100 protein-coding genes and 5 pseudogenes (1 of these 105 running past the window's edge) are annotated in these 112340 nt (G+C 72.1%); 45 read left to right on the forward strand and 60 right to left on the reverse strand.

From position 1 onward, the window contains the following. The 5 genes from ACZ4D5_RS21925 to ACZ4D5_RS21945 all read right to left on the reverse strand — a co-directional run. A partial coding sequence (locus tag ACZ4D5_RS21925) for an ATP-binding cassette domain-containing protein (RefSeq protein ID WP_467774054.1) occupies positions 1–405 on the reverse strand: 405 nt, incomplete at its 3' end. Between the two features lie 80 nt (positions 406–485). Next, the gene (locus ACZ4D5_RS21930; RefSeq protein ID WP_467774055.1) at positions 486–1331 is read right to left on the reverse strand and encodes a DUF4097 family beta strand repeat-containing protein; all 846 of its coding nucleotides are present in this window, start codon (positions 1329–1331) and stop codon (positions 486–488) included. A gap of 170 nt (positions 1332–1501) precedes the next feature. Continuing rightward, positions 1502–2029 (reverse strand): hypothetical protein, encoded by a 528-nt coding sequence (locus ACZ4D5_RS21935; protein ID WP_467774056.1) that lies wholly within the window; start codon positions 2027–2029, stop codon positions 1502–1504. A 674-nt stretch (positions 2030–2703) separates the two neighbouring features. Continuing rightward, positions 2704–3201: a GNAT family N-acetyltransferase gene (locus ACZ4D5_RS21940; protein WP_467774467.1), complete on the reverse strand. Its 498-nt coding sequence runs from the start codon at positions 3199–3201 to the stop codon at positions 2704–2706. Between the two features lie 90 nt (positions 3202–3291). Next, positions 3292–4170, reverse strand: a complete 879-nt coding sequence (locus tag ACZ4D5_RS21945; RefSeq protein ID WP_467774057.1) for an endonuclease/exonuclease/phosphatase family protein — start codon at positions 4168–4170, stop codon at positions 3292–3294. Positions 4171–4303: 133 nt separating this feature from the next. Between ACZ4D5_RS21945 and ACZ4D5_RS21950 the strand changes: the two genes are divergently transcribed. Further along, positions 4304–4867: a cysteine hydrolase family protein gene (locus ACZ4D5_RS21950; protein WP_467774058.1), complete on the forward strand. Its 564-nt coding sequence runs from the start codon at positions 4304–4306 to the stop codon at positions 4865–4867. A 22-nt stretch (positions 4868–4889) separates the two neighbouring features. Here ACZ4D5_RS21950 and ACZ4D5_RS21955 read toward each other — a convergent pair whose 3' ends face one another. Next, on the reverse strand, positions 4890–5744 hold the full coding sequence (locus tag ACZ4D5_RS21955; RefSeq protein WP_467774059.1) for an alpha/beta hydrolase: 855 nt from the start codon (positions 5742–5744) through the stop codon (positions 4890–4892). Positions 5745–5957: 213 nt separating this feature from the next. Further along, complete coding sequence (locus ACZ4D5_RS21960; RefSeq protein ID WP_467774468.1) at positions 5958–6341, reverse strand: winged helix-turn-helix transcriptional regulator; 384 nt, start codon at positions 6339–6341, stop codon at positions 5958–5960. Positions 6342–6504: 163 nt separating this feature from the next. Here ACZ4D5_RS21960 and ACZ4D5_RS21965 point away from each other — a divergent pair, with 163 nt between their 5' ends. From ACZ4D5_RS21965 to ACZ4D5_RS21980, 4 genes are all read left to right on the forward strand, one after another. Beyond that, positions 6505–7176: a HEAT repeat domain-containing protein gene (locus ACZ4D5_RS21965; RefSeq protein WP_467774060.1), complete on the forward strand. Its 672-nt coding sequence runs from the start codon at positions 6505–6507 to the stop codon at positions 7174–7176. Between the two features lie 3 nt (positions 7177–7179). Further along, a complete protein-coding gene (locus ACZ4D5_RS21970) occupies positions 7180–8265 on the forward strand; it encodes a HEAT repeat domain-containing protein (protein ID WP_467774061.1) in 1086 nt (361 codons plus the stop codon). 112 nt (positions 8266–8377) lie between these two features. Continuing rightward, complete coding sequence (locus ACZ4D5_RS21975) at positions 8378–9244, forward strand: GNAT family N-acetyltransferase (protein WP_467774062.1); 867 nt, start codon at positions 8378–8380, stop codon at positions 9242–9244. A gap of 124 nt (positions 9245–9368) precedes the next feature. Next, on the forward strand, positions 9369–9989 hold the full coding sequence (locus ACZ4D5_RS21980) for a DJ-1/PfpI family protein (protein ID WP_467774063.1): 621 nt from the start codon (positions 9369–9371) through the stop codon (positions 9987–9989). On the opposite strand, the gene ACZ4D5_RS21985 is transcribed toward ACZ4D5_RS21980, so the two are convergent. Further along, positions 9986–10837 (reverse strand): helix-turn-helix transcriptional regulator, encoded by an 852-nt coding sequence (locus tag ACZ4D5_RS21985; protein WP_467774469.1) that lies wholly within the window; start codon positions 10835–10837, stop codon positions 9986–9988. The genes ACZ4D5_RS21980 and ACZ4D5_RS21985 overlap by 4 nt on opposite strands. On the opposite strand from ACZ4D5_RS21985, the gene ACZ4D5_RS21990 reads away from it, so the two are divergent. After that, positions 10828–11418 carry a carboxylesterase family protein gene (locus tag ACZ4D5_RS21990; protein WP_467774064.1) on the forward strand — a complete coding sequence of 197 codons (591 nt, stop codon included), beginning with the start codon at positions 10828–10830 and terminating at the stop codon, positions 11416–11418. The two genes, ACZ4D5_RS21985 and ACZ4D5_RS21990, sit on opposite strands and share 10 nt — an antisense overlap. Here the strand turns inward: ACZ4D5_RS21990 and ACZ4D5_RS21995 are convergent. The 3 genes from ACZ4D5_RS21995 to ACZ4D5_RS22005 form a co-directional block, all read right to left on the reverse strand. Then, positions 11388–12677, reverse strand: coding sequence for a phospholipase D-like domain-containing protein (locus tag ACZ4D5_RS21995; protein WP_467774065.1), 1290 nt, complete (start codon positions 12675–12677; stop codon positions 11388–11390). The two genes, ACZ4D5_RS21990 and ACZ4D5_RS21995, sit on opposite strands and share 31 nt — an antisense overlap. Positions 12678–12834: 157 nt before the next feature. Beyond that, positions 12835–13068 carry a helix-turn-helix domain-containing protein gene (locus tag ACZ4D5_RS22000; protein WP_467774066.1) on the reverse strand — a complete coding sequence of 78 codons (234 nt, stop codon included), beginning with the start codon at positions 13066–13068 and terminating at the stop codon, positions 12835–12837. 25 nt (positions 13069–13093) lie between these two features. Beyond that, positions 13094–13681, reverse strand: coding sequence for a DUF2975 domain-containing protein (locus tag ACZ4D5_RS22005; protein ID WP_467774067.1), 588 nt, complete (start codon positions 13679–13681; stop codon positions 13094–13096). Between the two features lie 402 nt (positions 13682–14083). On the opposite strand from ACZ4D5_RS22005, the gene rox reads away from it, so the two are divergent. Further along, complete coding sequence (gene rox / locus ACZ4D5_RS22010; RefSeq protein ID WP_467774068.1) at positions 14084–15511, forward strand: rifampin monooxygenase; 1428 nt, start codon at positions 14084–14086, stop codon at positions 15509–15511. A gap of 119 nt (positions 15512–15630) precedes the next feature. Here rox and ACZ4D5_RS22015 read toward each other — a convergent pair whose 3' ends face one another. Together ACZ4D5_RS22015 and ACZ4D5_RS22020 are read right to left on the reverse strand one after the other, a co-directional pair. Continuing rightward, positions 15631–16248: a TOPRIM nucleotidyl transferase/hydrolase domain-containing protein gene (locus ACZ4D5_RS22015; protein WP_467774069.1), complete on the reverse strand. Its 618-nt coding sequence runs from the start codon at positions 16246–16248 to the stop codon at positions 15631–15633. A gap of 97 nt (positions 16249–16345) precedes the next feature. Then, positions 16346–16912 (reverse strand): YrhB domain-containing protein, encoded by a 567-nt coding sequence (locus tag ACZ4D5_RS22020; RefSeq protein ID WP_467774070.1) that lies wholly within the window; start codon positions 16910–16912, stop codon positions 16346–16348. Positions 16913–17233: 321 nt separating this feature from the next. Between ACZ4D5_RS22020 and ACZ4D5_RS22025 the strand changes: the two genes are divergently transcribed. After that, entirely contained in the window at positions 17234–18892 is a 1659-nt protein-coding gene (locus ACZ4D5_RS22025) for an ATP-binding cassette domain-containing protein (protein WP_467774071.1), read from the forward strand. 154 nt (positions 18893–19046) lie between these two features. Here ACZ4D5_RS22025 and ACZ4D5_RS22030 read toward each other — a convergent pair. Then, positions 19047–19480, reverse strand: a pseudogene (locus tag ACZ4D5_RS22030) (tautomerase family protein). 54 nt (positions 19481–19534) lie between these two features. On the opposite strand from ACZ4D5_RS22030, the gene ACZ4D5_RS22035 reads away from it, so the two are divergent. Continuing rightward, positions 19535–20011: an LmrA/YxaF family transcription factor gene (locus tag ACZ4D5_RS22035; protein WP_467774072.1), complete on the forward strand. Its 477-nt coding sequence runs from the start codon at positions 19535–19537 to the stop codon at positions 20009–20011. On the opposite strand, the gene ACZ4D5_RS22040 is transcribed toward ACZ4D5_RS22035, so the two are convergent. Beyond that, on the reverse strand, positions 19914–20864 hold the full coding sequence (locus ACZ4D5_RS22040) for an aminoglycoside phosphotransferase family protein (RefSeq protein ID WP_467774073.1): 951 nt from the start codon (positions 20862–20864) through the stop codon (positions 19914–19916). The two genes, ACZ4D5_RS22035 and ACZ4D5_RS22040, sit on opposite strands and share 98 nt — an antisense overlap. A 157-nt stretch (positions 20865–21021) precedes the next feature. On the opposite strand from ACZ4D5_RS22040, the gene ACZ4D5_RS22045 reads away from it, so the two are divergent. Next, positions 21022–21153 carry a hypothetical protein gene (locus ACZ4D5_RS22045; RefSeq protein WP_467774074.1) on the forward strand — a complete coding sequence of 44 codons (132 nt, stop codon included), beginning with the start codon at positions 21022–21024 and terminating at the stop codon, positions 21151–21153. Here the strand turns inward: ACZ4D5_RS22045 and ACZ4D5_RS22050 are convergent. Beyond that, positions 21134–22516 (reverse strand): cytochrome P450 family protein, encoded by a 1383-nt coding sequence (locus ACZ4D5_RS22050; RefSeq protein ID WP_467774075.1) that lies wholly within the window; start codon positions 22514–22516, stop codon positions 21134–21136. The genes ACZ4D5_RS22045 and ACZ4D5_RS22050 overlap by 20 nt on opposite strands. Positions 22517–22726: 210 nt before the next feature. On the opposite strand from ACZ4D5_RS22050, the gene ACZ4D5_RS22055 reads away from it, so the two are divergent. Together ACZ4D5_RS22055 and ACZ4D5_RS22060 are read left to right on the forward strand one after the other, a co-directional pair. Next, complete coding sequence (locus ACZ4D5_RS22055) at positions 22727–23215, forward strand: class I SAM-dependent methyltransferase (RefSeq protein ID WP_467774076.1); 489 nt, start codon at positions 22727–22729, stop codon at positions 23213–23215. A gap of 141 nt (positions 23216–23356) precedes the next feature. Beyond that, positions 23357–23794, forward strand: a pseudogene (locus tag ACZ4D5_RS22060) (cupin domain-containing protein); the annotation flags it as partial. A 55-nt stretch (positions 23795–23849) separates the two neighbouring features. Here the strand turns inward: ACZ4D5_RS22060 and ACZ4D5_RS22065 are convergent. After that, positions 23850–24863 carry an alpha/beta hydrolase gene (locus ACZ4D5_RS22065; protein ID WP_467774077.1) on the reverse strand — a complete coding sequence of 338 codons (1014 nt, stop codon included), beginning with the start codon at positions 24861–24863 and terminating at the stop codon, positions 23850–23852. 210 nt (positions 24864–25073) lie between these two features. On the opposite strand from ACZ4D5_RS22065, the gene ACZ4D5_RS22070 reads away from it, so the two are divergent. Then, on the forward strand, positions 25074–25646 hold the full coding sequence (locus tag ACZ4D5_RS22070; RefSeq protein ID WP_467774078.1) for a dihydrofolate reductase family protein: 573 nt from the start codon (positions 25074–25076) through the stop codon (positions 25644–25646). A gap of 154 nt (positions 25647–25800) precedes the next feature. On the opposite strand, the gene ACZ4D5_RS22075 is transcribed toward ACZ4D5_RS22070, so the two are convergent. From ACZ4D5_RS22075 to ACZ4D5_RS22085, 3 genes are read right to left on the reverse strand one after another with little or no spacing between them, the layout of a single operon-like run. Further along, the gene (locus tag ACZ4D5_RS22075; RefSeq protein WP_467774079.1) at positions 25801–29001 is read right to left on the reverse strand and encodes an AfsR/SARP family transcriptional regulator; all 3201 of its coding nucleotides are present in this window, start codon (positions 28999–29001) and stop codon (positions 25801–25803) included. A gap of 12 nt (positions 29002–29013) precedes the next feature. Continuing rightward, entirely contained in the window at positions 29014–30366 is a 1353-nt protein-coding gene (locus tag ACZ4D5_RS22080; RefSeq protein ID WP_467774080.1) for an MFS transporter, read from the reverse strand. Then, on the reverse strand, positions 30278–31159 hold the full coding sequence (locus ACZ4D5_RS22085) for a GntR family transcriptional regulator (protein WP_467774081.1): 882 nt from the start codon (positions 31157–31159) through the stop codon (positions 30278–30280). Before ACZ4D5_RS22085 ends, ACZ4D5_RS22080 begins: the two co-directional genes overlap by 89 nt. Positions 31160–31456: 297 nt before the next feature. Here ACZ4D5_RS22085 and ACZ4D5_RS22090 point away from each other — a divergent pair, with 297 nt between their 5' ends. Beyond that, positions 31457–32101, forward strand: a complete 645-nt coding sequence (locus tag ACZ4D5_RS22090) for a LysE family translocator (RefSeq protein ID WP_467774082.1) — start codon at positions 31457–31459, stop codon at positions 32099–32101. Between the two features lie 32 nt (positions 32102–32133). Further along, positions 32134–32950: pseudogene (locus tag ACZ4D5_RS22095) on the forward strand (IS5 family transposase). 61 nt (positions 32951–33011) lie between these two features. Here ACZ4D5_RS22095 and ACZ4D5_RS22100 read toward each other — a convergent pair. Continuing rightward, positions 33012–33725 carry a DUF4097 family beta strand repeat-containing protein gene (locus ACZ4D5_RS22100; protein ID WP_467774083.1) on the reverse strand — a complete coding sequence of 238 codons (714 nt, stop codon included), beginning with the start codon at positions 33723–33725 and terminating at the stop codon, positions 33012–33014. A 377-nt stretch (positions 33726–34102) separates the two neighbouring features. Beyond that, complete coding sequence (locus ACZ4D5_RS22105) at positions 34103–34525, reverse strand: cold-shock protein (protein ID WP_467774084.1); 423 nt, start codon at positions 34523–34525, stop codon at positions 34103–34105. A 458-nt stretch (positions 34526–34983) separates the two neighbouring features. On the opposite strand from ACZ4D5_RS22105, the gene ACZ4D5_RS22110 reads away from it, so the two are divergent. Further along, positions 34984–35874 (forward strand): GNAT family N-acetyltransferase, encoded by an 891-nt coding sequence (locus tag ACZ4D5_RS22110; RefSeq protein WP_467774085.1) that lies wholly within the window; start codon positions 34984–34986, stop codon positions 35872–35874. Between the two features lie 92 nt (positions 35875–35966). Here ACZ4D5_RS22110 and ACZ4D5_RS22115 read toward each other — a convergent pair whose 3' ends face one another. Continuing rightward, on the reverse strand, positions 35967–36536 hold the full coding sequence (locus ACZ4D5_RS22115; RefSeq protein ID WP_467774086.1) for a DinB family protein: 570 nt from the start codon (positions 36534–36536) through the stop codon (positions 35967–35969). 171 nt (positions 36537–36707) lie between these two features. On the opposite strand from ACZ4D5_RS22115, the gene ACZ4D5_RS22120 reads away from it, so the two are divergent. Continuing rightward, entirely contained in the window at positions 36708–37061 is a 354-nt protein-coding gene (locus tag ACZ4D5_RS22120) for a hypothetical protein (RefSeq protein ID WP_467774087.1), read from the forward strand. 10 nt (positions 37062–37071) lie between these two features. Here the strand turns inward: ACZ4D5_RS22120 and ACZ4D5_RS22125 are convergent, their stop codons facing one another. Next, complete coding sequence (locus tag ACZ4D5_RS22125; RefSeq protein WP_467774088.1) at positions 37072–37995, reverse strand: NmrA/HSCARG family protein; 924 nt, start codon at positions 37993–37995, stop codon at positions 37072–37074. Between the two features lie 115 nt (positions 37996–38110). On the opposite strand from ACZ4D5_RS22125, the gene ACZ4D5_RS22130 reads away from it, so the two are divergent. From ACZ4D5_RS22130 to ACZ4D5_RS22140, 3 genes are all read left to right on the forward strand, one after another. Then, complete coding sequence (locus ACZ4D5_RS22130) at positions 38111–38677, forward strand: TetR/AcrR family transcriptional regulator (RefSeq protein WP_467774089.1); 567 nt, start codon at positions 38111–38113, stop codon at positions 38675–38677. A gap of 104 nt (positions 38678–38781) precedes the next feature. Beyond that, complete coding sequence (locus ACZ4D5_RS22135; protein WP_467774090.1) at positions 38782–40140, forward strand: Fic family protein; 1359 nt, start codon at positions 38782–38784, stop codon at positions 40138–40140. A gap of 139 nt (positions 40141–40279) precedes the next feature. Then, positions 40280–41506 carry a cytochrome P450 gene (locus ACZ4D5_RS22140; protein ID WP_467774091.1) on the forward strand — a complete coding sequence of 409 codons (1227 nt, stop codon included), beginning with the start codon at positions 40280–40282 and terminating at the stop codon, positions 41504–41506. A 39-nt stretch (positions 41507–41545) separates the two neighbouring features. Here ACZ4D5_RS22140 and ACZ4D5_RS22145 read toward each other — a convergent pair whose 3' ends face one another. Continuing rightward, positions 41546–42196: a dienelactone hydrolase family protein gene (locus ACZ4D5_RS22145; protein WP_467774092.1), complete on the reverse strand. Its 651-nt coding sequence runs from the start codon at positions 42194–42196 to the stop codon at positions 41546–41548. A 313-nt stretch (positions 42197–42509) separates the two neighbouring features. Between ACZ4D5_RS22145 and ACZ4D5_RS22150 the strand changes: the two genes are divergently transcribed. Further along, positions 42510–43016, forward strand: a complete 507-nt coding sequence (locus tag ACZ4D5_RS22150) for a DUF6624 domain-containing protein (protein WP_467774093.1) — start codon at positions 42510–42512, stop codon at positions 43014–43016. Between the two features lie 60 nt (positions 43017–43076). Here ACZ4D5_RS22150 and ACZ4D5_RS22155 read toward each other — a convergent pair whose 3' ends face one another. Together ACZ4D5_RS22155 and ACZ4D5_RS22160 are read right to left on the reverse strand one after the other, a co-directional pair. After that, on the reverse strand, positions 43077–43418 hold the full coding sequence (locus tag ACZ4D5_RS22155; RefSeq protein WP_467774094.1) for a hypothetical protein: 342 nt from the start codon (positions 43416–43418) through the stop codon (positions 43077–43079). A 28-nt stretch (positions 43419–43446) separates the two neighbouring features. Further along, entirely contained in the window at positions 43447–43899 is a 453-nt protein-coding gene (locus tag ACZ4D5_RS22160) for a winged helix-turn-helix transcriptional regulator (protein WP_467774095.1), read from the reverse strand. 196 nt (positions 43900–44095) lie between these two features. Between ACZ4D5_RS22160 and ACZ4D5_RS22165 the strand changes: the two genes are divergently transcribed. Next, positions 44096–45355, forward strand: coding sequence for an MFS transporter (locus ACZ4D5_RS22165; RefSeq protein WP_467774096.1), 1260 nt, complete (start codon positions 44096–44098; stop codon positions 45353–45355). A gap of 25 nt (positions 45356–45380) precedes the next feature. On the opposite strand, the gene ACZ4D5_RS22170 is transcribed toward ACZ4D5_RS22165, so the two are convergent. The 13 genes from ACZ4D5_RS22170 to ACZ4D5_RS22230 all read right to left on the reverse strand — a co-directional run bounded on the left by ACZ4D5_RS22170 (position 45381) and on the right by ACZ4D5_RS22230 (position 61879). Further along, positions 45381–45884, reverse strand: coding sequence for a hypothetical protein (locus tag ACZ4D5_RS22170; protein WP_467774097.1), 504 nt, complete (start codon positions 45882–45884; stop codon positions 45381–45383). A 222-nt stretch (positions 45885–46106) separates the two neighbouring features. Next, on the reverse strand, positions 46107–46499 hold the full coding sequence (locus ACZ4D5_RS22175) for a VOC family protein (protein ID WP_467774098.1): 393 nt from the start codon (positions 46497–46499) through the stop codon (positions 46107–46109). Further along, entirely contained in the window at positions 46496–46798 is a 303-nt protein-coding gene (locus ACZ4D5_RS22180; RefSeq protein WP_467774099.1) for an ArsR/SmtB family transcription factor, read from the reverse strand. Before ACZ4D5_RS22180 ends, ACZ4D5_RS22175 begins: the two co-directional genes overlap by 4 nt. A 32-nt stretch (positions 46799–46830) precedes the next feature. Next, positions 46831–48141, reverse strand: a complete 1311-nt coding sequence (locus tag ACZ4D5_RS22185) for an immunity 49 family protein (protein WP_467774100.1) — start codon at positions 48139–48141, stop codon at positions 46831–46833. Between the two features lie 187 nt (positions 48142–48328). Beyond that, on the reverse strand, positions 48329–49351 hold the full coding sequence (locus tag ACZ4D5_RS22190; RefSeq protein ID WP_467774101.1) for a hemolysin family protein: 1023 nt from the start codon (positions 49349–49351) through the stop codon (positions 48329–48331). Further along, on the reverse strand, positions 49348–50793 hold the full coding sequence (locus ACZ4D5_RS22195; protein ID WP_467774102.1) for a hemolysin family protein: 1446 nt from the start codon (positions 50791–50793) through the stop codon (positions 49348–49350). Before ACZ4D5_RS22195 ends, ACZ4D5_RS22190 begins: the two co-directional genes overlap by 4 nt. 186 nt (positions 50794–50979) lie before the next feature. Next, the gene (locus tag ACZ4D5_RS22200) at positions 50980–51339 is read right to left on the reverse strand and encodes a GNAT family N-acetyltransferase (protein WP_467774103.1); all 360 of its coding nucleotides are present in this window, start codon (positions 51337–51339) and stop codon (positions 50980–50982) included. Beyond that, positions 51336–52556 (reverse strand): acyltransferase family protein, encoded by a 1221-nt coding sequence (locus ACZ4D5_RS22205; RefSeq protein ID WP_467774104.1) that lies wholly within the window; start codon positions 52554–52556, stop codon positions 51336–51338. The genes ACZ4D5_RS22200 and ACZ4D5_RS22205 overlap by 4 nt, the downstream gene beginning before the upstream one ends. A gap of 148 nt (positions 52557–52704) precedes the next feature. Continuing rightward, the gene (locus tag ACZ4D5_RS22210) at positions 52705–54084 is read right to left on the reverse strand and encodes an LCP family protein (RefSeq protein ID WP_467774105.1); all 1380 of its coding nucleotides are present in this window, start codon (positions 54082–54084) and stop codon (positions 52705–52707) included. A gap of 371 nt (positions 54085–54455) precedes the next feature. After that, entirely contained in the window at positions 54456–56690 is a 2235-nt protein-coding gene (locus tag ACZ4D5_RS22215; protein ID WP_467774106.1) for an ArnT family glycosyltransferase, read from the reverse strand. A 189-nt stretch (positions 56691–56879) separates the two neighbouring features. Beyond that, the gene (locus ACZ4D5_RS22220; protein WP_467774107.1) at positions 56880–60620 is read right to left on the reverse strand and encodes an nSTAND1 domain-containing NTPase; all 3741 of its coding nucleotides are present in this window, start codon (positions 60618–60620) and stop codon (positions 56880–56882) included. Between the two features lie 180 nt (positions 60621–60800). After that, a complete protein-coding gene (locus ACZ4D5_RS22225; protein WP_467774108.1) occupies positions 60801–61469 on the reverse strand; it encodes an RES family NAD+ phosphorylase in 669 nt (222 codons plus the stop codon). Further along, complete coding sequence (locus tag ACZ4D5_RS22230) at positions 61466–61879, reverse strand: hypothetical protein (protein WP_467774109.1); 414 nt, start codon at positions 61877–61879, stop codon at positions 61466–61468. The genes ACZ4D5_RS22225 and ACZ4D5_RS22230 overlap by 4 nt, the downstream gene beginning before the upstream one ends. A 64-nt stretch (positions 61880–61943) precedes the next feature. Here ACZ4D5_RS22230 and ACZ4D5_RS22235 point away from each other — a divergent pair, with 64 nt between their 5' ends. The 3 genes from ACZ4D5_RS22235 (at position 61944) to ACZ4D5_RS22245 (ending at position 63760) form a co-directional block, all read left to right on the forward strand. After that, positions 61944–62168, forward strand: a complete 225-nt coding sequence (locus ACZ4D5_RS22235; protein WP_467774110.1) for a hypothetical protein — start codon at positions 61944–61946, stop codon at positions 62166–62168. 362 nt (positions 62169–62530) lie between these two features. Continuing rightward, positions 62531–63124 carry a TIGR03086 family metal-binding protein gene (locus ACZ4D5_RS22240; RefSeq protein ID WP_467774111.1) on the forward strand — a complete coding sequence of 198 codons (594 nt, stop codon included), beginning with the start codon at positions 62531–62533 and terminating at the stop codon, positions 63122–63124. Positions 63125–63187: 63 nt separating this feature from the next. Continuing rightward, entirely contained in the window at positions 63188–63760 is a 573-nt protein-coding gene (locus ACZ4D5_RS22245; RefSeq protein ID WP_467774112.1) for a hypothetical protein, read from the forward strand. Between the two features lie 55 nt (positions 63761–63815). Here the strand turns inward: ACZ4D5_RS22245 and ACZ4D5_RS22250 are convergent, their stop codons facing one another. After that, entirely contained in the window at positions 63816–64352 is a 537-nt protein-coding gene (locus tag ACZ4D5_RS22250; RefSeq protein WP_467774113.1) for a GNAT family N-acetyltransferase, read from the reverse strand. A gap of 127 nt (positions 64353–64479) precedes the next feature. Continuing rightward, positions 64480–65745 (reverse strand): alpha/beta hydrolase, encoded by a 1266-nt coding sequence (locus ACZ4D5_RS22255; RefSeq protein ID WP_467774114.1) that lies wholly within the window; start codon positions 65743–65745, stop codon positions 64480–64482. A 175-nt stretch (positions 65746–65920) separates the two neighbouring features. On the opposite strand from ACZ4D5_RS22255, the gene ACZ4D5_RS22260 reads away from it, so the two are divergent. Then, positions 65921–66904, forward strand: coding sequence for an ArsR/SmtB family transcription factor (locus ACZ4D5_RS22260; protein WP_467774115.1), 984 nt, complete (start codon positions 65921–65923; stop codon positions 66902–66904). Positions 66905–66937: 33 nt separating this feature from the next. Further along, positions 66938–67204, forward strand: a pseudogene (locus ACZ4D5_RS22265) (MATE family efflux transporter); the annotation flags it as partial. Between the two features lie 314 nt (positions 67205–67518). Here ACZ4D5_RS22265 and ACZ4D5_RS22270 read toward each other — a convergent pair. From ACZ4D5_RS22270 to ACZ4D5_RS22280, 3 genes are all read right to left on the reverse strand, one after another. Continuing rightward, on the reverse strand, positions 67519–68994 hold the full coding sequence (locus tag ACZ4D5_RS22270; RefSeq protein ID WP_467774116.1) for a cytochrome P450: 1476 nt from the start codon (positions 68992–68994) through the stop codon (positions 67519–67521). 166 nt (positions 68995–69160) lie between these two features. Further along, positions 69161–69706: a YceI family protein gene (locus ACZ4D5_RS22275; RefSeq protein WP_467774117.1), complete on the reverse strand. Its 546-nt coding sequence runs from the start codon at positions 69704–69706 to the stop codon at positions 69161–69163. A 190-nt stretch (positions 69707–69896) separates the two neighbouring features. Next, a complete protein-coding gene (locus ACZ4D5_RS22280) occupies positions 69897–70370 on the reverse strand; it encodes a carboxymuconolactone decarboxylase family protein (RefSeq protein WP_467774118.1) in 474 nt (157 codons plus the stop codon). A 184-nt stretch (positions 70371–70554) separates the two neighbouring features. Between ACZ4D5_RS22280 and sigJ the strand changes: the two genes are divergently transcribed. Beyond that, positions 70555–71487, forward strand: coding sequence for an RNA polymerase sigma factor SigJ (gene sigJ / locus ACZ4D5_RS22285; protein WP_467774119.1), 933 nt, complete (start codon positions 70555–70557; stop codon positions 71485–71487). 21 nt (positions 71488–71508) lie between these two features. Here sigJ and ACZ4D5_RS22290 read toward each other — a convergent pair whose 3' ends face one another. Continuing rightward, positions 71509–72426, reverse strand: a complete 918-nt coding sequence (locus ACZ4D5_RS22290) for a Vgb family protein (RefSeq protein ID WP_467774120.1) — start codon at positions 72424–72426, stop codon at positions 71509–71511. Positions 72427–72559: 133 nt separating this feature from the next. Next, entirely contained in the window at positions 72560–73177 is a 618-nt protein-coding gene (locus ACZ4D5_RS22295; RefSeq protein ID WP_467774121.1) for a TetR/AcrR family transcriptional regulator, read from the reverse strand. A gap of 195 nt (positions 73178–73372) precedes the next feature. Here ACZ4D5_RS22295 and ACZ4D5_RS22300 point away from each other — a divergent pair, with 195 nt between their 5' ends. Continuing rightward, complete coding sequence (locus ACZ4D5_RS22300) at positions 73373–74524, forward strand: FAD-dependent oxidoreductase (protein WP_467774122.1); 1152 nt, start codon at positions 73373–73375, stop codon at positions 74522–74524. Between the two features lie 755 nt (positions 74525–75279). Then, positions 75280–75852, forward strand: a complete 573-nt coding sequence (locus ACZ4D5_RS22305) for a heme-binding beta-barrel domain-containing protein (RefSeq protein ID WP_467774123.1) — start codon at positions 75280–75282, stop codon at positions 75850–75852. A gap of 4 nt (positions 75853–75856) precedes the next feature. Here the strand turns inward: ACZ4D5_RS22305 and ACZ4D5_RS22310 are convergent, their stop codons facing one another. Next, positions 75857–76453, reverse strand: coding sequence for a disulfide bond formation protein B (locus tag ACZ4D5_RS22310; protein ID WP_467774124.1), 597 nt, complete (start codon positions 76451–76453; stop codon positions 75857–75859). A gap of 16 nt (positions 76454–76469) precedes the next feature. Then, positions 76470–76628: a DUF5993 family protein gene (locus ACZ4D5_RS22315; protein WP_467774125.1), complete on the reverse strand. Its 159-nt coding sequence runs from the start codon at positions 76626–76628 to the stop codon at positions 76470–76472. A 171-nt stretch (positions 76629–76799) separates the two neighbouring features. Here ACZ4D5_RS22315 and ACZ4D5_RS22320 point away from each other — a divergent pair, with 171 nt between their 5' ends. Both ACZ4D5_RS22320 and ACZ4D5_RS22325 read left to right on the forward strand, forming a co-directional pair. After that, positions 76800–77732 (forward strand): NAD-dependent epimerase/dehydratase family protein, encoded by a 933-nt coding sequence (locus ACZ4D5_RS22320; RefSeq protein ID WP_467774126.1) that lies wholly within the window; start codon positions 76800–76802, stop codon positions 77730–77732. Further along, the gene (locus ACZ4D5_RS22325) at positions 77729–78658 is read left to right on the forward strand and encodes an RNA polymerase sigma-70 factor (RefSeq protein WP_467774127.1); all 930 of its coding nucleotides are present in this window, start codon (positions 77729–77731) and stop codon (positions 78656–78658) included. Before ACZ4D5_RS22320 ends, ACZ4D5_RS22325 begins: the two co-directional genes overlap by 4 nt. Positions 78659–78840: 182 nt before the next feature. On the opposite strand, the gene ACZ4D5_RS22330 is transcribed toward ACZ4D5_RS22325, so the two are convergent. After that, on the reverse strand, positions 78841–79425 hold the full coding sequence (locus ACZ4D5_RS22330; protein ID WP_467774128.1) for a MarR family winged helix-turn-helix transcriptional regulator: 585 nt from the start codon (positions 79423–79425) through the stop codon (positions 78841–78843). 65 nt (positions 79426–79490) lie between these two features. On the opposite strand from ACZ4D5_RS22330, the gene ACZ4D5_RS22335 reads away from it, so the two are divergent. The 4 genes from ACZ4D5_RS22335 (at position 79491) to ACZ4D5_RS22350 (ending at position 85348) form a co-directional block, all read left to right on the forward strand. Further along, the gene (locus ACZ4D5_RS22335) at positions 79491–80219 is read left to right on the forward strand and encodes an SDR family NAD(P)-dependent oxidoreductase (RefSeq protein ID WP_467774129.1); all 729 of its coding nucleotides are present in this window, start codon (positions 79491–79493) and stop codon (positions 80217–80219) included. Positions 80220–80422: 203 nt separating this feature from the next. Then, positions 80423–83803, forward strand: coding sequence for a molybdopterin-dependent oxidoreductase (locus ACZ4D5_RS22340; RefSeq protein ID WP_467774130.1), 3381 nt, complete (start codon positions 80423–80425; stop codon positions 83801–83803). Positions 83804–83965: 162 nt separating this feature from the next. Beyond that, positions 83966–84433 carry a GNAT family N-acetyltransferase gene (locus ACZ4D5_RS22345; RefSeq protein WP_467774131.1) on the forward strand — a complete coding sequence of 156 codons (468 nt, stop codon included), beginning with the start codon at positions 83966–83968 and terminating at the stop codon, positions 84431–84433. Positions 84434–84514: 81 nt separating this feature from the next. Then, positions 84515–85348, forward strand: a complete 834-nt coding sequence (locus ACZ4D5_RS22350; RefSeq protein WP_467774132.1) for an SAM-dependent methyltransferase — start codon at positions 84515–84517, stop codon at positions 85346–85348. Positions 85349–85407: 59 nt separating this feature from the next. Here ACZ4D5_RS22350 and ACZ4D5_RS22355 read toward each other — a convergent pair whose 3' ends face one another. Continuing rightward, entirely contained in the window at positions 85408–85833 is a 426-nt protein-coding gene (locus tag ACZ4D5_RS22355; RefSeq protein ID WP_467774133.1) for a pyridoxamine 5'-phosphate oxidase family protein, read from the reverse strand. A gap of 565 nt (positions 85834–86398) precedes the next feature. On the opposite strand from ACZ4D5_RS22355, the gene ACZ4D5_RS22360 reads away from it, so the two are divergent. The 3 genes from ACZ4D5_RS22360 to ACZ4D5_RS22370 are packed head-to-tail and all read left to right on the forward strand — an operon-like array spanning position 86399 to position 95226. Further along, on the forward strand, positions 86399–90211 hold the full coding sequence (locus ACZ4D5_RS22360) for a hypothetical protein (protein WP_467774134.1): 3813 nt from the start codon (positions 86399–86401) through the stop codon (positions 90209–90211). Between the two features lie 2 nt (positions 90212–90213). Beyond that, positions 90214–94347, forward strand: coding sequence for a hypothetical protein (locus ACZ4D5_RS22365; RefSeq protein WP_467774135.1), 4134 nt, complete (start codon positions 90214–90216; stop codon positions 94345–94347). A gap of 9 nt (positions 94348–94356) precedes the next feature. Continuing rightward, positions 94357–95226, forward strand: coding sequence for a chymotrypsin family serine protease (locus ACZ4D5_RS22370; RefSeq protein ID WP_467774136.1), 870 nt, complete (start codon positions 94357–94359; stop codon positions 95224–95226). A 155-nt stretch (positions 95227–95381) separates the two neighbouring features. Here ACZ4D5_RS22370 and ACZ4D5_RS22375 read toward each other — a convergent pair whose 3' ends face one another. From ACZ4D5_RS22375 to ACZ4D5_RS22415, 9 genes and pseudogenes are all read right to left on the reverse strand, one after another. Next, entirely contained in the window at positions 95382–96404 is a 1023-nt protein-coding gene (locus tag ACZ4D5_RS22375; protein ID WP_467774137.1) for a hemolysin family protein, read from the reverse strand. Beyond that, on the reverse strand, positions 96401–97747 hold the full coding sequence (locus tag ACZ4D5_RS22380) for a hemolysin family protein (protein WP_467774138.1): 1347 nt from the start codon (positions 97745–97747) through the stop codon (positions 96401–96403). The genes ACZ4D5_RS22375 and ACZ4D5_RS22380 overlap by 4 nt, the downstream gene beginning before the upstream one ends. A gap of 185 nt (positions 97748–97932) precedes the next feature. After that, positions 97933–99135, reverse strand: a complete 1203-nt coding sequence (locus ACZ4D5_RS22385; protein ID WP_467774139.1) for a carboxylate-amine ligase — start codon at positions 99133–99135, stop codon at positions 97933–97935. A gap of 114 nt (positions 99136–99249) precedes the next feature. Beyond that, the gene (locus tag ACZ4D5_RS22390; protein ID WP_467774140.1) at positions 99250–99660 is read right to left on the reverse strand and encodes a cysteine/serine endopeptidase inhibitor; all 411 of its coding nucleotides are present in this window, start codon (positions 99658–99660) and stop codon (positions 99250–99252) included. Positions 99661–100045: 385 nt separating this feature from the next. Next, the gene (gene argG, locus ACZ4D5_RS22395) at positions 100046–101491 is read right to left on the reverse strand and encodes an argininosuccinate synthase (protein ID WP_467774141.1); all 1446 of its coding nucleotides are present in this window, start codon (positions 101489–101491) and stop codon (positions 100046–100048) included. An 84-nt stretch (positions 101492–101575) separates the two neighbouring features. Next, entirely contained in the window at positions 101576–102046 is a 471-nt protein-coding gene (locus ACZ4D5_RS22400; protein ID WP_467774142.1) for a pyridoxamine 5'-phosphate oxidase family protein, read from the reverse strand. 88 nt (positions 102047–102134) lie between these two features. Continuing rightward, positions 102135–102545, reverse strand: a complete 411-nt coding sequence (locus tag ACZ4D5_RS22405) for a hypothetical protein (protein ID WP_467774143.1) — start codon at positions 102543–102545, stop codon at positions 102135–102137. A gap of 202 nt (positions 102546–102747) precedes the next feature. Next, positions 102748–103347 carry a hypothetical protein gene (locus ACZ4D5_RS22410; RefSeq protein WP_467774144.1) on the reverse strand — a complete coding sequence of 200 codons (600 nt, stop codon included), beginning with the start codon at positions 103345–103347 and terminating at the stop codon, positions 102748–102750. Positions 103348–103535: 188 nt separating this feature from the next. Continuing rightward, positions 103536–103817: pseudogene (locus ACZ4D5_RS22415) on the reverse strand (hypothetical protein); the annotation flags it as partial. Positions 103818–103935: 118 nt separating this feature from the next. On the opposite strand from ACZ4D5_RS22415, the gene ACZ4D5_RS22420 reads away from it, so the two are divergent. The 6 genes from ACZ4D5_RS22420 to ACZ4D5_RS22445 all read left to right on the forward strand — a co-directional run. Beyond that, complete coding sequence (locus ACZ4D5_RS22420; protein WP_467774145.1) at positions 103936–105924, forward strand: hypothetical protein; 1989 nt, start codon at positions 103936–103938, stop codon at positions 105922–105924. A 1122-nt stretch (positions 105925–107046) separates the two neighbouring features. Beyond that, positions 107047–108327 carry a cytochrome P450 gene (locus ACZ4D5_RS22425; protein WP_467774470.1) on the forward strand — a complete coding sequence of 427 codons (1281 nt, stop codon included), beginning with the start codon at positions 107047–107049 and terminating at the stop codon, positions 108325–108327. 339 nt (positions 108328–108666) lie between these two features. After that, positions 108667–109512, forward strand: a complete 846-nt coding sequence (locus ACZ4D5_RS22430; RefSeq protein WP_467774146.1) for a SigB/SigF/SigG family RNA polymerase sigma factor — start codon at positions 108667–108669, stop codon at positions 109510–109512. Positions 109513–109587: 75 nt separating this feature from the next. After that, on the forward strand, positions 109588–111108 hold the full coding sequence (locus ACZ4D5_RS22435) for an aminotransferase class I/II-fold pyridoxal phosphate-dependent enzyme (RefSeq protein ID WP_467774147.1): 1521 nt from the start codon (positions 109588–109590) through the stop codon (positions 111106–111108). A 33-nt stretch (positions 111109–111141) separates the two neighbouring features. Then, on the forward strand, positions 111142–111390 hold the full coding sequence (locus ACZ4D5_RS22440; protein WP_467774148.1) for a hypothetical protein: 249 nt from the start codon (positions 111142–111144) through the stop codon (positions 111388–111390). Between the two features lie 96 nt (positions 111391–111486). Further along, a protein-coding gene (locus ACZ4D5_RS22445) for a PHP domain-containing protein (protein ID WP_467774149.1) crosses the window boundary here: on the forward strand, positions 111487–112340 show its 5' portion. The gene runs 175 nt beyond the window's last position; 854 of the gene's 1029 nt are visible here — the first part of the coding sequence; it begins with the start codon at positions 111487–111489; its stop codon lies off the right edge, out of view.

Here is a 112340-nt window from a genome sequence, read left to right on the forward strand (position 1 = left end):
GAGTTCGGCGGTGGTGCGGCGCCCTTCCCGGCGGGAGAGGTGGTGCAGGTCCGCCATGAGGAGCATGTTCTCCTCGCCGGTGATCAGTCCGTCCACGGCGGAGAACTGTCCGGTCACGCCGATGGCGGCGCGGACCGCCTGCGGGGCGGTGGCCAGGTCGTGGCCCGCGACCTGGGCCTGCCCGCCGTCAGCGGTGACGAGCGTGGAGAGGATCTTGACGGCGGTGGTCTTGCCCGCGCCGTTCGGACCGAGCAGTGCGAACACCGACCCGGCCGGGATACGCAGATCGATGCCGTCCAGGACGGTCTTGTTCCCGTAGGACTTGCGCAGGCCGACGGCGGAGACGGCGGGCGGCGACGCGATACCGCTCCCTCGGCCGCTTGTGGGCATGGCAGAAGAAGGCATGGGGGGGCTCCGTTCGAAGGCTGCAGGGGGCGAGAGCGGGGAGAGGCGAGAGCGGGCGGGGCCGCCTGCGGATATGGTGCTCAGGCCCTGGCGCGAAGGACGTCGATGTTGCCGTAACGGGTGTGGGCGTGGACCTCGACGGTCTCCTCGGTCTCCTGCGGGGTCTCGGACGCGGCGAGCATGTTCCGCACCTGGCCGGAGTCCGAGTTGACGTCGAGCCAGGCGACGGTTCCCTTGCGGATGCCGACTTCGATGGCGCCGTAGGAGGTCTTCAACTCGGCGGTCCCGCGGGCCACTTCACCTAGGCGCAGAGTGCCGTTGGCGGTGGTGGCGGCGACCGAGGCCTCGGCTCGCCGGATGTCGATGTCGCCGGTGGCGTTGCTCACCCTCAGGTCACCGGTGACGGCGCCGACGGTCGTGGAACCGTGCGAGTTCTTCAGGACGGCGGAGCCGTCGATGAAGCCCACGCGCAGGCTGCCGGTGCCGGTGGTGACCTCCGCCGCGCCCTCGACCCGATCCACGGTGATCGCGCCATGGGAGGCGGTCAGCTGCAGCGGGCCGGTGACGTCGAGGCGGACGTCACCGGACGAGGTCTTCACCCGCGTCTCGCCGAGCCGCCCCACGCCGAGTACTTGGGCCCAGGCACCGGTCACGTCGACGCGCGAGCCCGTGGGCAGCTCCACCGTCACGTCCACGGTGCCGGGGCGGCCGAGACCGAGCGCGGGCTTGGGCGTCGTGACGGTCAGGGCGCCATTCGTATACGTGACCTCGGTCTGCTCGGCGGCGCGCACGTCCAGGTCCTTCTTCGGGTTCCGCGGCCGCACTTCGACGACGGTGTCGAGGCGGTCGCCCGCGATGAACTGAATGGAACCGGCTTCCACGTGCGCCGTGGCCGAGATCGGTTCGGGCGTGTCGAAAGAAGGCATGGCTGTCCCGTACTCCTGGGTCTTGGGGTGTCCCCGCTGGCAGCGATGAGGAGGGGACGCGGTCTGGGCGAAGCGGGGTGGACGAAGCGGTGTGACTGAAGTGATGCGCGTGGAGTGCAGCGCATGGAGTGACGCGCGTGAAACAGTGCGGGCAGCAGCGCGCGTCGTGGCTAGCGCACGCGGCCCGGGACTGCCTGTGCGAAGCCCTGAGCATCCTCCGTCGTACGCGGCCGGGAGCCACCCTCGCCGTCGACCGCGGCCGACACCGCGCGCGCCAGCCACGCGTTGAGCGACAACTCCTCGCGGACGGCGGCCTTCTCGGCGCGGGCCTTGAGGCAGGACGGCAGGCGCAGGTTGACGCGGACGACACCCCCCTCGCCGCTCCCGTCGTCCTCGACAGGGGCCTTGACCGGTTCCACGGGTGCGTATGGCACCGCGACGGCATCGGCCTCGAGATGTGGTGACGTCACCACGAAGTCCGGGTCGAGCCCGCGCAGCCGCATGTCGACTGAGCCGGGGGCGAGCTCACGGGTGATCTCGCCCACCGCGGTGGAGAGCAGGTGCAGCATGGCCAGCCGGCTCGCCGACTCCAGGGGAGCGATGAGCCTCTCGGCCAGCTCACGCGCGTCTCCCCCACCGGCTTCGGCGGCCGCCGCGAGGTCACGGCGCAGTGTGTCGACATACGGGGCGAGGTCCATGACGCCATCATGGCACCATGATGATGCCACGCGCAAGCCTCATGGCTCCTTGCGGAAATTGCCGTCAACTCGACAGGGTACGACCTGCAGAGACACAGAGAAGTCGCCCTGAGACATCGGGGTGCCGCACACACTCGTACGCTCCCGGAGCGAAGGATTAGCATCGAGTGGCACCAGATGACGCCGAACGGCGCCAATCTGAGCCGCGTGACGCCATGCCTGCCGCACCACACGGTCTGCCGCCGCCCGTAGCCGGGCGGGCTCGGGCGTCAGCCGCTGGGCTTCGGCCAGGGTTCCCTTCGCGTCACGGCGGTGCCCGCGGTGAGCGTGATGGCGGCGCCCGCGAGGAGTGCGGCAGCAGCAAGACATGCGATACGGCGCATGAGGTCGCCCGTGATGGTCGGCAGCAGTCTCGGCCGGGCTGCCCGCGCGGTCACTACCCGGGAACCGGCACAGCCAGAACTCCGCAAGCGGGGGGCTCGCCGTCAGCCCGCCCCGACAGCGGGGGAACGAGAGGGCCCTCAAAGACCCTCTCCCTCCCGTGACTCGCGGATGCCGGACGGCCTTCGCGAGAATCTAGATGATTCACGAGGAAACGCGGGGAAACGCGGGGAAACGCGGGGAAACGCGGGGAAACGCGGGGAAACGCGGGGAAACGCGGGGAAACACGAGGATCAGACGGTGACCAGGCTCTTGGCCAGGACCCGTTCCCTGCGCACCCCGTCGGACAGGAGATCGCCCAGCTCGCCCGTGTCCGCGAAACCGTTCCGTTCATAGAGCGCGACCGCATTGCGGTTGTCCGGCATCACGGACAACCGCAGCGTCTTGGCGCCGCGCTCGGCGCCCCAGCGTTCCACCGCCTGGATCAGATAGTCGCCCACGCCTCGGCCACGAGCCGCGGGACTGACCCACATCGAGATCAACTCGACGCGGTCCGCCGCCTCTCCCGGAACCCCGCTGACCATCCCCACCGGACGGCCGTCGAGCAAGGCGACGAGATCCCGCGCGCCGGGAATCGACAGCCGGGCACGCCAGCGCTCCTCCCGGTCCCCGGGGCCCTGCCACTCCGCCAGCGTCGATCCGAACGCATGGGGAGCCTCGGCGAGCGCCGCAAGTCGCAACTCCCGCCACAGGGGCCAGTCTTCTGATTCCACGGTGCGCAGCTCAAGCATGATCCAGACCTTGCCCGCCGTCGGGAGGGACAGCAACTCCATTACGGCTGCGTGAACGAGGGTTCGGCAGGTACCTGCTCGGCCCGACCGCTAGGCCGGGTCCAGGTCGCTCTGCACCAGGTTGTGGTCCGAGTACTCGGTGGGCTGCACACGCTGGTTGAGCGGTTCGATGCCCCGCAGGAAGATGTAGTCGAACTTGAGGTGCCAGTCGGTGGTCGGCTCACACGTGCCGGCCTCGGGCGAGGGCCGGCACGCAGGCGCCGCGTCCGCGGCCAGTTTCCACATACGTGTGAGTTCGGGGGCGTCCGGCACGGCGTTGAAGTCGCCGAGGACGATCGCGCGGTCGTGCCGGGCGACCTCCGCGGCGAGCACGCCGGCCTGGGCCGCCCGTACCGCCTCTTGACGCCGTTGGGCGAGGTGCGTGTTGAAGACCCGGACGGGCTTGCCGCCCACCAGGGTGGTCACCGCCATGTACCCGCGGTCCTCGGAGCCGCCGTCGGGGTACTCCACGCTCACGCGGTCCGCCATCGGTGCCGCCGAGAGAATCGCCTGGCCGAAGGCTCCGGGGCTCCACGGCACTCCCCCGCAGCGGCCCCAGTTGCGCAGGACCGACCCGTACTCGACGTGGTAGACCAGCCCGTAGAGGTGTTCCAGATAGTCCCGGATCTGCTCGACGTCACGCACGCACGCCTCCTGCAGACCGATGACCTGGGGCGCGTACGAGGCGATCTCCGCCGCCCGCCCCGCGTTGCCCACTTCGCAGGGGTTGCAGATGTTCCACGTCATGACCCGGTTCGGCACGACGTCCTTGACGGACTCGACGGCCAGCGGCCTGCCGAAGAGGGCGAGGGTGCCGCCAGGCGCGCTGGGCCCCACGAGCAGGAGGCAGATCACGATCATGATGCCCGCGAGCAACCGGTTGCCCCGTCCGAGCACCATCGCCTCCTCCAGGTGGATGCACACGGGCATCACATGACGTCTCCGCACACGAGGTTATGCGACGAGTCGGTGGGCGGCACCGGCGACCGACGCGTCACGGGCGAGAACCGGCTGTTCACGAACCGGCCCGTTTCGGCACCGAACCGGCCTCGTTGAAACGATCATGAGCAACGCCCTTCTCGTGATGGACGTCCAACGAGCCGTCGTGGACATCGTCGCCGCCGACGACTCCGCCTACCTGCCACGCCTGCGCAGGGCGATCGACGGAGCCCGAGCGGCGGGCATCCCCGTGATCTACGTGGTGATCGCGCTGCGCCCCGGCTTCCCCGAAGTCGGCACGCGCAACAGGGCCCTAGCCGCCATCGCGCGGGCCGGCCTCTACACCGAGGGCGCCCCAGGCACCGAGATCCACCCCGAGGTCGCGCCCCGGCCGGGCGACGTGGTGGTCACCAAGCGCCGGGCGAGCGCGTTCTCGGGCAGCGACCTCGACGTGCTGCTGAGGGCGCGCGGCATCGAAGGGCTCGTCCTCACCGGCATCGCCACCAGCGCGGTCGTGCTGTCCACCCTGTGCCAGGCGAACGACCTGGACTTCGGCCTCACGGTCCTCTCCGACGCCTGCCTGGACACCGACCCGGAGGTGCACCGGGTCCTCGTCGAGCGGCTGTTCCCGCAGTGGGCGGACGTCGTCACCGTCGACGACTGGGCCAAGGCGGTCACACCTCGATAGCGGTCCTCCCGTCGGCCTTCCCTCAGGCGAGCCGGGCCAGGGCCTCGGCGAACTCTCCTGGGCGGCTGAAGTAGCCGACGTGGGATGTGGCCAAGGTGCGGACGTCGAAGGGGTTGTCCGGGGTGACGGCGTCCGCTTCCGCGATGGTGCGGTCCTGTGCCTGGACGGGGATGCTGCGGTCCTCGGAGAGGCGGAAGTACGTGTGCGGCACCCGTCCCCAGCGGTCGGCGGTGATCACGGATTCCGGGCCGATCACTTCGTAGCTCTCGTCCGGGTCCATCGTGTCGATGACCGCGCGGAACTGGGCGTCGGTGCCGTCGGCCATGATGGCGGCCTTGAGTTCGGCGAAGAGGGCCGGGTCGCCGTGCGCGGCACGCCAGTTGAGCCGCGCGAAGCCCTGCGCGGCGACGTCCCCGATGGTGATCTTCGCTGCGGCGGCATCCAGGAGGTTCCCGTCGTCCTCGGCGGGGTGCACCTCGTCCTCCGGCGTGGTGAAGCCGGTCGGACAGGCGGCCGCGATGTACACGACGCGGTGCAGCAGGTCGGGCACGGCGTTGGCGACGGCGCTGAGCGTGATGCCGCCGAAGCTGTTGGCGGCGAGCACGACCGGCCCGTGGGCGGCGAGGCGGGAGACGACGTCGACGACGCACCGGACGTTGTCGGCGAGTGTGACGCCCTTCATGGGCGAAGGCGCGGCGGCGAGCGCTTCCAGGTCCTGCGGCGAGGCGAAGTACGGCGCGGGGCGATCGGCCGAACTCCCGTGCCCGGGCAGGTCGATGGCGTACGACGCGTGGCCCATGAGCGCGAGCTCGTTCCGCAGAGGGCCCCATGCCTGGGCGTTGCTGGAGGCACCGGGGATGAAGACGTATGTGGTCATGGTGGGGTCCTTGTCATCGGTGAGAGGCAGAGGTGCGGTACCGGAGACCGGCGTCGAGAGCCGACGTCGGTCAGCGCGTGGCACGGGTGCGCGAGAGCTGCACCTTGATGACGAAACCCATGCGGGGAGAGTAACCCGACAGCCGCTCGATGAGCACGGGATATGTGGCGTGCTTGGGCAAGTCGGCCGTGCGGCAGATGAGCTGAGTGCCCGTCAGGCGTCGAAGTGGCGGCGCGCGTCCTCGATGTGGCCGAGGTACCGGTGGGTCCACCCGCACATGGCGTCGACCGTGGCACGCAGGCCCCGGCCAGCTTCGGTGAGGGTGTACTCGACCCTCGGCGGCACGGTCGGGTGCACCTTGCGGTCGACCAGGCCGTTGCGCTCCAGCATGCGCAGGTTCTGGGTGAGCATCTTGTGGCTGATGCCCTCGACCTCGTTGCGCAGCTCGCTGAAGCGCAGGGTGCCCTCGCCCAGCGCCTCGATGATCAGGAGCGCCCACTTGTTGGCGACGTCCGAGAAGATCTCCCGCGCCAGCGAGTCCGCGCGCCTCAGGTCGGCGTCCTCGGGCAGGCCCTTGAGCAGTTGCTTGGTCACTATCAGGCACCCCAGTCACCGAAAAGTGCGTTCTTCCAGGTCGGCCGCCACTCTCCTACGGTTTCCCGGTAACCACAAGAGAGCACGGAAGAGCGGGCGCGCGCCCTGTGGCTTGACCTTGACACAATGACAAGGTCTTCACTGGGGAGCCAAGGAGGTGGTCCCGATGACCATGGCGAAACAGGACACCGACACGATGCGGGCTCTCCAGGGGCTGGAGAACGGCGACTCGTCGGTGCGGCTGCGCACGGCGCTGGCCCTCGGCACGGCCCCCGACCCGCGGTTCGTCGACACGCTCATCCGGCGGTGCGCGATCGAGCCCGAGTTCTACGTGCGCGAAATGCTGACGTGGGCGCTCATCCGCCACCCGGATTCCGTGACGCTCCCGGAGCTGGTCAGGGAAGTGCGGTCGGAGCGTCCGCAGGCGCGCAGCCAGGCCCTGCACACCCTGTCCAAGATCGGTGACCGGCAGGCGTGGCCCGCGATCACGCGGGCGCTGCTGACCGACGCGGACGACGAGGTGGCCCGCAGCGCCTGGCGGGCGGCCGTCGTCCTCGTACCCCCGGGTGAGGAATCCGCGCTGGCCGCGGTACTGGCGACCCAGCTCGGGCGCGGCAGGCGTGACACGCAACTGAGCCTCAGCCGGGCGCTGATCGCGCTGGGCGAGGTGATCCTGCCGACCCTGCGGGCCGCGGCGACGGATCCCGACCCCCACGTGTCCACGCATGCCATCGCCACGGAACGGCTGCTGCGCGACCCGGAGGCCGGGTTCGAGTTCGCGGTCGAGGAGGCGAAGCGCATCGTCGCCCTCGGCAGAGCCGGTCGGCAGGAGGGCTAGGCGGTGCTGATCGGTGAGGTGGCACGGCGGTCCGGGGTCAGCGCCCGCATGCTCAGGCACTACGACTCGCTCGGCCTGGTGCGGCCGACGGACCGCACCGACGGCGGCTACCGCGAGTACTCCGCCCAGGACGTCCAGCGGATCTTCCACATCGAGAGCCTGCGGTCTCTTGGCCTGTCCCTGCGGGACGTCAGGCGTGCGCTCGACGATCCCGGTTTCGCCCCCTCCCGGCTCGTCGACGAGCTCATCCGCCAGACACGGGAACGCATCGCGGTCGAGACGGAGTTGCTCACGCGGCTCCGTCGGATCGACGCCGCGGAGCCCGTCGGCTGGGAGGACGTCCTGCAGACCGTGTCGCTTCTCCAGGCGTTGGGGTCGAAGAGCGCCGGGACGCGCCAGCGCGCGGCCCTGTCCTCCGCCGCGGAGGACCCCGTGCCGGTCGAGGCGCTGGTCCAAGCGGCGCTGAGCGAGACGGACCCGAACGTCGCCGGCGCCCTGCGGTGGGCGCTTGCGCAGTCGGGCGACCGGAGTCTCGCGCTGCTCGCGGAGGGCCTTGGCTCGCCGTCGGCCCCGGTCCGCGAGCGTGCCGTCCGGTCCATCGCCGAGTTCACCACCCCCGAGGCGACCGCACTGCTGCGGCACGCCCTCACGCATGACGACCTCACGGTCCGCCGGCGTGCGGCCCTGGCGCTCGGGGCGCGGGGAGCGGCCGACGCCATCCCTACGCTCATCGGCATGGTCGTCGGCGGGACGAACGACGTCGACGCGGCCGACGCACTGAGCACGCTGGCGAACGACGCCGACCTGCCGGGTCAGACGGATCAGGTGAATCAGACGGATCAGGTGGATCAGGCAGGTCAGGCAGGTCAGGCAGGTCAGGCAGGTCAGGCAGATCGGATCGCGATGGAACTCATCGATCACCTCGCCCACGCCACCGCCGAGCCGTCCGCACGCCGACGGCTCACCCAGGCGCTCGCCGACATTCCGGGAGCCACCGCGGCACGTGCCCTCACCGACCTGACGCGGGACGAGGACCCCGGCGTAGCGCTCACCGCCACCTACGTTCTCGGGTTGCGCGACGCGCAGTGACAGACGCTTGCCCCTACTGGTCCTTGCCCACCTCCCCGCGGTGACAGGCGGCCGCGTCGGACCGGCGAAACGCGGATGCGGGCGGCCGGTCCGCTGGTGTGGGATCGGCGGCATGACGCTTGAGTTGGGGACACCGGGAGTAGACGGGCTCAGCGAGGCTGTGGATGTGCTGCGGGAGTGGCAGTGCGAGGGCGCGCGGATGGAGTTGCATCCAGGGGACCTCGGCTGGTTCTGGCGCTACGGCGCGCAGGCGACGGCAGCGGCCGTCCGGACCTGGAGCCGGGACGGCCGGATCCTCGCCGTCGGACTGCTGGACGGTCCCGGCCTGTTGCGGCTGACGATCGCGCGGGAGGCGCGGCAGGACGAGGAGTTGGCGCGGCAGCTGGTCGCGGACGTGACCGATCCGGCGCGCGGTGTACTGCCCGAGGGGAAGGTGAACATCGAGGCGCCGATGAGTGCGCTGATCCAGGATCTGCTGTTCGAGGAGGGCTGGCACACCGACGAGCCGTGGACGCCGTTGCGCCGAGACCTCACGCAGCCGGTCAAGGGCCCGGACATGCGGATCGAGGTGATCGGTCCGGAGCGGGCTCACGTGCGGGCCGCCGTCAACCGGGCATCGTTCGACGGGTCGACGTTCTCGGAGGAGCACTGGCGCGCGATGGCGGCCGGGCCGCTGTACGCCGACGCCCGCTGTCTGGTCGCGTACGACGACGGGGGCGACGCGGTGGCGGCGGTGACGGTGTGGTCGGCCGGCGCGGGCAAGCCGGGGTTGCTCGAGCCGATGGGCGTGCACCGGGACCACCGCGGTCGTGGCTACGGCAAGGCGATCAGCGTCGCCGCGGCGGCCGCGCTCCAGGAGCTCGGTTCGTCGAGCGCGGTCGTCTGCACGCCGAGCTCCGACGTGGGCGCCGTCGCCACGTACGAGGCGGCCGGCTTCCGGCGGCTCCCCGAGGTCCGGGACGGGTACCGGGAGGCATAGGCGGGTGCGCGGGGGCGTGGCCGCGCGCGGGAGACCGGCTCGCGCGAAGGACGGCCCCTCCCGCCGCCCTCGCCTTCCCGAAGCCCCGGCGAGGCCTGATCGCGGGGTGGTTAAGCTGCGGCGCATGGACATCGTGATCCCGCTCTTCGACAACTTCGAGCCGCTCGACGCGATCGGGCCGTACGAGATCCTCGCGTACGTACCCGGTGCGACCGTGCGGTTCGTCACCGCCGAACCCGGCCCGGTGCAGGACGTGTTGGGGTCCCTCCCGGTGCACGTCGCGACCAGGTACTCCGATGTCGAACGCTGCGACGTCCTGCTGGTACCGGGCGGGGGCAGCTTCATGGCCATGTCGGACGATCCCGAATTCCTGGGCTGGGTGCGCCGGATGCATGTCGGCTCCCGCTTCACGACCTCGGTCTGCACCGGCTCCCTGGTGCTGGGGGCGGCGGGTCTGCTCGACGGCCTGACCGCCACGACCCATTGGGACGCGGCCGCCCACCTGGAGTCGTACGGCGCCGTCTACTCCCCCGAGCGCGTGGTCCGGCAGGACAGGGTGATCACCTCGGCGGGGGTCTCCTCCGGCATCGACATGGCCATTCAGTTGGCCGCGCTGCTCACCGACGAGGTGACCGCCCAGGCGATCCAGCTCTACACCGAGTACGACCCGCAACCCCCGTTCGACACCGGCTCGGTGGCCAAGGCCCCGGCCGACGTCGTCGCACGCGCCCGCACGTTGGGCTAGCCGAGGGGCACGGCGTCTTCCGAGCGCGTCCCGCCTGTCTGCCGGAGCAGCGCGAGAGCGGCCTCCGACGAGGACCCGGCGGGCGCCGTGCACACCACGAGGACCTGCTCCGGCGAGCGGAGGAGCGCCAGCGTCTGCTGAGTGACCGTCAGCGCTCCGATCGCCGGATGGTGCAGGTCGTAGGCGGCCGCGTCGCAGGGCGACACGCTGTGGTCCCGCCAGAGCGTGACGAACTCCGGGCTCTTCATCGTCAGCTCGCCGACCAGCTCCGCGAGCAGCGGGTCCTCCGGGTGCCGCCCCACGACGGTGCGGAGGTTGCCCACGACAGCGCGTGCCTTGCGGTGCCAGTCCTCCCCGTACAGCTCACGGCAGTGCGGGTCGAGGAACAGCATGCGGCTCATGTTCGGGCGGCGGGCGGCGCTCTGCGGAGCGAGCGGGTCCAGGTGCCCGGCGAGCAGCCCATGGCCCAGACCGTTCCAGGCGAGCACATCGGTGCGCCGGCCGAGAACCAGCGCCGGGACGCCGTCCAGCGCGCGCATCAAGTCCCCTGCCTCGTCCGCGACCCTCTCCGGCTGCGGCCGACGGACCCGCGTCGTACGGCGTGAGGCGGCGGCGAGCCGCGTGAGGTGAGCGCGCTCGTGGTCACCGAGTCGCAGGGCACGCCCGATGGCGTCCAGCACCTCGGCCGACGCGCCGCGGGACAGCCCTTGTTCGAGCCGGGTGTAGTACGAGGCGCTGACGCCCGCGAGTTGCGCCAGTTCCTCCCTGCGCAGACCGGCCACCCTGCGCGGCCCGAAGGCGGGCAGCCCGACGTCCCCGGGCCGCAGCTGTGCCCGGCGTGCCTGCAGAAAGTCGGGGCCCGGCGGCCGAGGTCTCGGTGCTCATCGGCTGCAACACCGAGGAGGGGAACCTTTACCTCGTGCCCCGGGGCGAGCTGGAACCCTCCACCGAAGCCGACGTCCTCGCGCTCGCCGCGGCGGGGTTCGCCGAGCCGGCCGCCGCGGTCGCGGCCCACAGGAGGTCGCGCCCGAACGCCACGCCCGGCGAACTGCGTTCGGCCCTCCTCGGCGAAGCGCTGTTCGGCGCCGGCGGCGCACGGATGGCCGGGGCCCACTCCCGGCTCCCGGGCCGCCGGACCCACGTCTACTCGTTCGCCCAGCGCTCGACAGCTCTCGACGGGCGGCTCGGCGCCGCGCACACGGTCGAACTCCCTTACGTGTTCGACCTCGCCGACGAGCCGTGGCTGCACGGCGACCACGGCCCGCTGGGACCGGAGGCGGCGCCTGCGGGCCTTGCCGAGGCGATGCACGGAGCCTGGGTCGCCTTCGCGCGCGACGGCGACCCGGGCTGGTCCGCGTACACCCCGGAACAACCGGTGGTGAAGGTCTTCGGAGACTGTCACCCGCCGCAGGCGGACCGGATCTTGTAGAAGGTGGACAGGTACTTGGCGTGGTAGTCGGCGCTCGTGATGCGCACGAACGACTCGTCGGCCGAACGCAGCGAGGACCCGGTGAGGTTGGCGCTGCCGGTGTACACCCGCGGTGTGATGTCGCCGTTGTAGGCACCGTCGATCAGGATCTGCTTGTTGTGCGGACGCACGTCGATGCCGGGCCCGTTGGGAATGCTGCACGCGCGGTGCTGGATGCCTGCGGCGGAGAGCTTCTTCTTCACGTCGGGCTCGGCGGAGGCGTACACGATGTCGACCCAGCACCCCTTGCCGCGCAGGGCGGCGAGCTTGTCGGCGACCTGGATGCGGGAGTCGTTGAAGAAGAGCATCACGATCCGGATGTCCGTCTGGTGCGGCTTGCCGTCGGTGCCGGTGTACGAGCAGGAGACCTCGTCGAGGGCGTTGACGACGGTGTCGGTCGCCGGGTTGTTGTACGAGGAGTCGCCGCGGGGGAAGAAAAAGCCCCGGTAGGCGGAGCCGGTCGGGGTGGAGGAGTAGGCGTTGTTGTCGCCTGTCGCCTTGTGGCGCCCGGCCCTCAACTTCTCGTGGTAGGTGGCGTATCCGTCGTACACCGGACCGTCGGAGAAGGTCACCGCGTCGTTGAAGGACTCGACCTTGTACCAGTCGTTCAGGTTCGAGGACGTCTGGAAGACGACCTTGGAGTGGCTCGTGCCGTCGTCGAGCGGGCCGACCCGGGAGAAGAGGAAGAACTTGTTGTGGTTGTACGCGGGTTCGGGCGGCGCGACGCCCAGGCAGCCGCGCCTGACGTCGTCGACGCCGTCGTTGTCCTCGAACCTGTCGTCGCACACGACGACCCAGGAGCGGGCGGTGTCATGGGTGCCGAGAGCGGACTTGAGGCTCTGGTAGGCGGGATTGGCGTACTCCTTGCCGTCCTTGTCGACATACGTCGAGTCGTCGACGATCAGTTGGACGTCCACGCCTCTTCGATGCGCGGCGACCAGCGCGTCGGACACCTCCTTGTCGCCGAACTCGAACATCGAGCCGCGGATCTGCGCTCCCGCGGGCGTGGCGTCGATGAGGGCCACCAACTGCGTGAAGACGGCCTTCTGTTGCGCCGGAGTGCCGAAGGGGTCGTTGAACACGGGGCCGTTGATCACGGGTCTGGTGGCAGCCGCGGCAGGAGCCGCGCCTCCCCCGATCAGCCCCGCGACGAGCGCGAGCACGCCGACCAGGGCGGTCAGCGCGCCGCGCAGGCGAGCGGGACGGGATATGCGGTTCATCATCACCTCTCAGGGACCGGTACAGGCCTTGAACGCGGCTGCTGCCCCTGCGTAACTCGCAGGGGCAGCAGCCGTGTTGGGGTGACGTTACGGGACGCAGGCTCGGCAGCGGCGGGCGGGCGCCGCCGACCGGTCGGGCGTGCGCCGTCCCGGCCCGCTAGCCGCCGTGGTCGGGGTCGTGGGTGATCAGGTCTCCCGGCTGACACCGCAGGACGTCGCAGATCCTCGACAGGGTCGAGAAGCGGATGGCCTTGGCCCGGCCGTTCTTCAGGACGGACAGGTTGACCACGGTGATGCCCACCTGCGCGGACAGCTCCGTGAGCGTCATGCCGCGCTCGGCCAGGAGCCGGTCCAGGTGGATCCGGATTCCGTGGACTTCCTCTTCGGGCATCAGACGGCCGCCCCTTCTTCAGACATCAGATGGTCCCTTCGAGGTCCTCTCGCATGCGCACGCCCTCGCGCATGATCTTCCCCATGATCACCGCGGCGAGTCCCGCGAGGACGAGCACCTGCGGCCCGGCGACCGTCGGCCCTGAGCCCACGATCGGCGCCATGCTCGCGACGAGCCAGGAGCGGGACCATCCCGCGACGAGCCCGGCCAGCGGCGCTCCCACCGCGACGCACCAGCCGAGGACGGAGAGCCGTCGCGCGACCGCGTCGGTGAACGGCCCCTCCAGCACGACGGCCTTCAGCAGCCGGGAGAAGAGCAGCAGCGCGAGGAAGGCGAAGAGCAGCCAGGGCAGTTGGCTCCCGAGGTCGGCGGCGCGCTGCCCCACGGACGGGTCGTCCTGGCACAGGCGCGCGGCGCTGCTGGACGCCTCCACTCCCTTGTCGACCGGCAGGCCTTCCGGCCCCAGTGAGGCGTTGGCCCAGAAGCCCGTCTCCACGCAGACCGCGCCGTCGTCGAGCATGTGCGTGAACCCCGTGCCGAGGAAGGCGAGCCCGCTGAGCATCGCCATCGCAAAGGTCAGTGCCGCCAGGGTCCTTGTCAGTCGCGTGTTCACCGCGCCCCTCCCTATCGATTTTCGATATGCCTGAGCGTAGAGGACCATATCGATAATCGACAAGTTCACGCCCGCGCCGTGCCGGGCTCGCGTCGAGGCGGGTCACGACGCGGTCGACGACGGGAGGGAGCTCACCGGCGGGTACGTACGCCGGGGCGGCCGCGCGGGGCCAGTGCCGCTCCGGTCTCGCGGTGCACCGCGCCGGGGTGGCTCGTGCCAGGGCCCTTGGTGAAGATGACGCGCGGCGAACAGCACGCGCCTCACACAGCAAAGGGCAAGGAGGTCACGTACTCCTTGCCACTCTCAACATATAGCCCACCGGGGGCCTTGCGGCAAGGCCCCGTTCATGCTGCACAATCTCCGGCCGAAGCCCGGACCTGCAGGAATGGATGGGGGACCCTCATGATCGACGTGATCGTCGCCGGCGCTGGACCCACCGGCTTGATGCTGGCCGCCGAGTTGCGGCTGCACGGTGTCCACGTGCTCGTACTGGACAAGGAGGCCGCGCCGACCCCGGTGGTCCGCGCGCTCGGCATGCACGTACGCAGCATCGAGGTGATGGACCAGCGCGGCCTGCTGGAGCGGTTCCTCGCGCACGGTCGGCAGTACCCGGTGCACGGCTTCTTCGCCGGCATCGAGAAGCCCACCCCCGCCGACCTCGACACCGCGCATCCCTACGTCCTCGGCATGCCGCAGCCCACCATCGACCGCCTGCTCGCCGAGCGCGCCGTCGAGCTCGGCGCCGAGATCCGGCGCGGCTGCGAACTGGTCGGGCTGAGCCAGGACGGCCACGGGGTGACCGCCGAACTCGCCGACGGCACACGGCTGGACGCGCGCTATCTCGTCGGCTGCGACGGCGGCCGCAGCACCGTGCGCAAGCTGCTCGGCGTCGGCTTCCCCGGCGAGCCCAGCAGCGTCGAGACGCTGCTGGGCGAGATGGAGGTGACCGAATCGCCGGAGACGGTGGCCGCCGTGGTGGCCGAAGTCCGCAAGACCCACAAGCTGTTCGGCCTCGGGCCCCTCGGTGAAGGGGTGTACCGCGTCATCGTGCCGGCCGAGGGGTTGGCCGAGGACCGCTCGGTCCCGCCGGCCTTCGACGAGTTCAAGCGCCGGCTGAAGGCGTACGCCGGCACCGACTTCGGCGTGCACTCACCGCGCTGGCTGTCCCGCTTCGGCGACGCCACGCGGCAGGCCGAGCGCTACCGGGTCGACCGGGTGCTGCTGGCGGGCGACGCGGCGCACGTCCACCCGCCGGTCGGCGGCCAGGGCCTCAACCTCGGCGTCCAGGACGCGTTCAACCTCGGCTGGAAACTGGCCGCCGAGGTCCGCGGTTGGGCGCCGGAGGGCCTGCTGGACAGCTACCACCGCGAACGGCACCCGGTGGCCGCCGACGTACTCGACCTCACGCGCGCCCAGATGCAGCTGATGTCCACCGAGCCCGGCCCCCAGGCGCTGCGCCGTCTCGTGGCGCAGCTGATGGCCTTCGAGAACGTGAACCGGTTCCTGACCGAGAAGATCATCGCCACCGGCGTCCGCTACGACTTCGGCGCAGGGCACGAACTGCTGGGCAGGCGTCTGCCGGACATGACGCTGAAGCGGGGCCGCCTCTACGAACTGACGCACCACGGCCGCGGTCTGCTGCTCGACCAGACCGGCCGGCTCACGGTGGCGGGCTGGGCGGACCGCGTCGACCACGTCGTCGACGTCAGCGAGGAACTGGACGCGCCCGCCGTGCTGTTGCGGCCCGACGGCCACGTGGCGTGGGTCGGTGACGACCAGCGGGAACTGGCGGCCACCCTGCCCCGGTGGTTCGGCGCCGCGGTCGACTGAGCACGGCTCGGCACGGCGGCGGCGCCGACCGCGAACCACGAGCCGCTCGCCGACAGCGGACATGACCGCACGCACGATCACCGGCATGACCGCGCGCGCTCCCGCGCGTCGGTCACACGTCACACACTGGTGAAGAGGTCGTCGAGCGGGGCCGGTACCTGCCCGGGCTCCAGGGCCTCGACCAACACCTGGCCATAGCGGATCTTGCGGCCCTTCTTCGTGCCGAGGAAGCGCCGCAGCTGCTGGTGGCGGGGGCGGCCCTGCTGGGCGGGCTGGCGCAGGAAGGTCTGCCAGGCACGGTCGTCGCCCTCGGCCTCGACGATCTCCTCGGCCCGCGCCGTGCCCAGGGCGCGGATCAGCTCGTCCTCCAGGTCCGCCGCGCAGACGAAGACGCCCTCGCGCGGCGCCCCGGCCCGCTCCAGGCCTCGGTCGTAGAAACGTCGCTCGTTCTCGTCGCACAGCCCGGTCAGGCGCAGGCCGAGGCCGGGCTCCCCGAGGAGTCCGGCGTACCGGCCGACGCTCATCGCCCCGCCCATCGGCACCACGCACACTCCCTCGGCGGCCAGATCCCGGCCACGTCGCAGGGCCAGCGCCTCGACGGCCGCCAGGTCACTCGGCCCCTCCAGCAGCACCGCCGTGCGCAGCCCCAGCCGCACGGCCAGCTCACTCGCCGGTTCGGCGAGCCCGCCGGCCGCCCACTCACTCACCGCGTCCCGAAACGCCCACATGTCCGCCATGCTGCGAGTCTGCACGTCCACGGGCCGCCACGACACGGAATATCCGACGGCCCCGGCCGCTCTCACCGGCCTCGCGCGTCCGCACCGGCCTCGCACGTCACGAGCGGCCGGGTTTGCCCTGCCGAAGGGTCCGCACGGTGAACACCGCGTCGAGGGGTTCGACGAGGTGCTCGACGGCGACCGGCACGAGGTGGGCCGGCGCGTCGCCGTCCAGCAGCGCGCTCACGTACTCGACGCACTGCGCCGGAGCCAGCACCGGCAGCCTCTTGCGCAAGGTCCGCACGGCCTGCATGCGTCCGCGTGCGGTCGCGGTCTCGCGTAACTCGTCGTGGAGGTCGTCCACCGCGGTCCGCACGGGAAGGCCGCGGACGCGCGAGCGGTAGTCCGCCTCCCACTCCCCGCCCATCGCGGCAACGACGCCTATCTGATGCAGCCCGCCGTCGACACGGTCGACCAGGTACGGTCCGTTGCCCCCGACCATGACATCGCGGTTCCCGGTACGTACGTACTCCTCGGTCTGCCAGGAGACGATCCACACCAGCTCATGCTCCTCGACCCCCGCCACGGCCAGGCGCATCGAGTCCACCCCCATCGATGCCCGTGCCCGGTTCGGGCCTTCCAACTCCGCCTCGACGATGCGCACCGCGGCTTCTCGATCAATCACCTGTGCAGCATGGCCCATCACCGCCGCACGCGGACGGCGACAATCAGCGGAGCGACAATCGGCGGGACGGCAGGCGCGCGGCTTGTTAACCTTGACGTATGCATCTCTACTTCCTCTGACCGGGCCCGCCGGCTCCGCCCTCGCCTGACGCGCGAGGTGCCGGGAGCCGCCACGTCGCCCTGCGGCCCGCCCCGTGTTGCTTCACCGGGGCCCGGCCGCCGTCAGACGAAGGCTCGCTCGCACCCTTCCCGCGGCCTCGGGTCGCGCCAGGGCTGACGCGCGCCTTCTTCCGGAGCCCGGAAATCACCGGAGGAACACACCGTGACTGCCCTCACCCTGCCTGCCCGCGCCCGCGCCCAGCTCACCTGCGCCCGCATCCGTGTCGAGCGCGCGGGCCGCACCGTACTCCACGACGTCGAGATGAAGGTCGCGCCCGGATCGCGCTGGGGCGTCGTCGGCGAGAACGGGCGCGGCAAGTCCACGCTGCTGCACGTGCTCGCGGGCACGCTCGCCCCGGACGCCGGGAGCGTGCACCGCACCGGCACCCTCGCCCTGGCCGAGCAGGAGATGCCGGGCGAGGACGCGCGGACCGTCGGCGACTTCGTCGACGAACACCTCGCCGAGGCCCGCGCGGCCCTCGCCGCACTCGACTCCGCCGCGCAGGCACTCGCCGACGACCGCCCCCGGGCGGACCGGGCGTACGCCCATGCCCTGGAGGTGGCGCAGGCGCTGGACGCCTGGGACGCCGACCGTCGCGTCGACGTCGCGCTGGCGGGTCTCGGCGCGGTCAGCGACCGCTCCCACCCGCTCAACACCCTTTCCGTGGGCCAGCGTTACCGCATCCGCCTGGCCTGTCTGCTGGGAGGCGCGTACGACTTCCTGCTTCTCGACGAGCCCACCAACCACCTCGACCTCGCCGGTCTCGAATTCCTCACCGCCCGTCTGCGCGACCATCCCGGCGGCGCCGTCGTGGTCAGCCACGACCGGGCCCTGTTGGCGGACGTGGCCACCACGGTGCTCGACCTGGACCCGACGCGCGACGGCCGTCCCGCCGTGCACGGCGGCGGATACGCCGGCTATCGCGCGGGCCGTGCAGCCGAACTGGTCCGCTGGCAGGCCGAGTTCGAGCAGCAGCAGACCGAACACGCCCGCCTCACGCAGGCCCTGTCCGAGGCGCAGAACCGCCTCAGCACCGGGTGGCGGCCCCCCAAGGGCACCGGGAAGCATCAGCGTGCCACCCGTGCCGGAGCGCTGGTGCGCTCGGTCCGCCGCCGCCAGGACGACCTGGAACAGCACAAGATCACCGCACCGGTGCCACCACAGCGGTTCAGCCTGCCGCCGCTTCCCGCCCGGCCAGGCGTCACCCTGTTGTACGCGGATCAGGTGACCGTGGAGGGCCGACTGTGCCAGCCGGTCGGCCTGACGCTGCGCTCCGGGGACCGGCTGGCCGTCACCGGCCCCAACGGGGCAGGAAAGTCGACCCTGTTGTCCGTCCTCGCGGGCACGGCAGGACTGGTTCCGCGTACAGGCCGGGTACACCGGGCGCCCCACACGCGGCTGCGGCTCCTGGGCCAGGAATCGCCGACCGCCACGCGCCAACGAGCCCGCAGGCTCTACGAAGCGCACACGGCGCACCTGGTCAGCACGGGTGTGCTCGCGGCGGGCGACGTGGTCGGGCTCGGGGCGCTGGGGCTGCTCACCTCGCGTGACGCCGACAAGCCGGTGGCCGAGCTGTCCCTCGGCCAACAGCGTCGTCTGGAGCTGGCGTTGACGCTGGCAGCCCGTCCTCACGTCCTGCTCCTCGACGAACCGACCAACCACCTGTCGATCACCCTGGTCGACGAACTCACCGAAGCGCTCCACGCCACCCCGGCAGCCGTGGTCCTGGCCACACACGACCGGCAGCTGCGGCGCGACATCGGCTCCTGGCCACAGCTGCATCTCGATGCGCCTTCGCGGCGGACGACCGTGCGCGTATAGGGAGAGCACACGCAGGGAGAGCGCGCACGCGGAAAGCGCACACGGGGAAAGCGCACATCAGCGACATCGCGGCGGCTCGGTGAGGGCCGCCGCGATGTCACGGACGAAGACCGGCTTGAGGCGCTTGTCCGGGAGCACTGCGACACAGGTCAGTTCACGCGTCGGACCCACTTTCCCTGTCCTGCCGCGCCAGGGCGACCAGGTCGCGGCGTACCGGACGACGGAGCCGCCCGCGCCCCAGGTGCCGTCCTGCTGCTCGTGGATCAGCACCCACACGCGCAGCGCCTCCTCCTGGGGCAGTCCGGCGGCCTTGAGGACCGTCGAGGTCACCTCCTCCACGAGGCCGGCCTTGCGGCGGTCGGACAGGGCGCCCTGCGGCACGGTGACGTCCACGAGGAAGCGGGGCTCGTCGCCCTCCGCGGTCACCCGGCCCCCTTCGGGCAGCTCGGTCAGGTAACTCCACGCCAGGGCGCGGAGGAAGGCGGTGTCGGGCGCGCCCTCCCAGCCCAACAGTGCCTGGGCGAGGTCGCGTTGGATCGTCGCGCGGCCCTGGTCGGTGAGGGAACCGGCCGGGGCGGTGCCAAGCACGCCAAGGCTCCGCTCGGCTCGACGTACCGCTACTTCCCCGAGGGCAAGCAGCAGTTGGCCACGGAGGCCGTCCGGTACACGGGCGAGTGGATCTCCCGTGCCCTGCGGAGGGAACTGGAGGCGGGACCTGCCGCCGGGCTGCGCGCGTTCCTCGCGCTGTGGCGCGAGCTCATCGCCGACTGCGTCTTCCGCGCCGGCTGCCCCGTCCTGGCCGTGGCCATCGAAGAGCCCCCGCGGGGCGAGATCCCGCCCGCCCTGGAGGCCGCGGCCGAGGTCTTCGAGGGGTGGAAGGACCTCCTGGCCGCCTCGCCGCGGGCGCACGGCGCCGAGTCGGAGCGGGCGGCGCAGCGTCGAGCCGCTGGACCACGTCGCCGCGCAGCTCGAGCCGCTGATCGCCGGCGCCGTCACAGGCTGACGCCACCGGCGGTCGGCGTCAGTCGGCCACGCCACCCGCGAACGGCATCGTCTGCCACTGGCCGAGGGACGGCTTCAAGTACTCCGACAGGACCGGAAGTTGGGGAACGAGCGTGAGGGCCGCGACGATGCGGAGCATGCCGACGGCGTTCACGAATCCGAGGACGTCCTTGTTCAACGGCCTCATGCCGTTCCGCCGCGCGCCGCGGTCGTAGGCGGCTTCGAGGTCGGGTCCCAGAGCGGCCATGTCCCACTCGACGGGCCCCAAGGTGACCAGCTCGAAGTCGGCGTACAGGTCGCCCGCCACCCCGGGGAAGATGTTCGCGGGCGGTGAGTCGCCGTGGACGGGCTGGAGGTCGATGCCCGGGAACGCTTCCTCGAATGCGGCGCGTGAGCGTACGAGGGGCTCAAGGACCTGCCACTCGCGGCGTGCCCGGTCGAGGTCGGCGGCGTCGACGAGGTCGGGGCGCTTTTCGAGCAGAGCGAGGCTCTCCGCGATGAACTGCGGTTCGGCCGAGTCCAGATAGGTCAGCGGGCCCGGGTAGGCGCGCATCGCGGCGTGCAGGTCGGCGGTGCTCTCGGAGTTCGCCGCGTAGTCGGGCTCCTTGTCCCTGGCCTCCTCGGCGAACTGCCAGAACGTCATCGAGAATCCGCCGCGCCGCACGGGTTCCCGCGGCACGAGGGGGCTGGGCGGGATCACGGGGGTTCCCTGGCCCGCCAGCCAGTGCGTCACGTCCAGTTCCGTGCGCTGGCGGCGCGACTGGAAATCGGGGTCCGCGTGACGCGGAAGGACGGTGGGGACGCGTACGACGACCGGTGAGGGCGCGAGGTGGACCACGACGGAGAACAGGTCATGGAGCACCTCGGCGTCGGTCACGGTCAGCCCGAGATCACGCCCGGCGCCGACAGCCGCGTCCACGGCGGCGGAGGTGCGGTGAGCGATGTTCTGAGGTGTCACGAAGTCGGTCACGGCCAGATCGTCGCATGCGCGCGGGGCGGGTGTGCAGGTGTGCAGGTGTCATGCGCGTGCCCGCCGGGTTCGCGTCCCGTCGCCCGCCTCTGGTCGGTGGCACTCCCCGCCTCTGGCCGGTGGAACTCCCCCGCGGCGGGGAGGTTAAGCTCACCGCATGATCATCCCGTTTCTCGTGGGCGTCGCTGTCCTCGCCACGGTTGCCGCCGTGGGCGTCTGGGTGTGCCTGGAGTTCTGCAAGGCGTGCCGTGAGCGCAGGCGCGTGCCCTTCAGCGCCGCCGCGGACTGACACGCCGGTCACTGCCGCCGCGCGCTGACCCACCGGTCCGCCCCTGTGTGTCCCGCCGCACCTCCGCCGGCACGACCGGCAGGCTGCGCACGCTGTTGAAGAGCAGGGACGGCAGCGGTGCGGGAGCGGCCTGTGCCAGTGACAGCCCCGGGAAGCGGGCGAAGAGCGCGTGCAGGGCGATCGTCGCCTCCAACCGCGCCAGGGGCGCGCCCAGGCAGTGATGGATGCCGTGCCCGAAGGTCACGTGCTGCCGGGCGCCACCGCGGGTGAGGTCGAACACGTCGGCATCCGGGCCGTGCCGCTCCGCGTCCCGCCCGAACGCGGTGTATCCCAGCAGCACCGGCTCGCCCTCGCGTACGGCGCACCCCGCGAGGTCGAGGTCGCAGCGGGCGTAGCGGAACGGCAGATTGGCCACCGGTGGATCCCAGCGCAGGGTCTCCTCGACGGCCGCCGACCACGGGTGGCGTCCTTGGCGGAGCAGGTCGAGCTGCGCGGGGTGGGTGAGCAGTGCGCGTACCGCGTTCACCAGCAGGCTCACGGTCGTCTCGTGGCCCGCGACGAGCATCAGCATCAGGGTGTCGACCAGTTCGGACGCGCTCAGCCCCGGCTGCGCGCCCGCACCCGTCCCGTTCTCGGCCTGGGTCCCGGTCTCCGTCCCGGTCCCGGTCTGAGCCTCGGTCTCCGTCGCGTTCCGTGCGGCGACCAGCGCCGTCGTCAGATCGTCCCCCGGGTGGGCGCGGCGTTCCTCGATCAGCTCGGCGAGGGCCTCGCGCAGCGCCGTGTGCGTGGCCGCGGCCTCCTCGGGCGAGGCGCCGGTGCCGAACAGCGCCGCGCACAGCGCACGGACCCGCGGGACCCGGTCGGCGGGCACGCCGAACAGCTCGCAGATGACCCGGATGGGCAACGGATGGGCGAAGCACGCCCTCAGGTCCACCGACTCCCCGGCGGCTCGGTCGGGCAACTGCGCCATCTCGTCCAGGAGTTCATCGGTCAGCGCGGTGACGCGGGGGGCCAGGTCCCGCACCCGGCGCGCGGTGAAGGCGCGGGCCAGCGGGGTGCGCAGACGGCGGTGGTCGGCGCCCGTCGCGGTGGTCATGTTCCGCATGGTCACGAGCGGCGCCAGCGGCCAGTCCACGGGGACCTCACCGCGCCGCCAGGCACCCCACAGAGCAGGATCCTTCGCGAAACGGACATCCGCGAGCACCTGACGGCCGGTCTCCTGCCGGGTCACCAGCCACGCCGCGACCCCACCCGGCAGCGCCACGGCGACCACGGGGCCCTCGGCCCGCAGCCGCGCGCCCTCTGCGTGGTGGTCCTGCCCCGAGGGGTCGAGAGGGAACAGGGGCACGGCGGCCAGGCTCATGCCCTTCACTTTAGGGCGGGTTGAGGTGCCGCACACGCGTGAGTGTCGTACGGATCACCGGCCAGGAGCGTCGGCGGTGATCCCTGTGGGCCGCTACATGGCCTGCGGCGAAGCCTTGTAGGTCGGCACTACGGCCGCGCTGGACACCTGCGGGGTATCGACGGCGTCGCCGGGCGCCCCGATGCCGAGAACAAGACGAAGCGCACCGAGGTGCTCGGCGTCGACATCTCCGATGAAATGGTCGCCGAACTGCGGCCTCTGGAGCGGTGCTTCGACATCGCCCTGGGAGTGCAGCTGCTCAACTACGCGCCGGACATCGCCGCCATGGAGCGGATGTGCCGCAACGTACACCGGAGCCCGAACCCCGGCGGCGAGTTCTTCGTGCTGGCCCAGACGCCCGCATACCGCTTCGACGGGCCACCCTTGGCCAAGTACGGCTTCCTCTGCGAGGCGACCGGCGAGGAGATCGAGACCGGGCCGCGCGTCCGGATCACCGCGCTGCTCGACCCGCCGATCTCGTTCATCGGCGCCTGCCCGCGCGGCGAGGTCCACGAACAGTCACTGCGGGCGGCCGGGTTCAGCGAGGTGACCTGGGCGCCGCTGGAGATGACGGAGACCGGCATGAGCAAGTTCGGTGCGGACTTCTGGGCGGACGCCCTGGCCGATCCCCCGCTGACGGTGCTGCGTTGCCGCGCCTAACGGCCGTCGGGCGTCGGGCGTCGGGCGTCGGGCGTCAACGAAGGGCGTTTTGCTGATGCGGCAACTTCAATTGCCGCATCAGGTTCGTGGGCTGCAGTCTGGTGATCAGCCAGAGGCCAACGATCCACAGGAGAAGCCACCATGACGACGCATCACGACGCCACGGCCGCCGACGCTCCGCGCTCCGGTGGCGAGGGGCCCCTGAACAACCGCGTGCACCACGTCCGGGCCGGTGAGTTGGACGGATTCGCCGCCATCAGCGGCGGCACGGTCGGCTCGAAGAAGCTCTGGATGGGCATGGTGGAGAACCCGCCGCTGAGCTCGACGGACAATCACCACCACGGCGCGTCGGAGGCCGGGATCTACGTCGTCAGCGGCCACCCCGTGTTCGTCTACCACGACGGCACGCGGGAGGTGCGCGTCGCGGCGGGACCCGGCGACTTCTTCCTCGTCCCTCCGTTCGTCCCCCACCGCGAAGAGAACCCCGACCCCGTCGAGCCCGCGGTCGTCGTCATCGCACGCACCACGCAGGAGCCGATCAAGGTCTCCGTCCCCGAGCTCTACCAGCTCCAAGCGGCGGACGGAACAGAGCGGCAGAGGGAACAGAGCGGCAGAGAGGCCGGGGACGCACGGATCAGCCGAGGAGACGCCGGAGCCAGCGTGTGCGGGCATCGCGGGCGTCCCGCGTGAGGGCCGCCCGCGGCGCCATGCCGTCGAAGCCGTGGTACGCGCCGGGCCACACATGCAGCTCGGCCTGGCCTCCCGCCTGCCAGATCGCGTTCGCGTACGCCACGCCCTCGTCGCGGAACATCTCGGCCGACCCGACGTCGACATAGGTCGACGGGAGCCCGGACAAGTCCGTGGCGCGGGCGGGGGACGCGTAGGGCGGGAGGTCGGCGGCGCCGTGGCGGTCGCCCAACAGCGCTTGCCAGGCCGTCGCGTTGGAGGTGAGGTCCCACACGCCGCGGCCCGTCATCTGATGGCCGGAGAAGGTGTCGTTGCGGTCGTCGAGCATCGGGCTCAGCAGCAACTGCCCCAGCGCCGCCGGCCCGCCGCGGTCACGGGCCAGCAGGCAGAGCGCGGCGGCGAGCCCGCCGCCCGCGCTCTTGCCTGCGATGACGACGCGGTCCGCGTCGACGTCCAGTTCGGCGGCGTGCGCGGTAGCCCAGACGAGCCCGGCGTAGCAGTCCTCCAACGGCTCCGGGTACCGCGCGTGGGGCGCCAGCCGGTACTCGACGGAGATGACGGCCAGTTCGAGCGGGAGGACCCACTCGCTCAGGATCCGCGGCAGCACGGACCACGCGTTGCCCATGATCATGGCGCCGCCGTGCATGTAGTAGAGCAGGGGCAGCGGCCGTCCGGTCAGTCCGGAGGGCCGCGCGCTCACGAGCGTGACGTCCGGTCCGCCCTGCGGTCCCGGCACGTGGAGCTCCGTCACCTCGCACCGGCCGTCGGCGCGGAGCTCGTCGGCGGTCGGCCTGGGCCGGGACGTGGCATCGCGCGCCTGCCGCGCCGCGAGGTTCTCCGGGGTGATCGACTCCCGTGCCCCCTTGCTCACGGCCTCCAGCGCGACGGCCAGTTCGGGGTCGAAGGCGGGCGCCGCCTTCGGACCATGGCCGGACTCCGGCGGCGTACGACGGACCGTCATGCCAATCCTCCCTGTCGGACGGAGAGTTGCCGTGCCGGACGGAGAGCCGCCGTCCGCCCCTCCCGCCGCCTCGGTTCGAGCGGTTGGCCTCGCCCGCCACGCTTCGTCGCCCGCGAGGCCATGATCGTAGCGTCACGCCGCTTGCCACCCGCGGGCGGTCCGAGCATCGTAGTGATCACCGGACGGACGGAACCCCGAGGAGTTTCCCGCATGCGTACGTTGATCAGCACCGCCTTCGTCTCGCTCGACGGTGTCGTGGAGGCCCCCGGCGGCGAGCCCGGTTACCGGAACTCCGGATGGACCGTCAAGCACGTCGACTTCCTCCCGGAGGCGTTCGAGATCAAGGGCCGGGAGCAGCGGGAGGCCACGGCGATGATGATGGGCCGGGTCAGTTACGAGGCGTTCAGTCCTGTCTGGCCGGGCATGGAGGACTTCGCCGAGTACAAGGAGATGCCCAAGTACGTCGTCTCCACCAGCCTCACCGACGGCGATCTCGTCTCGGACTGGGGCAGGACGACGATCCTGCGCTCCCTGGGCGACGTCGCCGCCCTCAAGGAGACCGAGGGAGGGCCGATCATCGTCCACGGCAGCGCCTCGCTCAACCGCGGCCTCTCGGACGCCGGTCTGATCGACCGCTACCACCTGCTCGTGTTCCCGCTGCTGCTCGGCGCGGGCAAGCGACTGTTCAGCGACACGGACAAGGACGCCCAGAAGCTGAGGCTCGTCGAGCACGAGGTGTACGCCAACGGCCTGCAGAAGCAGGTCTTCGACGTCGTCCGCTGACGACCGCCCAGCAGAACCCGGCATCGGCTCAGTCGCCCAGCTCCTTGTTTCTGATCGTGAAGTCGACTTCAGGAGACGGCGCCGACAGCCCTGCGTCGGGGCTCGTGTCCGGCCCATGGCAGGCTCCGCCGAGGCGGTCGATCCGCAATGACGGTCAAGAGTCGATCCGCCAGGACGGTCGAGAAGCGAGTGTGGCCTCGGCCAGCTCGGACCAGGCCGTCCGCGTCCCCTCCCGCTCCGCCTCGGCGAACCTCGCGTCGCCGAGGCGCTTCCGCGCCGCCCGCTCGATCCGTGTCGCGTCCGGGTGGGAGCGGTCCGGCAGCCCGCGCACACCCGTGCTCGCCGCGAGCAGCCGTACCGCCTGCTCGTGCTCTCCTTGGCGCAGTGCCAGGTCCGCGACCCCGACGAGCACCTGCGCGATCGTCTGCATGTGTCCCGAGCCGGCCGCCGCCTCGCAGGCCGCCGCACGGTGTGCCCGGGCCTCGCCCAGGTCCTCGGCGAGGTAGCCGAGCAAGTCGTGCGTCACCACGCGGACCTGGTCCGTGGCGTCGCCCAACAGGTCTCTGGCCACGTCGAGTTGCCCGCGCGCCTCCTCGATGTCGCCGCGCCACCGGGCGAGTCCCGCCTTCGCGAGGGCCAGCTCGGCCAGCGCGTCCGGCCAGGTGACTCGCTCCGCGCACCGCTCGGCCTCGGCGAGGGCGGCCGCTGTGGCGTCCTCGTCGCCCAGGAGCCAGGACAACTGCGCCTGGCGTGCCCGCATCCGGATGACGTCCTCGACGGCGCCGAGCTCGGTGACGACCGCGATCGCCTGCTCGTAGTACGCGCATGCCCCGGCGAACTCACCGCGCACCGCGCCCCGGTCCGCCAGCTCGCTGAGCGCGAAGTAGGTCCCGTACCGCTCGCCGAGCGCCCGGAACTCGGCGAGCGCCGTCTCCAGGTGCGCCTCCGCCGCACGCCCCTCCCGGCCGCCCAGGCCGAGCACGATCCGCATCTTGCCCAGGTGCAGCCGGGCCAACGCGCGTACCCACGGGTCCTCTTCGTCGAGCAGCGGCTCCCAGGCCTGCGGGAGCGCGTCCGGCGCCCGCACCATGCGGTCCAGCGCGCCGACGAGTCCGAGCAGCGGGTGGCGGTGCTCGCCGCGCCGACCGGACGCGTACGCCTCGTGGATCCACTCCGCGGCATCGCGCTCGTCGCCGCGCCCGGAGCTCAGGAACAGCACGACCAGGGCGTACGCACCGGTCCTGACCTCGTCGGTCACCTCGCCCGGCGTCCTGGTGGCCGCGGTGAGCAGCTCGAAACCCTCGCTCCTGTGCCCGCTCAGCCACCAGTACCAGGCCGCGGCCGCCGCGAGGCGCATCGCCCCCTGGGCGTCGCCCGCCGCGAGCGCGCCGCGCATCGCCGCGCCGATGTTGTCGTGCTCGGCCCCGAGCGCGGCCAGCCAGTGCAGTTGGTCGGCGCGGCGCAGGTGCGGCTCCGCGGTCTCGGCAAGCTCGGTGAAGTGGGCGAGGTGCGCACGGCGGGCCAGGTCCGTTTCCCCCGCATCGGCGAGCCGGTGCCCGGCGTACTCCTCGATGGTGCCGGTCATGCGGTAGCGCGGGGCGCCGTCGCCCTCGGCGCGCAGCAGCGACTTCTCGGTGAGGGCGGTGAGCAGGTCGAGCACCTGGTCCCGCTCCACCATCTGCTTCTCGTCGAACACAGCGTCCGCGCAGACCTGTTCGGCCGCTGCCAGGCTCGCGCCTCCGGAGAACACCGAGAGCCTGCGCAGGACCGTCCGCTCGGCGTCGGTGAGCAGCTCCCAGCTCCAGTCGACCGCCGCGCGCAGCGTCCTGTGCCGGGGCAGCGCGGTGCGGCTGCCGCCGGTCAGCAGGCGGAACCGGTCGTCGAGCCGGTGGGCGAGCTGGTCGACGGACATGGTGCGCAGCCGGGCGGCGGCCAGCTCGATCGCCAGCGGACTTCCGTCGAGGGCCCGGCAGACGCGCTCCATCGTCGCCAGGGTGCGGCCGTCGGCCGCGAGGTCCCGGCGCACCGCTCCCGCTCGGTCCCGCAGCAGGCGGACGGCCGGTGCGGACCCGATCCCGTCGGCGCCCGCTCCCTTCTCCGGCAGGGCCAGCGGCTCGACCGGCCACAGTGCTTCGCCGGTGATGCCGAGCGGTTCGCGGCTCGTCGCCAGGATCCGCAGCCTCCCGCACTCCCCGAGCACCCGGTGGGCGAACACCGCCACGGACTCGATCACGTGCTCGCAGTTGTCCAGGACGAGCAGTGCCTCCCGCTCGCGGACCGCGGCGATGAGGCGGTCGGTCGGCTCCGCGTGCGGGGCCCCGCCCAGCAGCAGGGAGTCGCGCAGTCCGATCCCGGCGAGCGTCGCCTGCGCCACGTCGGTCACGTCGCCGCCCGTGCCGATCGTGGCGAGCTCCACCAGCCAGGCCCCGTCCGGCAGGTCGCCGAGCAGCGTGCGCGCGGTCTCCGTGGCCAGCCTGGTCTTCCCGGCGCCGCCCGGGCCGATCACGGTGGTCAGCCGGTGCTCGGCGATGAGGTCGCGGACCGCGGCGACGTCGGCGTCCCTGCCGACGAACGTGGTCAGCTCGGCGCGCAGGTTGGTCCTGCGGCTCTCCGCCCGCCGCCCCGACTCGCCCCGCAGCAGCGCGACGTGCAGCGCGGAAAGCTCCGGCGAGGGGTCGACGCCCAGCGCGTCGGCCAGGGCCTCCCGCGCGCGTTGGTACACCAGCAGCGCCTCGCTGTCGCGGCCGGCCGCGGCGAGGGCGCGCATCAGCGCGGCGACGAGCCGTTCCCGCACCGGGTGCGCGGCCACCAGGTCGGTCAGCTCCGCGACCATCCGCGCACCGTGCCCGAGGGCGACCTCCGCTTCGGCCCGCTCCTCCACGGCGGTCAGGCGCAACGCGTCGAGCCGGACGGCCGCTGCGTCGAACGCGGCGCTGTCCCGCAGCCCGACGTCCTGCAGGGCCGTGCCGCGCCAGAGCTCATGGGCCTCGCGCAGCAGCCGTGCTCGCCGGGAGGCGTCCTCGGTGAGGGCCCGGCCTTCGGTGACGAGGCGTTCGAACCGTACGGCGTCCACGGCATCGGGCTCCAGCGACAACCGGTAGCCGTCCCTCTGCCCCTCGACCACCGCGTCCGGCAGTGCCTTGCGGAGCCGGGACACCAGGCGTTGCAGGGCGTTCGTCGCGTCGGCAGGCGGGTGCTCCCCCCAGATCCAGTCGACGAGCGCCGCCCTCGGGACCACCTGCCCCGGCTTCAGCGCGAGGGCGGTCAGCAGTCCGCGCAGCCGCGCGCCGGGCACGTCGACCGAACCGCCGTCGTCCGTACGCGCTTCGAATGGGCCGAGGATCCCGATCTGCACCCGCTGATTTTGTCATGGCCGTTCGGGCAGGCGTTCGGCTGCGGAGTCGCCCGCGTACAGCGGCATCGCGCGCCTGGTGCGCAGCGGTGACAGGAAGGTCGGGAGGAAGCTGAGCGTCATGCCGGCCGCCCCGGCCCACAGCGTGGCGGTCGGTCCGAGAGCGGCGCCCGACGCTCCGCCCAGGAGCCCGCCCAGAGGAATACCGCCCCAGGACACGAACCGGGCCGTCGCGCTCACCCGGCCCAGGAGCCGATCCGGCGTGAGGGCCTGTTGGAGGCTGGCCTGGGCCACCACGCGCACGACTCCGCCCAGAGAAAGGGCCGCGAGTCCCGTCGCGGCGACGTACACGCTCCACCCCGGTCGCGCCAACGGCATCAGGACGGTGAGCGGACAGGTGACAAGGGGCGCGATCCAGATGACCGGGCCTTGCCCGAACCGTCCCGACACCCTCGTCGCCACCAAGGCGCCCAGCAGCGCACCGCAGCCCATCCCCGACAGGATGAGGCCGATACCGAAGGAATGGAGGCCCAACTCCCTCTCCAGGAAGACCAACAGCATCGTCTGATACATGATCAGGAAGAGGTTGAACACCGCGTCGCCCGTCATGATGGCCCGCAGAGCGGGCTGGCCGAGGACGAACGTCAGCCCCTCCTTGATGTCGCGCCCCAGTCGAGGACGCTCGTGCGGCTCCCGCCCCGGTTCCTGCTCCAGCTCCAGCTCCAGCTCCAGCTCCAGCCCATGCCCCGGTTTCTGCTCCCGCACCGGCTTCGGTTCGCGTGCGCGGATCCCCATCGCGAGCAGGCCCGACATGGCCATCCCGAACGCACTCGCGAGCAGCGTCGCGGGAGCCCCCACCCAGCCGACCATCGGCCCTGCCACCCCCGGTCCACTGATGCTGGTCACCGAGCGGACGGCCGAGAGTTTCGCGTTGCCTTCCATCAGCTTTCCGCGGCCTACCAAGTGCGGCAGAAAACTGACGTACGCGACGTCGAAGAACACGGTCAGCACGCCGTGGACGAGCGCGACCGTGCAGAGCCACCCCATGGTCAGGAGGTCTGCCCACCACGCCACCGGCACCGTCAACAGGACGAGTGCCCTTGCGAGATCGGCGCCGATCATGACGGAGCGCTTGCGCATGCGGTCCACCCAGGCACCGGCCGGCAGCCCCACCAGGAGCGAGCCCGCCGTGGTCATCGAGGTCAGCAGCCCGATCTGGAACTCACCGGCGTCCAAGGCCACCAGGGCGACCAGGGGAAGCGCCAGGAAGATGATGCGGTCACCCAGCTGACCGAGCGCGGTGGCGGCGAACAGGCGCGCGAAGTCCGGGTCGCGCAGGAGGCCGAGGCGGGAGGGGGACGACGGCATGTAGTTCTCCTGCTGTCGGATCGGAAGGGTTGGGTTCGGAAAGGTCGACCCCGAACTCGTACGCCACTTCCCGGCGCACGTCAGGAATGACGATGTCCGCGGTTTCCACCGGGCGCCCTTCGGTGTCATAGATGATCCGCTCGATCTGGAGCACCAGGTCACCGACGGCGATCCCCAGCAGATTCGCCTGCTCCTGGGTGGCACGGGCCGGGCGCGGCAGTTCCAGCACGGTCTCGACGACCACGCCGATGGAGCGCATGCGCTCGACCACTCCCTTGCCCGCGAGGGGGCCCGTCTCGGGCAGGACGACGGGCGTCCCGTCCGTGAGGGCCATCGGCTCCCAGGACCGGGAGAGTTGGACGGGCTGCCCGTCGGCGAGGAACTCGTAGTGCGTGGTGACGCAGAGGTCTCCGGGGCCGATGGCGAGCCGCTCGGCGATCGCGTCGGGCGCGGGGACGCGCACCTGACTGTGCGCGTCCCAGGCACCTGCCCTGCCCCGCTCCTTCAAGCCGTCGCCGGAGCGGAGCCCGCCCCGGCGATCACGGTGGCGGGAGCGAACCATCCGGAGGCGCTCGCGCGGCATGCGTACATAGGTGCCGGAGCCCGCGCGCCCTTCGAGGAGGCCGCTGATGATCAGCCCGTCCACGGCCCTCTGCATGACGTTGCGCCCGACGCCGTACTCCTCGGCGAGCCGCGCCCGGGACGGCAGCCGCTCCCCAACGGCCCACTCCCCCGCGAGAATCCGGGCACGCAGCGCATCGGCCACGGCAAGGTAGGGCGCCTCTCGGGGCATGGCTGACTCTCCCGTCGCTCGCTGTGCGGCGCCCGGTGATCCCGGACGGCATCGGCAAGCTACTTCACCGGCCGGAAGCTACTGGAGTAGCAATACGCTCGGTGCTCGTCCGGGAAGCCTCCGGCGATCGGCCGGTGGCATCGGCGTCTGGGGAACCCGGTGACATCGACACGTGGTGGCCCCCGAGACATCGGCTCGTGGTGGACCCCCGTGACACCAGTACGTGATGCACCTGGAGTCGGCGGTCCGCCATCTGTTTGTATGACCTCCTGGAACGCAGCTCAGGAGGTGCCGGACATGGTGTCCACAGATCGCGTGCTCGCCTTCGCCGCGATGTCGCTGCTGGTGATCGTGATTCCGGGCCCGAGCGTGCTGTTCGTGATCGGCAGGGCCCTCGCGCACGGCCGCCGCACGGCCCTCGCGACGGTCCTCGGGAACCTGGTCGGTTCGTACTTCCTGGTGGTCGCCGTGGCGTGGGGCCTCGGCGCGCTGGTGGAGAGTTCAGCGGCCGTGTTCATGGGCGTGAAGCTGGCCGGAGCGGTGTACCTCGTCTACCTGGGCGTGCAGGCGTTCCGGCACCGCAGGGACATGCGCGCGGCGGACATCGAGGCCCCGGCGGGTGAGCGGCGCGGCGATCTGCGCACGATCCTCGACGGGATCTTCGTGGGTGTCACCAACCCCAAGGGCATCGTCTTCTTCGCGGCGGTCCTGCCGCAGTTCGTGGACCACTCGGCGGGCCATGTCCCCCTGCAGATGATGCTGTTGGGCCTCGTCCCGGTCACCATCGGCATGGTGACGGACACGCTCTGGGGCCTGGGTGCCTCGGCGGCGCGTTCCTGGTTCGCCCGCTCGGACCGCCGTCTGTCGATGGTCGGCGGTGCGGGCGGCTTCGCGATGATCGGCTTGGGCGTGACGGTGGCGGCGACGGGCCGCGCCGACTAGGGCGCGTTACGGACGCACAACTGCTGTTGCCAATGGGCAAGAAGCCAGGTCGGCCGCCGACCTGGGCCAGACGGCAGCTGATCGACGGCATACGGTTCCGGGTCCGCACAGGTATCCCGTGGCGAGATGTGCCCGCCGGGTACGGGTCGTGGGCCCGGGTGTACGACCTTCTCCGCCGCTGACAGCGGGACGGAACCTGGCAGCAGATCTTCACCGAGCTCCAGGCCCGGGCGGATGCGAAGGACCTGATCACCTGGGACATCAACGTCGACTCCACGGTGGTGCGCGCCCACCAGCATGCCGCAGGGGCGCGGAAAAGGGGGAGCTTCAAACGGAGCCGCCCGGCGGCCACGTCGCCGAGCCGGACGATCACGGGCTCGGACGCTCGCGAGGTGGCCTGACCACCAAGCTGCACCTGGCCGTTGAGCAGCGTCAGAAGCCCATGCCGCTGGTGATCACGGCTGGGCAGCGGGGCGACAGTCCGCAGTTCGACTCGTGCCGGGGCGCATCCGGGTGCCTCGGCTGGGGCCGGGCAGACCGCGTGTCCGGCCCGACCGGGTGCGGGCCGACAAGGCGTGCGCCTCCCGCAAGAATCGGGCCTACCTGCGGCGCCGTGGCATCCGTTGCATCATCCCGGACAAGGCTGATCAGGTGCGCAACCGCAGGAAACTCGGCGCGCGCGGTGGTCGGCCGCCGAAGTTCGACCGGGAGGACGACAAGACGCGGCGCGCGGTCGAGTGCGGCATTGATCGCCTCAAAAGGCACCGTGCCGTGGCCACGAGGTACGACAAGCTCGCGGTCCGCTACGAGGCGACCGTCCTCGTCGCCGCCGTCAGCGAGTGGCTGTGAACATCGCATTCGATACATGCCTCAGCCACAAGTTCTTTCCCCACCAAGGGCTGTGGGGAGGTCATTCGGCAGACACAACGGTGACGTCGCCGCCGTCGGTGTGTGCCTTGATCTTGTGCGGGGAGCCCGTGCTGGTCTTCACGGAGACCTTGCGATCTCCCCCATCGGTTGTTGCGTCCACGTCGTACGCGCCCTTGGGCAGGCGGGCGGTGGCATCGCCGCCGCCTGAGGCCACCTCCACCTGGTCGGGCACCGCGGAGAAGGATGCGCTGGCATCGCCGCCGTCCACGAGAGCGGTCACGGTCTTCGCAGTGGAGTCCTCGACCTGCACGGTGCCGCCGTCGGACTTGGCGTAGGTGGTGCCCGACAGGCCGCGGACGGTGATCTCGCCGCCGCCGACCGTCAGGTGCGTGGCGGTCGCCGCGGGCACCTCCACCCGGTACCGCACGATGCACTTGTCGGCGCCGGCGCCGCAGCCGGGGCTCTTCAGGAGCAGCTCGCCGTCGTTGACGGAGTGCGCGATGCGCGGTTTGCCATCGCTGTACTCGTACTCCTCGGTGACCTTGGCGGCGTTGCCGGTCCCCGCGACAACCTCGATGACTCCGGCGTAGTCGTCGACACGCAGCGACGTGACCTTCTCCTTGATGTCGTACGACTCCTCGCCGGTCTTGGTCGGCGTGACGGAGCACGCGGTCAGCAACAACGCGGCGGCCACACAGAGCGCGGCCGTCTTCGCACCTCTCGGGGTGCCAGCGGAAGGCGGCTCGGGAATCATGATCAGGGTGTTCCTTTGTTGTGCTGGAAGCTGTGACGAGACGGAGCGTTCGGGGCGTCCGGTCGAGGGGTACCTGCAGGCATCAAGGCAAGCCGCCGACGAAGGGCCGCGGCGTACCGGAACCGGCCCATGGCCTCGACGCCCCGGAAGCGATTGGCAATGATGACTGGCGGCAGCGGGCAGCAATCACTCCAGCCCGGCCCGCTGCATGTTCGTCAAGCCTCCCCGCTCCATGCGCTGATCATTACAGAGCTTGATCCACTTTTGAAACGCGCCCTAGGGGCCGTACGCATGACCACGGTCTACTGGAGGGTGCCTGGTCCCGCCCCATGGCAGAGCCCAGGCCGCCCGTGGGGGCCTGGGCTCTGCGGTGTCCGTCAGCCCTCGGTCCAGCCGTGGCGCTTGGCGCTCTGGGCGAGGCTCGCACGCACGCTCAGGATCTGTTCGCCGGTGAGCGAGGGCACGGACTGCAGCAGCACCTCGGTCACCTCCCTGAGGTACTCGTCGGCACTGAGCACGTCGCACATCGCGTCGCTGTCGACGACCGGCCTCGGCGAGGCGGACGCCACCGGCGCCGCGAGGCCCTTCCCGCCGCTCTCCAGGGCCAGTTGGACGGACGACGCCTTGGGACCGCGGTCACCCTCCTCGATCTCGAACTCCACGGCCAGGCCCTGACGCACCTGCTCCTCGGGGAACAGCAGGTCGTTCACGTGCAGGAACACGTCATCGCCGCCGATCTCCGGAGCGATGAACCCGTAACCCCGCGCGCTGTCGAACCGCACCACTCGACCGGCAACCATCACAACAACCCCCAACCCAGCTCGGGCCCCTTGCCCGAAGACCTCCGGAGGATCCTAGCCTCCGCACAGCCGACGCCGCAGGGAGCGAAGTCGCACCGCCCCCGGGCTCAGCGCACGCGGTCGTACACGAGCGACAACGTGCCGTGCTCACCCGCGGATTGGTGAACGAGCGCCCACCGACCCGCGAGCAGTCCGTCGCCGAAGAGGCGCGGACCGCCGCCGAGGAAGACCGGGAGAACGGTGAGCGCGAGCCGGTCGGCCTCGTCCGCCGCCAGCAGCGCCTTGATGACGCCCGAGCAGGGCCGTCGTCGCCGGCTCCCACAGGCGCGTCAGGCGGAATCGGCGGATCGGAATCGAGCGGGTTCCGCCGCATCGGATGCTTCCGGCCGCCGCTCCTGGCCACTCCCTCACCGGAAAACCACATGTGCCGCGCCCCGACCGGTCCCTACGCTGAAGCGATGAACTCCGTTGAGATCAGGCCGATGCGCGAGGACGATCTCGCTTCGGCGGAACGGGCTTCCGCGGTGACGTTCCTCGAGGCCGACCAGAGCACGAGGAGGGTCAGCGAACCGGAGCCCGAGCCGCGGTCGGCAGCCGCCTCCAAGCAGTGGATCGAGCGCATGCGCTTCTTCCTCAATGTCGACCCAGGAGGCTGCTGGGTCGCGTGCGACGAGGATGCGGAGGGCGGCGGAGCAGTGGGGTTCGCCATCTCACAGAACCGCGGCGGCCTGTGGTACCTCGCCACGTACGGAGTACTGCCCGGCCATCGGGGCCAGGGCATCGGAAAGCACCTGATGGACGCCGTGCTCGCACACGCCGACGGGCGCCCCGGCATCTTCTCGTCCAGCGTCCACCCCGGCGCCACGCGTCGCTACCGGCTGGCGGGCTTCTCGCTCCACCCGCAGATGCGGATGGTCGGCACCGTGGACCGGTCCGCGCTCCCCGTCGTCGACGGCCTCCAGGAAGGCCGGCCGGACGACTTCGAGTGGATGGACCGGCTGGACCGGGACCTGCGCGTGGCGGGCCACGGTCCGGACCACGGCTACATGCACGACACGCTGCGACTGGTCGTGCACCGGGACCGGGCGAGGCCGGGATACGCCTACCTCGACAACGACGGACAGGCGTCTCTTCTGGCCGCCGCACACCCCGAGACCGCCCGGAAGCTGCTGTGGGAGGCCTTGGCCTCGTCACGGGGAAACACCTTGGTCAACTGCATCACCGCCCCCAACGAGTGGGCGATCGACGTCGGCCTCGCCGCGCGCCTCGACATCGGCCAGGAGGGCTACATCGCCGTGCGCGACATGCCGGTTCCGGCGCCTTACCTGGCCAGTGGGCACTTCCTCTGACCAGTCCTCGCCACTGACACGTCCTCGCCGCCGAGTTGAGCCGAACCCAGCTCAACTCGACTCGGACCTTAGCGACTTGACTCGTCCCAGCGTCACATGCACGAGCTCGATCTCGGGTGGCCCGCCGCCCTCTGGAGGCGGAGTTGGCCGATCTCCGCCACGTTCTTCATCAGTTCCGCGTTCACCCAGGCCACCATGTGCGCGACCGTGTGCCGGGGGTCGTTCTGCCAGGGGAACGGCGCAGTCGAGTCCAAGTGAGCGTCGGTGACGTGCTCCAGGGCCGCCAGCCAGTCCTCACGCAGGCCCCGCAGCCACTCGACGGTCGGCTTGCCCGCTCCCGGCCAGACGATGTCGGCGCGCTCCCGAGGGGCTCTGCCGTGGGCGTGGTCGGTGGCCACACTCCACCACCAGCCGATGTGCCAGCTCAGCCAGCCGATGGTCGGCACGGGAACGGGATCGGGCTCGGTCTCCGCCCAGTCCGGCACCCACGTCCCGTCGGCGGACCTGCGCACCGTCCAGCACTCGGAGGCGGGCTCCCACAGGAAGTCGTCGGGTTCGAGGCGCTCCACGTGGTACTCGAAGAGCGACCAGGTCAGGTCGAACTGCCAGCGCAGCAGGTCACGTGCGTGCCGTGGAGCGGATTCATGTGGAGGCGCAGTCACCGGCCGACCCTCGCACACCAACGGCGCCCGTGAGAAACGGGTTTACGGTGGCGCCGCCCGCGCGCGGGGAGGTGAGGGGCGGCGCACGTTCGTCACGCCCACTCTGACTGCCCGGCCGTCCCGCGGCATATCCCCTGGGCAACCCGCCCCCGGTGCGGAACCGTTGCCTTCATGACCACACACACCCGGGCCACGGCGACGGCGCCGACGCGGCGCCTCGTCCGCGCTGCCCTGGCCCTCGGCGCCGCTCTCGCCGTCTTCGCCGCCCTCCCCGCGAGCACCGCCTACGCCGCGACCGGCACGCTCTTCTACCACTCCCCCGAGTCGGGGGACCTGGAGATGACCAACCCCGCAGACGGCGAGTGCCGCCTCCTCCTGCAAGGCGCCGACAGCGCCACGAACCAGACGGACACCATCGCCACCGTCTACTTCGACCAGGGCTGCGAGGAGCCCGCGGGCACGCTGTTGCCCGGAGACGGCCGGAGCTTTTCCGAGCCCGTTCCGCACAGCGTGATGTTCGGCTAGGGGCGACCGCTCAGGCGTCGGCCCGCATGTACCGCCGCGCCCAGGCCTCGAAGGTGGTCAGCGGTATGCCGAGGTCCCTCGCGTGCTGCGGGCGCCCGTGCTGTTCGGCCACGTTCATCCACTCGTACGAGGAGCCCATCGGCGGCATCCCGGCCGCCAGGGCCTCCTCCTCGGTCATGTCCGGCACGGACAGCGGCGTACCCAGAACGCGGGAGAGCACTTCCGCGACTTCGGTCATCGCCAAGTGGTCGCTCACCAGCTCCAGTTCGACCCCGTCGAAGCGCTCGGGCGCGGCGATGGCCGCGGCGGCGGCACTGCCGATGTCGTCCACCGCGACCAGCGTCAGCCGGGTCCCCGGTTTCAGGACGCTCACCAGACCGCCCTCGATGCCGCGCGGGAAGAGGACCCCCGTCGAAGGGAGGAGGTTCTCCATGAAGAAGCCGGGCTTGATCAGCGTCCAGTGCGGGAAGCCCGCCGCGCGGACCCGGTCCTCGATCCCGCACTTGGCGGCGAAGTAGGGCTCCATCGCGGCCCAGCGTCCCTCGGCCCAGCCGGGAGCTTCGGTGTGCCGGCCCGCGCCGCTGACCGACGAGTGCACGAACTGCGGCACCCCGGCGGCCTTCGCGCCCTCGACGAGGTTGATCCCCTGGGTCAACTCCCCTTCGAAGTCGACGCCTTCCGCGGTGATGCCGGGCATCTGCACGGAGAAGACGGCACGCGCCCCCTCGGCGGCCCGGATTACGGAGTCGCGGTCGTGGAGGTCGCCGGTGACCAGTTCGACGCCGAGCGCCTCGACGGCCTTGGCGCGGTCGGTGGCCGGGTCGCGCACCAGGGCACGGACGGGAACGCCCTGCGCGAGCAGGGCACGGGCGGTGGCGCCGCCCTGTTTGCCGGTGGCACCGGTGACCAGGACGGGCGCGGATTCTGTGGACATGCCTTTCCTCCGGTGCTCGAGAGATCGCGGCTCCCCCGGATAAGTGGCGGGCCTCGCCGTTTCCGCTTCGATACGATACGGCGGGCCCCGCCACTCAGCAACGCTGGAGGACGCCATGCCCGAGCGCCAACGCGCCGACGCCCGGCGCAACTTCGCGCGGATTCTCGCCGTGGCCGAGGCAGAGGTCGCGGTCCACGGCGCCGCCGCGTCACTGGAACAGATCGCCCGCACCGTGGGGGTCGGCTCAGCCACCGTACGCCGCCACTTCCCCACGCGCCGCGCCCTGTTGGAGGCGGTGGCGCACAAGCGGATCGAGGCCCTGTGCGGCCGCGCCCACGAGCTGTCCGGCCGGGGCGACAGCCGTGCGGCCCTCCTGGAATGGCTGAATGACGTCGTCGACTACTGCGTCCGCGCCCGAGGGCTCGCGGCCGCGCTGGCCTACGACGGCACCGAGTCCGAGCCGGTGCACGAGAACGGCTGCGGTGCGGCGTTGGAGGAGGCGGCGAAGCCGCTGCTCGACCGCGCCGTGCGCGACGGCGCGGTGGCGCGAGGCGTCACGGTCACCGACCTGATCACGCTGATCGTCGGCATCGCCCTGGCCACGGAGCACCATCCCGACCCCGCCGCCCGTGCGGACCGGCTGTTCCGGCTGACGGTGGCGGGGCTCAGCCCGCGCGGCTGAGCGCAGGCCGCCGGCCGGACAAGAAAGGCGCCCCCCCACAATCCGGTTGAAGGGACCTCATAATCCGGTTGAAGGGACGTCACGTACCCGTGCAGGCTTGCGCGGTGATTCTCGAGCTGGCCCCCGGCTGTCTGAGCTGGGACGAGGTGGACCCCGCCCGTCATCCCTTCGACAGCGCGACGGTGCGGCAGGTGGTGCGCTCGCTCGGACCGGCCCAGCGTGTGCCGACCCGACCCGACGTCCCACTCGCCGACCCCGCGATGAGCGCCTGGAGTCGGGGCGAGGCCACGCACTGGGCCGACGCCATGTCGCACGCCCTCGTCCAGCGCTACGGCCGATGGGTCGTCGGCTGGCGCTGGGCGCACGACGAAGGGGACTTCGACGGCGGCCCGGTCGGCAGCTGGTGCTGCCCGTGGGACTCGATCACCACCCCTGAGGAGACGCTCACCCGGGTCGTCGCGGCGGTGTGCGAGTGGCGCGGCTGGCTGGAGACCCTCGCCGGGTGGTTCGAGGCGTACCCGCTGGACCCGGCCGACATCGAGGACCAGCGGATCCTGTGGGAGCGCACGGCCCGCAACCTGATCCTGCAGGTGACCGACCGCACCGGCTGCGGAAGCGGCTGGCACGGCCACTGCCATCAGGTGCTCACCTGGTTCCTCAGCCGCTGGGGAGTGGCGTCCGGCGTCGCCGAGGAGTTGGTCGAGGAGGCCGTCGGCGGGCGGTTCCGCAGCTGGACCGGCCCCGACATCGTGCTGGTCGACGACGTCGCGGAGCGGCTCGCGCGCTCGCTGCGACCGGACGACGTCGCGCCGCCCGCCCCTTCCGTACCGGACCACCTCGAACGCTGGCTCACGGTGCGCGAGTCCGTGCCGTGGCACGAAGCCCCGTACGGAGGCGCGGACGGGCCGGTGGTTCCCGCGCGCGACGCCGTGGCGGAGGACTTCCGCGCCTTCGACGGCGCGATCGACCCCGCCCGCGCCGAGGGTCTGCTCGCCGCCCTTGACCTGCTGCGCGCCGACGCGGCGCGCGGTGCCGCGCTCGACTTCGCCCTGCTCGGCGGCTGGCAGCGGCATGTGCTCGGCACGGCGCAGGCGCCGCCGTTCCGCACCCTGCCCGCCTTCGCCAAAGGCGGCCGCGAGCGCTACGGCCTCGCCCCGACCACCCGCCGCCGCCTCGACGCCTGCCTGGCCGAGAGCTCGGTGGACGGCGGGCGCCCCCTCCCGCTGACCGCGCGTGCCGCACGCGCCTGTCTCGACGTCTGCTTCTTCCATCCCTTCGACGACGGCAACGCCCGCTGCGCCTTCCTCACGCTGGTCTTCGTCCTCGCCCGCGAGGGCGTCGCGCTCGACTGGGTCGGCCTGCTCCGGCGCGTCAGCTTCCGGGCCGACGACCCCCAGGAAGGGCTGACCCTGGCCCGGCACATCGACGGCTCCCTCGCGGACGCCCGACGCGGTTCTCCGTGACCGCGAGCCGCCGCCCCCTGGCCGCACGTGGCCCTGACACCGAGCGCGTCTCCGGCACGGCCGGTGTCAGCACCGTGTCAGCCGTATGTCCGGTCGGTCGGCGACCGTGACTGCGACCACCGCTACGAAAGGCATTCCGATGGATCAACCGGTTTCCGTCCCGCACGGCCTGCCCATGGAGCGCGACGCCGGCCCCTTCGCCCCGCCCCGCCGCATCACCGAGCTGCGCGGGGCCCGTCCCGTCAGCCCCCTGCTCTTCCCCGACGGACACGAGGGCTGGCTCGTCACCGGTTACGAAGCGGTACGCCGGCTCATGGCCGACACCCGGTTCAGTTCGCGCCAGGACATCGGCATCGTCCACGTGCCGTACGAGACCCCCGGCATGCCCGTTCCCACCGAGCCGTCCCCGACGATGCCGGGCGTGTTCATCGCCATGGACCCGCCGGACCACACCCGGCTGCGGCGCCGCCTCACCGGCGCCTTCACCGTGAAGCGCATGAAGCAGCTCGAAGAGCGCATCGTCGACGTCGTCGAGCGGCAGTTGGAGGAGCTGGCGCAGCTCACCCCGCCGGTCGACCTGGTCAAGGAGTTCGCGCTGCCGGTGCCGTCCCTGGTGATCTGCGAAATGCTCGGCGTCCCCTACGCGGACCGGGAGAACTTCCAGGTCAACTCCGCCAAGTTCCTGGAGAAGGAGGTGACGCTCGAGGAGAAGATGGCCGCGCTCTCGGGGCTGACCACGTTCCTTGCCGACCTGGTCACGCGCAAGCGCGCCGAACCCGACGACGACCTGCTGTCCGACCTGGCCCGCCACGACGACCTCACCGTCGAGGAACTGACCGGCGCCGCCTTCCTGTTGCTGCTCGCGGGCCACGAGACCACCGCCAACATGCTCGCGCTGGGCACCTTCGCGCTCCTGGAGCACCCCGGCCAGCTGGCCGAACTGCGCGCCGCCCCTGAACTGATGCCCGGCGCCGTCGAGGAGCTCCTGCGCTACCTGTCCATCGCCGACATCTTCTACCGCTACGCCACGGAGGACATCGAACTCGGCGGCGAGACCATCCCCAAGGGATCGACCGTCATCGCCTCGCTGCTGGCCGCCAACCGCGACCCGGAGCGCTTCGACGACCCCGACACCCTGGACATCCACCGCACCGCCCGCGGTCACTTGTCCTTCGGTCATGGCGTCCACCAGTGTCTCGGCCAGCAGTTGGCGCGCATCGAGATGCGGGCCGGTTTCGACGGACTGCTGCGTCGCTTCCCGACCCTCGAACTCGCCGTTCCCGCCGACGAGGTGAGGCTCAAGACCAACATGAACATCTACGGCGTCCATGAGCTGCCGGTCACATGGACGCAGACGGCTCAGTAGCACCGCCTGCCGAGCGCGAGGGCAGGACCAGAGCCAGGGTCAGGACGAGGGCCAGGGCCAGGGCCAGGGCGCGGGGTCGGCAGCCCGGGGCAACCCCAGGAACCGGGTGGCCGACCGCCACGCCTGCCGCGCGTGCTCGGCGGAGTAGTGGGGGCTTCCGGGGTCGCAGAAACCATGGCGGCAGGCGTGGACCTCGGTCACCACGTCCGTCCGCCCCGCCAGCCGCTCGGCCACGGCCTGCACGGAGAAACTGGGCTCCTGTTCGGCGAAGACCACAAGGCACGGGGCGGTCGGCCGGACGTCCAGGTGGTCGCGGATCCGGGACCCGTAGAAGCACACGACTTGGTCGAACGACCCAGTCCCGGAAGCGAGCCAGGCGCTGGTGGCCCCGACGCTGAACCCGATGCAGACCACTCTGCGGTAGCGCTCACGCAGCCCCTCGGCGCACCGCGCGAGCCCCTCGCTCATGCCCACCACGCCGGGGGCCCGCATGAACTCCTGGTACGCCCGCGGCTCGTCCTCGCGCGCGTACACGACACCCGACGGAAGGAAGCTGGGCGCAAACACGTCACACGCGGAGGAACGAAGCGTCGCGGCGACGCCGAGGACGTGTTCGTTGACCCCGTAGATCTCATGGGCGACGACCACGGCGGTGTCGTGACCGGCGGCGCCCAGGGGCTGGCTCGTCATACGGGAAACCTAACCGAGCCCGCCCGGCCGCTGATCAGTCGGATGCCTCGGGCTGCCCTTCCTTCACGCGCTCCACGATGGGCCGGCGGCTCAGGACGACGTTTCCGGTGCCGACCGCGGGGGTGTTGAGTCGCCGCTGCCGGCGTTCTGGCTGGCCGACTGTCCGGCGTTCGGGAGGGGGTAGATCCATTATGCGTGCGCGCGAGGACTCCTGTCACCGTTCGCCTGAATGATCTTTGCGCCCGTTCGCCCCTCTAGGGTTTCGGACGAAGGAACGACGCACCTACGCACCACCGCACTACAGGAGTTGATCGTGGCGCAGGACACCGCCGCACTGGCCGTGGAACTCACGGACATGGCCGCAGCCGACCAGCAGACATCGATCCGCGCGCACAGCGACGACCCCGCCGAGCAGTTGGCCTGGCGCCGTCTGACGGCACAGCACGGCGACCGTCTCGGCGAGATCATGGAAGAACACGGCTGGCCGACCGCGGAGTTGGTCGGCGAGGAGGCCGCCCACGCGGCATGGCTGATCGCCCAGCACGCCGACCGGCAGCTCGACATCCAGCGACGCGCCCTGAAGCTGATGGAAGAGGCGGTGTCACAGGGCTCGGCCAGTCCGCGCGACCTCGCCTTCCTGCGGGACCGCACGCTCGTCAACGACGGCCGCAAGCAGATCTACGGCACGCAGATCGCCGGCGTGCAGGACGGGGCGCCGGTCCCGTGGCCCTGCGAGGAGCCCCTCCGCATGGACGAACTGCGCGCGGAGGTCGGCATCGAGCCCTTCGACGAGTACGTCGCGCAGTTCGCGGTGGCCTGAGGGGCAGGGGCCGGCCGTCGCAGCCGTCGCCGGGCACCGAGCCGGGGGGGCACCGGGGAGTCAGCAGCGCAGCCCGACGATGCCCCAGCCGCGGCGTGCCGGTCGAACGGCTCGCGCAGGGCGGCCAGTTGGGGCACCACATGCCGCCACCACTCCGCGAGCGGCGGCATGTGGTCGGGCGGGCAGCACAGCAGAAGCTCCGCGCCCCACGCGCCCGGCGGCTCCGTACGAGCCGAGCGTGCCCCGCAGGGCGTATCTGCCGTACCAGCCCTCCCCCGGCTTCGCGGGCCAGGACCAGCCGTGCTCAAAGAGGTCGTCGCCGTAGACCTCCCCGAAGGCGGCATCGATCAGCAGCTCTTGCCGATCGCCGGGCGCGAAGGCCTCCACCCGTGGCCAGTCCACGACCAGCACCTCGATCCCGACGCCCGACTCAGGCCTCCGCGACCTTGTTGACGACCGTCTCTTCGGGCGTCAGGGGCCGGCCGTCCTGCGCGCGGACCTGCAAGGGGCGCAAGGGGAGGCCGTGGCGGCGGTCGGTCAGCTCCGAGTGGGGTTCGCCGGGGGCGAAGAAGCGGGCCTCGCCCCACTGACGCAGCGCGACGATGACGGGGAAGAGGTCGCGGCCCTTGTCCGTGAGTACGTACTCGTTGTGCGCTCCCCCGCCGGCCGCCGGCACCGTTTCCAGGATTCCGCCCGCCACCAGCGCGCGCAGCCGGGCGCTCAGGATGTTCTTGGCCACGCCGAGGCTGCGCTGGAACTCACCGAAGCGGCGGCTGCCGTCGAAGGCGTCGCGCACGATCAGGAGCGACCACCAGTCGCCGATCGCGTCGACCGAGCGTGCGACCGGGCAGTCGCTGTCGTCGAAGCGGGTCCGCTTCACCACCGTGTTCTCCCTCGGTTCTCTTTCCGGTTCCGCCTCAGCGGTTCCCCGCTGACCGATGACCGCCGACCACTGATCACTGACCGATCAGCCGTCGCGATGACGGATGAACGAATGACGGTTGCATCATGCTACCAGTTGCCTTTACGGTCGCCGGTAGCAAGTTGCAACCACTCACCGATCCGTCGGAAGGCCTCCCATGCCTCAGACGTCCCCCGCCGCACTGCCCCGCGGCTCCACCGCGCTGTTCGCGCTCGCCGGCGGCATCGCGGTCGCCAACGTCTACTTCGCGCAACCGCTCCTGGTCGCCCTCGGCGACGAGTTCGGCATCTCGCCGGTGGCCCTCGGCGCCATCATCACGCTCACACAAGTCGGGTACGGCCTCGGCCTGTTCTTCCTCGTCCCGCTCGGAGACCTGCTCGACCCCCGACACCTGATCACCGTCCAACTGCTCCTACTGGGCACCGCGTTGCTGCTCGTCGCCACCGCGACCACCGCCGCGGTGCTGCTCGCAGGGATGGCCGTCGTGGGACTGCTGGCGGTCGTGACGCAGTCACTCGTCGCCTGCGCGGCGGCCCTGGCGCGGCCCGAACGCCGTGGGCGCGTCGTCGGCGCCGTCACCAGCGGCATCGTCGTCGGCATCCTGCTCGCCCGCACCGTGTCCGGACTGCTCTCCGACCTCGCGGGCTGGCGCTCGGTCTACTTCACGTCGGCGGCACTTGCCTGCGCGGCGGCCCTGGCGCTCCACCGCGTCGTTCCGCCGAGGCGAGCCCCCGCGCCCGCGCTGGGGTACGGACGGCTGCTCGCCTCCACCGTCCGCCTGTTCGCGCAGGAACGCCTGCTGCGCCTGCGCGCGCTGTTCGCGCTCTTGGTCTTCGCCTCGTTCAGCACCCTGTGGAGCAGCGTCGCCCTCGCCCTCAGCGATCCGCCCATGTCCCTTTCGCAGACCGCGATCGGCGCGTTCGGGCTGCTCGGCGCCGCCGGGGCGCTCGCCGCGAACGCCGCGGGCCGCCTCAACGACCGCGGCCACGCGAACCGGACGACCGGGTTCGGCCTGACCCTGCTCGTCCTGTCTTGGCTGCCCCTCGCCTTCACCCGACAGTCGCTGTGGGCCCTCGCGATCGGCGTGATCCTGCTCGATCTCGCCGTCCAGGCCGTCCACGTGACCAACCAGAACGTGATCCACGCGCTGCGCCCCGACGCGGGCAGTCGGCTCATCGGCGGGTACATGGTCTTCTACTCGATCGGCAGCGCCGCCGGAGCCATCGCGGCGACCGCCCTGTACTCCACGGCGGGCTGGACAGCGGTGTGCCTGCTGGGCGCCGGATTCAGCGGCCTCGCGCTCGCGATCTGGGCGTTCTGCGGGGACAGTGCGGCAACCACAGGGGAGAGGGAAGCACTCCGCGTGACGGACGTGGCGGGCGCGTCGGATGCAGTGGACGTGACGGATGCGGCGTGATGGCCGTATCCGCCTCCGGGCAGCATCAGCCGCGGGGCGCCCATTCGATGTCGTCCTGGAGCGGCGCGGCTCCGATGTCCCTCCGCATTTCCACCCTGAGGACCTGGACGGCATCGGCGTACTCACCGATGCGCGCGACGAACTCCGGACTGTGCCGTCCGCGCCGCCGGGTGGTGGCCTCCCGCATCGACAGCAGGCTGTTGAAGACGTCGTTCATGGCGGCGGCCACAGCATTGGGGGCGAAGAGGATGACTCGCTCCCGCATCACGTAGAGCCGACTCCCTTGGAAAACCTGCCGGTTGGACTCCTCCAGCTCCTCCGAGGCGAGCTGGTCGACACGTGAGGCCAGGCTCCGGAGCGCCTCGGCGGACTCGTTCATGGCCTGCAGAAATCCCAGGTAGATCTCGACGCGCGTCGTCTCGCGATGCTGCCGACGCGCGTCCCTGCTGCGAAACCGCTCGGCGATCAGCGTGCTGGCCACGCCGATGGCCGTACCCAGAAGGGTGGACAGCAGGGTGAACCACTGCATCGCGGCCTCCCCCGGACCGGGAGAACTCGGAAGAACTCAGGGACGGGACGCGGCCGATGAGCCCGAGGGGTGCGGGTCAGGCCACCGGGGCAGCCGCTGCGTGCGGGCGCGTTTCCGCCCTACCGCTATACCGCGCGGCCGCGCCGGTGGCCAGACGAGCGAGCCCCGCCCACTGCTCCGCCCTCCAGCACCCGAACACTCCATGCCCCCTGCCCCTGCGGGCTACTTCGGCTCGGTCGCGATCTGGATCAGGTTGCCGCAGGTGTCGTCGAAGACGGCGGTGGTGACGGGGCCCATCTCCAGGGGCTCCTGGGTGAAGCGGACACCGAGCTCGGTCATCCGCTCGTACTCCGCCCGGACGTCGTCCACGGCGAACTGGGCGAGCGGGATGCCGTCCTGCACGAGCGTGTCGCGGTAGGTCCTGGCAGCCGGGTGGGCGGCGGGCTCCAGGAGGAGTTCGGTGCCGCCGGGCTCGTCGGGCGAGACGACGGTCAGCCAGCGGTCCGTCTCGCCCACCGGGACGTCGTGCTTCTTCACGAAGCCGAGGACCTCGGTGTAGAAGCGCTCGGCCCTGGCCTGGTCGTCGACGAAAACGCTGGTCATATGGATCTTCACGGGGTGCTCTCCTCAGGTCCTTGCGGCTCGGGCACACACCATCGCTCGGCGATCCGCCGCAGCGGGGCGGTGTTCAGGTCGTGGAACTTGTAGCGGCCCTCCCGCCTGGTTTCGACGAGCCCGGCGGCCTCCAGCACGGCGAGGTGCTGGGAGACGCCCTGGCGCGAGATGCCGAGCTGGTGCTTCATGCTCAGTCGCGAACAGATCTCGAACAGTGTCTGCCCCGACCTGTCCGTGAGCTCGTCGAGGATGATGCGGCGGGTGGGGTCGGCCAATGCTTTGAAAAGGTCGTCGGCCACGACCTCAGCATAGGCAAGCCCTCACTTGCCTATCAAGTCGAGGCACCGGCTGCCCGCACCGCGCCGGGGGTGCCCAGCAAGTCGAGCGGCAGATAGGCGGACCTGACGCCAAGCTCCCATCCGTGCGCCTGCACCGCCAGCGCGGCCGGCGCGAGGGCACGGATCGGCAGCAGGGTCCTGGGGGCGGGATCGGGGCCCACGCTCTCCCGGTGCTCGGCCAGCCGGGTCACGAGGGCCTCTTCGAAGGCCTGCTGGTCGTCGTCGAGGAGGACGCGGAGCAGACGCTGGTCCGGGGTCAGCGGCCCTGCGGCGTCCAGTGCCCGGGCCCCCTCCGCACGAGCCTCCTCGTCCGCCTTGCACAACGGCACCCTGGGCCAGTCCCGGGGCAGATGGCCCGCCGCCCGCGTCACATAGCCGCACAGCGCGTCCATCTCCGCGAGGTCGGCCGGAGTCGAGGTCGACTCCAGCGCGGAGTGCGGTACTCCGTCGTGGATCGAAGGTGCGTAGTCCCCCTCCAGCAGCAGGCCGATCACCCGCTGCCACTCCCAGATCACGCCGCTGACCACGGCAAGCGCGAACGTGTCGCCCCAGGTCCGCGCGGTGGGCGCCTCCCCCACGGCCTCGTCCCCGAAGGACAGCTCCTCGCTGCTGAGCGCCTCGTCGATGAGGGGCAGGGGGATCTCCTGGTCCCCGTCGGGAAAACAGCCGACGCTCAGCGCGCCGAGCGCGCATTCCGCAGCGGTCCGCAGGGCCAGGCGGGTGGTCCTGTCGAGCGCGCCGTCCCGGCCGCCTCCCACGGTTCGCGCGGCGACGTGGTCAAGGAGCTCGTCCTGCAGGACCCGGATCCGCGACAGCGACAGCGAGTCGTGGCGCAGGGAGTGCCAGTGCCCGAAGGTGCGCCTCCGGATGTCCTCCAAGGCCCGCTCCAGATCCTGCCGACCGACTTCGTGACGCTGTATTTCCCGCATTCCCCGCACGGATTCCTGCACGGACGCCGCCCCTCTCCAAGATCCATCCCATCGGAAGCGGCACGCTGTCAGCGGGCTGTGACAGCCTCCCGTCCCTTCTCCCGAAGGCGTCGAGGAGACGCCGCAGGCGGTGGATCTCGGCGACGGGCCGGGTACGTCCTCGCGGGCTCCGGCGACGAACCGGGCGTTCTCGTCCCACCGTTCATCCGCGACGTCGACGTAGCGAGGCTGCTCAACGAGCGTGGCGGCCACCACGCTCATGGCGTGGCTGTCGTCGAGCTGCCGAACGTGCCACGGGCCGGGCGTCGCCGCCTCGGCACGTTCCTGGATCTCGGCGAGTTCCTCGTCGGTCGGCGGGCCGAGGCGGCTCGTCATACGGCCGTCCTCTCGCGCGTCACGGTGCTGCCGGGCGGCCGCGGCCGTTCCTGCCTCAGCCCGTTGCTGCCTCAGCCTCTGGAGACTCCGTCCTCTGGAAGCTCCGTCCTCTCGAAGCCCCGTCCACTGGAGTTTCCGCCCTCTCAAGGCTCCTCCCTCTCAAGGCTCCCCCCTCAAGGCTCCCTCTTCAGGCCGCCTGCGGATGCGTCAGGCGGGCCAGCAGGTCGTCAAGGGTGACCATGCCGGTGAGGCGGCCCGTGTCGTCGCAGACGACGGCGAGTGAGGCGCGCCGCTGGCGCAGTTGCTCGATGGCGTGCCCGACCGTGTCGTGCGCGGCCAGTTCCGGTACGGGGCGCGCGAGTTCGCGTGCGGTGACCGTCGCCCGGCCGCGGGCGCGGGCGATCAGCGCGTCGCGCGCGTGCACGGAGCCGACGACCACCGCGCCTTCGAAGACCAGCAGACGGCTGCGGTCGTACGCGGCCGCCGTGGCGAGGATGTCCTCGATGCCCGCCCCCGCCGGGACCGAGATGATCCGGTCGGCGGGTGTCTGGAGGTCGCCGACCGGCATGTGCGGCTCGGTGAGGGAGTTGGTGATCAGCTCGGAGTCGGCCTCGCTGATCAGGCCGAGCCGCTCGGACTCCTCGACGAGGTGGGTCAGTTGCTCGCGGTTGTGCACCGAGGCGAGCTCGTCCCGTGGGGTGACCTTGCACAGTCGTACGAGCCCGTTGCTGACCTTGTTGAGCACCCAGATCACCGGGCGGACGACCTTGACCACCGCGCGGAAGGGCGGCGAGAGCAGCATCGCCGAGCGCTCCGGGTGGGCGATGGCCCAGGACTTGGGCGCCATCTCGCCGACCACCATGTGCAGGAACACCACGACGATCATCGCGAGGGCGAAGGAGACGCCGTAGCTGAGTCCGCTGGGCAGACCCCACCGGTGCAGCAGGGGGTCGAGTTCGTGCGAGATCGCGGGCTTGGAGATCGAGCCGAGACCCAGGGTGCAGACGGTGATGCCGAGTTGGGCACCCGCGAGCATCAGCGACAGCTCGCGCATGCCGGCCAGCGCCGCCTTGGCGCCGCGCTGCCCGTCGGCCGCCGCCTTCTCCATGCGGTGCCGCTTGGCGGCGACCAGCGCGAACTCCGCGGCCACGAAGAATCCGCTGCCGATCAGCAGCAGGACGGTGATGGAGAGTGCCATCGGGAAGCTCATGAGCGGGACTCCTCGGGCGGGGTGTGGGCACTCGGCGCGACGGTGCCTGAGGTCGCTGTGCCCGAGATCGATGTGCCCGGGGTCGCTGTACCCGGTGTGTCGGCCCCCCGGGTGGCAGCGTTCGCGTCATCCGCGCCCGGCAGCCGCTCCAGTCGCACCCGCTCCGCGACGTGGCGCTCCAGCGTGCGTACGTCGATGACCGCGCCGTCCCCGTCGGACAGCCGGACCGTGACGCGGTCGCCCACGGTGGGGAAGCGGCCGAGCCGGTCGACGATCAGGCCCGAGACGGTGTCGTAGTCGTCCTCCTCGGGCAGCTCGATGCCGGTGGCCTCGGCGACCTCGTCCAGGCGGCGCCCGGCGTCCACCAGCCATCCCCTGCCGTCGGCGACGGCCAGTTCGACGACGGTGTCGCTCTCGTCGGCGATGTCCCCGACCAGCTCCTCGGCGATGTCCTCGTACGTGACGACGCCCGCCACGCCGCCGTGCTCGTCGAGGACGACCGCGAACTCGTCGTCGCGCTCGCGCATGCGCGCCACCGCGTCCGGCAGTTCCAGGGTGTCGGGCAGCAGCAGGGGCTGTCGGGCGACGGCGCCCGCCGTCGCCCCTGCCAGGCGCTCCGCGGGCAGCCGCATCAGCTCGCGCACGCCCAGGACACCGCCGATGTCGTCGGGGTGGTCGCCGAGGACGGGGTAGTTCGAGTGGCCGTGCTCCGCGATCAGCTCGATGGCGTCGGCCGCGCTCGCCTCCTTGCGGACGAACACGGCGTCGGCGCGCGGCACCATCACCTCGTCCAGCGTGCGCTCGGAGAACTCGAGGGCGTGGTCGAGGAGGGCGGCGGTGTCCTTGGGCAGCTCGCCCTGTTCGTGGGACTCGCCGATGAGGTGGCCGAGCTCCTCCAGGGTCGCGCCGTGGTGCAGCTCCTCGACCGGCTCGATGCCGACGCGGCGCAGCAGCCGGTTGGCGGCGCTGTCGAAGATCCGTACGACGGGGCCGACGACCTTCAGATACGCGAGCGTGGAGGCCGCCAGGGACTTGGCGAGCCGCTCGGGCACGGCGAGGGCGAGGTTCTTCGGCGCCAGCTCGCCCAGGACCATCTGGACGACCGTGGCGAGCACGAAGGCGAGGACGACGGAGATGCCGCTGACGGCGCCGTCCGGGATGCCCATGCCATTCAGCGCGGGCCTGAGCAGGGCGGACACGGACGGCTCGGCGATGAAGCCGACGACCAGGCCGGTCACGGTGATGCCGAGCTGCGCGCCCGACAGCATGAAGGACAGCCGTTCGAGAACCTTCAGGGCGCGGGCGGCGCGCTTGTCGCCCGCCTCGGCCTCGCGCGCCAGGGCGAGGCGGTCCGCGGAGACGTACGCGAATTCCTGGGCGACGAAATAGCCGGTTCCCGCGGTCAGGACGAAGACGGCGAGCAGCCCCAGTGCGGCACTCATCGGCGCGTCGATTGATCGAGGGCACCTTGCCGCGTGCCGCGATCAGCCGGACCGTTCGGGGTCTGGCGGGGTGGTCGGGGACTGCGCCCCGGGGGGTCCGTCGGTCTGGCGGACAATGCGCTGCTCCTCGTTCCGTATGTTTCAGGACAACGGCCGTGACCGGCGTCGAGTTCCCGTTCCCACAGGTCAGGGCACCATGTGCGGGCATCGGTCGCCACTGGGCGGGAAGGCGATCCCGGTCTCGTCCTCCATGGCGGCGAAGAAGCGCCGCCCCTCGGACGACTGGCGTGAGGTGGACCAGGTGCAGTCGGCGCAGGAGGCCAGGGCGGTGTGGACGGCGTGCCGGCCGAGGCCCTGGCCCTGCCAGTGCGTGGCGACGGCGATGCTGCCGATGTAGCCGCGTCGGCACGGACGGCACACCTGGTACTCCAGACTGCCGACCGCCCGGTCCCGGGGGTCGAGGATCGTGAGGGCCCTGCGGCCCGCGGGCTGTGTCTCGACGGCGTGCTCGAAGTGGGCGGCGGGCGGCCGGGCCGGTGGGTTCACGCGGATCTGCCGCCCTGACCGGCCTCGCTGCCCCGGGCGCGCCGCCCTGCGCCCTGACCGGTCTCGCTGCCCCGGGCGCCCTGTCCTGTCCGACCGACGCCCTTGGCGAGGGCGGTCGCGTCCTGCTTGAAGGCCCATTCCATCTTCGGCTCCATCGCGAAGCGGAACACGCGCCGCACCGGTGGCGTGCACAGGAGCGTGATCACCGCTCCGGCGACGAGGGTGACCGTGATCTCGCCGAGCGGCCGGTGGATCCAGTCGTGCTCGTACCAGCCCCAGAAGCGGGAGCCCTTGGCGAGGAAGCCGTGCAGGAGGTAGCCGTAGAGCGTGCCGGCGCCCAGCGCCGTGAACCACAGCTTCCGCCCCGGCACCCAGGCGAAGAAGCAGGCCATGAGGACGAGGGAGCAGCCGAACATCGCCAGGGTCATGACGCCGCCCGCCCAGCCGGGCGCGGCCAGCTCCTGGGCGCTGTCCCGGCGGTAGAACCAGGCCGCGTTCATCCGCGGGGCCGCCCAGTAGGCGAAGAGCAGGGCGGCCGCGACGACCGGCAGGGACAGGAGCCGCACCTCCTTGCGGCGCACCAGCTGGAAGTGCTCGGGCTTCAGGACGAGCCCGAGGACGAAGAAGGGCAGGAACTGCAGCACGCGCTGCAGGTCGAGGTCGTCGCCGATGTCGGGCGACACGGACGCGAGGACCGCGATGGCGAGCGCGAGGGGCAGCGGCCGGCGCACGATCTTCCACAGCGGGGTGGTCAGCCGCCAGATGAACAGGGCGGCGAGGAACCAGGTGAGGTACCAGGGGTCCAGCAGGCTGATGGGGTACGTCGGGTCGTCGTCCGCCCACCGCTTGAAGAAGGTGTACGCGACTTCGAAGATCACGTACGGCACGGCGACCCCGGTGATCAGGCGTTTGATCCGGTTCGGGCTCGCGTCGAAGCTGCGGGAGAAGTATCCGGAGATCACGATGAACGCCGGCATGTGGAAGGTGTAGACGGTGATGTAGAGCGCGGCGGCGGCCCTGCTGTCGCCGCGCAGCGGCTCCCACGCGTGGCCCATGGCCACCAGGACGATCGCCAGGTACTTGGCGTTGTCGAAGAACGCGTCCCGCTGCTCGACCGGCTGCGCGGTCCGGGTCGCGCCCCTGGGGGCACCGGAGGGTCGCTGGGGCGGGAGCTGCGTCGCGCGGCGGCCCGCCGACCGCACCGTCTCACTCAACATGCCTCCCGCAGTGAACCCGGGCCCGCGAAATCGCGTCTTGCTCCTAATGCGGGTACCACGCCGTCGCAGAACATTCCGGCACCCTAGCCACACATCTACAGAGGTGTAAAACCCCAATGGTTACGGGCTCGGGGACCACACCTCCGCATCAGCGCAGGCCGTCGTAGTCCTTGCCGACGACCAGGGTCACGGCGCCGCTCGCCGCGGCGGCGTCCTGTTCGGCCCGGACTCCGGGGAACCGGGAGGCCAGCGCCTTGCCCTGCCGTCCCTGCCCCGGGGCGTAGGCGACCGTGGTGGTCCGCGTCCCCTCGGGGGCATTGCCCGTCCCCACGACGGTGTAGCCCTCGGCGCGCAGCTCATCGGCCACGGCAGCGGCCCGCCCGGTGACACCGGAGCCGTTGAGGACCTGGACGCGCACCTTCGACGCGTACACCGGGTCCTTGGCGCTCGTCTCCAGCTTCTTCTTGTCCACCTCCTTGTCCCTGGCCAGCGCGGAGAACAGGTCGGCGGCCTGCGGGAACTGCCACACGACGTTGGCCTTGTCGGTGGGGACGTCGGCCTCCCGCGGGTAGTTCGGCACGGTCAGGAACGCGAGGCGGTCGCTCGGGATGCCCTTGAGCTCGGAGGCGAGTTCGTACAGCGGCTTGATCCCCGCCAGCTCCTCGTCCGTGGTCAGCGACTTGGTGGCCGACTGCAGGAATCCGTACAGCGACTTGGGGCTGGTGAGCTTGGAGTGCGCCTTCTGCGTCAGCGCCTCCATGAACTCCTGCTGCCTGCCGATGCGTCCGATGTCGGAGCCGTCGCCGACGCTGTAGCGGGTGCGTACGTAGCCGAGCGCCTTCTCTCCCTTGACCGTCTGGCAGCCGGCCTCCATGTCGAGGTGGGCCTTCTTGTCGTGGATCGCGGACTCGGGGCAGACCTCGATGCCGCCCAGGGCGTCGACCATGCCCTTGAACCCCTGGAAGTCGACGGACATGAAGTGGTCGATGCGCAGCCCGGTGTTCGCCTCGATCGTCCTTATGGTGCAGGCCGCGGCCCCCGCAACCTCGCCGCTCGTGCCGCCGATCGCGAACGCTTCGTTGATCTTGAAGTGGTGCGCGGAGGACTTGGTGCCGTCCCCCTTGTCACAGGCCGGGATCTCCACCCGGGAGTCGCGCGGGAAGGAGACGACCGAGGCCCACTTCCGGTCGGCGGCGACGTGCACCACCATCAGCGTGTCCGACTGCATCGTCGTCAGGCCCTTGCCGTACTCGGCGTTGGCGCCGTCCCGGCTGTCCGAGCCGACCACCAGGATGTTCTGCGAACCCGGGCTGAGGTTGGCGGGGCGGTCCCCGCCCAACTTGCCGTCGACGTCCGCCCCGTGGATGTTCCCGTTCAGGTCGGTGTAGACCCACGCGCCGGCTCCGGCCACCGCGAGGATGAGGACGGAGAACGCACCCGCGATCCACAGCAGGACCCTGCCCCGCCTGGTCGGCCTGGTCGCTCTGCCGGCCGCCCCGCCGCGCCCTCGCCTTCTCGTACCGCTCACCGGCGCTCGCTCCTCCGCCCGCATGGTCATGAAATGGGTCACGAATGCCGGAACTCTACAGCCATGTAGAAGAAGTGTGCTCGCAGGGAACGATCTCGGTCAGGAGGGAACGATTTCGGTCAGCGTCGGCCGGGCCCCACGCCGCTCGGGGGAACGGGGAACATGGCGGCGGCCGCCCCGGAATTGACCGGGACGGCCGCCGCTTCCTCCCCCGTTCCCCCGTGTTCCCCCGTGCTCCCCCGTGCTCCCCCGTGCTCCCCCGTGTTCCCCCGTTCCCACGATCCCCCGTGCTCCCCCGTTTCCCCCGTCCTCCCGCGGCCCGTGGTCATGCCGCGGGAAGCTGTGTGGAGGGCCGAACTCCCAGACCTGTTTCAGGACTTGGTCGCGTCGCCCTCGGTGCAGTGGTAGAGCGTCGGCGCCGCACCCCCGTCACCTGCCTTGCTCCCGTCGTCACCTCCCTCCTCCCCGCCGCGTCGCCCACTCCCGGCGCCGGACTCGGAACCGGACCCGGACTCGGAACCGGCGCCGGAGTCCCCCGGATCGACCTCGGCGCAGGCCGACTTCACCCAGTCGGTGATCTCCGACTTCCCGGACTCCGCCTTGGTGACCAGCGCGAACCTGACGTCGCCGGATGCGACGAGTTCCCGGAACTCGGTGAGGCTCCTTCCGGTGAGCGGAAGGACGGGCAGGGCCTCGGCATAGATGTACGGGGCCAGGTCCATCCACGTCTCGGCGGCCATCGCGTACTTGGCGGAGCCCCTGCGCTCCTGGACATGGGCGAGGAGCTTGCTCTGTTCGGCGGTCATCGACGTGTCGACGTCCGGGGTGAGCTGACCGGCGGCGCCCGAGCCACCGCCCCCGACGGTAACGCTGTTGTCCCCACCCGAGAGCCCCGCCGGAGGGGGGCCCGCGGACGCGTCGAAGGCCGAACCGCCATGCCGTTCGTCCAGTACGGACAACGACCACGCCGTCGGTGCGGCGAACATCGCGACGCATCCGGCCACCAGCCCGGCGATCCCGACGTGCCGTGCGGGGATCCGCTGGCGCCACCGCTCCGGACGCGGGCCGAGAGCCACCACGGCCACGACGGCCGACAGGATCACCACCGGGATGAGCCAGGGCGCAAAGTCGATGTAGTCGGATGCGAGATGGACCGCCCATCCCGCCACCGCGACGATCACGGCGGGCAGCAGCCAAACCCGCCACCCACCGGTCCCGAAGGCGCGTTCGGCACGGTGGGCCCGCCACAGGGCGACGGTCCCCGCGGCGGACAGCGCGGCGATCGGAGGGGCGAGGACAGCCAGGTAGGCGGTGTGCGGGATATGGACGGCGCTGAGTACACCGGCCGCAGTGACCAGCCAGACGCCCCACATCAGATAGCCGGTGCGGGCCTGGTCGGTGCGAGGGCCCGCACGGTGCCGCACGAGGCCGAAGGCCAGGGCGAACAGCGCGAGGGGATACAGCCAGCCGATCTGCGGGGCGAAGCGCGGGCTGCGGATCAGCTGCGACCAACTCGACGACGCGGAGTCGGTCGGCTTGCCGACCTGTGGGTCGGCGGTCGACCCGTTCCTGCCCGGGTCCTTGCCCTTGGCCTCGCCCGCGGCCGGGGGCTTTCCCTGGTCCTTGGACGGCGGGCTGTCGGCACGGCCGGGAGGCGGAGCGCCGTCCTGACTCTCTCCACCGCCTCCCCCGCCGCCGCCCGTCGTCGTGGGCGCCGCGCCGTCGATCAGCCCCTCGTACAGGCGGTTGAAGCCGTTGAAACCGAAGACCATGGCGACAGCGCTGTTGTTGGTCGAACCGTCCACGTAGGGACGGTCCTTCTCCGGAGTGAAGGTCACCAGGGCCACCCACGACAGCGACACCGTGAAGAGCACCACGCCCGCCACCGCGAGCTGGCCGAGGCGCCGCCGCAGCCGGACCGGAGCCGCCACGAGGTAGCCGACGAAGAGGGCGGGGACGATGACCCAGGCCTCCATCATCTTCGTCTGGAAGCCGATGCCGATCCACAGCGCGCTCAGCAACAGCGACCTCAACCGTGCGGCGTGGACCGCCTTCTGGTACTGGTCGGCGGCCAGCACCAGACACATCGTGAGCGAGCCGTCCAGCAGCGCGTGCCCGAACATCGATGCCACGACGGGCGTGACGGTCAGGAGACCCGCGGCGAGCAGCCCGGCGGCCGGTCCCTGCCAGCGGCGCACCAGCCGGTACGTCACCAGGACGGAGATCACGCCCATGACGCACTGCGGCAGGGTCAGGGCCCAGTCGTGGAAACCGAAGACCCGCGCCGAGAGGGCCTGCGGCCACAGAAAGCCGCCGATCTTGTCCAGCGTGAGGCTGGCCGAAGGGTCGACGGTGGTGAACAGGAACGCCTTCCAGCTCTCCGACATGCTGCGGACGGCCACCGAGTAGTACGGGGCGAACCCGCTGCTGGTGATGTTCCAGGCGTAGAGCAGGGAGGCGAGGCCCGCGATCCCCAGGAGCGAGGGCCTCGCCCAGCGCGACTGGCCGGCCGGGGAGCGCCAGATCTCCCCGCGGCGCCGCGGTCGTTGGCCCTCCGCGGGCACGGTCCTGCCGGAGGTGCTTGACGTGCTGGTCAGAGACGTCATGATCGCAGCAGGCTCCTTGGTCCCGGACACGGCCGCCGAGTGGTCGACACCTCGCTTCTACCGGTCCCGGGTTGTCCGGCGCCGACGACCCGGCGCCGGACAACAACCTCCGGACAACGCACTCCGGGCAACAGACTCGGACAACAGCCTCCGACAACAATCCCCGGCCGACGTCTCACGAAGGGTGCGTCAGCGGACGCACGCCCGCCGAGGTGACTGCTGGTACGGATCGTGCAGATACCGCGCGCGCTCCTGCGCGCTGAGGTCCCTGCGCAGCGACCGGCAGATCCTGCTGATCGCTTCGTCGGCGCTGAGGAGCACGTTCCACAGCCGCAGCGCTCCGTCGTCGCCGCCACCGGCGAGGGTGCGTCCGTCCGGGCTGAACGCCACCGACCGCACGGGTCCTTCCCTGCCGGGCAGCACGGCCTTCTGCAGCCCGGTGGCCGTGTCCCACAGCCGCACCGCGCTGTCGCGCCCGCTCCCGGCCACCGTCCGGCCGTCGGGGCTGAACGCCACCGACTCCGCGCCCGGCAGCACTCCTCGGGACCGTCCCATGGCCGTGTCCCACAGCCGCACCGTCCCATCGTCGCCGGCACCCGCGACGGTCTTGCCGTCCGGGGCGAACACCACCGAGCGGACGGCGGACTTGGTACCCGTGCGGACGATCCGGACCTTGCCCGTGGCCGTGTCCCACAGCCGCACCGTGCCGTCGTGTCCGCCACTGGCCAGGGTGCGCCCGTCGGGTCCGTAGGCCACCGAGTTCACGCTGCCCCGATGCCCTTTCAGCACATCCCGCTGTGTGCCGCTGCCCATGTCCCACAGGCGTACGGTGCCGTCGTTCCCGGCAGTCGCGACCGTGCTGCCGTCCGGGCTCGACGCCACCGATTCCACGCCGCCCTGATGCGCGGTCAGCATGTCGCGCCGCTCGCCGGTGGCCGCGTTCCACAGGCGTACGGTGCCGTCCTCTCCCCCGCTGACGACCGTGCGGCCGTCGGGACTGAACGCCACCGAGTTCACGGCCCCCTTGTGTCCCTCCAGCGTGGTGCGCGCCTTGCCGGTCACCGCGTCCCGCAGCTGTACGGTGCCGTCCTCCGCCCCGCTGGCGACGGTGCGGCCGTCCGGGCTGAACGCCACGGAGCGCACGGCCTCGCGGTGCCCGGCCGCCGTGATGCGCGCCTTCCCTGTGGCCACCGACCACAGCCGTACGGTGCCGTCGCGTCCGCCGCTGACCACCGTGTTGCCGTCCCGGCTGAACGCCACGGACCACACGGCGCCGCCGTGCTCGCTCAGCACGGCACGCCGCGCCCCGCTGTCCGTGTCCCACAGCCGCACCGTCCCGTCGCGGGCGCCGGTGACCACCATGCCGCCGTCGGGGCTGAACGCCACCGACTCGACGTCACGCCGGTGTTCGGTGAGCGTGATGCGTTCCTTGCCGGTGGTCGCGTTCCACAGGCGTACGGCGCCGTCCTTGCCCCCGCTCACGGCCGTGCGGCCGTCGGGACTGAACGCCACCGAGTTCACGGCCCCTTTGTGCCCTTCGAACGTGGTGCGCGCCTTGCCGCTCGCCGCGTCGCGCATCCGTATCGTTCCGTCCTCGCCCGCGCTCGCGAGCGTACGGCCGTCGGGGCTGAAGGCCACCGACCGCACCGCACCACGGTGTCCGGTCATCGCGCGCCGCTGCTCGCCGGTGGTCGCGTCCCACAGGCGCACGGTGCCGTCGTGGCCGCCGCTCGCGACCGTGCGGCCGTCGGGGCTCGACACCACTGATTTCACGGCACCCTGATGGCCCTTCAGTACGCTCCGCGGCTTCCCTGTGGCCGTGCCCCACAGGCGCACGGTGCCGTCGTGGCCGCCGCTCGCGACCGTGCGGCCGTCGGGGCTGAACGCCACTGCGTTCACCGCCCCCTGATGCCCCTTCAGTGCGCGCCGCTGCTTGCCGGTCGCCGCGTTCCACAGCCGTACCGTGCCGTCGTGGCCCGCGCCCGCGACGGTGCGGCCGTCCGGGCTGATGGCCACCGATTCCACTTCGCCCTCATGCCCGGTGAGCCGCTGCTGGAGGGGGCGCGAGGCCGCGGCCAGGAGGCTGGTGGTGGCCTCGGGGGTGGGGCGGATCCGGTAGGCGTAGACGGCGAGGAGCAGCGCCAGGTCGGACTCGTCGGCCAGCAGGTTGGCCGCCTGCGCGGCGAGCTGCCGCGACAGGGTGCTGCGCTGCTCGGCCACGGCCTCGCGCCGTCGGCTCTCGCTGGTCTGGTACTGGTCCCAGGCGATCAGCCCCAGCACGAGGGCGACGGCCAGCAGCACGGACAGGGTGACGGTGAACCGGCGCAGGCGCCGCGTCGTGCGCGCCGCGGTGCGCCGCTCGCGGTCCCTCGCGGCGGCGCTCGCGGTCAGGAAGTCCCGCTCCAGCGGGGTCAGAGCGCTGTCGGGGGCGGCCAGGGACTCCTCGGCCGCCGCCAGGCGCGTACCGCGGTAGAGCGCCCCCGGGTCACGGCGTTCGCGGTCCCAGGCGGTGGCCGCCTCGCCCAGCCGCTGGTGCAGCAGCAGTCCCGCGCGGTCCTCGTCGATCCACTGCCTCAGCCGGGGCCAGGCGTGCAGGAGCGCCTCGTGGGTGAGTTCGACGGTGTCCCGGTCCAGGGTGATGAGCCGGGCGCCGGCCAGTGCGTCGACGACCGTCCCGATGCCTGCCCGGTCCTCGCTCAGGGAGTCCAGATCGGCGCGGGCCAGGCGGCGCCGGGTGGCGTCCGTCCCTTCGTTGATCGCGACGAGGCGCAGCAGAACCGTGCGGGCCAGGTCCCGCTGCCCGCCGGCGAGCCCCGCGTAGACGGCCTCGGCGGTCTGCGCGAGGGCGTGGTGGATGCCGCCCGCGGCCTCGTACCCGGACAGGGTGAGGGCGCTGCCGCTGCGGCGGCGCCAGGTCTCGCGCAGCGCGTGGGAGACGAGCGGCAGCACGGTGGCCCTGCCGGTGGCGTCGGCGATCACGCGGGCGAGGAGCGCCCCCTCCACGGTGCAGGCGGCGCGGGCGGCGGGCCGGCTGATCGCGCGGCGCAGTTCGTCGGTGGTCATCGGTCCGACGAGGAACTGGGCGTCGCGCAGGGCCTCGACGAGGTCGGGGTGCTGGGCGCACCGCGCGTAGAAGTCGGCCCGCACGCCGAGGACGACCCTCGTCCTGCTGTTGGCGGCCTCGGCGGCGGTGAGCAGCGCGGTGATGAACCGGGTGCGCTCCTCGGCGTCGGAGCAGAGGGTGAACACCTCCTCGAACTGGTCGACCACCAGCAGGAGTTCGGCGTCGGGCGGCTGGTCGGCCAGGGCCTTGAGCACGGTCAGGTGCACGGCTCTGGGGTCCGTCGCGAGATCCCGGCGCAGGGCGGTGGCCGAGCCGCCGCTGACGGCGGCGAGGCGGGCCGCGCACTCCTCCAGGGGATGTGCGCCCGGCGCGAACAGGACGGTGAGCACCTTCGCGTCGGGCCCGTCGTGGACCCGCGGCAGCAGGCCGGCCCGCAGCAGCGAGGACTTCCCCGATCCCGAGGCGCCGAACACGGCGAGGAAGCGCCGGGCGCGCACGCGGTGGACGAGGTCGTCGGTGAGCTGCTCCCGTCCGAAGAACCAGGCGGCGTCCTCCGGTTGGAACGCGGCGAGTCCCACGTAGGGCCCGCGCTGCTCGGGGCCCTCGATGCCGCCGCTCTCCTCGGCGGCCTCCGCGGCCGCGAGCCGGGCGCTGAGCGCGCGCCACCGCTCCTCCCACGTGGTCACGTCCCCACCGCAGGCCCGCACGTAGGCGAGCGTGACCGGCAGGCTCGGCAGCCTGCGGCCGCCCGCCGCGTCGGCCAGCGTCGTCGACGAGTAGTGGGCGTCACGCGCCAGCTGCCGGTAGGGCGGGCTGCCCGCCTTCTCCCTCAACTGCCGTAGCTCGGCCGCGAATTCGGTGAGCACGCCACCGTCGTCCTCCAGCGGACGCTCGCCCCGTGGCACCACTACCACCCCCGGCCCACCGATGCCCCGGAAGTCATTCTCCAGTCCGCTCGTGCGGAGTTCAGCCACTGGTTCCGGACAACCGCATTCCGCCCGGGCCGCTTCCGCACCGCCGAGCGCCGGTGGAGTGCGGCCGGGGGCTCAGGCCCCCGTTTCCGGCGGGACGATCGCCTCCCTCAGGGCCGCGAGCAGCCGGTTGGCCTCGGCGACGCCGGCCGGTGAGCCCAGGTCCGCGATGCCGCCCGCGCGCTCCTCCACCAAGGCGTCGTCCGCGCAGCGGTCACCGAGGAGCACCGGGGCGAGGCGTGGCCGGTTGCGCCGGGACTGCCAGATGAGGCCCGCGGTGTCGGGGGCCTGTACGCGGATCTCGCCGGCCCAGCGGCGGGTCTTCGCGTAGCGGTCCCCCTCCGCCTCAAGGAGCCAGGAGTCCTGGCAGACGGCTGCGAGGTCGGCCTCGGTGGTGAGGGAGACCAGAGTCAGCTCGCAGCGCGTCCGCAGCAGGCTCAGCGACTTGTCCTTCACCGCGGCGTAGGGGATCAGGCGCATCCCGGTCGCCACGTCGAACTCCAGGGAGCGCAGCAGCGTTTCGGCGAGCGCGGTGGCCGGGTCGTCGGCGACGTACAGGTACGGATACGGGTCGTAGGACGTGCCGTCGAAGCGGCTGCCGTCGAAGTGCGGGTCCGCGGACGCCGGGTCGGACCGGTCGGGCCGCCGCTTGGCCTTGTGCGTCCGCCACAGCCGCGCACCCGCCGGGAGCGTCCTGCGGCGCGGCGTCGTCTCGTACGAGGAAGGCGACACGGTCCCGGTCATCCGCCCCCCTCCACCAGTGCGCGGGCGGCACCGGACAGCCGCTCGTCCGGGAGCAGGCCCAGGAAGGAGGCGGGTGGGCCGCCGAGCCAGGTGTTGCCGGTGAGCCACCATCCGGCGGCGCCCCAGGGGTCGATGTCGGCGAGGAGGAGACGGTTGACCTCGATGACGACGGCGTACGGGCCGCCGTCGCGGACGAACTGAAAGTCGGGGTAGCGCGGGCCGCGTTCGGGGTCCGACAGGCGGATCGGCTCGGACGGGACGGGCTCTCCGCAGCGGGCGCGCGCCTCGCCCTGCGAGAGGGAGGGGGCCGTGAGCAGCCTGCGCCGTGCCGAGGTGACGATGACCTTCCAGTCGTCGAGGGAGGGCGGCGGCTCCGCGAGGCGGGCAAGGAGTTCGCGCGCCTCCGTCACCGCGGGCGGCCCGACCGGCGCCCCCCCCCGCCAGCCGGTCGGAGTCGAGGGCGAGCCGCACCGGATGACCGAAGGGCAGCGGGAGCAGCGCGAGCCGCAGGCCCTGAAAGGCCTTGCGTACGGCCCTGTTGTCGTCCTGTGGTGTCTCGGCGAGGGCCCGCACCCGGGCGACCAGCAGCTCGTGCTGTGCGTCGTCGAGGCTTTCGCGGATGCTCTCGCGGTGCTCGCCGACCAGGTCGAGGAGCCTCTCCTCGAGATTCACACCGCCTCCTTGCCCGGGCCGGGATGACCCTGGTGGATGAATGCGCCCACGCATCCCCCTCGGGCCTTCACGAGCCACGCAGGAACCAACTACACCTGCATGAGCCCATGATGACGCTCCATCAGGCAGTGGAGAGGCCGAAGGGAGAAGGAATCCGGTCAACGCCCGGAATCCGCCCGGGACACACCCAGCTCGCCCTGCGGGAGCGTCGGCGTCGCCACTCACGCAGGACCGGCGGCGTCGGCACTCACGGCCGAGTTCTGCGGCGCTTCACGAAAAGCTGACGGCAGGTGTCAAGTTATGGCGTGATGCTCTCTCCAGAAGCGCGGGCCACGCATCGCGGAACCGCTGAACCACCGGTTGAACGAACGAACGAGGAGCCACCCCACATGACCACCACCGAAGATCCCCGCTCCCTGCTGCGCCGCACCGCCGGGCAGTTCACCGCGCTCGTCGCCTCCGTCGAGCCCCAGCGGCTCGGCGACCCCACGCCCTGCAGCGAGTTCGACGTGCGTGCCCTGATCGGCCACGTGCTGGGAAACACCCTCGCCTACGCGGTCATCGCCGAAGGGGGCTCCCTGGAGCAGGCGACGCGCGATGCGGGCGAGGTCGCGGACGGGGACTGGGCGGCGGCCTACGCCACGGCCGCGGAGCGTCTCGTCGCCGTCGGGGAGGGACTCGACGATCCCGCGCTGGAGCGCGTGGTCGATCTCGGGTTCGCGAAGATGCCCCTGCGCGGCGCGCTCAGCGCCGTCGTCATGGAAATCGCCGCGCACACCTGGGACTTGCGGGCCGCCATCGGCAGCACGGTCGAACTCGCCTCGGAGCCCGCCGAGTTCTCCCTGGAGTTCGCGCGCCGGGCCATCGCGGCGGAGCGGCGTGACGGCCGCCCCTTCGAGCCGGTCCGGCCCGCCCCCGAAGGAGCGGACGCGTACGGGCGGTTGGCCGCCTGGCTGGGCCGCGAGGTACCCGCCGCGGCCTGACGGACCGATCCGCTCGGGCCGCCCCCGCGATACGCCCGCAGGCCATGCGGAAGAATCTCCGCCATGCGTGTGGTGATCCTGTGTGGTGGAGAGAGCTCCGAGCGGGACGTGTCGCTGGCCTCGGGGCGGTCGGTCGCCCAGGCCCTGCTGGAGCGTGGCCACGAGGTGGTGCTGGTCGATCCCGCCGCGGCGGTGCCGGTCCTCGCCGGACCGCTGCGCCCCGCCGACACGGTCGAGGCGCTCGGCGTCGCGAAGGAACCTCCGCCCCTCGCCGATCGGCAGCAGTGGCGGCGGCGCATGCACGCGGCCCTGACCGGCGGCCCGGTCCTCGACCACCTGCGCGACGCCGAGGTCGTCTTCCTCGCCCTGCACGGAGGCTGGGGCGAGGACGGGCACGTCCAGGCGCTCCTTGAGATGGCGGGCATCCCGTTCACCGGGGCGGGCAGCGCGCCGTGCGCGGCGGCCAGGCACAGGGGGCGGACCCAGGCGGTACTCGGCGCGGCGGGACTGCCGGTCGTCGAGGTGAACGCGCTGCCGGGTCTGACGGCCACGAGCCTGTTGCCGCTCGCGGCGTCCTGGGCGGGCCTGACCTACCCCGACCTGGCCCAGCGCGTCCTCGACCTGGCGATGAGCTGATCGGCCTCACGATGAGCTGGTGGCCTCTCGGCGAGCCGGTCGCCCTCTCGACGCGCTAGGAGGCGGTCACTCGCCGGGCCAGGACCTGCCCCGGCCATCCGTCCTCGACGAAGCGGTCGGTGGGGACGAAGCCGTTGCGCTCGTAGAACGCGACCAGTTCGCCCCCGCCGCCCGCCCAGCAGTCGACGCGCAGCAGTTCCACACCGGCCCGCCGGGTCTCCTCGACGGCATGGGCCAGCAGCGCGGCTCCGATGCCCAGACCCGCGTACGTCCGCTCGGAGACCAGCAGCCGCACATACCGCTCGGGTTCCTCGGCCTCGGCGATCGGCATCTGCGGGCTCGGACCGTCGTCGAGAACCATGGCACCGACGGGCGTCCCTTCCAACTCCGCGATGTACGGGGTGTTCTCGGTCGTATACCGCTCCACCCGCTCCACCCGCTCCGGCTTCAGCGAGAACGGTGTCGTGCCCCACTGCTCGGTGTTGCCGCGGGCGTTCATCCAGGCGACCGCCGAGTCGAGCATGTTCAACACGGCGGGCGCGTCCTGAGGGCTGCCCGGCCTGATCCGGATGGGGCTGGAGATGTCGTTCATCGCAGCAGCCTAGAACTTGAGGCTCACGTTCCCCTACTTGTACGCCTCCTGGCGAGCGTCAGGTCCCCGCTCATCCTCCTGAAGGTGCCCGAAGGTTCCCGAATGTTCTGAAGGTTCTCGAAGGCGTTCACACCCGAGAAGCGAAGAACGCGCCCACGTGGTGGCGCACTTCCGGCACCGAGCGTGCCGGGTCGATCGCGCCGACCAGCTTGACCCGGTCGTCGGCGGTCATCAGCCCGGCGTCCTGCAACTGGGGTGCCATGGCGGCGTAGTCGGTGAACACCCAGTGCGTGGCGTCGTCGATCCGGCGTCGGCGGGTGCGTCCTCCCGGGTGGGCGAGCATCGCCGACCAGGAACGCTCGAAGCGTGCGTCGCGGAAGCCGTCGGTCCCGAGCAGCAGCAGCGGCCGGTCGACGCCGTGCCGGGCGACCGGGAGCAGTTCGCCTTCCTCCCCCGGGCTGTCGGGCGGGTAGTCCAGATAGCCCTCCAGATCGACCGCCGCGTCGACGCGCCGATCCTCGTACAGGGCCTGGGCCGCGGCCGTGCCTCCCGCCGAGTGGCCGTACACGCCCACCCTCCGCAGGTCCGGGGCGCGGCCGAGGCCCTCGGGCAGGGGGCGTGCCGCCGCGTCCGGGTTGCGGCCGGCCGCCAGTGCCGTCAACTCGTCCAGTACGAAGCGTGTGTCCGCGAGCCGGGTGTCGATCATCGTGCGGAAGACCTGCGGATCCCTGGGGGTGCCGGGCAGTTCGTACTCCCGTACGCGGCCGTCGGGGAACTCCACCGCACTGGGTTCGCCGGGATGGTCGATGGTCACCACCACGAAGCCGCGGCTGGCCAGTTCCTCGGCGAGCCCGGTGTCGAGGGTGCGCGGATCGCATCCTCCGGGGGTGTAGAGCAGGACCGGCCGCCGGACGGGCTGTGCGGGCGCGCCGGTGTGGGAGTGGGTCGCCGTGGCCGCCCAGTCCACTCCGCTCTTCGGCAGCTCCGGGTGCAGGTAGAGGGGGTCGAACTCCGTGAACTTCCGCGCCGCGACGGCGGTCATCTGCGGTGCGCGCGGACAACCGCGAACGGTGCGGGCGGGGTAGAACACGGAGACCATCACCTCCCGGGCGGGGAGGGCGCCGTCCCACGGGTCGCTTCTGCGCCGGTCGACCAGGTGCAGGGTGGTCACACCGATCCGGTGCGGACCGGTCGGCGCGGGCAGTCGCGGTGAGAAGTCGCCGGAGACGCCCGCCCGCGGCTGTGCCCGTGCGGTACCGCTGCCGCCCGCGAGCACCTTCGCGGCGGCCAGCGCACCCGAGATGGTGACGGCCCGTCGCGTCACGCCGAGGGCGCCCGCGTCCCCTGGGCCGTTCTCCCTTGGACCGCTCTCCCTGCGGAAGGTAGCTGACATGGTGGTCTCCTCTGCCTCTGTCTCTGCCTCTGTGACGCCGGTCCTTGTGTCGGCTGCCGCCCGCCTGAATCAATGGACGCAGGGGGCATGTCCTGAATGCTGACGTCCGGCGCAGGCCGCGGGCGAGGCTTTAGGGCCTGGCCGAAACGTTGGCGCGGCACGGTCAGGGAGCGCAGTGATCCGGATCCACCTCACGGCCGGCGACTTCGCGCGGGTGCGGTTCGCGCCCCGGCCCGCGCCGCTGCAGGAACTCAACACGGCCCTGCTGATGATGAGCCGTCCCGACCACGGCCTGCTCTTCGACCGGTGGAGGCTGCGGGTGCTCCGCTCCCTTCCGGGCGCCGTCGCTCCCCTGAGTGACCTGGTCCCCGCGGCACAAGCCCCCAGCTTCATCGACGTGTTCAGCGACACGCTCAAGGAGGGGCTGGACGCCGTCCGCGCCGCGCACCCGGACCTGGTCCGCTCCGAACTCGAGCGCGTCTACGCCGCACAGGCGGCCCCGCCACCGCCGTGGATCCGCGACCTGCACCAGGGCGACGCCACGGCCTGGCAGGTCGTGCGCCGCGCCCAGCACGCGGCCTTCGAGACCGTCGTACGCCCCGTGTGGGATTCGGTACAGGACCTGCACCAGAGGGAGTTCACCCGCCATGCCCTGACGGTGGCCGAACAGGGCATCGGCGCCGCGCTCGCCGCACTCGTCCCCGGCTCCCGAGTGGACGAGGACGTCTGGGAGTGGGAAGGGCCGGAGCGGGACATCGCCCTGCACGGCCGTGGTCTGCTGCTCCTGCCCACCTTCCACTGGACGGGCCGTCCCCTCGTCGCCGACCTGCCCGACCACCCCCTGGTCGTGACCTACTCGGCGAGTCCGGGCCTGCCGCTCGCGCCGACCGGTGCGGACGGCACGGACGACGCGCTGGCCGGTGTGCTCGGGCGGACCCGGCTGGACATCCTCCTCCGGCTCTCGCGGGAGCACACCACCAGCGAACTGGCCCGGCGCCTCGGCATCAGCAACGCCACGGCCTCGGCCCACGCCACCATGCTGCGCGGTGCGGGCCTGATCACCACGGTCCGCGCGGGCCGGTCGGTCCTGCACCAGCGCACCGCTCTGGGGAGCCTGTTGATTCAGCGGCATGGGGCGGAGCGGCGCGCGAGCGGTTGAGCGGAGCGCAAGGTGGCCGACTTCGTCGCGTGGATGGCGGGTTCGCTCACGCTCGTCGCCGTCGTCGCCCGGATCGGCGTGGACGAGGTCGCCGCGTACGGGATCGCGACGAAGGCCACGTACGTCGCGACCATGGCCTTCTCCTCCCTACGGCAGGCCGCGGCCATCCACACCGCCCATCTGCTCGGCACCGGGCGGGACAAGCGGCGGACCGTCGGGCGCCAAGCCCTGCTCCTCGCCAGGGCGTTGGGGCTCGCGGCCGCGCTGCCCCTGCTCACCACCGGGCCGTGGGTCATGCGGGCCTTCGACGGCGGAGGCGAGGTCGCCGCAACGGGGGCGCTCTGCCTGCGGCTGCCTGGGGCCCTACTTGGTGCTCCTCTCCTGCTTCATCGCGCGGGGCGGGGTGTTCGAGGGCAGCGGCGGCCGCCCCGCTCTCGCCCGCGTCACGGCGTGCGGGGTACTGGTCCGACTCGGCCTCGCGTACGCCCTGTCGGGATCGGGGCTGCCGGGCATCTGCGGTGCCATGGCGGCTTCCATGGCACCGCAGTGCGCGGCGTCGCGGAGATGTACCGGCGTGCGGGGCCCGGACGACGGCGTGGCGGGCGGCGGGCTCGTCAGCCGGGGATCATCGACAGGTCGTCCGGCTTCACGGTCACGACCGCCAGGGGCCGGGGCGCGGAACCGGGAGCGAGGGTGAGCCGGGGCCAACTCCGGCTGACCGTGGCCAGGATGACGAGGAGCTCGGTCCAGGCGAAGGCCTCGCCGATGCAGTTGCGCCGCCCCGCGCCGAAGGCCAGGAACGAGCCGCGCGTGGCAGCGTCGGGCCGTTCGGTCCAGCGGTCGGGGTCGAAGCGGTCCGGGTCGGGGAAGACCGCCGGGTCGTGCTGGTGGAGATAGGGGCTGTAGACGACGTCCGCGCCCTCGGGGATGCGGTGCCCGCCGAGGGTGACGGTCCGGGTCGCCGTCCGGGTGACCAGCCAGGCCGGTCCGTACTGGCGCATCGTCTCCTGCAGGATCGCGCGGGTGTAGGTGAGGCGGTCCAGGTGGTCGTAGCGGACGGGCCCTTCGCCGCCGCAGACCGTCGCGAGCTCGTCCTGCAGGCGCTGCCTGATCTCCGGGTTCCTGTCGATCTCGTACAGGGCCCACGCCAGGGTGGTGCCGGTGGTCTCGATGGCGCCGGTGAGCAGGGTGATGGCCTCGTCCTGGAGCTGGCGGCGGGAGAGGGGCTCGGGGGCCGTGAGGAGCGTGTCGAAGAGCCCGGTGTCCGTGGAGTCGCTGTCCGTGGAGCCGGTCTCCGTGGAGCCGGTCTCCGCGCGGCCGGTATCCCTCGGCTCCGCGTGCGGGCATCGGGGTTCGGGGGCCGCGTCGCCCCGAGGATCCGTCGGCCGCTCGGCCAGCGCCGCACCGCGGTGGTCGATGGCCTGGTCGATGAGGCGCCGCAGGCGCGCGACGCGTTCGGCGTGGGCGCGGTTGGCCGGCAGCGGAAGCCCGTTGATCCAGCCCGGCAGGATGGTCTGCCGGATGGTTCCCCTCATGATGGGCGGCATGAGCGCGATGAACTCGCGTTGCAGATGGGCGGGCAGGTCCGAGCCGAACAGCGCGCCGAGGAAGGCCGCGAGAGTCAGCTCCGTCATGTCGGCGAGCGTGTCCCGGGGGACGCCCTTGGCCCAGCCGTCGACGAGCCCCCGCACCTGCTCGATCATGGTGTCGCCCCGGGTGGCGATGTGGGCGCGGTTGAACATGGGCTGCATCAGGCGGCGGTTCTTCATGTGAACGTCGCCGTCGGCGACCGTCGCGAGGCCGTCGCCGAAGAAGACGCGGAGTGCGTCGATGATCCGCCCGCCCTTGGCGAAGCTCGCCGCCTCGGTGACCAGCACCTCTTTCGTCAGCGCCGGGTCGGTCACCACATAGGCCGAGGTGCGGGCCAGCCGTATGCGCACCACGGGGCCGTGCGCGCGCAGCGAGTCCATGAACTCCAGGGGCCGCTGCTTCAGTTGGAGGGCGTGGCCGAGCAGCGGGAGGGCGCCCGGCGCGTCAGGGGTCAGGACGGGGCCGGAAGAGGGCGCGACGGGGGCGGGGGCGGCAGACATGTCGGGCGTCGTACTCCTTGATCGATGATCGTCAGCGCCCGATGCATGCCCATGTCCATGATCACGTATCCGTCGTTCGATGATCGGTGCGTCACACTGTTCCGGAATCCCGCAGCATTGGCCCCTTCAGCCCTGTCGGGCCGAAGCGGAACTCCACTCGTCGCCGTCAGGGCTTGCGGATCAAGGCGACGTCGAGGTCCAGCCTCACCTCGGGGCCGACCATGAGCGCGGTCGCGGCGTTCCAGTTGACGTGCCAGTCCCTGCGGTTGATCGTGGCGCCGCCCCTGAACTCCACTCGCGGCTCACCCTGCGGGTCCTCCTCCGCACAGGTCAACTCGACGTCCACCGTGATCGGTCTGCTCACCCCGCGGACGGTCAGGTCACCGGTGACCTTGAAGGAGGTCCCGTCGACCTGTTCCACCGCGGCCGTGGCGAAGGTGAGGGCGGGGTGGTTGTCCGCGTCAAGGAACTTCTCGCGCAGCATGCCGTCGCGCTGCGGGTTGCCGGTGCGGATGCTCGCCGTCCGGAGAGTGATCAGCGCGCCCGACTTCGACGGGTCGTCGCCGTCCAGGTGCGCGCCGCCCTCGAACTCGTCGAACCGACCGGACACTTTGGTGCCCATCGTGTGCCGGGCGACGAGCCCGATCCGGGTGCGGGCGGTGTCGATGACGTAGTCGCCCGTCAGTTCACCGAGCTTGATCATGGTGGTCATACCTGGTCACTCCTGGAAGGAAAACGACGAAGGAGAAGCGCTGAAGAAGAAGCGCTGAAGGAGCGGCGCTGGAGCAGCGGCGCTCAAGAAGCAGCCCTGAAGATCCGCGGCTGCGTCGGCCGGGCCCCGAACCCCGGTACCGGGGCCCGGCCGACACCGCTTCGGTCACGCCCCGTTCCGGGGCCCCTGCTCAGCCGAACTGGCCGGGCTGGTAGTCGCCCGCGGGCTTCTGGACGATGACGTTGATGCGGTTGAGCGCGTTGATGAGGGCGATGGTCGACACCAGGGCGGCGAGCTGGTCCTCGTCGTAGTGCTTGGCCGCGTTCGCCCACACCTCGTCCGGGACGCCGCCGGCCGCGTCGGCGATGCGGGTGCCCTGCTCGGCCAGTTCGAGCGCGGCCCGCTCGGCGTCCGTGAACACCGTGGCCTCCCGCCAGGTGGCGACCAGGTGCAGACGCTGAGCGGTCTCCCCCTCGTGTGCGGCGTCCTTGGTGTGCATGTCGACGCAGTAGCCGCAGCCGTTGATCTGGCTGGCCCGCAACACGACCAGCTGCTGCGTCGGTCCCGGCAGCGTCGACTCCAGGACCGGCCTGCTCACCGAGACGAGGTGCTTCATGGCCTTGGCGCCGACCGGGTTGGCCATGAAGTCGAAACGGGCTTCCATAGTGATCTCCTCTACGTACTGGTCGTACTCGTACGGGACCGCGTTCGTCCCAGCAGTACGACGGGACAGCCCCGGAGAATGTGAGGTCTGCACGTCGCCTCACATTTCGCGGGGCTGTCTCGTCGTACGAGTGACGTCCCGTCGTACGCGTGACGACAGATCCGGCCGAGGGAGCAGCGACACCATGAGGACACCGACCGAGCCAGGGGAGAGCCCGCTCGATCCGGGGCTCGACGCGATCATGAGCGAGCGGCGGCAGCTCCTCAATCTCGCCTACCGGCTCCTCGGCTCCGTGGCCGATGCCGAGGACGTCGTACAGGAGGCCTACACGCGCTGGTACGCGATGTCGGCGAAGCAGCAGGCGGCCGTCGACTCGCCCGGCGGCTGGCTGATGAAGGTCGCCGGCCGCATCTGCCTGGACCAGCTCCGCTCGGCCCGGGTCCGGCGCGAGAACTACGTGGGCGAATGGATCCCGGAGCCGCTGCCGGAACGGACGGAGTGGATCGACGTGCGGCCGAGCGGCAGTACGGCCGACCCTGCCGACCGTGTCACGCTCGACGAGTCGATCAACATGGCGTTCCTCGTCGTGCTCGAATCGATGACGCCCGCCGAGCGCGTGGCGTTCGTCCTGCACGACGTCTTCCGCTACTCCTTCGCGGAGGTGGCCGACATCGTGGGCCGGACCCCGGCGGCATGCCGTCAGCTGGCGTCCTCGGCCCGCCGCCGCATCCGCGCCTCGCCCGGTTCGCCGACTCCGTCGGACCGGCGCGCCGCCATCGTCAGGGACTTCAAGCAGGCCTGGGAGGCGAAGGACATCGAGGCCCTCATCGGCCTCCTCGACCCGAACGCCACGGGCGTCGCCGACACCGGCGGCCTGGTCGATGCCGCGGCCGCCGCCGCGGGCAGCGAGGAGATCGCGCGGCACCTGGTCGGCATCCTCGGCATGGCCCCCGGCCTGACGGTCCTGGAGCGCACGGTCAACGGCCAGCCCGGCCTGGTCGTCCAGCAGAACGACGTCACCGTGACGGTCATGGCGTTCGACATCGCGGACGACCGGATCACGCGCTGCTGGGCCGTACGGAACCCCGAGAAGCTGGGGCCTTGGCGGGAGCGCTGACACGCGCCCCCGGTGACAGGCTCAACCGGCGCTCCGCACCGGGGAGACGCGGGCGAGTGCGCCGATCTCCAGCGCGGTCCACAGCGCGCCGTCGGGGCCGAGGGCGATGCCGTGCGGCTCCGAGTCGGGGGTGGGCAGGTCGTGTTCGGCGATGGAGCCGTCGGGAGTGATGGATCCGACGCGGTTCGCGCCCCACTCGGTGAACCACGCCGTACCGGCGTCGTCCACGGTGACGGCGTGCGGGCGGGCGGCGCGATCCGGCAGCGGGAACTCGGTGATCCGCCCTTCGGGCGTGATCCGGCCGATCTGTCCCGCGGCGATCTCGACGAACCACAGGGCACCGTCGCGGGCCGCGGCGATGCCCACCGGCGCGGCGTTCTCCGTCGGCAGCGGGTGGAGGGTGACCGCGCCGTCCATGCCGATGCGCCCGATGGCGTTCGCCTGGTTGAGGGTGAACCACATGGCGCCGTCGGCCCCGGCGGTGATCGCGGAGGGGAAGCCGCCCGTGACCGGCAGCGCGAACTCCGTGACGGCACCGTCAGGGGTGATGCGGCCGATGCGGTCGGCGGTGGTCTCGGTGAACCAGAGCGCGCCGTCCGGCCCTTCCGCGATGCCGAACGGCCCGCAGTCGGGGGTCGGCGGCGCGAACTCCTCGACGACGCCGTCGGTGGTGATCCGGCCGATCCGGTGCGCCTGGTACTCGGTGAACCACAGGGCGCCGTCGGGTCCGGGGACGATCACGGTCGGCCCGCTGCCGGGTTCGAGCGCATGACTCGTCGCCTCACCGCCCGGCACCAGCCTGCCGATCCGGCCGCCGTGGACGAGCGTGAACCACAGGGCGCCGTCCGGGCCGGTGGTCAGGGCGTACGGACCGGCCTTGCCGTCGGACACGGCGTACTCGTCGATGGACACCTGGGACATGCGGATCGCCTCACTCATCGTGGTGAACGGGTAGGTCGAGACAAGGGGAGACACCTGTGGTCGGATCACCCGGGATCACGGCCGGCGCATGCCCGTCAGCGGGTGAACGACCGTGGGACCGGGGCCGATGCCGGGCCTCGATGCCGGACTCCTAGGAGGTCTCCCCCAGGGAGTTCCAGCCGTGCTCCAGCAGGTCGAAGGCGCGCGTGACGGCCTGGCGGGGGTCGTCGTGACCGGCGGCGGCGCGCGGGGCCTCGAGCGCGAAGTGGGCGAGCGCGGCGCAGGCGGGATCGTCCGCGGGCAGGCCGCTCTCCTCTGCGATGGCCAAGGCCAGGGCCGAGGCGTGGCGCAGCCACATGCCCTGCATGTAGTCGCGCAGGGCCGGGGTGGTGTTCACCAGGTCGAAGAAGGCGGTGAAGCGGGGGTCGCCGTCCGCGGCCGCCATGCGGTGGCGGAGCGCGTGCTCGCGCAGGGCCGCGGGCACCGACCGCCCTTCGGGCCGCTCGCGCACGGCGGCGAGCAGACGGGCCTCGTCATCGTCGTCCTCGTCGAAGACGAGGGCTTCCTTGACCGGGAAGTGCTTGAACAGCGTGGTGGTGGAGACGTCCGCCGCGTCCGCGATCTCGCGGATGCCCACGTCGTCGTACCCACGCTCCAGGAAAAGGCGCAGCGCCGCGTCGGCGATGGCCCGGCGGGTGGCGGCCTTCTTGCGCTCACGGCGCCCCGTCGGCGCCGACGGGGCGCCGGCGCCGCTGTCGGATGCGGTCATGCCCAGGAGCGTACCCCTTGGGTTGCCCAACTTCAAAAGTTTAGTCGTTGCACTTATTGAGCTGGTGTGCTCTTCTGGACCGGCGGCCGTGAGCACGTCCGGCCCCACCCGCTCCTCGTCGAGCCGCCCCTTTCCTCCACACCCCAACACCACGCCGGTACACCACCGTTGTGCGCACACATACGGAGCATCACCATGAACGCCACCACCGCACCCCGCATCGCCGTCGTCGGCGCCGGACCCGGCGGCCTGACCTGCGCCCGCGTCCTGCAGCGGCACGGCATCCCCGTCACCGTCCACGACACGGACGCCTCGCGCGCCGCACGCGACCAGGGCGGCACCCTCGACATGCACCCCGGCTCCGGCCAATCCGCCCTGCGCGCCGCCGGGTTGCTGGAGGACTTCCTCGCCCTGTCCCGCCCCGAGGGCCAGCAGATACGCCTGCTCGGCCGCGACGGCCGGACCCTGTTCGACGCCGCCCCGCCCGAGTCCGACGCCACCGAGGGCACCCCCGAGATCGACCGGGGCCGACTCCGTGACCTGCTCCTGGACTCCCTCGCACCCGGCACCGTGCGGTGGGGCAGCAGACTGACCCGCGTGGAGCCTCTCGCCCCCGGCACGCACCGCCTGCACTTCGCCGACGGCACGGCGGCCGAAGCCGACCTCGTCGTCGGAGCCGACGGCGCCTGGTCCAGGGTCCGCCCCCTGCTGTCCGACGCGGTGCCCGCCTACACCGGCGTCACGTTCGTCGAGACCGGCCTGGACGACGCCGACATCCGCCATCCGCGCCTCGCCCGACTCACCGGCGACGGCACGATGATGGCGCTCGACGACAACCAGGGCTTCGTCGCCCAGCGCAACGGCGGCGGACACATCCGGATCTACGTGGGCATGCGCGTCGACGAGGACTGGCACCGCCGGGCCGCCCTCGACCTCACCGACACCGCCGCGGTACGCGACGCCCTGCTGGCCCGGTTCACCGGCTGGAGCGCGGAGCTCCTCGCGCTGATCACCGACTCCGACAGGGGGTACACCAACCGCCCGTTGTACGCCCTGCCCGTCCCCCACACCTGGCCCCACACCCCCGGCGTCACCCTCCTCGGCGACGCCGCCCACCTCATGTCCCCCATCTCGGGAATGGGCGCCAACCTCGCCATGCTGGACGGCGCCGATCTGGCCCGGGCCCTCATCACCAACGCCACGATCGACCAGGCGATCACGGAGTACGAGAAGATCCTGCTCCCCCGCTCCGCCGAAGCCGCCAGGGGTGCCGCCGAAGGCCTCGCCGACGCCTTCTCCCCCGACAGCGCCGCGGAGACCCTCGCCCACATGACCGCGCGTCACTGACCGGGCGTCTCGCCCTGCGGTGTGCCTGCTTCCGGGGCGGTCGCCGGCGGTCGCCGCGCCAGTGAGTCGAGCCCTGTCCGGTGGGCGTCGGTTCTTCGGACCTGAGCGGTCTGCCGGGTGCGGTACCGAGGAGGGCGGTCCCGAGCTGGGTCAGGGTGTGCAGTGCGGTGTTGCGGTGCGCCGGCGCTCGGGGCTGTGATGCCTGCGTGGGCGGCGAGTTCCTTGGTGGAGCAGCCGGGGTGTTCGGCGATGGCGGTGAACACGGCGGCCCGGGTGCGGCCCAGGAGCGCTGCCGGCGCAACGTCACTCGGGGGCGGGCTCGACTGCGTCAGCGGGATGAGCACGGGCTGCTCCACGGCGAGGTGAGCGATCCGCACGGGACACGTCATCACGGGCTGCGGCGTCGCGTCGGCGTCGGTCGCGGGTGCTCCGGCCCCGAGGACCGAGGGGACGAGGAGCAGCCCGCGCCCGGCAGGATGTAAGTCGTCGTCACGGCCCGAGACCATGGCGACCTCGGGAACCGGCGGGTTCCAGCGAACGCGCCGCAGGTCCAGTGAGGCGAGCCTTCACGCCGTTGCGCCGCCCCGCACAGGTCCCACGGCGCCGAGGCGGGCCCAGGAACCGATGACGGCCAGCGGTGATGTCGGTGGCCGCTGAGGAGTCGGACGGAGGGGACGGCGGCCTAGGCTTCCGTCCGGCACCCGTGTCCGCACGGGTGCCGGCACCCGCCCCATCCCGACCCAGGAGCGCACACCGTGTCCAGCCCCGCACCGCAGCAGTACCCCTTCCCCGACAGCCACCGGCCGGACCAGGCGCCCGCGCCGCACGCGCTCCTCGGCCCCGTGCTCGGTCTGCTCGGGACCTGGCGCGGCACAGGACGCGGCGAATACCCCACCATCGAGGCCGACTTCACGTACGAGCAGGAGGTCACCTTCACCCATGACGGGCGGCCCTTCCTGCACTACGAGGCCCGTGCCTGGCTGCTCGACGCCGACGGAACCCCCCTGCGCCCCTCGGCCCGTGAGAGCGGCTGGTGGCGCCTTCAGCCCGACGGGCGGGTGGAGGCGCTGATCACCCAGCCCACCGGCATCACCGAGATCGCCGTCGGTCACGCCGCCGATGGCACCGTCGACCTCCCCACCGAGCAGGTGGCCCTCACCCCGACCGCCAAGACGGTCGACGCCACCCGCCGCCTCTACACCCTGACCGACGACGGCGCCCTCACCTTCGAGCACCGGCTCGCCGCCGTCGGCCAGCCCCTGCAGCACCACCTCACCGCGCACCTGCGGCGCGACGCGCGGGACGCACAGCCCGCGCAGGACTCATAGGCGCTCAGGCGAACAGTTCGTACCGCAGCGGATCGTCGGGGAGGGTGAGGTTGAAGCCCTCTTCGGCGAAGGTCAGCACGGTGATGACGGCGGCGATGGCCAGCAGCAGCCACACCACCGCCTTGGACGCGATGCCGTACGTGACGCCCTTCGGCATGAGGACCGGTGCGAAGACGAAGCTCAGCGCGCAGAAGACGATGACGACGAGGAAGGTCACCAACGCCCAGGTGTACATGTGCAGTCCGAGCACCGCGGGCCCGTAGCCGTCGGGGTGCGTGAGGTGCAGCATGACCTGGCGCGCGGACATCACCATGCCGGCGACGGCGCCGACGGTGGCCAGGCCGTAGCCCGCCATGTAGTCGGCCGCGCCGATCTCTCCGGAACGGGAGCGGACGATGACGTACGCGGCTCCCCCGGCGCACAGCAGCATCGCCATCCGCTGGACCACGCACAGGGGGCACGGCATGTCCCCGGCGAAGACCTGGAAGCCGAGGCTGGTGAGCAGGATCGCGCAGTACGCGAGGACGAAGGCGTGCGCGAGGAGGAAACCGACGCGGTTGCCGAGGGTCGCGGGCGCGGGTGTGGTCGCAGGAGTGCTCATGGCGTGACGCTCCCGGTCAGTAGTAGTAGCCGAGCGAGTCGGTCACGTGGTGGTTGAACATCAGGAGGGCGGCGACGGTGGAGGCCAGCATCAGGCCGATGGCCCATCGGCGGGGCTTGTCCCGGGCCACGGCCCAGAGTGCGGCGAGGATGAGGAGGAAGATCAGGGTGTCCACGGCGGCAGGCTAGGACCGCCCCCGGACCCCGCCGGAGCGGCTCGCGTGCCCCGCACGGCCGGTCACTCCGCCGGGGCAACACGCGCCACGTCACAGACGCCCTGCCTGTCTCGTCTTTCGGTCGAGGGACGGATATCGAAAGACGGCCCAGGGATCCGGAAGGTGATCGACATGCGGGTGTTCGTGGCGGGTGGGACCGGGGTCCTCGGACGACGCCTCGTGCCGCAGCTCCTGGCCAGGGGCCACCAGGTGACGGCCACGACGACGAGCCCCGCCAAGGTGGCCTCACTGGAACGCCTCGGCGCGGACGGCGTCGTGATGGACGGGCTCGACGCCGTGTCGGTCGGCCAGGCGGTGGCCCGGGCGCGGCCGGACGCGATCGTGCACCAGATGACGGCGATCTCCGCGGCGCACGCGGGCAAGCCCGGCCTGAAGCACATGGACCGCCGGCTCGCCACGACGATCCGGCTGCGCGCCGAGGGGACGGACCATCTGCTGGCCGCCGCCGAGGCCACCGGGGTGTCCCACGTCGTCGCGCAGAGCCACGCCTCGTGGAACGGCATCCGCCGGGGCGGCTGGGTCAAGACGGAAGAGGACCCGCTGGACCCGGGGACGGACACGACCGCGCGTGCGGGGGCCGAGGCGATCCGCCACGTCGAGGACATGGTCCTCAAGGTCGGCGGCGCGGCCCTGCGCTACGGCGGTCTGTACGGTCCCGGCGCCACCGACGACCAGGTCGAGCTGGTGCGCAAGCGGCGGTTCCCGCTCGTCGGGGGCGGCGCGGGCCACAGCTCGTGGGTGCATCCGGACGACGCGGCGAGCGCCACGGTCCTGGCCGTGGAGCAGCGGGCCCGGGGCGTGTTCAACATCGTCGACGACGAACCGGCCCCGGCGAGTCAGTGGTTGCCGTGGCTCGCGGCCTGCGCGGGGGCCAGGTCGCCGATACGGGTGCCCACTTGGCCGGCCCGGCTCGTGGCGGGCGACGCGGCGGTGACGATGATGACCGATGGACGCGGCTTCTCCAACGCCAAGGCCAAGCGGGAGCTCGGCTGGGAGCTGCGCCACCCGTCGTGGCGGCAGGGCTTCGAGGCGGAGCTGGCATGACGCGGGACGAGGAGTTCGAGGAGCTGCGGCCCCTGCTGTTCTCGATCGCCTACCGCCTCCTCGCCAGCGTGAGCGAGGCGGAGGACGCCGTCCAGGAAACCTGGCTGCGCTGGGAGGCCTCGCCGACGGAGCCCGCGTCGCCCAGGGCCTTCCTCTCGGCCGTGGTCACCCGGATCTCGATCGACGTGCTGCGCTCGGCCCGCGTACGACGGGAGAGCTACGTCGGGCATTGGCTGCCCGAACCGCTGTTGACGGACCCGTACCAGGACCCGGAGCGCTCGGCGGAGCTGTCCGACTCCTTGTCGGTGGCGGCCCTGCTCCTCCTCGAACGGCTGACCCCGCTGGAGCGCGCGGTCTTCGTGCTGCGCGAGGTGTTCGGGTTCGCCTTCCCCGAGGTCGCGGCGGCCGTGGGGCGCTCGGGCGCCGCCTGTCGTCAGATCGCCGTACGGGCACGCCGTCACATGGACGAGGGGCGGCCCCGGTTCGAGGCCGACCGCAAGGAACGCGAGGCGCTCGCCGGGCGGTTCTTCGACGCCTTCCGGGAGGGCGACATCGACGGGCTGCGCGAGCTGCTCGCCGCCGATGTCCTTCTGGTCGGCGACGGCGGGGGCAAGGCACCGCATCGGGCCCGCCCCCTGGTCGGCGCCGACGACGTGGCGCGGGCGCTCGCCGCGATGGCCGTGCCGTTCGTCCGGATCGGCGGCTCGCTGGAGCCGCACGAGGTGAACGGGCAGCCGGGCGCGGTCTGCCGTGACCGGGACGGGAAGGTCGTCAACACCCTCGCGCTCGACATCCTCGGCGGACAGGTCCTGGCGATCCGCTCGGTGCTCAATCCCGACAAGCTCGGGCACATGGGTCCGGTGGCGGACGCCTGGGCACTGGCTCGCGAGGCGCAGCAGGCGGCACGGGCTGCCTCGACGGACTAGACGGACTCGTTGGACTCGACGGACTAGACGTACTCGATGGACTAGCCGGAGGCATCCGCCCGTCACTAGGAGGTCGGGGCGAGGCCATCGAGGGGCAGTCGCGCGAGGCTCACGCCCGCGGCCTGCCGGCGCCGGTCGAGTGGCCCGCGCCAACAGACCTTTCCCGATCGCGGCGCCCGGTTTCAGTCCTCGCCCACCTGCGTCAGCCGGTCGTCCCCGAGGCGGTGCTGAACGTCGTCGAGCAGGACGCCGAGCAGTTCGGTCAACTGGCTCTGCTGTTCCGAAGTGAGTCCACTGACCAAGTCGGCCTCTCTGCCGAGCACTTGGTCCACCGTCGCCTCGACAAGGGCGTGGCCCGCCTCCGTCAGGGTGACCAGGACGGTGCGGGGCCTGCCCTCTCCGGGGTGGCGGGTGACCAGGCCTTCGCGTTCGGCGCGGGCCACGCGCTGGGAGACGGCGCCCGCCGTGACCATGGAGCGCCGGCCGAGTTCACGCGTGCTCAGGGTGTACGGCGTGCCACTGCGGCGCAACACGCTGAGCAGGTCCAGCGTGGCGGTGTCCACGCCGGCCCGGGCCAGGACCCGCCGCCGGTCGTCGCCGAAGAGCTTGGCCAGCTGCCAGATCGGCGTGACGATCCCGATCGACGTGGCCGGGGTGCCGGGGCGCTCGCGCTCCCAGGCGGCCGCGATGTCCTGTGCGCGGTTCGCGGCCGGTGCCCCGGACTCGCCGTCGTCGCGCCCGGATCGAGCGTCGTGATCTCTTGCCACAGTCTCTCCAGGTGGTACGTTTAGCTCTAAATTTAGACCTCAACGGAACGTTCGGAGCTCAGCTTATGACACGCACCATCCTGATCACCGGTGGCGGCACGGGCATCGGCCGCGCGGCCGCCCGGCGCTTCGCCGATGACGGCGGGAACGTGATCGTCACCGGCCGCCGTCCCGAACCGCTCGACAGGCTGGCGGAGGAGACCGGCGTACGCGCCCTGGTGTGCGACCACACCCGGCCCGAGGCGCTCACCAAGCTGCTCGCGGAACTGCCGGACCGGATCGACGTCCTGGTGAACAACGCGGGCGGGAACACCGACTTCGACACCGAGGAGCCGATGGACCTCGCCGCCTACGCGCGGGCCTTCCGCGCCAACCTGGACGCGAACCTCCTCAGCGCCGCGCTGACCACGAGGGCCCTGGACGAACGGCTCGCGGAAGGCGGAGCCGTCGTGCACATCGGGTCGATCGCCGCCGCCCGGGGCACCGGGTCCTCCGGTGCCTACGGCGCCGCCAAGGCCGGGCTCCACGTCTGGAACCTGGACCTGGCGCGCACCCTGGGCCCGCGCGGCATCACCGCCAACGTCGTCGCGCCCGGCTACATCGCCGACACCGAGTTCTTCCGGGACAACCTGGCCGACGAGCGGCGCGACCAGCTCGTGGCCGACACGTCGACGGGCCGCGCCGGTACGCCCGAGGACATCGCGGGCACGGTCGCCTTCCTCGCGTCACCGGCGGCACGGCACATCACCGGTCAGGTGCTGCACGTCAACGGAGGTGCGTACGCGACGCATTGAGCCCGCACCAGGGGAGGCCGGTCCCGCTCCCCGGTGACGATCCGGGCGCGCGCTCGGCACGTGGAACAGGCACTCGCGGTCGGTCGACCGGCCGCGAGTGCCATACGTCCCGCGAGAAAGGACCATCGGCGGTCCGACCGGCGACGAAACGGGCGTGCAATGGAGGAGGAAGGCGAAGCCGAGCGGCCGTCCGGAGGCACGACATGGTCGAGGAGAAGCGGGGCTTCTGCACGCTCTGCAAGTCCCGTTGCGGCGCGATCTTCACCGTGGAGGACGGCAGGATCACCGGCGTCCGCCCCGATCCGGGGCATCCGACGGGCGCGGCCATGTGTCCCAAGGGACGCGCGGCGGCCGAGATCGCGCACGGCAGCCGGCGGCTGACCACTCCTTTGCGGCGCACCCGCCCCAAAGGGGACGCCGACCCCGGCTGGGAGCCGATCTCCTGGGACAAGGCGCTGGACGAGATCGCGGAGCGGCTGCGGGCGGTCGCCGAGGAGAGCGGTCCCGAGGCGGTCGCCTTCGGGGTGGCCACGCCGAGCGGCACCATGATCTCCGACGCCACCGAGTGGATCGAGCGGTTCGTACGCCGCTTCGGCAGCCCCAACACCGTCTACAGCGCGGAGATCTGCAACTGGCACAAGGACGTCGCGCACGCCTTCACCTTCGGCTGCCCGCTGCCGCCGCCCGACTACGCGCACGCCGACCTCGCGGTGCTGTGGGGCTTCGATCCGGCCAAGACGTGGCTCGCCCAGTCCGCCGCGCTCTCCGCCGCCCAGGAACGCGGCACCAAGCTCGCGGTCGTCGATCCGCGCCGCTCCACCAGCGCCCTGCGCGCCGACCACTGGCTGCGGGTGCGCCCCGGCACGGACGCGGCGCTCGCCCTGGGCCTTGCCCATCTCCTCATCGAGGACGGCGCCTACGACGAGGAGTTCGTGCGCGCCTGGACCAACGCGCCTTTCCTGGTCCGTCGTGACGACGGGCGCTTCCTCCAGGCCGGGGACGTCGTCGCGGACGCCGAGGGCTTCGTCGCGTGGGACGAGCGGGCCGCGGCCCCCGAGACCGTGGACACCACACGCGCCACCGTCGCCCCCGAGCGGTTCGCGCTGCGCGGCGTCCGCCGGGTCCGGCTGCGTGACGGCGCCCACGTGGAGTGCGTGCCGGCGTTCGAGGAGTACGCCGAGGCCTGCGCCCGGTGGCCGGTCGAGCGGGTGGCGGCCACCACCTGGATCCCGGCCACGGAGATCCGGGCCCTGGCCGAGGAGATCGCGGCCGCGCGCTCGGTGACCTACTACGGCTGGACCGGCGTCGGACAGAGCGCCAACGCCACCCAGACCGAACGCGCCCTCGCCACCCTGTACGCACTCACCGGCTCCTTCGACGCCCAGGGCGGCAACCGCGTCGCCCCGGCCCCGCCCTACCGCCCCGCCTCCACACCCGCCGATCTCGCCCCCGCCCAGCGCGCCAAGGCACTCGGCCTCGACAAGCACCCGCTGGGACCGCCCGCCTCCGGCTACATCAACGCGGGCGACCTGTGCCGGGCCGTCGAGGACCATCAGCCCTACCGGGTGAGGGCCCTGGTCGGGTTCGGCTCCAACCTGGTGGTGGCGCAGCCCGGTTCGGACCGCATGGCACGGGCCCTGCGCGCCCTGGACTTCCAGGTCCACCTCGACCTGTTCATGAACCCCACCTGCGCGAGCGCCGACATCGTGCTGCCCGTCAACAGCGCGTACGAGCACGAGGCACTGCGCTTCGGCTTCGAGATCGGCCGACGGGCACAGGACCAGGTCCAGCTGCGGCAGCGGATCGTCCCTCCCCTGCCCGGCACGCGCTCCGACACCGAAGTCGTCTTCGCGCTGGCCGCCCGCCTCGGCATGGGCGAGCACTTCTTCCACGGGGACGTCGATGCGGCCTGGAACTGGCAGCTGGCCCCGCTCGGCCTGACCGTCGAACAGCTCCGCGCCGCGCCCGGCGGCATCCGGGTGCCGCAGCCCGACCCCCAGCGCCGCTACGCGACCACCGACCGCGAAGGCCGCGTCACCGGCTTCAACACCCCCACCCGCCGTGTGGAGTTGTACGCGCAGCGCCTCCTGGAGCACGGCTACCCCGCTGTCCCCGAACACCACGAACCCGCCGCGCCCGACGACGCCTTCCCGCTCGTCCTGACCTGCGCCAAGCACGGCTACTTCGTCCACAGCCAGCAGCGTGCCGTCTCCTCGCTGCGCCGCCGCGCCACCGACCCGCGCCTCGACCTCCATCCCCGCACCGCCGCCGCGCGCGGCATCGGCGAGGGCCAGTGGGTGGAGCTGGTCACCCGACTCGGCGCGATCCGGCTGCGCGCCCGCTTCGACGACGCGCTGCACCCCGGCGTCGTCGTCGGCGAGTACGGCTGGTGGCAGGAGGCCCCCGACCTCGCCCTGCCCGGCGCCGACCCCCTCGCCGCCACGGGCAGCAACTACAACCGTCTCGTCGACCACTCGGCGACCGACCCGCTCAGCGGCTCGGTACCGCTGCGCTCCCTCGCCTGCGAGGTCCGCCCGACGCCCGGGGACGGAACCTGGACGGGCACGCGAACCTTCACGCTGACCGCCCTCGGCGACGAAGGACCCGGAGTGCGCACCCTGTGCCTGGAACCCGTCGACCAGGGGCCTCTGCCCGACCATCGGCCCGGCCAGCACGTGACCGTACGCTCCGGTGCGGCGGGCGCGCCGGACGCCACGCGCGCGTACTCGCTCATCGGCCCGGCCACCGATCCGGCGCGCGGCGCCTACCGCATCGCCGTGCGCCAGGTGCCGGGCGGCGCCTTCTCCACGTACGTCCACGAACGCCTCCGGGTCGGCGACCGCCTCGAACTCACGGCTCCCACCGGTGTCTTCGGCATTCCCACCGACACCGGGCACCCGGTGGTCCTGCTCGCCGGCGGCATCGGCGTCACCCCGTTCCTCGGCTACCTGGAGACCCTGGCCGCGAGCGGGGGCACCGTGCCCGAGGTCGTCCTGCACCACGGCGTCACCGACTCCGCCCACCACCCCTTCCGCGAGCGGCTGCGCGAGCTGGAGCGCCGCCTCGACGTACTGCGCGTGATCACCCATTGCGCGGCCCCCTTCCCCGCCGACGCCCCCGGCCGCGACCACGACCGCCGCGGCCTCGTCAGTGCCGCCGACATCGACCCCGAACTGCTCGCGCGCCGCGCCCGGTTCTACCTGTGCGGGCCCGAACCGATGCTGGTCGCGCTCACCGAGGGCCTGCGCTCGCGCGGGGTGCCGCCGTTCGAGATCTTCAGCGAGAGGTTCCGCGCCGCCCCCCGCACCGTCGACGTGCCCGAAGACGCCCGGTTCAGCGTCCGCTTCGCCCGCTCGGGCCGCGCGCTGACCTGGACCCGTGCCGCGGGCACGCTCCTCGACCTCGGCGAGCGGGCCGGGATCGCCATGCCGAGCGGCTGCCGCGTGGGCCAGTGCGAAAGCTGCGCCTGCACCGTCCTGGACGGCCGCGCCGCCCACCTCGTCGACCCGGGCGACGACCTCCCCGACGGCACGGTCCTGGCCTGCCGGTCGGTGCCGGTGTCGGACATCGTCCTCGACGCCTGAGCTCTTCACGTCGTCCTCGACACCTGGGCTCTTCACGTCGTCCTCGACACCTGGGCTCTTCACGTCTTCATCGACACCGGGCAAACAGGTCCCTGCGGCTCGTCCACGCCCGTCGCCCGGGGCACTCGTTCGTCCCGCGATCCGGTTGGGGATGTTGTGACCATGCCCGCCTTGGTCGCTCCGCTGATGCCCGCCGGTCGACTGGCCGGGGCTCCCCAGCCGTCCTTGCCGGTGGAGGGCGGTGTGGTGCCGCGTCCCTGGCTGCCGCGGGATGCCGCCTCCGTCGTGAAGGTGTTCCAGGACCCCGACATCCGGCGTCGGCATCTCAAGCGCGCCGACTCCGAGGAGGAGGCCCGGAGTTGGATCGAGCAGTGGCGGCGCGGCCGGCAGGACGAGGCGGCCGCCCACCGGGCCGTCGTCGACGCCGGGTTCCACCGCCTTGAGTTGGGGCATTCGGTGAGCGATCAGGCGTCGTGCCGCGTGCACTCACGTCCGGCTTCGTCCAGGAGGGCGTCCGGAGCCAGGCACTGCCGCATGCCGACGGCTGGCACGACATGCATCTCCACGCGCGCGTCCGACAGCGGCGGCCTCTCCGAAGCCGTCCGTCCCGCGTACGCCCGCGCGAGGTGAACCGACGTACGCGGCAATACTGTTGGGGCGTACCTGGTGCGCTGATCAGCTCCCCTCCTCGGTGAAGGACGGACGCCCCTCATGACCGACCACGCCGCCACGACGCCCGATCCCGCGGCGCCCGATCCCACGGCGCGGCGGACCATCGACACATCGGTGCCGCACTCGGCCCGGATCTGGAACCACTGGCTGGGCGGGACGGACAACTACCCCGTCGACCAGGCGGCCGGTGACGCGTACAGCGCGGTCTTCCCCGGCATCGTCGCCGTCGCCCGCGGCAGTCGCGCCTTCCTGCGCCGCGCCATCACCCACCTGGTCGCCGAGGCGGGCATCCGCCAGTTCCTGGACATCGGGACCGGCCTGCCGACCGCGGACAACACCCATGAGGTCGCCCAACGGCTCGCCCCGCAGGCCAAGATCGTCTACGTCGACCACGACCCCCTGGTCCTCGCGCACGCGCGGGCCCTGCTCACGTCCACCCCCGAAGGGGCGACCACCTACGTCGACGCCGACCTCACCGACCCCGACCGCATCCTGGCGGCCGCCGCCGAGACGCTGGACCTCAGCCGTCCCACCGCGCTGATCCTCAGCAACGTCCTGGGGCACGTCGCCGACCACGACCGGGCACGCGCCATCGTGGCCCGCCTGATGGACGGGCTGCCCTCCGGCAGCCACCTCTCGGTCAACGACGGCTCACGGGGCACGGACGCCGCCTACGAACAGGCCCAGGACGCCTACAACGCGTCCGGGGCCGTCCCCTACTTCCTGCGCCCCGTCGACCAGATCGCGGCGTTCTTCGACGGCCTGGAACTCCTGGACCCCGGAGTCTTCCCGGTGCCCCTCTGGCGCCCGGAGCCCGGCTCCCCCGCCGCGGAACCCATCGGCGAGCACGGCGGCCTCGCCCGCAAGCCGTGACCGGCCGGCGCGCGAGGCCGGTCCGCCCTGCTCCCCGTCGGCGCGCCCTCGCCCACGGGTCAGACCGTGCCGAGGTCCGACGCGTACCAGCGCTCGGGCCGCAGGTAGTACACGGCCTGCTCGCCGTGCTCCTTGGCGGAGAACTCCACGTACGCGTCGACCTTGTCGGCCGGAAGATAGCGCGCCGAGATCTCCCGCAGCTTCTCCAGGGGCATGTCCTCGCTGCGGACCACGGGGCCCTCCACGGAGACGTACCGAATGGTCGGCTCCACACGCTCCACCATCAGCGAGAACCGGCCCGCGGCCTCGATCAGCCGGCCCTTCTTCGAGTGCCGGCCGGTGATCACCCACAGCTCGCCGCCCGGGGTGTACTGGTACCAGATCGGCAGCGTGAGCGGGCCCCGTCCCTCGCCCGCGTCCACGGCAAGCGCTCCGATGTGCGGTTCGGCCAGGAACAGTTCACGCTCTTCCACGCTGAGGGCCATGCGAATCTCCTTCTGCGGCACGTGCGGTGCGGGACCGGCATTGACGGTGATGGCGGCATCGCCACCTGACGATCTCCTCAACTCCCCTTTCCACGGCGGATATTCCTCGGCGGATATCCCTCGCTCGGCCACCTGCCGCCACCGGCAGACCCATTCACTCCTTCGGGTGACAAAGGGGAGGCCTTCGGCGAGTCTCCGGGACAGTCCGAGACCCTGGGCAGGAGTCAATGTGCGCACAGGGGGCGCCGGGGGCAGAGGGCAGGGGGGCAGGCATGGGGAAGGCGGTCGTTCCGAGCGACAGGAATCCGCTGATACGTGACGCCTTCGGCACCCGACGCCGGGCCCTGCCCGCGCATCTCCTTCCGTGGCGGCTCTGAGGCCGCACACATCCGAGGCTCGGTGCCACGCACTTCGGGACAGTCCGTTCGCGACCGTTCGCCGCTTCGCCTCGTGCCGGCATCCGCGGAGCTCCATCGCTGATGCCGCTGCCGCCGTCGCTTCCGCGTCGATCGAGGGACGGATCCACGCTCCGAGAGTTTCCCGACCCGCTCGACGGGAGAGACACATGGCCGCGTCCCCATCGCCCGAGCCGTACCGGCTGCTGCGGGCGACCGATCTGCTGGACCTGCACTTCGCCTTCCTGGGGCTGCGCCTGGAGCGCCCCCTGCTCGGCCCACGCCGCCTGGTGCGCAAGGACCCCGCCCAACCCGCCTTCCTCGTGGTCACCTTCGGCCCGCAGCACGTCGCCGAACAGGCCTTCTTCGAAGTGAGCCCCGGTCTGCCCGACCCGGGCGCGCCGGAACCAGACACAGCGGCCGCGGACGCACCCGCCCCGGACGTGGCGGCCGCCGGCAGCGAGCCGCACAAGCCTCCACCCGTCGCGTCCCGCGTCGGCGGCCGCAGCCTGCTGGTGTTCGCCGTCGCCGCCGAAGACATCATCGAGTACACCGAGGCGGGCCTGCTCACAGCCATGCGGACCCTTCCGCTCCGGGTGGTGGACGCCGCTCGGGAACCCGCGTCAGCGGCCCGGCTCGCCCGGACCATGGGCGGCCCCTCCTCCCCCGACGTGTTCCAGGCCCTGCGCCTGGCCCGCACGACGGCGGTGCTGGCCGCTCGGCACGGAGCGCACGGGCCGGTGGCCGCGGGGCTGCTGCGCGCCACACCCGCCCCGAGCGCCTCCGCCCCCACCTCCGCCCTCACCTCCGACACCGCATCCGACACCGCATCCGACACCCACCCCCAAACCCACGCCCAAGACGCGCACGCCTCCGCCGCACCCGGCCCGGAGAATCCACTCGCCGACGCCGCCAACAACCCCCGCACCGCCATCGAACTGCCCTACCGCCTGCTCCTCTCCCCGCCCCAGACGGCCACATGGACCCACAGCACCGACCTGCCCGACCCCGACGACCGGGTCGAGCTCTGGCACACCCGGATGCCGGCGGGCCCGGCCCGCGCGGTGTGGACCCGCGACCCCGGCTTCGACCCGGCCGACCCGCGCCCCCTGCCCGCGGGCGGCAGCGAGTTCACCATGGCCCTGGACCGCAAGGACCGGTCCTCGGTGGTGCACCTGAGCTCCAACCGCACGCTGCCGGGCGGCTTCACACCGGCGCCCGTCGACGTCGACCACCTCGTGCTGTCCACCATGGGCGGCTGGCTCGACTCCTTCGGCCGGTGGGACCGTCCCCCGACCGGTTTCGACGTGACGCAGTGGCGCCACCGCGCCGCCCTGGGCCGCGATCACTACGTACGCGTGATGTACCGCGGCAGGCTCTGGCCCTTCGGGCACCTGGCCGACCTGGTCAAGGTCACCGAGCGCAAGTTCGACCACGGCCGCCCGGACAACGCCGCCTATCTCAACCAACGGTTCTTCATCATGGTGCGCGAACCGGTCCGCACCTACGGCGCCCCTGAGGACAACGACGACCAGAAGCGGCTGCGCCGGCTCTTCCCCTTCACCAGCGTCCGGCTGCTCACCCTGGTCACACCGGACCTGGAGAAGCCGGTGACGATCCCGGGGCTCTCGCCGATCGGCGGTGATCCCGACGAGAAGCTCGCCTTCTTCCCGGTGTCCGCCACCGAGGATCCGTTCCCGTTCCAGGTGAGCATGGTCGATCTCGACGGGCGTCTCCTGGAGTTCCGTACGCCGATGGCCTTCGTCGGCCGGCTGGTGCACGAGAACCAGGCCGACGTCCGGGCGATCGTCGAGTACTACCGCACGCTGGTCCCCGACCCGGCCCCGGAACCGCCGAACCTGGGCGATGCCAAGGTCAGGCGGGCCGTCGCGGACCTGCGCGGCCAGTCCATCGCCTACGCCCCGAGCCGGAAGCCCGGCGACACGACGCTCTCCACCGGGCAGCTGGTCTGGGGCGCCGCCACCACCGAGTCCATCCTGGGCCTCGACCCCACCGATCACCCCAGGTTCCTGCCGACGGTGCGCTGGGCGCGGGCCGTGATCCCGGCGCTCTGCCAGTTCGGCAGCGGCTTCGGAGGCGATCGGCCGCAGTCGGTCTTCTATCCCGAGCCGTACGTGCGCGACGCCTTCACCGAGGCCAACAAGGGACAGGTCTTCGTCGAACTGGCCCAGCCCTTCGACCTGACCTTCCGCAACGGCGGCCAGAGCGCCGGAGCGCTCGCCCAGCCGAACTTCCCGGTCGCCGGGCTCTCCCGGCTCACCGGGCCGGTCGCCGCCACCCCTGCCGCCGCGCTCGCCGGCCGGGCGGACGCCGACGCCGTCGACAAGTGGGCCAAGCTCGCCCAGGGCAGGTTCAACCCCCTGGACTACTTCGGCGAGTTGGCAGGGGCGAAGCTCTTCGGGATGTTCCCGCTCACCGAGATCCTGAGCGAGATCGGCCTCGACAACCTCAAGGCACCGAACTTCTTCACCGCGACGGTCGACGCCGTCACGGGATTCCTCGGTGACCTGCGGGGGCTGCGCGATCTGCTCGCCTCCGTGGAGGAACAGTTCCCGGAGACCGCGGACCTGGTCGTCCGGGCGACCGACGCGGCCGCGGTCTTCGCGCAGGTCCTGGTGGACTACATCACCAGCCAGCTGGAGGGTTCGCCCGACCCCACCACCATCGAAGAGGTCGACAACGCCTTCCGGGCGTTCTCCGATGCCCTGACCGCGCTGCGCCTCGGCCTGCCCGCCGCGGTGGACACCGGCGTGCGGCAGCTCCTCGGCCGCGTCGCCGAGCTGGCCGCCACCTGGGACAGCACCGTCGGGCAGGCGCTGGCGCTGAAGAAGGCGGTCGAACTGGCCGCCCTCGGCGCCAAGTTGCCCGACGTGGTCAACTCCCGTCTGCAGTGGCAGCCCGACATCAAGGCCTGGACGCCGGGCGAGCCGACGCCGACCAGGGCGGAGGACGCCGTCTTCTGGCCGGTCGGAAAGCTGACGCTGGTCACCGACCTGCGCGGTTCGCTGCGCCCGGACGTCAGCCAGGCCGCGGACGTCACCTGCACCCTGGGCAAGTTCGACCTGCGCATGGTCCCGGGCTTCGACGCGGTCGTGCTGCACTTCGACGAGATCCGCTTCACCATGCGCGCCGGGCAGAAACCCGACGTGGAAGTTAAGTTCGGCGGCGTCGACTTCGTGGGCAACCTCGACTTCGTGCAGACCCTGCGCAACATCATCCCGCTCGACGGATTCAGCGACCCCCCGGCGATCACGGTCGACGGCTCCGGCATCCACGCGAACTACTCCATGCAGCTGCCGAACGCGGCGGTCGGCGTCTTCAGCCTGGAGAACCTCTCGCTCAACGCCTCGCTGTCGGTCCCGTTCATCGGCGACACCCCGCTGCAGGCCGGTTTCGCCTTCTGCCGCAGGGAGGCGCCCTTCCGCCTCACGGTGTCGATGCTGGGCGGCGGGGGCTACTTCGGGATCGTCCTCAATCCCCGGCAGATCGCCGTCCTGGACGCCGCCATCGAGTTCGGGGCCGCCGTGTCGATGAACTTCGGCGTGGCCAGCGGCAGTCTGTCGGTGATGGCCGGCATCTACTTCCGGCTCGACCTGGCCCAGGACACCGTCACGCTCGTCGGCTATCTGCGGGCGCGCGGCGAGGTCGACGTCCTCGGCATCGTCTCCGCCTCCATCGAGCTCTACATGGAGCTGGGCTACAAGGACGGCTACGCGATCGGCCGGGCCAGCCTGACCATCAGCATCGAGATCGGCTTCTTCGAGACGTCGGTGACGATCCGCTGCGAGAAGAAGTTCGCCGGCAGCGGGGCCCGCTCCGCCGCGTTCGCCGCGGGCGAGGATCCCCCGGCCATCGCCCCGCCCTCGTTCGTCGATCTCATGTCGCCGTACGTCGATCCGGTGACCGGCGAGCGCGTCGACCCGGTCCTCGACTACTGCACGGCCTTCGCGGAGGTGGACTGACCATGGACAGCATCCGATGGACCGTGCTTCCCGACGGGGTCGTCGACGCGGGCACGGTGCGTGTCTCCGTGCTCGTCAGCCCCAGCCTGACCGGGATCGGCGCGCTCGGGCAGTCGGCGTACTTCGCCCGCTGGCCGGAGCGGCTCGCCGCGCTGCAGCCCGCGCTCTGGCTGCAGTTCGACAGCCCGCAGGGGCCGGTCGCCAAGGAGCTTCGGCCGACGGGCCGCTACCCCGCCGCCGATCTCACCCTGTGGCGGACCCTGTTCGACGACAACACCTTCGTCCGGCCGCCGAAGACGCCGACGGCCTTCAGGGCGGAGGAACGGCGCACGCTGCGCTCCTACCCGGGCAAGCTGGTGCACGACGAGGTGACGGGGCTGTACGAGGCGGTCGCGGTGTACACGACCGAGAGCCGGCTGCGTACCGAATGGGCCCGTGAAGAACGGCTGTTGTGCGAGGAGCCGCCCACCGACCACCGCGGCTGGGAGCTGCCCGCGCTGTTCCGGGTGACGGACATGATCTCCGAGCGGGTCCTCGAACTCGGCCGGAACATCCAGTGCGGGTACGAGATCCTGGAAGGCGCCCTGCGCCCCCGGGGGGTCGCCGCCGACGACGAGAGCAACGAGCCTCGGTTCATGGACCGCCGAAGCGGCGCGTACACCGGCGAGAACAAGCGCCTGCTGCCGCTCGCCGAGGCCGCGCGGTTCTACGACCGGGGCAAGGAGCCCGAGACGCTCGCCGACGAGCCGCCGCACCGGATCGACTTCCACGAGGCGTGCGGTCTGCTGGGCGACTGTCCCGAGCTGCAGCGCAGGTTCGGGCTCGTCCTCGACCTGAGCTTCGCGATGCCCGCCGGGGTGGGCGAGGGATCGAAGGTCCGCGTGCACTTCGACGACCGCGTCCCCGAGGCCGAGACGCTGAACGCCGCGGGCAACTGCCCCTGGACGAAGCTGCGGTACACGCCGGGCAGCGTCTTCGAGGCGTCCCCCGGTGACAGCACGGTGCTCTCGGGCCGCATGCTCGACCTCGCCGACCCCGAGACCTGGCACCTCACCGAGCTCGACGTGGACGGCGCCGCCCTCAAACACGTCGACTACGCCCGCACCATCGACACACTGAGGAACGGCACCCTGCCCTCGGACACCGAGTCGGTGGCCCACCTGGTGTCGGGCACCGGCACACCGGCGGCCCGCGGCGCCGGGATCACCCTGCTCCACAGCGACCGCGACCGGCACCTGGCCGGACGGATCGGCGCCGACGTGGACCGCCAAGTCACTCCGGACAATACCGAGTTGACCGCCATCGACCTGCTGCGCGGCTACCGCGTGGACATCGGTGTCGTCGACCGGGCCACCGGCCGCGTCACGCAGTGGCGGTCGCTGCTGCGCCGCCGCGGCCGCTACACCGTGCGCCGCCCGGGGCAGCAGCCCGTCGAGATCCAGGGGGTCCGCCCCGACGAGGGCCTGGTGCGGGCCAGCACGGTCACCACCGACGCCGCCGACGACCGCCAGCTGTACGGGCACCAGGCCGTGCTCGGCTGGCACGGCTGGAGCCTCGCGGCGCCGAGGCCCGGCCGCACCATCGGCCTTGCGGACCAGCCGGAGGCGCCCGCGCCGCCGGTGTCGCCGGACGTTCCGCTGGACACCGAGTTCACCGCGGAGCCCGGGTCGCTGCCCGCGCTGCGCTTCGGCAGGACCTACCGGATGCGCGCGAGGACCGTGGACCTGGCGGGCAACGGCCTCGACCACACGGCGAGCACTCCGGACGCCGTGCACTCCGAGCCGATCACCTACGGCCGCTGGGAGCCGGTGCCCCAGCCGGTGGTGGTGCCGCTCCTGCCGTTCAACGAAGGCGAGTCCACCGAGCGCCTGGTCATCCGCAGCACCGTCACGGACGACGGCCGGGAGATCTCCACCGACGAGTACGCCCTGCGGCGCTCGGACGTCCCCGACCACGAGGCCCGCTCGGAGGTCGACGGTCTGGACCGGCGCTACAAACCGATCGCGGAGCGGCATGTGGCGCCGCCGAAGACCGCCCTGCAGATGGCCGAGGAGCACGGCGTGTTCGACGCCGCCTTCGGCGCGGACAAGCCCGCCGAGGTGCGCGAGGAGTACGTCGCCGTCGCGTCCCGCGAGTCGGGCTCCTTCCTCGACACCAAGGTGCGGGACCCCGAGTGGCCCCACCGCGAGCACGATCTGCTGCGGGAGGGCGACATCCACGTCGCCAAGCACACCGTGCACGACCCGCTGCCGCTCACCTCGCTTCCCCTTCCCCGGCGCGGCGCCGGGCTGCGGCAGGGCGAGTTCGTGGTGCACAGCGCCGACCAGCTGCTCCTGCCCTATCTCCCGGACGTCCTCGCCGAGGGCGTCATGCTGCGCGGCCTGCCCGGCGACAGGGAGAACCGCAAGATCCCCTTCCCCGGACCGTGGCCGCAGGCCAAGCCGTTCAAGATCCGCATCAGGGAGGGCGACGGCGAGCCGCGCTGGCGCGACGGCCTCATCGAGCGGGTCCTGGAGGTGTTCCTCACCAAGGGCCAGATCGCCCCCGTCCGCCTGAGCTGCTACATGGATCCGGGGAAGCTGCCCCTGCTGCGGCAGTGGAACCTGCTCACCTCCTCCTCGTTCTGGACGGACCTGCCCGATGCGGACAAGGCGTTCGTGACGCGGGCGAGCGCGGACGGCGAGAACTGGATGCTCACCCCGTGGGTGGAGCTGACGCTGGTCCACGCGGTAGAGAAGCCCGTACTGCGCCCCGCACTCGGCCGGCTGGCGAGCGAACGCACCGCCGAGCAGACCGCGGCCCTGCTCACAGGGCAGCTGACCGGCCACTCCGAGAGCAGCGGGCACGTCGAGCTGGACGCGCACTGGAGCGAGTGGCTGGACGACGTCACCCAGGACGCCCCCAGCCGCATCCAGGGGCACACGCACCTGGAGGACATCACCCTGGCCTACGGCGTGGACGAGGCACAGGTCGCCCGCACCCACGAGTTCGGGGACACCCGGCACCGCGACGTCCGCTACACGCCGACCGCCGTCACGCGGTTCCGCGAGTACTTCCATCCCACGCTCACCGAGGACCGGGCCAACGTCACCAGGGTCGGCCCGACCGCCGCTCCCCTGCCGGTGCCCAGTTCCCGCAGGCCCGAGCCGCCGGCGGTGGCCTACACCGTGCCGACCCTCCGCTGGGAGCGGACCGTCGACGAGGAACGGGACACCGTCACCCGGCGGCGCCGCTCCGCGGGCCTGCGCGTCCATCTGCACCGGCCGTGGTTCTCCTCGGGGGACGACGAGATGCTCGCGGTGATCCTGGAGCCGGAAGGCACGGCCCTGCCCGACACCCACGCCACGCGCTGGGGCGTGGACCCCGTCTGGGCCGACACCACGGTCCTGCCCGCCCCGAGGGCCGCGCACTTCCCGAACGCGGCGAAGAGCCTGACGGGACTGCGGCTCGCGGAATCCCCGGACAGCGCCCCGGTGCTGGTCGACGCGGTGGTCTTCGCGCCGACGTACCACCAGGAGCGGCGCCTTTGGTACGTCGACATCGACGTGGACTTCGGGAGCGCGGCGGTCGCCGGGACGTCGTACTTCCCGTACGTGCGCCTCGCCCTGGCCCGCTACCAGCCGTACTCGGTCGACCCGCTGCACCTGTCGAAGGTGGAGCGCGCCGAGTTCGCGCAGCTCGTGCCGCCCCGCGCGATCACCGGCCACCGCGAGGGCGACCTGCTCGCCCTGCGGATGACGGGCCCGGCGACGTACAACGAACTCGGTGAACTCAGCGGCACCGGCGTGACCGCCGCGGCCGCGAGCCGCCGGGTCGTCGTGAGCCTGCAGAGCCGGGCGAACCTCCAGACCGACGAGATGGACTGGAAGCAGCTGGGCACCCCGGTGGAGCTGGCCTGCCGTCCCGAGGGCGGTGGATTCGCGTGGACCGGTGGGATCGCGGCCCCGGACGGGCAGTTGCTGACCTCGTACCGGCTCCTGGTGCAGGAGTACGAGCTGTACCGCACCGACCAGGACACGGCCACGGACACGGTCACCGTGAACGGCACCGAGCTGCCCGCGGCCCGACGCCTTGTGCATGCCGACTACTTCGGGCTGAGCGTGGGTCTGCTCGGCCGGGTCGACTTCGAGCTCTAGGAGGACCAGATGTCAGGACGCCCGTTCGTCTCCGGCCTGATGGCGCTGGTCCTCGCCCTCGCGTGGTCGGCGACCGCGTCCGGCGCCCCGGCGAGCAGGCACAACGACCCGCAGCCGCACCGCGGCGGCGCCGAGTACCACGTCACCGTCGGCGGCACGACGTACGCCTGTTCGTCGGGGTTCGCGGTGCGCAGGGTCGACGGCGGCAAGCGCGCCATGGCCACCGCCGGGCACTGCCCCAATGCCGTGTCCGGCCTGGAGACGACCTCGGGAGAGTTCCGGTTCGGCACGTTCGTCAGTGCCTTCCACGACGAGAAGGTGGATGCCGCGCTGATCAGCGGCACTCGCGTCAAACCGCAGGTGTACGCGCCGACCCTGTGGACGGACGGCGGCCCTCCCGGCACACCGGTCGCCCGCAGGGTGCTGGAGAAGGCCGACGGGCCGGAGCGCGGCCAGTCCGTGTGCGTCAGCGGGAAGGTGACCAAGCTGGTCTGCGGCATCGAGGTGACGTCGCTGACCGGCGGCGAATCGTGCGTGACCGAACCGGTGGAGCGCTGCACACGTGGCCTGGTCCGTGCGGAGAAGAGGAACGTGAACATCGTGCACGACGGCGACTCCGGCGCCCCGGTGTTCGTGCCGATCGACAGGGAGATCGACGGCCACAAGGTGTACGGCGCCAGGCTCGTCGGCATGTTGGTCGGCGGTGGGCCCACCGATCCGCGACCGGGCGCCCCGGAGGACATCGTCACGTTCCACACCGTCAAGCAGGTCGAATGCGCCCTCAGGGCAAGGGTGTTGACGACCGCCGACGCGGAGTCGGGCGACACGGCACCGCCACCGCACCGCCCGGACTGCGATCGGCCGCCCCAGGGCGGGTAGGTGACGCCGTCGAACTGACGGCGCTGGTGCGGCATCCGGCCCGCGTCCTCGATCACTCCCGCCACGCCGCCGCGCCCCGCCGCTCGACGCCTGCCCGGGCACGGCGGGGTTGCGGCGGGGTGCGGGTGGTGATCACACAGCGGTGCCACCGCTGATCACACGGCCGCCGGCGCCGGTCCCACGAGTTCGCTCAGGACGTCCTCCATGGTCACGAAGCCCAGGACGGCCCCCGTCTCGCCGGTGACGGCGGCGAGGTGGCTGTCCATGGTCCGCAACGCGGTGAGGGTGTCGTCCAGCGGGGTGTCGATGCGGACCCGCGTGACGGGGTGCGGCGCGTCGGCGGGGAAGGGCCGGTCGCGGTCGGTGACGCCCAGGGTGTCCTTGATGTGGAGGTAGCCGAGGAGCGCGCCCCGCGGTCCGGTGACCGGGAAGCGGGAGAATCCCGCCCGGGCGGCCACCCGCTCCAACTCGGCCGGGGTGACGGTGTGTTCCACGGTATGCATCCTGGCCGCGGGGACGATGATCTCGCCGACCGGCCGCGTGCCCAGCTCCAGCGCGTCCCGCAGACGCTCCCCGTCGGCCGCCGAGAGCAGCCCGGCCTGGCTGGAGTCGACGACCATGCGGGCGAGCTGGTCGTCGGTGAAGACGGACTCGACCTCGTCCCTGGGCTCCACGCGCAGCAGTTTCAGGAGGGTGTTGGCGAAGGCGTTGATGCCGAAGACCAGGGGCCTGACGGCACGGGTGAGGGCGACCAGCGGCGGGCCGAGCAGCAGGGCCGTCCGGGCGGGGGCGGCGAGCGCGATGTTCTTCGGGATCATCTCCCCGATCAGCATGTGCAGATACGTGGCCACGGCCAGCGCGATGACGAACGCGATCGGGTGGACGAGCGCGTGGGGCACGTGCGCGGCCTCGAAGGCGGGCTCCATCAGGTGCGCGATGGCCGGTTCGGCGACCGCGCCGAGCACCAGGGAGGAGGCGGTGATGCCGAGTTGGGCGGTGGCCATCATCGCGGAGATGTGCTCGATGCCCCACAGGGTGATGCGGGCGCGCCGGTCGCTTTCGGCGGCGCGGGGCTCGATCTGGCTGCGGCGTACGGAGATCAGGGCGAACTCGGCGCCGACGAAGAACGCGTTGGTCAGCAGCGTCAGGGCCCCGACGACGAGTTGCAGCGTGGTCATCGGACCGCCTCCTCGCGCTCCTGCCGCTGCCCCGGGAGCAGGGCGGGACCGGTGATCAGGACCCGGTCGGCGCGGTGGTGCTCGACGCCGAGGACGTCCAGGCGCCAGCCGCCGTCGAGTTCGAGGCCGTCCCCCTTGGCGGGGATGCGGGACAGGAGCGTGGCGACGAGCCCGGCCACGGTCTCGTACGGTCCTTCGGGCGCCCGGAGCCCGATCCCGGCGAGCCGGCCGACGCGGACGCCGCCGTCGGCCTCCCAGGTGGCGCGCCCGCCCTCGACCTCCCCGGCGGGCAGCAGGTCGGGCACCTCCATGGGGTCGTGCTCGTCGCGGACTTCGCCGACGACCTCCTCGACGATGTCCTCCACGGTGGCGACTCCGGCGGTGCCGCCGTACTCGTCGATGATCACCGCCATGGTGCGGGTGGCCCGCAGCCGCTCCAGGAGGCGGTCGGCGGACAGGCTGTCGGGCACGAGGAGCGGCTCGGTGGCCAGTTCGGTGACCGGCGTGACGGTGCGCTCGCCCGGCTCCAGTGCGAGGACGTCACGGATGTGGACGGTGCCGATGACCTCGTCGAGGCTGTCGCGGTAGACGGGGAAGCGGGACAGGCCGGTCGCGTACGTGAGGTTCGCCGCGTCGGCGGCCGTGGCGTGCGCCTCCAGGGCGCGGACGTCGACGCGCGGGGTCATCACGTTCTGGGCCGTCAGCTCGCCCAGGTGCAGGGTGCGCACGAAGAGTTCGGCGGAGTCCGCCTCGATGGCGCCCTCGGCGGCCGACCGCCGGGCGAGGGCGACCAGTTCCTCGGGGCTGCGCGCGGAGGCGAGCTCCTCGGCGGGCTCCAGGCCGAAGCGGCGTACGACATGGTTGGCGGTGTTGTTCAGATGCCGGATGAAGGGCGCGAAGGCGGCGGTGAAGCCGCGCTGGGGTCCGGCCACCACCTTGGCCACGGCCAGCGGGCGGGAGATCGCCCAGTTCTTGGGGACCAGTTCGCCGATGACCATCAGGACCACCGTGGACAGGACGACCCCGAGGACGGTCGCCACCGACGACGCGGCCCCACCGAGCCCGGCCGCCTCCAGCGGGCCGCGCAGCAGCGTGGCGAGCGACGGCTCGGCGAGCATGCCGATCACCAGCGAGGTGACGGTGATGCCCAGTTGGGCGCCGGACAGCTGGAAGGTGAGGCGCCGCACGGCCTTCAGGGCTCCGCCCGCACCTCGCTCCCCGGCGTCCGCCGCGCGCTCCAGCTCGCCGCGCTCGACCGTGGTCAGGGAGAACTCGGCCGCCACGAACAGAGCGCAGGCCAGGGTCAGGAGCAGGGCGAGGAACAACAGCAGGAGCTCGGTCACCGCGCCACCCCCGTTCCCTCACGCACGGGTCGCGGGCAGGGCGGGGCACAGCTGGTACTGGGAGGCTCACCCATCGCGGGTCTTGGTCCCCTTCTCGTTCGGGAGGGCCGTGGCGCCCTCGCCCACATCGTAAAAGAAAGACAAAGCAGCCTGGTCAAGCGGTCTTCGGACGGCTGCCGATCGGGTCAGACCGACGCGGGGCCCGGGCCCTGCGAGAGGGCGGCGATGAGGTGGTCGACGACGTCGGGCAGGCTGGCGCGGCGTCGGTAGGCCGCGCGTTGGCGGTGGGCGCCGTTGCCGACGGCGCGCAGGCGTGACCACCCGGCACGGACCAGCTCCAGGTCCCCGTGGTGCCGCAGGGCGGGCTGGATCCACGCCAGGAGCTGTTCGACGCGCGACGCCACCGGGATCAGACGGCCGGCGGGCAGCTCGACGCTGGCGCCGGACAGACCGTCGCGTGCCGCCCGCCAGCAGGCCGCGCGCAGCAGCTCCGGGCGCGGGCGCGGCGACGCCTCCCCCGCGACCACGGCCCGCAGCGTCGTCGCGACCATGGCTCTGACGATCGCGGAGACCAACAGCGTCTCGTCGGCGGTGGCCGCGGCGTCGGGCACCCGGATCTCCAGGGTGGGCACATGGCTGGAGGGCCTGATGTCCCAGTACAGGCCGCGGATGTCGATGGCGGCGCCGGTCTCGATGATGCGACCGGTCAACTCCTCGAAGTGCGCCGGGGATTCGAAGTACGGCGGCGGACCGCCGACGGGCCAGCGCGCCATGGCCATCGTGCGCCAGCTCGCATAGCCGGTGTCCTGGCCCGTCCAGTAGGGCGAGTTGCCGAGGAGGGCGATCAGGACGGGTATCCAGGGCCGCAGGTGGTTGCTGACCTGGAGGGCCCTGGCCAGGTCCGGCACGCCGACGTGGATGTGGCAGGCGCAGACGGTCTGTTCGTCGTCCAGCGCCTGGAAGGTCGCGACGCTCTTGGCGTACCGGGCGCCGGGCGAGATGGGCGTCGGCACCGACTGGCCGAGAACCGGGGTCCCGCTGGAGATGATGCGCAGCCCCTGCCGGGCTGCGGCGCGGGCGACCGCGGCTCTCATCGACCGTATCTGCTCGCCGAGTTCCCGCATGGCGGTGTGCGGTTCGGTCCGCGCCTCGATCTGATAACGGGTCAGCTCCGGGGCGACCCGGTCGCCGAGGCCGAGCGAGGACGCCTGCGCCACCACCTTCTGCGCCTGTGGGCTCACCTGTCTCGTCATCGGATCGACCAGCAGGTACTCCTCCTCGACCCCTACGGTCAGTGGGTGCGGTGTGCCCGGAGCGGTGCGGCGCCGACCGTGGTCGGCGCTGAGGTGCTCTTTCGCGTCTCCTGCGCCGTCCGCTTGACTCGTCATGTCGGTCAGGGTCCCAGGAAACGGGGCCGAGCTGCAGGTCACGAGCAGTGCGGGTTCCCGAACTGCCCGTTCCCCCGCGCGCGTCGGGGCCGCCCGAACCGATGCCCCGAACGCCTACCGCACGAACGTCCAAGTGATGCCGTTGATCACGCCGACGTCCAGCGGCGCGAGCCTGCGGAACGCGGTCTCGCTGAGGTCGATGTGCGTCGACGCGCAGGACGGGCACTTGTCCCGCACCGGCACGGTGATCGTCCTGCCCTGGTAGGTCACCTGCACCGAAACGCCCTGGCACAGCGGGTCGTTGTTCGGGTTCGCGCTGGTCCACCAGGCCGCGGAGACGGCGACCAGATCCTGGGCGGAGGCGTCGATGGGCGTGCCGCAGGCGCCGTAGCCCTTGTCGTTGTAGTACGTGGCCTTGCCGGTCATCGGCCGGCCGATGGGTATGTCGGCGTGCGCCGTACCGGCGCCGAACGCGACGCCGACCACCGCGGCGGCCACGACGCCGCTCCACCGTCTGAGCCTCATGAGGTGACACCCCGTTCCCGTTGCGGACGCTCCCGCCGTCGAGAGCGCTCTCATGCGGCGGGAGCATGCTCGGGGCACCCATGGACCGGCAAGGCGCCAAAGGGGCAGGTGGCTTCAATCCGCCCTATTCCAGGGGCACTTGTACCTTCGCGTACGTGAGGTCTGACGAGGCGCGGGTCATCGGCAGGACAGCCGCCGTCGGCGTACGTGACAAGGGGCGAGGGACGGCGTGATGCGCGCGCCACGGCCGCACCCGGAACCGGCGGACGCGGGCACCGCAATCAGGGGGACCAGACGGCACGAAAGCCGCTCCGAAACCCTCAGTCGGGTGTCGGAGCGGCTTCGAGCCGGGCGGGGCCGGTCGGCCTGCGCCGGACGGGACGGGTCAGTCCGTGCCGAACTCCATCGCGGCGCGGTCCAGCATCTCGTCGTCGCCGGAGACCTCGCCGCGCGAGGCGATGGCCTCGGCGCCACCCTCGGGCATGGCGCCGATCAGCCCGGTCGCGGCCGCCTGGGCCGCGCCGATGGCGGGGTTGGCGCTGCCGATCAGGCCGATGCCGGCGTACTGCTCCAGCTTGGCGCGCGAGTCGGCGATGTCGAGGTTGCGCATGGTGAGCTGGCCGATCCGGTCCACCGGGCCGAAGGCCGAGTCCTCGGTGCGCTCCATGGAGAGCTTGTCCGGGTGGTAGCTGAACGCCGGGCCCGTGGTGTCGAGGATCGAGTAGTCCTCGCCGCGCCGCAGCCGCAGGGTGACCTCACCCGTGACCGCCGCGCCGACCCACCGCTGCAGCGACTCCCGCACCATCAGCGCCTGCGGGTCCAGCCACCGGCCCTCGTACATCAGGCGGCCGAGGCGCCGGCCCTCGTTGTGGTACTGGGCGAGGGTGTCCTCGTTGTGGATCGCGTTGACGAGGCGCTCGTACGCGGCGTGCAGGAGGGCCATGCCGGGCGCCTCGTAGATGCCGCGGCTCTTGGCCTCGATGATCCGGTTCTCGATCTGGTCGGACATGCCCATGCCGTGGCGGCCGCCGATGGCGTTGGCCTCCATCACCAGGTCGACGGCGGAGGCGAACTCCTTGCCGTTGATCGTCACCGGCCTGCCCTGGTCGAAGCCGATCGTCACGTCCTCCGCGGCGATCTCGACCGACGGGTCCCAGAACCGCACGCCCATGATGGGCTCCACGGTCTCCACGCCGGTGTCCAGGTGCTCCAGGGTCTTGGCCTCGTGGGTGGCTCCCCAGATGTTGGCGTCGGTGGAGTAGGCCTTCTCCGTGCTGTCGCGGTAGGGCAGCTCGTGGGCGAGCAGCCACTCCGACATCTCCTTGCGGCCGCCGAGCTCGGTCACGAAGTCCGCGTCGAGCCACGGCTTGTAGATCCGCAGGTTGGGGTTGGCGAGCAGGCCGTACCGGTAGAACCGCTCGATGTCGTTGCCCTTGAACGTCGAGCCGTCGCCCCAGATCTGCACGTCGTCCTCGAGCATCGCCCGGACCAGCAGGGTTCCGGTGACGGCGCGGCCGAGCGGCGTGGTGTTGAAGTACGAGCGGCCGCCCGAGCGGATGTGGAACGCCCCGCAGGTGAGCGCGGCCAGGCCCTCCTCGACCAGCGCGGCACGGCAGTCGACCAGGCGCGCGATCTCGGCGCCGTAGGTCTTGGCGCGGCCCGGCACCGAGGCGATGTCCGGCTCGTCGTACTGCCCGATGTCGGCGGTGTAGGTGCACGGGACGGCGCCCTTGTCGCGCATCCACGCGACCGCGACGGAGGTGTCGAGACCGCCCGAGAAGGCGATGCCGACGCGCTCGCCGGCGGGGAGGGAGGTGAGGACCTTAGACATGGGAAGAGTATGCATCATCTCGCATGGTCATGCAAAGACGCGCCGGAAGCCCTCCGGCCACGACTCCCGCCCCTGGGCTCGGATCTACTCGCGCCGCTCCAGCCACTCCCCCTCACGCATGATCACTCTGCCGCGCAGCTCCCGCTCACCGCGCCAGGCACGTACGGTCCGCGGCGCCACCCGCAGATAGACGAAGGCGCCCTCCTCCGCGCGCGGGTCCCAGCCGAACTTGGCGGCGAAGGCGTCGGCGGCGGCCGTCGGCACGCGATCGGCCGGGAAGCACTCCGCGACTCCCTGCAGGAGCACCACGTCGAGGGTGTCCGGGAGCGCCAGGCGCACGCGCGGTTCCTCGCGTACGTTGCGGGCGGTCGCGGAGGCTTCGGCGGTGCACATCCACAGCGCGCGCTCGTGCCACGAGAACCACAGGGGCACTTGGTGCGGGCCGCGGTCGGGGTGGGACGTACTCACCCATATGTCCCGCTCGCCGCCGAGCCGTTCGAGGGTTTCGCGCCGACGTTCCAGCAGGTCACGAGGGGCGCTTCCGGAGTTCCGCATGGGAAGCGACCCTAGTCGGCGCGCCCCGCCCGCGCCTGGGGCCGCAGACCTACGTCCAGCGGCCCACGACCAGCACGACCGGCCGCGTTCAGGCGGCTCCGTCGTACGGCGTTATGCGGCGGTAGGCGGCGCGCGCGGAGCGTATCCGGGCCACCGCCGTGCCGATGAGGGCCGCCGCCAGGAGGCAGGCCACCCAACCCGGGTCCCGGTGCCCGGCCCAGGAGAGCTCTCCGGTGGGGTGGACGGCGAAGACGTTCAGCAGGGCCCAGCACAGGAGGGCCGTCCCCGGAGCCGCGGCGAAGCGGCCGAGCATTCCCAGCAGGGCGGCGAGGACGGACAGCGCGGCGAGGGCGAGGCCGGTGCGGTCGAGCGCGCCGAGCAGGTCGAGCGTGCCCACGAGCGCCAGGGAGCCCCAGCCCGCCGCCGTCCAGACGAACGGTGTGGCCATGGGTTCGGGGACGGCCCGCGCGCCCCTGGCGATGTACCGCCACTCCACCACCGTCGTTTCCTCCCCATCACCGGGGGTCGGGCGTGAGCCCGGCCCCCGGCCTCTCCCCGGCCGAATCCGCGTACGACGAGACCACGGCTCCGGCGAGGAGCACAGGCGTGGTCTTGTCGGGTGATTGTCCCACCTCGACCCAAGGATGCCGAGGTCGGTCCCGGCAGCCGTTACGCCCGCGGGGGACAGCGGAGGACCCGGCTCACCAGAGCTTGTTCACCGCCGTGGCGGTCGTGGTCTTGAAGTCGGCGACCTGGGCGTCGGCGAAGCCGCCCATCTGGCCCCAGGTCACGAGCGTGACGGTGTTGCCGTCGCGGCCCACCGAGAACAGGTTGATGTCCGAGGCGCCCCACGAGGTGACGGTGTGGACGCCGTACACGTGGGCTCCCTCCTCCGCGGCGACCTTGCCGTAGTACTTCTGCTTGGCGGTCGTCTCGGGGTCGAGCTTCATCACCGTCTCCGCGCAACCGTCGAGCTTCTTGCGCAGCAGCGCGGCGAAGTCCTTGGCCCGCTGCTCGCTGCGCTCGACCACGGTGACCTGGAGGGCTCCGGTGTCGTAGTCGGTGCGGTACGCGCGGTGGACCGAGGTCGAGGGCAGCGCCTCGCCGACGCACATCGGCAGCGGGTCCGGCTGCCCGGCGGTGACCGGTCCCGCGGTCCAGGCCGACGACGCGTGCGGCGGCAGCTCCTTCGGGGCCAGGAAGCGAGGGGTGTCGGCCGCGGCGGCCGGCACGGTGGACGCGGCCACGCCTGCCGCTGCCAGCGCGGCGCCGACGGCGAACAGTCCCTTGTTCAAACGCATGCTCATCTCCACGGTCTTCCCCCATGTCACTTGGTCGGACTGCCGCTCAGCTCACGTGCGCGGAGCGGCAGTTCGGGCGCCCAGGGCCGCCCTTTGATCTCTCGCCTCATACGACCACCGACCCCCGACTCCCGTTGCCCTGCCCCACGTCACAGCTCTGTCTCCGGTGTCACCGAACAGCAACAGGGCACCAGGGGCAGCGAGGGCAGTCCGATCCGCGGAGCGACGTACTCGTTCGCCTCCTCCATCCAGGTCGTGGCCCACACCAACTCGCAGGGCGGCGCGAGCAGTCGGGCTCCGAGCGCGGGGTCGGCCCTGGTCAGCAGCGGGTTCGCCCCGCCCTCGCGCAGGCCGGGCCCGGCCGGGTACGTCGGGTATCCGTCGGGGAGGTCCTGCGGCGTCGCCCCGAAGGGGATCACGGGCCCGTCGACGTCGAGGAGGAGCAGGGGGCGGCGCTGTTCCGAGCTGATCACGGCGCCACGCCACCGACCCGCCGCCGACCCCCGACAGAAGCTGTGACCATCGCACGATTCACTCGTTTGAAGGAGGGCAGGACGCAACGTCAGCCTTCGGAAGGCTCCTTGATCGATGAGCGCATCGCAGTGGCGCCGGGCGGAGGCGCACCGGGCCGTGGACCTCGACCAGGCCGAGACCGTCATCGTCGACCACTACACGCGGCTCGTACGCCTCGCCTACCTCACCCTGCCCTCCACCCTCACCCGGCACCGCCGCGTCCTCACCGCCCATGCCTTGGTGCAGCGCGCCCTGCCCGGCTTCCGTGTGCGGCGTGCCGCGCCGAAGGTCCCGGGACCCCGGCAGGGCGAGAGCGGCAGTCGGGCGGGGACGGCATGGATGACCGAGCGCGTGCTCTGCGCGGTGATCGCACACGACCGTCGGCCGCGCGGGTGGCCGAGCCGCCTGCCGCCGCCCCGTGGGCTGCGGCCCACGCTCCCGGTCGTCTGGGGGCTGCGGCTCTTCCCGCGGGCCGGCGGCACCGAGGAGATCGAGCTGGCGCAGGTTCTCGCGCAGATCTCCGCCCCCGCCCGCGCGGCGTTCGTGCTCTGCGGTCTCGACGGCCTGCCCCGCTGCGAGGTCGCCGAGCTGCTCTCCACCGCGGGCGTGCCCGACCCCGAGGAGGCGCTGCGCACCGCCGACCGCGTGCAGGAGAGCACGGGCGAGGCGGCGGGGGCGCTGCTGCGGTCGCAGGAGTTCGACGCCTGTTCCGTGCAGACGCGCCCCACCGACCTGCTGCGCCGCAGACGCCGCCGACGCCTCGCCTGGTGCGCCGCAGGGGCCGCCGCCCTCGGCTGTGCGGCGCTCGCGGCGGTCGGCCCCGCGCCCCGGGACGAGCCGTCGCGGCCCTCGGGCGGGCCTCCCGCGATCAGTGTCGACGCCCTGCTCCGCACCCCGCCGGGCGACTGGGCCGACACCTCGCGGGTCGACTTCACCGCATGGCCCGCACGCGGCTCCCGCACCGACGACCGCGCCCTGCTCACGCGTGCGCTCTCCGTCTGGACCGACCCACCGCGCGGCACCCGCGTCGGCGCCACCACGGCCACCGCCACCGAACCGCCCTCCAGCACCACGCAGTTGCTGTACGCCGACGACGTGGACCGGGAGGCAGTCGTCCTGTTCCACGACGGCCGCCGCGTCGTCCGCTACGCCGAGCCGGACTCCGCGTCCGAGCCCGCCTCCCTCGACTTCGCGCGCGCCGACGACGCCGACGTGACCACGGCCGCGGCGCTCGCCGTGAGCCGCGAGGACGGCAGGGTCCGCTACCTCACCGCTCCCTGGATCGCGGAGGCACAGACGCGCGACCTGCTGCGCCCCGACGCCCCCGGCCGTCCGCTCGACGTGTCGGACGAAGGCCTCACCGCGGCGGTCGAGGGGCCGCCCGGCCCCGGTCCCGGCGCGTGCGACAGCCTTCCCGTGCTGCAACTGCGCTCCTCCGCACGGATCGTGGAGAAGCACGCCTTCCTCGTGGCCGACCTCGGCGACCTCTCCCCCGTGCACCTCAGCTACACCCCCCTGCCCGGCTCCGGCGCCCCCGCCCGCCAGCCCCGCGAAGCCACCGGTCAGGCGGCGCTGCTGAGTTGGGCCCGCGGCGCGTGCCGACTGCCCGAGCTGCGCGGCGGCGGAGTACGGTCCGTCAACCACTGGGACTTCGCGGAGCAGGACCTGCCCGAGGACGGCGGCCGGGCCGTGTGGTCCTGCACGCGCGCCTCGACATGGCACGGGCCCGGCAGCGTACTGATCCAGTTCCGCACGTCCACCGAGTCCGCGACGGCGCCCGCGAAGCCGGTCGGACGGGCCCGGTCCACCGCCGCATGCAGCCGGTTCGGCCAGCACGTGGTGGCCGGCACGGCCTGGACGGCACGCTCCGGGCACCGCTACCTCCTGGCCGCGGGCAGTCGCCAGGTCACCCGGATCGCCGTCACCGGAGACGTCGAGACCGATCGGCGCGGCCGCACCCTGGCCGTCCGCGCCCCCAAGGACCCCCGGGTGACGGTGCGGGCACGGCTGGCGGACGGCGCGTCGCTTGCCGAGGTGGGCGCGGGGCCCCGAGCGGCTCGGTGAGACGCCTGCCTGAACCCGCCCGAGCCCGCCCGGACAGAGTCCGGCCCCGGCCCTGGCCCGCGCCGCACAGCCGCAGAACCATGGAGGAGCGGGTCATCCGGCAGCGCAAGGAGGCGACGCGGATGCGGCACGTGAACTCGCGGGACGGCACCCCGATCGCGTACGAACGCCTCGGCAGCGGACCGGCCGTCGTCCTGGTGGGCGGCGGCCTCGACGACGGCTCGGAGAACGTGCCGCTCGCGCGTGAACTGGCGCACCGCTTCAGCGTGTTCACCTACGCACGGCGTGGCCGGGGCGCCAGCGGCGACACTCCCCCCGTACGCCGTGGAACGCGAGGTCGAGGACATCGCGGCGCTGATCGACCTGGCCGAGGGCGCGTCGGCGCACGTCTACGGCGTCTCGTCGGGCGGCATGTCCGCCCTGGAGGCCGCGGCGGCGGGGCTCGCGATCGACCGGCTCGCGGTGTACGAGGTCCCGTACGGCGCGGCCGACGAAGCCGACCGGTGCGAGCGCTGCCGCGAACACCTCGCGGCGGCGCTCGCGCAGGGGCGTCCCGGCGAGGCGGTCGCGCTGTTCATGCGCCTGGCCGGAGCACCCGAGGAGGACATCGCGCGGGCCAGGACCTCGTCGTACTGGCCCGACCTGGAGGCCCCGGCCCCCGCACTCGCCTACGACGCGGCCTGCTACGGCCCGCCCCCGACGGCACGCCTCGCCACCCTCACACGGCCGGCCCTGGTGGTCACGGGCGAGGGCGACGGCTTCTTCGAGGAGGCCGCGGACGCGATCACCGCCGCGGTGCCACGGGCGGAGCGGCACACGGTCGCGGGCCAGGGCCATGTGGCCGACCCGAAGGCGATCGCGCCCGTGCTCACGCGGTTCTTCCGGGGTCGAGGCGATCGCGGGGCGCGACACCGCCGGCCCCGGCTCGCCCGGAGGCGCGGGCGCGAAGGGTGCGATCCGATTCATCGAGGCAGCCGGGGGAACTCGCCGGGAGCTCGTCCACCGATCGAGCGGAGTCCCGATCCACGGGGGAGGCGCCCCATCGCGGGACACCGACCGTCGCGGGACACCGCCCCATCGCGGGACACCGCTTCATCGCGGGAGACCACCCAGGAGGTTCTCATGCCGGACAACACGCTGGCGCTGCTCGCCCAGGGCTACGCCTGGCTTCCCGACCTCACCCGCCGCAAGGGCCCGGGCCCTGTCCGCACCCGTCTGCTGGGCAGGCCCGCCGTCGCGCTGCGCGGTCCGGCCGCCGTCGGGTTCTTCTACGACGAGGACCACGTGCGACGCAGGTCCGCCCTGCCCGAACCCGTCCTGAGCACGCTCTTCGGCCAGGGCGCGGTCCACACCCTCGACGGCGAGGAGCACCGCGACCGCAAGGCCCTCTTCGTCTCGCTCCTCAAGGACCCGGCCGGCGTCGCGGCGCTGGCACAGTGTGTCGACGAGGAGTGGGAACTTGCGCGCAAGGAGTGGGCGGCCCGCCCCCAGGTGACCCTCTTCGACGAGGTGAGCGTTCTGCTGACGCGTGCCGTGTGCGCGTGGGCGGGCATCCCCCTGGTGGAGCGTCCGGACGGCGCGGGGGCCACAGGGGCCCCGGAGCGTTCCGGCGGCGACGCGGAGCGGACCGCGCACGACCTGGTGGCCGTGGTCGACGGCTTCGCGACCGCGGGGCCCCGGCACTGGCGGGCCCGGCGCGCCCGACGGCGTCAGGAGAAGCGGCTTGCCCGTCTCGTCGCGGAGACCCGCGCGGCCACCGACCGCGGGACGTCCGACCAGCAGGCGCGAGCGGACTCCGTGGTCCGCGCAGCGGCGCACCACCGTGGTCCCGACGGCGAGTTGCTCGATCCGCAGACGGCCGCCGTCGAGATCCTCAACGTCATCCGCCCCACCGTGGCCGTGACCTGGTACGCGGTGTTCGGCGCCCACGCCCTGCACCGCCATCCGTCGTTGCGGGAGCGGCTCGCGACCGAGGGCGAGGACTATGCCCGGGCGTTCGCCCACGAGGTGCGGCGCTTCTACCCGTTCGCGCCGTTCGTCGCGGGCCTCGCCCCCGGCGACGTGACGTGGCAGGGGCACCCGATCCCGGAGGGCGCCCTGGTCCTCCTCGACCTGTACGGGCAGAACCACGATCCCGAGCTCTGGGACGCGCCGTACACCTTCGACCCCGAGCGGTTCACGGGCCGCGAGCCCGGCCGCGACGAACTCGTTCCGCAGGGCGGCGGCGAGGTCTCCCACGGGCACCGCTGCCCCGGCGAGGACATCACCCTGGCGGTGCTGAGCACCCTGCTCCCGCGCCTCGCGCGGCTGGAGCACCACGTGCCCGAGCAGGACCTGCGCATCCCGCTGAACCGCATGCCGACCCGGCCCCGCAGCGGCTTCGTCATGACGCGCGTGGGCTGAGTACCGCACCTTGGCCACACCGGTGTGCAGGCCGGCGCGCTCGCACTCGGCGCGATGAACTTCGGCAGGATGGGCCGCACCGCCCGCGCTGCTCGACCCGGCGCTGCGCCGCCGCTGACCGGCGGAGGTCCTCATCGCACCGCACCCGCGCGACGTGATCTCCCCCGCGTCGCGCGGGGCGCAGTTTGAGCACAGACTCGAAGGGCAGGCGAATGTCGTGCTTCGGACCGGAGGCGCGTTCGCGGGAGCGGTGTGTTGACTCCCGGTGGATGACTGACGCCGGGGCACCCCGTTTCTCGCGGTCCATCCGTAGTCGGCACCGTTGAGGAGCCATTTCAGATGCTTACCGACGCCACCGCCCGCACGGCCCGCCCTCGCACGGCGGCCCGCCGCTCGCACGACGACGCCCCCGACACCGCGGAGGCCTTCGCCCGCCTCGCCTCCCTCGACGACGGCCCCGAACGGGACCTGCTGTGCGAGGAGGTCGTGGAGGCATGGCTGCCGATGGCCCACCGCATCGCCGGCCGGTTCCGCAACAAGGGCGAGTCCGCGGAGGACCTGCAGCAGGTCGCCGCGATGGGGCTGGTGAAGGCCGTCAATCGGTACGAGCCCGAACGCGGGGCCTTCGAGAGTTACGCCGTGCCGACCATCACCGGCGAGCTGCGGCGCCACTTCCGCGACCGCATGTGGGACGTCCGCGTGCCCCGGCGCGTCCAGGACCTGCGCAACAAGGTCCGCGTCGCGCGCCGCGAGCTGCTCCAACAGCCGAGCTGCGGCCCGGAGCCGGGCATCGCGGCGCTCGCCGAGCAGGCGGGTCTGAGCGAGGGCGAGGTCCGTGACGGGATGGAGGCCATGGAGGGCTACAGCGCCCTGTCGCTGGACGCCGAGGTCTCCTCCGCCGAGCCCGACGGCTTCAGCCTCGCCGACACCCTCGGGGCGACCGATCCCGCGTACGAGTCCATCACCGAACGGGAGGCCGCCAAGCCGGGCCTTCGCGCGCTGCCCGAGCGTGAACGGACCGTCTTGTACCTGCGCTTCTTCGAGGACATGACGCAGAGCCGGATCGCGGAGGAGCTCGGCATCTCCCAGATGCACGTCTCGCGCCTGATCTCCCGCAGCTGCGCCTTCGTGCGCGAGGAGGCCGACGGCCGGCCGGGCGGCACGGCGCACTCCAGGGCGGCGTGATGTGCCGCGGCCGGCGGTCGACTCCCACGCCCGGGGCGCTGATTGGCGGGCAGACCTCTCGGGAACCCATGTCCCATGTCGCCTGACCAGACCCCCGAACCGCTCGACCACACCGCCGCTCCCGTGCTGGAGGCCCTCGCCGAGCATCGCGCCAAGGGCCGGATCGGCTTCACCCCGCCGGGCCACAAGCAGGCCCGCGGCGCCGATCCGGCCGTGCGCGAGGTGCTGGGCGACGCGGTCTTCCACGGCGATGTGCTGGCTTCGGGAGGACTCGACGACCGGCGCACCCGCGGCCGGGTCCTCCTGCGGGCCGAGCGGCTGATGGCGGACGCCGTGCACGCGGAGCACACCTTCTTCTCCACGTGCGGCAGTTCGCTGTCGGTCAAGGCGGCGATGCTCGCCATCGCGGGCCCCCACACGAAGCTCCTCGTCGGCCGGGACGCGCACAAGTCCGTCGTCTCCGGGCTGATCCTCTCCGGGATCGAGCCGGTGTGGGTGGACCCGCAGTGGGACGACAAGCGGCATCTGGCGCACGCCCCGTCGGCCGAGGACTTCGAGGCGGCGTTCGCCGCGCACCCCGACGCGAAGGGCGCCCTGGTCACCAGCCCCACCCCGTACGGCAGTTGCGCCGATCTGAGCGGTATCGCGGCCGTCTGCCACCGCCGCTCGCGGCCGCTCGTCGTGGACGAGGCGTGGGGAGCGCACCTGCCGTTCCATCCCGACCTGCCGTCCTGGGCGATGGACGCCGGCGCCGACATCTGCGTGACGAGCATCCACAAGATGGGCAGCGGCCTGGAGCAGGGCTCGGTCTTCCATCTCCAGGGAGATCTGGTCGATCCGGCGGTCCTGGCGAGCCGCGCCGACCTCCTCGGCACCACGAGCCCCTCCGTCCTGATCTACGCGGGGCTCGACGGCTGGCGGCGCCAGATGGCACTGCACGGCCGCGAGCTGATGGGCCGGGCCCTGGAGTCGGCGGCCCAAGTGCGGGCGGAGATCGAGGGGATGGACGGTCTGCACGTCAACGACCGCGCCGACTTCTGCGGGCCCGGGCTCGCCGCGGACTTCGATCCGCTGCCGGTCGTCATCGAGGTCGAGGGCCTTGGCACCAGCGGCTACCGGGCGGCGGACTGGCTGCGCCGGCACCACGCCGTCGACGCGCACCTCGCCGACCACCGCAGGATCAGCGCCCAGATCACCCACGCCGACGACGAGACGACGACCGGCCGGCTGCTCACCGCCCTGCGGGACCTGGTGCGCGCCGCCCCCGGTCTGAGCCCGGCGCCGCCGGTGGAGATCCCCTCCGGCGAGGGCCTGCGGATGGAGCAGGCGGCGCTGCCCCGCGACGCGTTCTTCGGCCCGGCCGAGGACGTGCCGGTGGGCGAGGCGGCAGGGCGGATCGCCGCCGAGATGCTCACCCCGTACCCGCCCGGCATTCCCGCGGCACTGCCCGGCGAACGGCTCACCGGGCCCGTGCTGCGCTATCTGCGCAGCGGTGTCGCCGCCGGGATGAACCTTCCCGACGCCGTGGACAGCGAGCTGGCCACGGTGCGGGTCGTGGCCGAGGGTGCCCCGGCCGAACGGCCGAAGCCCTCGTAAGGACCCTGACCCTCCGAGGAACGGAGTACCACCATGAACGAGCAGAACCCCCCGTCCGTCGGCCAGGACGGCGACCCCGTGCCGAGGGACCTGCCGGACCAGCAGGCATCGGACGGCGCCGACCCCTGGGACGTGGACGAAAGGACCGCCGCCACGGGCAACGCCCCGGACGCCGACGACGACGTGCCCGACACGAACGAGGCCGGGACGGGGCGGCGCGGCACGCCCGATCCCCATGAGCCCGGACAGGACTCCCCCCAGCCCGAGGAGCCCTCCGGCTGAGGGGCCTGCCCGCCCGCCGTGCCGCGCCGCCGCTCCTGGGCGACGCTGGAACGGGACGTACGCCGTACGTTCGTTCCCCGGCGGCCGGAGGTGCCGATGGAGCCCGTCGAAGCGCTGGAGCGGATCGCGTTCCTGCTGGAGCGCGGCCGCGCCCCGACCTATCGCGTACGGGCCTTTCGCACCGCGGCCGCCGTGGTCGCGGCGCTGCCCGAGGGCGAGGTCGCCCGGCGCAGCGCCCAGGGGTCCCTCGAGTCGCTCAAGGGGATCGGCCCGAAGACCGCGGGGGTGGTCCGCGAGGCACTGGCGGGCGACGTGCCGGGGTACCTGGAGCGGCTCGAAGGCGAGGCCGCGGAGCCGCTGGCCGAGGGTGGCACGCGGCTGCGGGAGCTCCTGCGCGGCGACTGCCACCTGCACTCCGACTGGTCGGACGGCGGCAGCCCGATCGAGGAGATGGGCCGTGCCGCCCGGGCGGTCGGCCACGAGTGGGCCGTGCTCACCGACCACTCGCCGCGGCTGACCGTCGCGCGCGGCCTGTCGCCACAGCGGCTGCGCGAGCAGCTGGAGGTGGTGGCCGACCTCAACACGCGCTGGGCGCCCTTCCGGCTGCTCACGGGCATCGAGTGCGACATCCTCGACGACGGTTCCCTCGACCAGGAGCCCGAACTGCTCGACCGGCTCGACGTGGTGGTCGTCTCGGTGCACTCCAGACTGCGCATGGACGCCCCCGCGATGACGCGCCGGCTGGTCGCCGCCGTGAGCAACCCGCGGGCCGACGTGCTCGGGCACTGCACCGGCCGGCTCGTCACCGGGCGCGGCAGGCCGGAGTCCCGGTTCGACGCGGACGAGGTGTTCGCCGCGTGCGCGGCCGCGCGGACGGCGGTGGAGATCAACAGCCGCCCCGAACGCCTCGACCCGCCACGCCGCCTGCTGCGCCGGGCGGTGGACGCGGG

The organism is Streptomyces sp. NPDC025651, assembly GCF_055558735.1.

What these genes read in the sequence shown, in the direction of transcription:
- ACZ4D5_RS22440 (WP_467774148.1), top strand. Translation starts at nt 111,142, where the DNA reads ATGAACGAGCAGAACCCCCCGTCCGTCGGCCAGGACGGCGACCCCGTG.
- ACZ4D5_RS22205 (WP_467774104.1), bottom strand. Translation starts at nt 52,556, where the DNA reads ATGTTGAGTGAGACGGTGCGGTCGGCGGGCCGCCGCGCGACGCAGCTC.
- ACZ4D5_RS22015 (WP_467774069.1), bottom strand. Translation starts at nt 16,248, where the DNA reads ATGGCGGACATGTGGGCGTTTCGGGACGCGGTGAGTGAGTGGGCGGCC.
- ACZ4D5_RS22390 (WP_467774140.1), bottom strand. Translation starts at nt 99,660, where the DNA reads ATGAGGCTCAGACGGTGGAGCGGCGTCGTGGCCGCCGCGGTGGTCGGC.
- ACZ4D5_RS21935 (WP_467774056.1), bottom strand. Translation starts at nt 2,029, where the DNA reads ATGGACCTCGCCCCGTATGTCGACACACTGCGCCGTGACCTCGCGGCG.
- ACZ4D5_RS22240 (WP_467774111.1), top strand. Translation starts at nt 62,531, where the DNA reads ATGACCACCACCGAAGATCCCCGCTCCCTGCTGCGCCGCACCGCCGGG.
- ACZ4D5_RS22385 (WP_467774139.1), bottom strand. Translation starts at nt 99,135, where the DNA reads ATGACGAGTCAAGCGGACGGCGCAGGAGACGCGAAAGAGCACCTCAGC.
- ACZ4D5_RS22170 (WP_467774097.1), bottom strand. Translation starts at nt 45,884, where the DNA reads ATGCAGTGGTTCACCCTGCTGTCCACCCTTCTGGGTACGGCCATCGGC.
- ACZ4D5_RS22185 (WP_467774100.1), bottom strand. Translation starts at nt 48,141, where the DNA reads ATGACGAGCCGCCTCGGCCCGCCGACCGACGAGGAACTCGCCGAGATC.
- ACZ4D5_RS22235 (WP_467774110.1), top strand. Translation starts at nt 61,944, where the DNA reads ATGACCGAAGGGCAGCGGGAGCAGCGCGAGCCGCAGGCCCTGAAAGGC.
- ACZ4D5_RS22130 (WP_467774089.1), top strand. Translation starts at nt 38,111, where the DNA reads ATGCCCGAGCGCCAACGCGCCGACGCCCGGCGCAACTTCGCGCGGATT.
- ACZ4D5_RS22355 (WP_467774133.1), bottom strand. Translation starts at nt 85,833, where the DNA reads ATGGCCCTCAGCGTGGAAGAGCGTGAACTGTTCCTGGCCGAACCGCAC.
- ACZ4D5_RS22140 (WP_467774091.1), top strand. Translation starts at nt 40,280, where the DNA reads ATGGATCAACCGGTTTCCGTCCCGCACGGCCTGCCCATGGAGCGCGAC.
- ACZ4D5_RS22120 (WP_467774087.1), top strand. Translation starts at nt 36,708, where the DNA reads ATGACCACACACACCCGGGCCACGGCGACGGCGCCGACGCGGCGCCTC.
- ACZ4D5_RS22255 (WP_467774114.1), bottom strand. Translation starts at nt 65,745, where the DNA reads ATGTCAGCTACCTTCCGCAGGGAGAGCGGTCCAAGGGAGAACGGCCCA.
- ACZ4D5_RS22365 (WP_467774135.1), top strand. Translation starts at nt 90,214, where the DNA reads ATGGACAGCATCCGATGGACCGTGCTTCCCGACGGGGTCGTCGACGCG.
- ACZ4D5_RS22085 (WP_467774081.1), bottom strand. Translation starts at nt 31,159, where the DNA reads ATGCCCCGAGAGGCGCCCTACCTTGCCGTGGCCGATGCGCTGCGTGCC.
- ACZ4D5_RS21955 (WP_467774059.1), bottom strand. Translation starts at nt 5,744, where the DNA reads ATGACCACATACGTCTTCATCCCCGGTGCCTCCAGCAACGCCCAGGCA.
- ACZ4D5_RS22420 (WP_467774145.1), top strand. Translation starts at nt 103,936, where the DNA reads ATGAGCGCATCGCAGTGGCGCCGGGCGGAGGCGCACCGGGCCGTGGAC.
- ACZ4D5_RS22425 (WP_467774470.1), top strand. Translation starts at nt 107,047, where the DNA reads ATGCCGGACAACACGCTGGCGCTGCTCGCCCAGGGCTACGCCTGGCTT.
- rox (WP_467774068.1), top strand. Translation starts at nt 14,084, where the DNA reads ATGATCGACGTGATCGTCGCCGGCGCTGGACCCACCGGCTTGATGCTG.
- ACZ4D5_RS22065 (WP_467774077.1), bottom strand. Translation starts at nt 24,863, where the DNA reads ATGACGGTCCGTCGTACGCCGCCGGAGTCCGGCCATGGTCCGAAGGCG.
- ACZ4D5_RS22360 (WP_467774134.1), top strand. Translation starts at nt 86,399, where the DNA reads ATGGCCGCGTCCCCATCGCCCGAGCCGTACCGGCTGCTGCGGGCGACC.
- ACZ4D5_RS22345 (WP_467774131.1), top strand. Translation starts at nt 83,966, where the DNA reads ATGCCCGCCTTGGTCGCTCCGCTGATGCCCGCCGGTCGACTGGCCGGG.
- ACZ4D5_RS22165 (WP_467774096.1), top strand. Translation starts at nt 44,096, where the DNA reads ATGCCTCAGACGTCCCCCGCCGCACTGCCCCGCGGCTCCACCGCGCTG.
- ACZ4D5_RS22335 (WP_467774129.1), top strand. Translation starts at nt 79,491, where the DNA reads ATGACACGCACCATCCTGATCACCGGTGGCGGCACGGGCATCGGCCGC.
- ACZ4D5_RS22250 (WP_467774113.1), bottom strand. Translation starts at nt 64,352, where the DNA reads ATGAACGACATCTCCAGCCCCATCCGGATCAGGCCGGGCAGCCCTCAG.
- ACZ4D5_RS22125 (WP_467774088.1), bottom strand. Translation starts at nt 37,995, where the DNA reads ATGTCCACAGAATCCGCGCCCGTCCTGGTCACCGGTGCCACCGGCAAA.
- ACZ4D5_RS22340 (WP_467774130.1), top strand. Translation starts at nt 80,423, where the DNA reads ATGGTCGAGGAGAAGCGGGGCTTCTGCACGCTCTGCAAGTCCCGTTGC.
- ACZ4D5_RS22410 (WP_467774144.1), bottom strand. Translation starts at nt 103,347, where the DNA reads ATGCGTTTGAACAAGGGACTGTTCGCCGTCGGCGCCGCGCTGGCAGCG.
- ACZ4D5_RS22090 (WP_467774082.1), top strand. Translation starts at nt 31,457, where the DNA reads ATGGTGTCCACAGATCGCGTGCTCGCCTTCGCCGCGATGTCGCTGCTG.
- ACZ4D5_RS22000 (WP_467774066.1), bottom strand. Translation starts at nt 13,068, where the DNA reads ATGCCCGAAGAGGAAGTCCACGGAATCCGGATCCACCTGGACCGGCTC.
- ACZ4D5_RS21940 (WP_467774467.1), bottom strand. Translation starts at nt 3,201, where the DNA reads ATGCTTGAGCTGCGCACCGTGGAATCAGAAGACTGGCCCCTGTGGCGG.
- ACZ4D5_RS22100 (WP_467774083.1), bottom strand. Translation starts at nt 33,725, where the DNA reads ATGATTCCCGAGCCGCCTTCCGCTGGCACCCCGAGAGGTGCGAAGACG.
- ACZ4D5_RS22350 (WP_467774132.1), top strand. Translation starts at nt 84,515, where the DNA reads ATGACCGACCACGCCGCCACGACGCCCGATCCCGCGGCGCCCGATCCC.
- ACZ4D5_RS21995 (WP_467774065.1), bottom strand. Translation starts at nt 12,677, where the DNA reads ATGAACCGCATATCCCGTCCCGCTCGCCTGCGCGGCGCGCTGACCGCC.
- ACZ4D5_RS22195 (WP_467774102.1), bottom strand. Translation starts at nt 50,793, where the DNA reads ATGAGTGCCGCACTGGGGCTGCTCGCCGTCTTCGTCCTGACCGCGGGA.
- ACZ4D5_RS22145 (WP_467774092.1), bottom strand. Translation starts at nt 42,196, where the DNA reads ATGACGAGCCAGCCCCTGGGCGCCGCCGGTCACGACACCGCCGTGGTC.
- ACZ4D5_RS22430 (WP_467774146.1), top strand. Translation starts at nt 108,667, where the DNA reads ATGCTTACCGACGCCACCGCCCGCACGGCCCGCCCTCGCACGGCGGCC.
- ACZ4D5_RS22245 (WP_467774112.1), top strand. Translation starts at nt 63,188, where the DNA reads ATGCGTGTGGTGATCCTGTGTGGTGGAGAGAGCTCCGAGCGGGACGTG.
- ACZ4D5_RS22050 (WP_467774075.1), bottom strand. Translation starts at nt 22,516, where the DNA reads ATGAGCCTGGCCGCCGTGCCCCTGTTCCCTCTCGACCCCTCGGGGCAG.
- ACZ4D5_RS22225 (WP_467774108.1), bottom strand. Translation starts at nt 61,469, where the DNA reads ATGACCGGGACCGTGTCGCCTTCCTCGTACGAGACGACGCCGCGCCGC.
- ACZ4D5_RS21965 (WP_467774060.1), top strand. Translation starts at nt 6,505, where the DNA reads ATGACCATGGCGAAACAGGACACCGACACGATGCGGGCTCTCCAGGGG.
- sigJ (WP_467774119.1), top strand. Translation starts at nt 70,555, where the DNA reads ATGAGGACACCGACCGAGCCAGGGGAGAGCCCGCTCGATCCGGGGCTC.
- ACZ4D5_RS22325 (WP_467774127.1), top strand. Translation starts at nt 77,729, where the DNA reads ATGACGCGGGACGAGGAGTTCGAGGAGCTGCGGCCCCTGCTGTTCTCG.
- ACZ4D5_RS22300 (WP_467774122.1), top strand. Translation starts at nt 73,373, where the DNA reads ATGAACGCCACCACCGCACCCCGCATCGCCGTCGTCGGCGCCGGACCC.
- ACZ4D5_RS21975 (WP_467774062.1), top strand. Translation starts at nt 8,378, where the DNA reads ATGACGCTTGAGTTGGGGACACCGGGAGTAGACGGGCTCAGCGAGGCT.
- ACZ4D5_RS22320 (WP_467774126.1), top strand. Translation starts at nt 76,800, where the DNA reads ATGCGGGTGTTCGTGGCGGGTGGGACCGGGGTCCTCGGACGACGCCTC.
- ACZ4D5_RS22270 (WP_467774116.1), bottom strand. Translation starts at nt 68,994, where the DNA reads ATGTCTGCCGCCCCCGCCCCCGTCGCGCCCTCTTCCGGCCCCGTCCTG.
- ACZ4D5_RS21945 (WP_467774057.1), bottom strand. Translation starts at nt 4,170, where the DNA reads ATGCCCGTGTGCATCCACCTGGAGGAGGCGATGGTGCTCGGACGGGGC.
- ACZ4D5_RS22110 (WP_467774085.1), top strand. Translation starts at nt 34,984, where the DNA reads ATGAACTCCGTTGAGATCAGGCCGATGCGCGAGGACGATCTCGCTTCG.
- ACZ4D5_RS22290 (WP_467774120.1), bottom strand. Translation starts at nt 72,426, where the DNA reads ATGAGTGAGGCGATCCGCATGTCCCAGGTGTCCATCGACGAGTACGCC.
- ACZ4D5_RS21930 (WP_467774055.1), bottom strand. Translation starts at nt 1,331, where the DNA reads ATGCCTTCTTTCGACACGCCCGAACCGATCTCGGCCACGGCGCACGTG.
- ACZ4D5_RS22400 (WP_467774142.1), bottom strand. Translation starts at nt 102,046, where the DNA reads ATGCGGAACTCCGGAAGCGCCCCTCGTGACCTGCTGGAACGTCGGCGC.
- ACZ4D5_RS22080 (WP_467774080.1), bottom strand. Translation starts at nt 30,366, where the DNA reads ATGCCGTCGTCCCCCTCCCGCCTCGGCCTCCTGCGCGACCCGGACTTC.
- ACZ4D5_RS22070 (WP_467774078.1), top strand. Translation starts at nt 25,074, where the DNA reads ATGCGTACGTTGATCAGCACCGCCTTCGTCTCGCTCGACGGTGTCGTG.
- ACZ4D5_RS22045 (WP_467774074.1), top strand. Translation starts at nt 21,022, where the DNA reads ATGATCATCCCGTTTCTCGTGGGCGTCGCTGTCCTCGCCACGGTTGCC.
- ACZ4D5_RS22435 (WP_467774147.1), top strand. Translation starts at nt 109,588, where the DNA reads ATGTCGCCTGACCAGACCCCCGAACCGCTCGACCACACCGCCGCTCCC.
- ACZ4D5_RS22215 (WP_467774106.1), bottom strand. Translation starts at nt 56,690, where the DNA reads ATGACGTCTCTGACCAGCACGTCAAGCACCTCCGGCAGGACCGTGCCC.
- ACZ4D5_RS21950 (WP_467774058.1), top strand. Translation starts at nt 4,304, where the DNA reads ATGAGCAACGCCCTTCTCGTGATGGACGTCCAACGAGCCGTCGTGGAC.
- ACZ4D5_RS21980 (WP_467774063.1), top strand. Translation starts at nt 9,369, where the DNA reads ATGGACATCGTGATCCCGCTCTTCGACAACTTCGAGCCGCTCGACGCG.
- ACZ4D5_RS22105 (WP_467774084.1), bottom strand. Translation starts at nt 34,525, where the DNA reads ATGGTTGCCGGTCGAGTGGTGCGGTTCGACAGCGCGCGGGGTTACGGG.
- argG (WP_467774141.1), bottom strand. Translation starts at nt 101,491, where the DNA reads ATGTCTAAGGTCCTCACCTCCCTCCCCGCCGGCGAGCGCGTCGGCATC.
- ACZ4D5_RS22280 (WP_467774118.1), bottom strand. Translation starts at nt 70,370, where the DNA reads ATGGAAGCCCGTTTCGACTTCATGGCCAACCCGGTCGGCGCCAAGGCC.
- ACZ4D5_RS22190 (WP_467774101.1), bottom strand. Translation starts at nt 49,351, where the DNA reads ATGAGCTTCCCGATGGCACTCTCCATCACCGTCCTGCTGCTGATCGGC.
- ACZ4D5_RS22370 (WP_467774136.1), top strand. Translation starts at nt 94,357, where the DNA reads ATGTCAGGACGCCCGTTCGTCTCCGGCCTGATGGCGCTGGTCCTCGCC.
- ACZ4D5_RS22275 (WP_467774117.1), bottom strand. Translation starts at nt 69,706, where the DNA reads ATGACCACCATGATCAAGCTCGGTGAACTGACGGGCGACTACGTCATC.
- ACZ4D5_RS22375 (WP_467774137.1), bottom strand. Translation starts at nt 96,404, where the DNA reads ATGACCACGCTGCAACTCGTCGTCGGGGCCCTGACGCTGCTGACCAAC.
- ACZ4D5_RS22295 (WP_467774121.1), bottom strand. Translation starts at nt 73,177, where the DNA reads ATGACCGCATCCGACAGCGGCGCCGGCGCCCCGTCGGCGCCGACGGGG.
- ACZ4D5_RS22310 (WP_467774124.1), bottom strand. Translation starts at nt 76,453, where the DNA reads ATGAGCACTCCTGCGACCACACCCGCGCCCGCGACCCTCGGCAACCGC.